This is a genomic window from Pedobacter xixiisoli, assembly GCF_900215335.1.
In the GTDB taxonomy this organism is placed as follows: domain Bacteria; phylum Bacteroidota; class Bacteroidia; order Sphingobacteriales; family Sphingobacteriaceae; genus Pedobacter; species Pedobacter xixiisoli.
Window position 1 is genome coordinate 57,672 of record NZ_OCMT01000003.1, and the last position, 115,343, is coordinate 173,014.

The window sequence follows — 115,343 nt, forward strand, 5'->3', positions numbered from 1 at the left end:
ATTGATATGCCTTTGTGGTAGTAAAATTGATTTTTGGCAACATAGAATGATATTTTTTGTATTTCGTAAAAATACAAATCTGTAGGTTAAATGCTAGTTAAATAATGCCACAGATGTTCAGATAAATTTCTGGAATCATCATATTGATTTTAAAATCTGTGTATCTGTGGCTAAAATGAACTATCTTGTATCAACCTAAAACACGAAAATGAAGAAACTTTTACTTTTAACCACAGCGTTACCTTTATTCGCTGTCGCCCAAAATAATTCGTTAAAAATAGATGCAGCCAAACGTACCGAAGCCATTACCCAAAAAGTAATTGATTGGCGCAGAGATTTTCATCAGCATCCAGAGCTTGGAAACCAAGAAGTGCGTACAGCGGGTATCATCGCCAAACATTTGCAAGCTTTAGGTTTGGAAGTAAAAACAGGTGTGGCTAAAACTGGGGTTGTTGCTGTTTTAAAGGGCGGCAAGCCTGGACCTGTAGTGGCTTTACGTGCCGATATGGACGGTTTGCCAGTAACTGAACGCGTAAAATTGCCTTTTGCTTCAAAAGTACGTACCACTTATAACGGACAAGAAGTGGGTACCATGCATGCCTGTGGACACGATTCGCACGTAGCTATTTTAATGGGCGTAGCCGAAGTGCTTACAGGCTTGAAAAAAGATCTGGCCGGAACGGTGAAGTTTATTTTTCAACCTGCCGAAGAAGGTGCGCCAGTTGGCGAAGAAGGTGGAGCAGAGCTGATGGTAAAAGAAGGGGTGCTGGAAAACCCTAAAGTGGAGGTGATTTTTGGTTTGCACATCAATTCACAAACACCTGTAGGGCAAATCACCTACAAACCAGGTGGTACGATGGCGGCAGTAAACGATATGAAAATTACGGTTACAGGGAGACAAGCGCATGGTGCGTACCCTTGGAGCAGCATTGACCCAATTGTGGTTTCTGCACAGATTGTAAATAACCTGCAAACTATTGTGAGCAGAAATTTAAATGTAACGGAGAATCCAGGAGTGGTAACCATTGGGAGTATTCAGGGTGGGGTGAGGTCTAACATCATTCCCGAAAAAGTAGAAATGTTGGGAACAGTGAGGAATTTCACCAAAGAAGATGAGGCGATGTTTATTGAGCGAATTAAAACCATTGCCACTAAAACTGCTGAGGCTGGTGGCGCAAAAGCTGAAGTCCAAATCCCTTACAGTGCGCATTATCCAGTAACCTTTAATGACTTGGCTTTAACTGAAAAAATGTTGCCTACGCTACAATATACCGCAGGAGCAGATAACGTGAAATTAAAACCGCCAGTAACTGGTGCCGAAGATTTTTCTTTCTATCAAGAAAAAGTGCCAGGGTTGTTTTTCTTTTTAGGTGCTATGCCAAAAGGGCAAGATCCGTTGAAAGCGCCATCGCACCACACCCCAGATTTCTTTATTGATGAAAGTAGTTTTAATTTAGGGGTAAAGGCTTTGTGTAATTTAACGTTGGATTATATGGGGACGAAGAAGAAATAAGATGTTGTTTCTTAGCCCACGGTTTAAACCGTAGGCTAAGAAAAGCAATTCGGTTAACAACCGTTTCAACGGTTTTCAAATCATGTGCTAATTTTGCTGTTCGACATTTGTAATGTCGAACTCTTATCTGTGGATTTGTAATCCGTTTGTATACATTCGCATCATAGACCCTATGATAGGGTGCTTTGCGAATACTTATAAAATCTTTGTGGTAAATTAAAACGCAAAGAAAATGAAGAGCTTCGCATGGAGCGTAAAGGATTAAACTTTGTCAATCCTAATGTGCAATTTGTCCAGAGGATTGACAAAGTTGATGAATGGTCTTTTGTTAAATAAACCCGGTAGCAGCGGAAATACTTTTTGTTTCGGTGTCATCCTGAGCTTGTCGAAGGATTGTTTGTTTATAGATGCTTCGATAAACTCAGCATGACAAGTATTAAGTGGTAGTGACAACAACAAAAAGATTGTAGCGAATAACGGGACTATCGGAAGCCAAGAACTACGGAAACTCCTTTTCAAAACCTTATACCTTTCGCCTTTTACCTTTCAGCCTTATTAACGTATATTTGCCCTATGACTAAAGAACAGTTAAATGATTTAAGAGATAGATTAGCATCTCTGAGGGGGTATCTTTGACGTTGATGAGCTTTTATACCAAATAAGCGAGGAAGAAAAAATTACCCTCGATCCCAATTTTTGGGATAATCCGAAACGGGCCGAGCAAATTTTGGCCGAAATAAGTAGTAAAAAGAAATGGACAGATGGATTTTCGCAAGCTAATGCTGCTTACGAGGATACGGCTGTGCTTTATGATTTTCAGCAAAGTGGCGATGCTACAGAAGAAGAAGTGGAAGAACAGTTTCAACTGGCTTTAAAAGCAGTGGAAGAACTTGAGCTGAAGAATATGTTGAGCAGTAAAGAAGACCAATTGAATGCCGTGCTGCAAATTACAGCTGGTGCAGGTGGTACAGAAAGTTGCGATTGGGCAAGTATGTTGATGCGGATGTACTTGATGTGGGCAGAGAAAAACGGCTACAAAGTAAGTGAGCAAGACTATCAAGAAGGTGAGGTGGCTGGTGTAAAAACCGTGACTTTAGAAATTACTGGCGAGTTTGCTTACGGTTATTTAAAGGGCGAAAATGGTGTGCATCGCTTAGTGCGTATTTCTCCGTTTGATTCTAATGCTCGTCGTCATACCTCTTTTGCTTCGGTGTATGTTTATCCCTTGGTAGATGATACGATCACGATTGACGTTAACCCCGCAGATATCGAATTTGAAACATTTAGGGCTGGCGGTGCTGGTGGGCAGAACGTAAACAAGGTTGAAACTGCGGTGCGTTTATATCACAAACCATCGGGAATTATCATTAAAAACCAAGAGTCGCGTTCGCAACTGCAGAATAAAGAAAATGCAATTCGTTTATTAAAATCGCAGTTGTACGAAATTGAGATGCGTAAACGTCAAGAAGCGAGTGCTGCGATTGAAGGTAGCAAGATGAAGATTGAATGGGGGTCGCAAATTAGAAGTTACGTATTGGATGATAGACGTGTGAAAGATCACAGAACAAATTATCAAACTTCTAACCCTGATGCGGTGTTGAATGGAGATATCAATGAGTTTTTAAAAGCTTATTTGATGGAATTCTAATTCAGTTATCAGTTTTTAGTTGTCAGTTATCAGGAATAGTTTGATAATTATAAATAAATGTTGATTTTTAAGATTTGGTGCCAACAATACAACAATTAACAATGAAACAATTTAAAACCTTCGGATTATTAACTTTACTTTTATTCGCCTTGATGAATGTAAATGCACAACAAGCAATTTCTTTATACGGAGGTGCTATTCCAGGTGCTAAACCTACACCTGCCGATTATATAGAAGAAACGGTTACTAGAGAGGATAAGGTAGTTAGGACAAGTAAAGTTTCTAAGCCTGAATTGTACGTTTATCAAGCAGCAAAACCAAGTGGAGCAGCGGTGATTATTTGTCCGGGCGGTGGATACGGTATACTAGCTATAGACAAAGAAGGTCATGATGTCGCTAAGAAATTTCAGGAAATTGGGGTAACTGCTTTTGTGTTAAAATATCGCTTGCCAAGTGATTTGATTATGAAAGATAAAAGCCTTGGGCCATTACAAGATGCTTTACAGGCTATTTATTTAATTAGAAAAAATGCTGCGTCTTTTGGTGTGGATCCGAATAAAGTTGGTATCATGGGTTTTTCAGCGGGTGGTCATTTAGCCTCTACAGCGAGTACCCATTTTGCGGACATGAAAATCGAAAATCAAGAAAATATGAGCTTAAGACCTAGTTTCTCTATCTTGATTTATCCAGTTATCACTTTCGGGATAAATACACATGGTGGTTCGGTAAAGAATTTGTTGGGAGAAAATCCAACAGAGGAGCAAAAGAAATACTTTTCTTCCGAGCGACAAGTGACGGCACAAACGCCACCAACTTTTATGGTTCATGCCAATAGCGATAAATCTGTGCCAGTTCAAAATAGCTTAAGATACAACGAAGCTTTAGTGAAAAACAATGTGCCTGCCGAGTTGCATGTATACCAAGCGGGTGGTCATGGTTTTGGCTTGTACAATAAAACCACTAAAGACGATTGGTTTGAACGTTTAAAGAATTGGTTGCAGGCTAACAAAATTAATTAACAGCTAAGTAGCCCAAAGCTTGTTTAATCATAGGGTCGCTTTGATTGTGTGCTTTGTAGTAGCCATTATCTCCCAAATAATATTTGTACAGCATTAGCTTTAAGTTTTTATAGATTAAAGGTTTGGCTTGTATCAATTGCTTGGTGTCGATAACAACTTTTTTGCTTTCGGCATACTTCAAGAAATCTACATAATCTTTGTCGTTGATATTAAATACTGAAACTGCTCTGTTCAGGTAATCAGAAGTATACCTGTCTGCCAATGTTTCAAAAACGAAATCGATGAAAATGTTTTTCTGCAATAAGGTAGCGTAAAATTTGTTGTAGCCTAGGGTGTCTAATTTTACGTAAATATCTGGCTGTATACCTCCGCCAGAAAATATCTTTTTGCCATCTTTGGTGATGTACGGCAAATTGTTCATCAAGCTGTCAGCCTTAGTCGAGCCTGCTGTTAGTTCGCCAGTATTTAATCTATCTTCTATTTCTTGTTGATAAGCTTTGTATCCCTTTTTATAAGATTTTTGAATGCTTCGTCCAGATGGCGTATAGTAACGTGCGATAGTTAAATTAAGTGCCGAACCATCTTCAAAAGCAAACTGTTCTTGAACCAAACCTTTGCCAAATGAGCGTCTACCGATGATTGCACCCCTATTTAAGTCCTGTATCGCTCCAGCAAATATTTCACTCGCAGAAGCTGAGTTTTCATTAATTAGAACTGCTAATTTTCCTTGCTCAAATTCGCCACCACCAGTGGTAAAATAGTCTGTTCGTGGGTCGTGTTTGCCTTGGGTATAAACAATCAGCTTGTTTTCTGGTAAAAATTGATTTGCTAAAGATGTCGCTGCCGTTAAATAACCTCCGCCATTGTCCCTTAAATCCAAAACCATCTTTTTCATGCCCTTAGCTTTAAGTGTTTTGATGGTATTGGCAAAATCATTATCGGTAGTTGCGCCGAATTTACTGATCCTGATGTAAGCAGTTTCTTGGTTCATCATGTAAGCCGCATCAATACTGCTTACTTCAACCCTTCCACGTTTTACATTTAAAGTTACAGGGTTTGTATTGCCCGGATGAAGAACAGTTAGCTGTACGTTCGTACCTTTTTTGCCTTTTATCCTGCCCATCATTTGCGAGCGAGGTAACATTCTTCCGCTCACTACTGTGGTGTCTACTTTCAAAATTTTATCACCTTGTTTAACACCACTTAAAAAAGCGGGGCCATCTTTTATTACATTGGTAACCAGTAAAGTGTCGTTGAGGATGTAGTATTCAACGCCAACACCTTCAAAATTTCCCTCTAAAGCTTCCGATAATTCAAAGGCTTCGGTAGGAGGCAAGTAGGCACTATGTGGGTCAAGTTGATGTAAAAGGCTATCGATTGGTAGATGTTTTAAACTATCGGCATTAACGTCGTCAACATATTTTTTCTTAATAATGTGGATGATATCGTCTACCTTCTCATTCTCGGTATTAGCATACCTGATATCTTTTTCTACTTGAAAACCTTGGTCTTTTAAGAGTTTGTAGCCCAAATACATACCGCCAATTAGCGTTACGCAATATGCTAACGCAATCAGGAAGTTGACTCGGGTACTTTTTTTCATCAGTTTGGGTATTGCAAAGGTAAAGAAATTTAGTTTCTTATTAGAAAAAACGTATAAATAACAATTTAGTTTTTTAAGAATTATTGCCGATATTTGAAAACTCTTGCGATAAATTGCGGTTTTTTGCAAATTTGTAAGAGTATATACATATCAAATCATTAAATGAAAAGAGTAACCGAACAAGAGTCTAAATACAAAAACATCGATAAGATGTCGGTAATGGAAGTTTTGACAAACATAAACAACGAGGATAAGCTGGTTCCGTTGGCGGTTGAAAAAGCATTGCCTCAAATCGAGAAACTAGCTACGGCAGTTGCAGAGAGAATGAAGACGGGTGGTAGGTTATTTTATATCGGAGCGGGTACGAGCGGTCGTTTAGGCGTGGTTGATGCTTCTGAATGCCCTCCAACTTTCGGTGTTCCATTTGACTGGGTGGTGGGAATCATAGCAGGTGGCGACACCGCTATTCGTAAAGCGGTAGAATTTGCTGAAGATGATGCAGTGCAGGCTTGGAAAGATTTGCAAGAATATGATATTAACGAAAAGGATTGTTTAGTTGGCTTGGCTGCTTCTGGAACCACTCCTTATGTAATTGGTGGTTTAAATACAGCTCGTCAGCATGGTGTTTTAACTGGTTGTATCATCTGTAACGAAGGCGGTCCTATTGTAGCAGAATCTGATTTTCCAGTGGAAGTAGTAGTAGGTCCTGAATTCTTAACAGGTTCAACTCGTATGAAATCGGGAACTGCACAAAAATTAGTGTTGAATATGTTAAGCACTACAGTGATGATTCAGTTAGGTCGTGTGAAAGGAAATAAAATGGTGGATATGCAATTGACTAACCATAAATTGGTGGATAGAGGTACCCACATGGTGATGGAAGAATTAAACATTGGTCAAGAACAGGCTGCCGAGCTTTTAATCAAATATGGTAGCGTACGCAAAGCGGTAGAAGCAAGCAAATAGATTTACGAATTACGATTTTAGATTTACGATTGTTGGGTGTGCAAATCTAAAATCGTAATTTCGCTTCATGCATGAAATAGAACCATATTATCAGTGGAGAGACGACTATATAGCTGCTGAAGATGATCGTTCCCCTTTCTACGATACCGAATATTCGGAGTTTTACTACGATAAACAACTCTATAATTACCTTATTCATCCCCAATGGGATACCTTTGGTTCCAATACCCTTTACATTAAAGTGCTTTATGCCGATTACGATAGGCAATATGCGATTATCGAATTAATGGGCGAATGGAACGATACCATCAACAACGATATCATGACCTTGAAACGGGAAATTTTAGAATTGATGGTGGATGAAGGTATCAACAAATTTATCCTAATAGGAGAGAACGTACTCAATTTTCATGCTTCTGATGATAGCTACTACGAAGAGTGGTTTCAGGATGTGGAAGATGGCTGGATTGCGGGGATTAATTTCAATGAACATGTTATCCAAGAGTTTAGAGACCATAGCATAGATTACTATATTAACTTTGGTGGAGAGCTGGACGAATTGCATTGGAGAAAGCTTAAGCCACTACAGTTTTACAAAAAAGTTGAGGAACTGCTGACAAAAAGATTAAACTAAAATTGTATTTTTATTGGCATGCCTACGTTGTTTATTATTTTTGGACTTCGATTTTTCTTTTACTCTAATGAGCACCTTCCGATCCATATACATGTCAGAAATGCAGATGGAGAAGCAAAGTTTGAAGTCGAAGATGTTAAACTTGTCAGTAATAAAGGACTTAAAAACAAAGATGTCGCCTTAGCACAGTCTTTGATTGAAGAGAACAAAGAGATTATTATAAGTAAATGGCACGAATATCATGGAAAATAAAATAAAAATTTGGTTCGATGAAAGCCAAATCTTCATTAAAACAATTTTGGGTGAACAAAAAAGTATGCCTCTAAAATGGTTTCCAAAATTACTTAATGCATCTAAAGAGGAGCGTGAAGATTATAGCATTTCTCCCTTTGGTATTCATTGGGAAAATATCGATGAAGATTTAAGTTTTGAAGGGTTTAACTCTTTTAGTAAATAAAAAAATAACTATTAAAAAATTAATGATGGAACAACAAAATTATCAATATCAAGACAACTCGGTTTTTGTACAAGAAAAGTCGGTGTCTAAAAAATTCTTTGCTAACGTTTTCTTATGGATGTTCATTGCTCTTGGTCTGTCAACAGCAGCAGCATTCTTTATCTCTGAAACTCCAGCGGCTCTTGCACAGCTAATCGATTTTAATACAGGCAAAAGAACAATGTTAGGTTATGTTGCAATGTTTGCGCCACTAGGTTTAGTGTTATTAATGAGTGCAGGTTTTAGTAAGTTATCTTATGGAGCACTTCTAGGCGTTTTCGTTTTATTCTCTGTATTACTTGGTGTTAGTTTAAGCTTTGTATTGTTGATTTATACTGGCGCTTCTATCGTAACTTGTTTTGCCGCTGCTGCCGGTATTTTCGGTATCATGGCATTTATGGGTTACACTACCAATATCGATTTAAGCAAATTTGGACCAATCTTAATGGTGGGTGTTTTAGGTTTATTCATCGCTGGAATAGCTAACATGTTTATTCAGAGTGAGCAATTTAGCTTAGTAATGGCATTCATTGGTATTGCAGTATTTACTGCTTTAACTGCTTACGACGTACAAAAAATTAAAAGAATTGGTCAGGGTCTAGAAGAAGACGGACAATCTATCGGTTCTAGTGATACTAAAAAGCTAGCGATAATGGCCGCTTTGGCACTATACTTGGATTTTATCAATATCTTTTTATATTTATTACGTATTTTCGGAGATAGAAAATAAGTTTTTGAACAAAATTTTATATCGAAGGCCATGCATATTTGCGTGGCCTTTGTAATTTTATTTGGTTGTAACACTGATATTTTTGGAAATGATAAGCGGATGTTGCACCTTTGCATTGCTTATTAAGAAAGACGGAGGGACTAGACCCAACGAAGTCTTAGCAACCTGTGCTAACAAGGTGCTAATTTCTAATCTCAGCAGTGGCGAGAGAAGATAAGTTTAGCGGATGTACCTATTCCGACTTTTTTATAGGCTTTTATTTATCATATAGTGTCTCAAATATCGAGAGCCGAAGTGCTGGGCTAATATTTGTCTCGATTATGAAGTTAGTACGCCTGTCGAGAAGTCTCGATACTTGATACTAGCGACTTGCTACTACAACCAATGAGCATTAGAGAAGAACTAGAAAAACGTATTTTAATTATAGATGGTGCTATGGGTACCATGATACAACGTTACACCCTAACCGAAGAAGATTTTAGAGGCGAGCGCTTTGCAAATCACCCTTCTGATGTAAAAGGTAATAACGATTTGTTGAACCTTACCCGTCCAGATATCATCAAAGCCATTCATACTGAATATTTAGCAGCAGGGGCTGATATCATTGAAACCAACACTTTCAGTACACAACGCATTTCCATGGCCGATTATGGAATGGAAGAATTGAGCTACGAGTTAAGTTACGAAGGTGCTAGAATAGCGAAGGAAGCAACTACTGAGTTCATGCTCAAAAACCCTGATAGGAAGTGCTTTGTAGCTGGTGCTATTGGTCCAACCAACCGTACGCTTTCACTCTCTCCAGATGTAAACGACCCGGGTTTTAGAGCCATTTCTTACGAAGAACTTTACGATGCCTACTACGAACAAATTAGAGGTTTGGTAGATGGCGGTTCGGATGTTTTGTTGATAGAAACCATCTTCGACACCTTAAATGCAAAAGTGGCCATTGCCGCCATTAAAGAATATGAAGAAGTAGTGGGTAAAAAACTTGAAATCATGATTTCGGGTACCATTACCGATGCTTCAGGCAGAACCTTATCTGGTCAAACGGCAGAGGCATTTTTGAATTCTATTGCGCATGCCAACCCACTAAGTATAGGTTTTAACTGCGCTTTGGGAGCGAAAGAAATGCGTCCACACATTGAAGAGTTAGCAGCAAAAGCACAATGTTATGTGTCAGCCTATCCAAATGCGGGTTTACCTAATGAGTTCGGTGCTTACGACGAACAACCTCATGAAACCGCCCATTTGGTAGATGATTTTATTATCTCAGGTTTTGTAAATATTGTAGGCGGATGTTGTGGTACTACGCCAGACCACATTGGCTGTATCGCTAAAAAAGCGGCTAAGTCTAGCCCGAGAAAAATACCAACGGTTGCACCATATTTGCGCTTAAGCGGGTTGGAACCTGTAACCATCACACCAGAAAGTATTTTCGTAAATGTGGGTGAGCGTACCAATATCACCGGTTCTCCAAAATTTTCAAAACTCATTTTAAGTGGCGATTACGAGGCTGCATTAGCGGTTGCGTTACAACAGGTAGAAGGTGGTGCACAAATCATCGATGTAAACATGGATGAAGGTATGATTGATTCGGAAGCGGCAATGACTAAATTCCTGAATTTAATTGCTTCCGAGCCTGATATCGCCAAATTGCCTATCATGGTCGATTCGTCTAAATGGACGGTAATCGAAGCTGGATTGAAATGTTTGCAAGGAAAAGGTATCGTCAACTCTATATCCTTAAAAGAAGGCGAAGAAAAATTTAGAGAAAGTGCTAAAAAGATTATGCGTTATGGCGCTGCGGTAGTGGTAATGGCGTTCGACGAGCAAGGTCAGGCAGATAATTACGAGCGCAGGATAGAAATTTGTAAACGCAGTTACGATATTTTGGTTGATGAAATTGGTTTCCCTCCACAAGATATCATCTTCGACCCAAATATTTTAACCGTAGCTACGGGATTAGAAGAGCATAACAACTATGCGGTAGATTTTATTAATGCTACTCGCTGGATTAAAGAAAACTTGCCTTATGCAAAAGTAAGTGGCGGTGTTTCTAACATTTCATTCTCATTTAGAGGAAATAACGTTGTGCGTGAAGCCATGCACTCCGCCTTTTTATACCATGCCATTGGTGCAGGTTTAGATATGGGAATTGTAAACGCTGGGATGCTGGAGGTTTACCAAGAAATTGCGCCAGAACTTTTAGAAAGGGTAGAAGATGTACTGCTAAACCGCAGAGATGATGCTACTGAAAGGTTGGTAGAATTTGCAGAAACGGTAAAAAATAAAGGTAAAGTAGTTGTCAAAGACGAAGCTTGGCGACAAGGTGCGGTAGAAGAAAGATTATCGCATTCTTTGGTAAAAGGAATTGTAGAGTTTTTAGATGAAGATGTAGAAGAGGCCCGTCAGAAATATGCTCGCCCAATTCAAGTAATTGAAGGTCCGTTAATGGATGGGATGAATATTGTTGGAGATTTATTTGGCGCAGGAAAAATGTTCTTGCCGCAGGTGGTGAAATCTGCCAGGGTAATGAAAAAAGCCGTGGCTTACCTGTTGCCTTTTATAGAAGAAGAAAAATTGGCCAATCCAGACCAAAACCAAAATTCATCTGCCGGAAAAGTATTATTAGCTACTGTAAAAGGTGATGTACACGATATCGGAAAGAACATTGTAGGTGTCGTTTTAGCCTGCAATAATTTCGAAATTGTAGATATGGGCGTGATGGTGCCTGCACAAGAAATCATCAAAAAAGCCAAAGAAATTAATGCCGATATTATCGGTTTAAGTGGATTAATCACGCCTTCGCTAGATGAAATGGTGCACTTTGCCAAAGAAATGGAACGCGAAGGATTTACCATTCCGTTAATTGTTGGTGGAGCAACGACCTCAAGAATACATGCTGCAGTGAAAATTGCACCTAATTATTCTGGTCCTGCAATTCACGTATTAGATGCTTCTAGAAGTGTGACTGTTTGTAGCACTTTGATGAACGGCGAGTTGAAAGATACGTACGTAGAACAAATCAAAGCCGAATACGATAAAGCTCGTGAAGCGCATTTGAACAAGCGTTCGGATAAACGTTTTAAAACTTTAGAAGAAGCTAGAACAAATAAATTTCAGATTGATTTAGCCCAAGTAGCACCTGCACCAACTTTTACAGGCACTAAGGTTTTAGAAGATTTCCCGTTGGAAGAACTGGTTCCCTACATTGATTGGACGCCTTTTTTCCATACTTGGGAGCTGCGTGGTAGCTATCCACGTATTTTCGAAGATAAAAATGTGGGCGATGAAGCTAGAAAGCTATTCGATGATGCACAGAATTTATTGAAACGCATTGTCGATGAAAAGTTGTTAAAAGCAAAAGCCGTGTTTGGTTTTTGGCCAGCACAAACCATAGGCGATGATATCCAATTAGCAGTTGAAAGTTCTCAGTTGGCAAAAACACCAGAATTGAAAGCTGGAAACTCAGAACTGGTAACTATCCATACCTTACGCCAACAGGCGGAAAAAGTTGATGGTCAGCCATACTACGCTTTGTCGGATTTTATTGCACCAGAAGGTAGCGGAAAGCAAGATTATTTTGGAGGTTTTGCCCTTACCACAGGTATTGGTTGTGATGAGTTAGTAGCCGAGTACGAAAAAAACTACGATGACTACAACAGCATCATGGTTAAAGCCTTAGCCGACCGTTTAGCAGAAGCTTTCGCTGAAAAGCTACACGAGTTGGTACGTAAAGATTATTGGGGTTATGCAAAAGAAGAGCAGCTAACTAACGAAGATTTAATTAAGGAGCAATATGTGGGTATTCGTCCAGCGCCAGGTTACCCTGCTTGTCCGGAACATACCGAAAAAGGAACTTTGTTTGCCTTGCTAGAAGCTGAAGAGAAAATTGGATTACGCATTACCGAAAGTTATGCGATGTATCCAACTGCTGCGGTAAGTGGTTTCTATTTCTCGCATCCAGAATCACGTTATTTCGGTTTGGGGAAAATTACCAAAGAGCAAGTAGAGGAATATGCGATAAGGAAAAGTATGACGATAGAAGATGCAGAGAGGTGGCTGGCGCCTAACCTTGCTTATTAATTGTTTGGTTGGTTAGTTTTTTGGATGTTTGGGATAGCATAGTTTTAAAATTAATATGGCATATCAAAAATATACAGAATTGGAAGTTTGGAAGACGGCAAGAATTTTTGCAGCCTATATTTATAAACTTACAGCTTCATTTCCAAAAGAGGAAACCTACGGGCTAACGTCTCAAATTAGGCGATGTGCAGTTTCGGTGCCATCAAATATTGCGGAAGGTTTGGGAAGGCAACATCCAAAAGAAACAATTCAATTTTTAGCAATTGCTAGAGGCTCGTTGTACGAATTAGAAACGCAGTTATATGTTTCTTTTGATATTGGCTTCATTTCAGAAATACAATTGACTGAAAGTATTGCGCAAATTGAGATGCTAGGAAAACTGATTAACGGATACATCAGATATTTAAATAAAGAATAATACAACAAGATATTAGTTTTTGGGATTATTGGTTTGGAGTTAAATGGCATTTAGGCTAAACAACCAAACAACCAAACAACCAAACAACCAAACAACCAATGAAAATTACAGAACACATCAAAAACGCAAAGGGTAAAACCTTATTCTCATTCGAATTATTGCCGCCAGTAAAAGGTCAAAGTATCGATTGGATTTACAAGGGCATAGAACCACTATTAGAATTTGAACCACCTTTTATCGATGTTACTTCGCTTAGAGAAGATTATATCTACAAAGAGCAGGAGAATGGTTTATTGCAAAAGGTTTCCTATCGTAAGCGCCCTGGAACTATTGCTATTTGTGCTGCTATTATCCATAAATATAAAATTGATGCCGTACCGCATTTAATTTGTGGAGGTTTTACCAAAGAAGAGACCGAAAATGCATTAATCGATTTACAGTTTTTAGGCATTGATAATGTGCTTGCTTTAAGAGGTGATGCCCGCAAAGCAGATAGTTCTTTTGTACCAACGCCAGGTGGACATTGCTATGCTACCGATTTAATTCAGCATATCAAAAATCATAATGCTGGTAAGTTTTTGCATGAAGATGTAGAAACTTTTAAAAGTGATTTCTGTATCGGCGTTGCCGGATATCCAGAGAAGCATTTCGAGGCACCAAACTTAAATACCGATTTCAAATACTTGAAACAGAAGGTAGATATGGGTGCTGGTTTTATCGTTACACAAATGTTCTTCGATAATCAGAAATACTTCGACTTTGTTAATAAATGCAGGGAAAATGGCATCAATGTGCCAATTATTCCAGGTTTAAAACCCATCAGCACTTTATCGCAATTGAATGTATTGCCTAAAATATTCCATATTGATTTACCAGATGAATTGACGGATGCTTTATCGCATGCCAAAAACAATGCGGAAGCAAAAGAAATTGGTACGCAAGCAATGATTAAGCAATGCAAAGAATTAATTGAATTCGGAGCACCGGTGTTGCACTTCTACACCATGGGAAAACCGGACCAAACTAAAGAAATAGCAAAGGCGGTGTTTTAGGTTGCCAGTTGCCAGTTACGAGATTTGGAGTATCGGGATATCGCTCGACAGAACGCTTTTCCGAAAGGTCTGGACAGGCTGTCGTTTGTCCTCGCAATGACGATAATCGGAACGTCATTGCGAACTGAAGCGTTGGGATTAGCAAGGAGTGAAGCAATCTTTACTTAAAAGTATTATTATTCCCTCAACTTTTTACGTAATAGCTTAATTAAAAGTATCATAATGTAAAAAGTTAAACTAACAAATGTAAAAACTACAATGCTATAGATCTTCATATCTACTTGCGGAAATAGAAGGTCATATTAAAGCGTTTTTTATTCTGGTAGTTTTGGAGGCATAATTTTCTGTACTTGTGTACTAATCGATTTTAAAAATGCTTCCAATTGTGTTTGTTCGGTTAAAGTTAAATTTAATTTTTTAAGCATCGCAGATTTCGGATTTTTTAAGGAATCTGGAATAACGGCTGCCCGTTGATAGGTAACTGGGTTTCCCAAGTTATAAAATTCAATTACATCTTTTATGGAAGGGAAATTTCCATGATGCATCCAAGGTCCGGTAATGTGTGTTTCTCTTAAAGAAGGCGTTCTAAAGGCACCTACATCTTTCAAGTTTTTAGTGACGTTGTACAGGCCTAAATCTTCCATTCTAGAACCTAGTAAAGCCTGTCCATCATTGTGAAACTTATTATCACTAAATAGCGGTCCGTTGTGGCAATTGATACAGCCCGCTTTGGTACGGAATAGGTGTAAACCCACCACTTCATCATCCTTTAAAGCTTTTTTATTACCTTTTACAAAAGCATCGAAACGAGAGTTAGTGCTTACAATGCTGCGCTCAAAAGTGGCAATCGCCTTTTGTATTTTATCTAAAGTGATTTCTTCACTACCGAAAGCCTGCGCAAACAGAGGTCTGTAACCAGAAACGGCTTTCACATTTGTTACCATCGTAGCTAAATCAGTATTCATCTCTACGTGGTCTTGCACCGGAAATTTTGCTTGTTCTTCTAAACTTTTGGCTCTACCGTCCCAAAAAAATTGCTCATAAAACCCAACGTTAATCAAAGTCATGGCGTTGCGTTTTCCCGTTTGTCTACTGTGACCATACGCCACTCTTCTTCCATCTCCCCAACCCAACTCTGGGTCGTGACAAGAAGCACAAGCAATTTGTCCTGAAACAGATAGCCTTGGATCAAAGAAAAGTATCTTGCCTAACTGCTGTTTCTCTGCTTTGAAAGGATTATCAGTAGGGTAGGAAGGTCTGCCCAAATATCCGATGTCTTTAAAACCGGGCTTAGCTTCGTTATGTAAATTTGCTTTTGGCCACTTGCTCGCGTCGCCACTGTATAGCTCACGCAACTGCTCCACCGTAAATTCATCGCTTTGCAAAAAGGCAGAAGAACATACAAAAACGGTTAAAATTGCAGTAAGTAACAGAAGTCTCTTCATCCTCAAAAAATTAAAGTGTAAGTGCCGTTGGACTTAATTTATAGTCGAAAGTTCTGGTAGTGCCACCAATAGCAGCTTCATTAAAGGTAATTTTTAAGTCCATTACTTTTGAAGTTTCATCGTAGGTGCCGCCGCCGCTCATGCCAATGGTGATGGTTTGCCCTGCGGTTGATTTCCTTAAAACTACATCTTGAGTTTTTACTTTTACGATACCAGTTTTAGCACCCTCGTAGTCAGGGAAAAACTGTAATACTTGGTCTACATTAATACCTACAGTTTTAATATTTGTAGTTCCTGTGTATGCGCTGTACAGGCGTACCATGTCAAACATAGGCGCTCCACTATCTAATACGTTCGGATTGCCAAAGCCGATAAAACTCGGATCTGCAGCAGAGATAGTTGAAAAATGCCCAGCAATTCTGTTGGTCCATAAGCCAGTAGAAGGCTCATATCTGTAAACATACATTTGATAGTAAGCAATAGGCTGATGAAAAACAGCTATAGCCGAAGAAGAAGCGGTAACTAGAGGTTGCGCTGGATATAAATCTGCTTTCTCTGCTGGTTCGTCTTTTTTGCAAGCACTAATGAAAATGATGCTAAAGAATAATGCGATAATATTTTTCATGTTTTTTACTTAAAAACTGTTTAAAAAATGCAAGTATATTTTGTTTTATGATGAGCATTCTAAATACATTCTTGTTGGCGAGGACGCCAACAACCGACACCGCTCATGTTGGCGTCCTCGCCAACGTGTTAATTTTACTTATAAATTAATAACCAGGATTTTGTTTCATGTTTCTGTTGGCGTTAACTGTGTTGGCTGGTAAAGGCATAATCAATCTATCGTCGTCAGTTAGAAGATTTTTAACTACTGGTGTAACATCTACCCTTACGATGTCTTTTTTGCGACGCATTAAATCGAATAACAAGTTACCTTCGAATGCCAATTCTTTCCTTCTTTCTAAAAGAATAGCATCAATCACTGCTTCTTTTGTAGTGAGGTTTAAAGTGATGGCACCAGCGTCGCCACGTTTTCTGATGAGGTTTAAATCTGCGTTTGCCACGGTAAAATCAGCTACAGTTTTTTCTACTGCAGCTTCTGCTCTAATTAAATGCAGTTCCGACAGGCGAAGTACTTTTATCGGGGTAGCTAAGGTTGCGCCACCTTGGTATTTCTTGGTAAAAACATAATTAACGCCATTAATTGCTTCTCTATTGAACATTTTAGTGATTCCTCTAACATCATCAGTGCTGTAAAGGCCTGTTAAGTCTCCTGTAGCTGCATACATTCTGTAAGAGGAAAGATTAGAGCTTTCGTAATAAACGCCCAAGCCGCCGCCCGTAAAATTCGTTTCTACAGGCAATTCAAAAATTGATTCGCTAGATGGAACTCTACCCACCCAACTGGCTACATAGTTAGCGTTAGTGATTAAAGTGTATTGATTGCTTTTAATGATTTCATCGGCTAAAGCAAAAGCTGCATTCCAATTGTTTTGGTATAAATAAACCTTTGCTAATAATGCTTTAGTAGAAGATTTGGTGAAATAATTTTGCTTTGAACCCGAATTTAAAACACCAACATTAGTATCATCAAATGCAGCGATCGCCTCAGTTAAGTCTTTAATTATTACATTGTAAGTTTCGGCAACGGTAGCTCTAAACGGAGATGGGTCTGAATATAACTGCGGCTGTAAAATTACCGAGATACCTAGATGAGAAGCATCTGTAGTATAGTTAAATGGTCTGGCAAAAATCCTTACCAAATCAAAATGAATCAATGCCCTAATGGCTTTTGCTTCTGCTATAATCTTCGCTTTTTCTATTGTGGAGCCAGCAGAAGATGGCGTGTATTTGATCACATTGTTCACGTTGTTTAATTCGCTGTACAATGAAGCATAAGTGGCGTTCATGCTAGAAACCTGTGCATCTAGCGCAACTTCATAAACGTTTTCTAATCTTAAGTTGGTGTTTTTACTGAACTTGATGTTTCCAGCTAAAATATCTGGATAAACCATCATGTTTTTATTGTAATGGTCTTCTTCTAATAAGGCCTTATAAGAGCCCGCCAAAGCTGTTTTTGCACCTTGTACATCTTTAAATAAATCTTCAAGAGATAATTTGTCTGTAGGTTCTTTGTCTAATATTTTCTCACATGAAGAAAAGCCCAAAAGCAAAACTATAAGTAGTATATAATATTTTTTCATTATGTTGAATGTGGATGATTTCATAATCAATTTTTATAAGCCAATTTTGACACCGAAAGTAAAAGCAGACGTTTCCGGCGTTACAAATCTTCGCTCTGCTACACCATTTCTACCTTTAGTACCTGCATCTTTGTACACATAAAAAAGATTGGTAGCATTAGCAAATAGATAAGCCCTGTCTAATGTTAATCTGCTCGCTAGTTTTTTAGGTAATGTGTAGCCCACGGTTACGTTAGAGAGTTTCAGATAGCTTGCATCGTACATATAGCGAGAAGAATTTGATACAATATTTCTATTAATAAGCAGTCTCGGAATATCGGTCACATCGCCAGGTCTTTGCCATCTGTCTACCAAATTCACGCTTTGATTTCTGTTCTGTAAGTTTCTACCATCAGACTCGTCCGCGTAGCTTACAAATAAATCAGCTCCATAGCTGTAAAGGATATTGAACGAGAAATTAAAATCGTATAAATTAAAAGTATTGATGAAACCACCTTGAAAATCTGGTAAGCGATCACCTAGTACCATAGTATTGCCAATTGGAAGTGCATTGATTTCTGAGGCATTTCTAATTACTCCATTGTTGTCGTAGAACATCTCTGAGCCATCTTGAGGGTTAACACCCGCCCAACGATAGCCATAAATAGCATTGGTACTGTTGCCAACCTTTAGTGCTGCTGCATCTGTTGCGGTGGCATATAATGAAGCAAAACCGTTGTTAAAAGAAATCAGCTTATTGGTGTTGGTACCTAAGTTAAATGACGTGAACCAGTTAAAATTCTGCTTGCTAATTACTGGGGTGTTGATGCTTAATTCGAAACCTTGGTTACGCATTTTACCGGTATTGGCAGAAATGTTGGCATAACCTGTTTCTAGCGGCACAGCTACACTAGAAATTAAATCTACGATGGTGTTGTTGTAGTATTCTGCGGTTACTTGCACTTTATTAAACAGCGTAAAATCTAAGGCGGTATTAAATTTGAAGTTTTTCTCCCAACCTAAATCTGGGTTAGGGGCACCACTAACATCTGGATATGATGCAACATTGCCATTATAGCCGTTGCCACTTTGCGTGCCAAAACTGTACAATCCTCTGGCAGCATAAGTTCCAATTCTAGAGTTACCCGTAGAACCAAAAGTAGTTCTCAATTTTAAGTGGTTAATTACGCTATTGTTTTTAAGGAAATCTTCATTGCTGATTATCCAAGCTAAACCAATTGCTCCATTCAATGCAACTTGTTTATCGCCACCAAAAATGGATGACTTATCTATGCGTCCATTAATGTTAGCGTAGTATTTCTTCTTGAAATCGTAACCCAATTGAGAATAATACGATACGTTAGCATCAGAATTTGTTGATGAAGCCGAAGACTGGTTTGTTGCCATATTTAACACACGATACCTGTCAAAACTAAATCCTGAACCAGAACCTCTTAGTAAGTCTGTTTTTTTGTCTGATAGTTGGGTTCCTATTAAAAAATTGAGGGTATGCGCATCCTTGAAAGTTTTGTCATAAGTAGCTTGTACAAATGCGGTATAGCTTAAGTAATTACGGTCGTAAATCGTTAATCTTCCATTTACATTTCTTCCGGTAGCATTTTGTGCCGATAAAAATTGTGTTTGTTTATTCTGGTAATTATCGGCTCCTATGGTTGCAGAAACAGCAATTTCTTTGGTGATTTGATAGCTGCCATTTAAATTCCCCATTAACTGTACCCCTTTATTGCTGTTTTGGTTCTGGCTAAGGATAGCCAAAGGGTTTGGAACACCTTGGATATCTTGATAAGTGCCATCTGCTGCCACAGCGGCTATATTTGGGGGTAAGATTACGCCTCCGAAAGTAGATAACTTGTTCTCTTGCGTGTAAGTAGGGCTAAGGTTAAAACCAACTTTGAATTTATCGTTAATTTGTTGGTCTACTCTTAAACGTAGATATACCTTTTGTAAATCACTGCCTAACGAGCTTGATTTTTGATTTCTGTAGCCGCTAGAAAGACGATAGGTGGTTTTTCCCGTTCCGCCAGAAACATCTAAGTTAAGGTTTTGATATATAGGAGTTCTGTTGGTTAAATCAAACCAATCAGTATCTGTTGTACTGCTTCCTGCAAATTGTGTAGCATCTGTAACCGAACGACCGCCATTAATGTAAGCTTCTCTTAATAAGCTGTAATATTGTGGGCCGCTCAACCATTTGTACTCGTTAATGAATCTAGAAATACCAGTGTCATAACCTACATTGAGCTTAGTTTTTCCAGCTTCTCCTGCTTTTGTAGTAATGATGATCACACCATTTGCAGCATCGGCACCGTATAAAGCAGAAGCGGTAGCATCTTTTAAAATCGAAATACTTCTAATATCGTCGGGGTTGATATTTGACATGGGGTTTAAATAACCTTCGCCATTAAAAACAGAAGCCTCATTACCACGTTGTTGCTCGTAAGCTGGTATTCCATCCACCACATACAGAGGCTGGGTTGAGGTACCCCTACTACCGGCGATGCTTGGTAAAGAGCCCTGTCCTCTAATGTTGATTTTAACAGGCGTATTTAGTTCTGTAGTGGTTTCTACATAAACTCCAGCTACCATACCTTCAATCAATTTGTCGAAACTTTCTATAGGCCTGTAGGTTTGTAACTGCTTGCTCGAAAGCTGCGATATACTGCCCACCACATCTTCCCTGCGTTTTTCTTTGGTGTAAGAACTGGTTACTACTACTTCATCCATTCCGAAGATATCGTTGTCCATTTCTACTTTTAAAAAACTTTGCTTGCCTACCGTAACCTCCTTGGTTAGCATCCCGATATAGATAAACTCAATGGTAGTTCTATCAATGTCTCCAACTAACTTGAATGTAAACTCACCATTAACATCGGTTATAGCACCTTGTCTGGTGCCTTTTTTAAAGATGTTAACTCCTGGTATAGGTGAGCCATCTTGTCGGCTAGTGACTACCCCAGTAATCAATCTCGTTTGAGGAGCTGCTTTTCTGATGCCTTTCCTGATCGCAATGTTATTGCCAGCCATATTAAAATCCAATCCCGACCTTCCTGATAGTAAGGTTAGCACCTCTTTCAGGTTATCTGTGGTGTTGAGGGTAAGCAACTGCGAAAGGTCAACTTCGTTTTTGTCGTAGTTAAACGTCAAACCTGTTTGTTTTTCGATATCCTTAAGTACTACATTTAAAGGCTTTTGATACACATTAACCGTTACCTTTGGATTTTTACTTTGCGCCAATGCAGGCAGGGTATGATAAAATAAGAGAAGCGTAAATACTAAAAGGATTTTAGGGTTAATTTGATTCATTAGGGAACTAAGGTTATTATGTTGTTATTGATTTTGTAGTTAATTCTTTTGGCAAAGCAGATATTTTGAATGATGCTGATGTAATCTGTTTTCGTGAAGTTTCCTGAGTATTTCCAGCGCTTATCGCTAGTTTTATTGATCAGCTTGATGCCGTAAGCGTTATAAAGTTTGGCAGCGATATCCTCAAAAGAGGCATTTTCGAAAATGATAGCGCCAGTTTGCCAAGCCGTAGTCTTGTTGGCATCAAAAGTGGATTTTTCCAATTGTTTAGAAGAGGCATTAACTGAGGCCATTTCTGTCGGCTTTAAAGTGATTTTTTGACTTTTGTCACTTAATTCAACAGTTACACTTCCTTCTACTAAAGCTATCGAAACGGCTGCCGAATTTCTATATGCAGAAACGTTGAACTTCGTTCCCAAAACTGTGGTATTTAGCCTATTGGTTTTTACGGTAAAAGGTCTGTCTATGTCTTTGCTGATTTCGAAGAAACCTTCGCCTTCCAGTTCAACCTCTCTTTTATCATTAGCAAAATGCTGCGGATATTTTAAAGTACTGTTGCTGTTTAGGGATATTTTAGAGCCGTCTTCAAGGGTAATGATAGCCGTTTTACCGTAATCATTATGGTAACTTATATATTCTTGTGGAGCCGATTTTTGATTGAGCAGATAAATCCCAAGTAAAGAAAAAATTAGCAATGATGCAGCTATAGCTAATTTTGCATAACTAAATAGCTTTGTGCTTTTTACTGGTTCAAGTGCCGCAGTTCCATGATGATCATCTAGAAAGTTGTCGAACTTCCCAAAAGCGTCATTTAATTCTGTTTCGTTAAGGTGAAGATGTAGTTTGCCCAAAAGCAGTTCTGCCTTATATATTTCATCTAATTTTTCGGGATTTAGGCTAATCCAGTTCTCCCAAAAAGCAATAGCTTGTTCGTTAGTTTGAAGATAATAAGCAATGAAAGATTCTTCTGCTGCAAAATCCTCGGCTTGATAGCGGTTAAATTTCATCTATGAATACTAAGTGTTTTTAGACTAGTTATAGATAAGAGTATCGAATGCCGGATTTTTACCAGAAGTTTTTGAAAAAAAATAAAAAAATTATAAATGGCTATTTACAGATTGAAAAAGCCACGCAATTGAGCAATTGCAGTATGTACGTGATTGTAAACGGTACGGTGTTTAAGATTTAGATTTTGCGCAATGGTCTGATAATCCAAACCTTCGAAAAACTTTAATTTAATAATTTCCCTTTGGGTCGGTGTCAATCGGTCTATCCCTGTTTGTAACTTGTACCGACTGGCGGCAGCTTGTTGATTGGCAATCAGTAGATCTTCGTATGAAAACTCCTGTAAACCTTCTACTTCCGGAAAATCTTCCATACTTCCAGTAAGTGTGTCTTGTTTAATTTGCCTCAATAATTTATTGCGTAAGCAGACTTTAAGATACGCTGGTACATGATTTACAGGCTGTAAAGAATTTCTCTTCTCCCAAAATTCGCAAAAAAGCTCGTGGATACTGTCTTGTGTTTTTTCTTTATCTGCAACCAATTTAAATCCATACACGTACAGCTGCTGGTAGCAGGCTTGATACAAGGTCTTCATGGCCAAGGTATCACCGGTACGAATTCTATCCCAAAGCTCGGTGTGCATAATTTGGCTACAAATATAAGATATTATCTTTTTGTTTAGAATTATTCTAAATAATTGTTTCCGATGGCTCTTGATGTAAAAATAACGAGAGATTAGAACTTTTAGCTAAAGCAAGCTGTTGTTTTACAGATAAATGATTTGCGCAACTCTACTTAACAATTATATTTGCGATATGAAGAAACAAAAACTGAGAAGCCTGATGATGCTTTGCCTGCTTTTTTTGCTAGGCTTGCTTTACAGTGCGCATGTTTTTGTAACCGATAACAAAGCTGTGGTACAAACAGCAATTGCTGATACTAATGATGACAATGCGGAAAGCGGAGAGGAAAATGTAAAAGAAGCTTCCCATCATTTTTTCTTGTTGGAAAAAATGCGCTATCATTTTAAGCCAGTTACTTCAATCGTGGTGAATTTAAATTTTCCTGTTGAAACCTCGCTTCCAGAACCTTACCTTCAGTTAAATACGCCACCGCCAGATTTTGCTTAAACGTTAGCAGAAAAATCAAACCATTACCAAATTTTCTTATAGATATAAATGTACAAAATGAAAAAATCAATTTTATTGGGTGCTATTGCCATGGTTGGCTTTGCCCTAAGCACAAACGCTCAAACTGTTAAACAAACAGAAATTACTTCTATCAATAATTCGTTAAATACAATTTTAAAGCTTACTCCAGTTAATTTTAGCTACGATAAAGATTGGGCTGGCAAATTGAAACTAAGCACACAAAAGCAAAGTGGATTTGCTGTAGAAGAAGTTGCAAAAATTGCTCCTGAGTTAGTAGTTAACCAACAAAAAACATATACTGCTGGTAAAAATAGCACCAAAACTGCTACTGTACCTGTGGTAGATTACGAAACGTTAATCCCTCTTTTAGTAGGTAGCATTAAAGAACAGCAATTGCAAATTGAATCTTTAAAGAAAGAGATTAGCACGTTGAGAAGCGCAAAATCTAAATAATAAATCTAACAACTTAATGCTTTAGGTCAACATTGTCGTCATCCTGAATTTATTTCAGGATCTTTCATGCAAAACAGATGCTGAAATAAATTCAGCATGACGTGATCCTAAAAGAAGTGTTTAGAAAAAAGAATTTACGTATTTAACGCTAAGTTCAGGTTGAATAAAAAGTCCCGATTTATTGGGACTTTTTATTTTCTTAAATTTCTGTTTATAATCAGTCTAAATAAGAGTATATTTGCCAAAAACCATTAGTTTGTCGACAGAAGTAAACCCTATTTTTTCCATTAACCGAAAAACATTTGAGGATGTTTACCATCGCTATTGGGAGAAAGTTTACGCAGTTTGCTATAATAATATCCGTGAGGTAGAAGTCGCCAAAGAAATGGTTCAGGATATTTTTAAATCCCTTTGGGAGCGTAGAGACAGTTTAGAACTCGAGAATGTAGGTCATTACCTCATCCGCTCTGCGAAATTTAAAACCTTCGAATACATTAGAAATAAGACCACTCGCCAAAAAATAGATGAGTTTAATTATCAAGGTTGCGTTAATTCGAGCAATTGTACAGAAGAACAAGTACTTTTTAATGAGCTAAAAGATAATGTAGATTTATTGGTTGATACCTTACCTTGCCAATGTAAACGAGTTTATAAAATGAGTAGGGAAGAAGGTTTAACCAACAGGGAAATTGCCGAGAAATTGGTAATTTCTGAGCGAGCAGTGGAATATCACATTACCAGAGCCATGACTACTTTAAAGGAAAAATTGGCTATCTTCAATAAAAAGTAAATACACTTACGGTAAATTAATGTTAACGCTACTACTCTTTAAAAGCATCAGAAATATTAGTTTTGTACCATAAATTAGGTTGATGAAAGTAAACGCCGATCTTTTAGAAAAATATCATAGCAACTTATGTACGCCCCAAGAACGTGCAGCGGTTGAAGATTGGCTAATGAGCACTGAAGTAGATGAACTGGAATTTCATTCTGAAAAAGATAAAGCCCTTATTGAAAATGCAATTTGGGAAGACGTGTCATCGGTATTACCGCCACCGCAAAATAAACCGAAGATAAAATCATTAAAACCTGCGTCTTACTACATGTGGAAAGGTGCAATAGCGGCAACTTTATTTATTGCTGTTCTAGGTTCGGCATTTTACTATTTGGCCAATAAGGAAGATAAGGCCGTAGAATTCGTAGCTTTTCATAATAAATCGGCATTAAAGGTAAACCACATTAGTTCTAAGGAATACAGCTTGGCCGTTGGACCAGAAACTTATGCCGAAATTAATGAGCATAGTGGTGTGATAGATTTGACTGGAAGTATTTTAATTTCTCCTAAAAAAGATATCGAACTGAAGTTTGATGGAGCCGATAGCAAAATAAATTTGAAAAAAGGACAAAGCTATATTATCCTCAATAGTAAATCTGGAAATCACGGTTTAATTGTGGTGAATGAAAGGAACTTGATTAGCTTGCCTCCAGTCATTCAGAAAAAGTTAATTCAGGAGTTTGATATTTAGGCTGGCCGATTATTGCCTCTATTCTATGAAAACAAGTACCGCCAAATTTTTAACCCTCTCTTTTGTTGCACTTTCTTTATTTTTTGTATGCGCCTGCAGATACTCGGCTAGGCCACTGGGCAAATATAGTATCCACTTGCTGGATATGGATGGTAAAGAGTATATTGTAACTACTGATAATTTAGAGAAAGGAATAATTAAACCTGAAAATATTACTGAACCCTTGCCTGATACAGTTTCACGGAATATTATCGTAAAAGATGGTTACTATTATTCGTTGCAAAGAAAATCAGATGTCTTAACAAAATATATCCTAAAAGATCGCAAACTTTTTGCTGTTGCACATTTGCCTCTTCAAGATTATAGCGAAGAAAATTTTTTATGGATCGGCAAAGATACTTTGTTGCTGAGCGGCTTAAATAACCAATCGAATACGGCAAAATATTACCTCATCAATACTGAAAAAATGAAGGTAATAGCTAATGGATTGCTGGATATAGAGAAGCCGCAAGGTAAGTTTGTTTCTATGTCTATTGGTTTTGTGCAGAAAAGAAGAGACACACTTTTTGTGGGTTACACTTTTCATCCGCCAATGCAGGGAGGTAATTATACCACTAGTGATACCACCTACATCTCCCGCTTAACCTATCCGCAAATGAAGAGCGTTGGTTTGCAAAAGGAAACCCGCTCTACTTATCCGGCTGGTGTAAATAATGTGCAACACAATGAGTTTACCGATGAGCATCAGGATTTCTATTTCATGTCTTGTCCGGGTATTGCCATGGGTAACCGCACCGATTTACCGACAGCCGTTTTCAGAATTAAAGCTAATAGTTCGTTGGTAGATCCAGCTTACTTTTTCAATCTTTCTTCTTCCGTAATTAGTAACCATGCTTATGGTTTATGGTATGTTGGAAATGGAAAAGCCATTGTTCGTTCGGAACGTAAAGATTTATATAAAGGGCTTTCTGACCATTATAGTACACCTCATTTTGAATTTTACCTGCTAGATATTGTCAGTCAAAAAGTAATTAAGAAGTTAGATTTACCTTTAGATAAAGGAACACGCAAAGAATGTGTTTTGGTAAATGGCGATATCGCATACATTGCCGTAAATTCTAGTACTGATGGCAATTACATTTGGAAGTATGACCTAAAAACTGGCAAACTTAGCAAAGGACTGCAGTTAGGAGGGATAACTGCCTTTATTGTTCGCTTAGACAGATTACTGGATTAATTTAGACTGATTTTAAATTTTTTCATTTTTCACCTTCGGGAAGAGATAAGTTGTGCTACTATGTTTAAAAAGGCACAAAAATGTTTCGGTTTAAATTACTGTTATCGTTCATCTTCTCCATTCTTATAATTTCGGTTTCTGCTCAGCAGAATGCCAGTATTTCTGGCTCAGTAACAGATAGTGCTGGTGTCATTATTGGGGCATCAGCACTTCTAAAAGGTACAAAAATTGGCGCAACTACTGATGCCAATGGCCGTTTTCAGCTTAAAAATATAAAGCCAGGAAACTATACTTTAATCGTTTCCTATATCGGTTTTCGAAGTATTAGTAGAGAAATTTCTCTTGCAGAAAATCAAAACTTACAGTTGAATTTTCTAATTGAGCCCAACCCAAACGATTTGAAAGGCGTAGATGTAAAAGGCAAAACAGTTAGCGTTGAGTTAAAGCAGTCGAGCTTTACTGTGAATGCAATTGATTTAAAGGCTTTTCAAAACACGAATGCCGATTTAAATGCCATCTTAAATAAGAGTTCAGGTATAAAGGTAAGAGAGAGTGGAGGCTTAGGTTCTGATTTCAATTTCACGTTGAATGGTCTTTCGGGTAGGCAGATTCGATTCTTTATTGATGGTATTCCTATGGAATCATTCGGCAGTTCTTTCGGTTTAAATAATATCCCAGTTAATCTCGCCGAACGTATTGAAGTGTACAAAGGTGTGGTGCCTGTAGAATTGGGGGCAGATGCTTTAGGAGGTGCGGTAAATGTGGTCACCAATCAATCTGTTCCGAAATTTTTGGATGCGAGTGTGAGTTATGGCTCGTTTAATACAACTAGAATAGCCCTTTCTGGTAAATACACAGATCAAAAAACTGGTTTGTACGTTAGCGCAAATGCTTACCATAACTACTCGGATAATAACTATCTGATGCGTAGTAACCCGAAGTACGACGTGATATTTGAAACTTATGAAAATGGAAAGCCAATACCAAGTGATGTCCGAAGATTTCATAGTGCCTACCGCTCTACCATGGCGCAAGTTGGCGTTGGTGTAGTTGATAAGCCTTGGGCCGATAAACTGGAGTTGAATCTCCTTTATTCTGATATGTACAAAGAGATACAGACAGGTGCCAATGTAAGCAGGGTGATTGGTGAAGTTACTAATCGTGAAAAATTTTTGATGCCTTCCCTAAAATACAAGAAAACCAATTTCTTGGCTAAAGGGTTAACCGCAACCTTATTTGCTTCTACTTCAGTACAGCGTTCCGATGTTCCAGACACTGCAAACTATAGATATAATTGGCAGGGAAGAGATCGAGAAGAATTGATTGCTGGAGAACTTTATGGCATAAAAACTGTCTACCATTATCGCAATACTGCCAGCATTGCTAGAGCAAACTTTAGCTACGAGATAGATGAAAATAATAGCTTTAACTTAAACTATAATTACAATCATTTTGCTAGAAGAGCAACAGAAAGTTTTGGTATTGCTCAAAATAATACCTTCGACATTCCAAATACGATTGGGAAACAGGTAGCCGGAATTGCCTATCAAAATAATGCATTTAATAAAAGATTAACTACTTCGGTATTTGGTAAATTCTATCATTTAAATGCCCTTGTGCGTAATGCAGTTTATTTTTCCCAAGAACAAACCTATCTGAAAAGTGATTCTGAAACCTCCAATAACTATTTCGGGTATGGCTTGGCTTCTCGATACAAATTAAGTGAAGAATTAGGAGTTAAGTTTTCTTACGAGCATGCTTATCGCTTGCAGGAAGGAGATGAATTGTTTGGAAATGGTGTTGATGTAGCTTCAAATATCAACTTAAAACCTGAGAATAGCGACAATATCAATCTTGGTGCTTACTATTATTTTCAGCCAAAAGATAAACACAAGTTTGCCATTGAAACTGCCTATTTTTTCCGCAATGCAAAAGACTTCATCTATTTTATTCCGAGTGGAGGTATTTACTCCATGTACAACAATTTAGCCGGAGCTAGAATCAATGGTGCAGAACTAGAGTTTCGTTACGGCTATACTGACTTATTAAATTTTAGTGTGAATGGTACTTATCAAAAAGCAATTAGCCGCCAACGTTATGAACCCAATAGGGATGTGTTAGATGCTACCTACGGCGACCGTATTCCTAACCAACCTTGGTTTTACGCCAATGCCAATATAGAGATTGGCAAAAATGACATTGGTGCTAAAGGAAACCGATTACAACTGGGCTTATCTAGTCAGTTTGTAAACTGGTTCTATCTCAATTGGGAAAGTAGAGGAAGCATCGAATCTAAAAATCAAATTCCTACACAGTTTTCGCATAATGCAACTGTGTCATACACCATGGCAAAAGGTAAATATAATGTAGCAGTAGAGGTAAATAACTTCACTAATGAATTGCTATATGACAATTTCAGATTGCAAAAGCCTGGCCGCTCCGTGTTTATGAAACTTAGATACTTCATTAAATAAAAATCAAAAACATGTTTACTAAATTCAAAAGAAAATCTCTTCTATTATTACTTGCCGTTTCGGTAATAGGCTTTAATGCTTGTAAAAAAAATAACTCTAATACAGAAGAGCCGGCAGAAAAAAACTACGGACTTTTAGTAAGTGCGGGTACACCTGCTGCAAGCTACATCTTAAATACCTCTAACTTAGCTGGTGGAACATTAACAACAGCAGGTAACGGTGCCGAAACGAGCACAAGTATCATCACTCAGAAAGGAGAGTATTTCTATGGTGTTAATGCCAATGGTAATTTAGTGAAATTTACTTCGAGCAATAAAACAACCACTGTAATTTCACAAGTTCAATTCAACCAAATTTCTTGGGCTTATTATTCTAGTTTCTTCGCTTGGAAAGACGACAATACTTTAGTGTTATTTAGTATCAACCAAGCCTTACAATTTGAATATGCTACGCTAAATGTATCAACAATGACGATCACTGCTTCTGGAAATATCAGTATTCCAAAACCTCTTACTGGATACTATTACTGGGGTAATAATGCAGTGTTTTTAGGCAATAAATTATACATCAGCTATAATGTGGTGCAAGATGGAACCAATATTCCTCTAAATGAAATACGTTTGGCTTCTATGGATTTTCCTAATGTAAGTAACGTTACCATAACTACAGATAATCGTTTTAACCAGCCAGCACATTATAACCTAAACTCTCCAGGTACGTTCGTTTATAATGATTACGCCTACATGTTAAATGCTCCAACCATTTGGATTGCCGGAGAAACAGGTGGTTCTTTTTCTATCTACCGTGTAGCTAGTGGAGCAACTACAGTTGATGCAAATTACCAATATGAAATTACTGATAGAACCAAGGAAGAAGTAAGTGGTTTGTTCAATGTTGGCAATGGAAAGGCTATCGTTAAAGTGATTGATAAAAGTCAGATTGCATCTTTTCAGGATTATGACAAAAGGATAAGCAGTTTTTACATTATTGACGTGGTAAACAAAACTAAAACTAAAATCAATATTCCTTTAAGCATTGCTAGACCTTACAGCAACGATATTTTAATAGATGGTGATGTAGCTTATATTGCAGCCTCTACTGCCGATGGTTATTATGTTTACAACTATACCATTTCTACAAATACTGTAACTAGAGGTGCAAAATTAGAAGGTGTAAATGGCGTAAACCAATTGGTGAAATATAAATAAGATTATTGTTCATGTTGAAACCACTTAAAAAACTAAATGCTTGGTTACACCTTTGGTTAGGATTAGCTTCAGGAATTGTTGTCGTAATTTTAGGGATAACCGGCTGTATCTTAGTTTTTGAGCAGGAATTACGAAGTCTAAGCTCACCTTGGCTGCATGTAGAAAAACCAGCCAAGGGCGCTTACTTACCTCCATCTGCTTTATATCAAGAAGTAAAAAAGGCCTTGCCCGAAAAGGAAATCCGTTCGGTTTGGTACCATGGTCCAGAGCGTACAGCACATTTTAGCCTAAACTCTGATTCGATGGTTTATGTAAACCCATATACCGCCGAAATAGTAGCGATGGTAGATCACGAAGATTTTTTTCATGAGATTGACGAAGGCCATAGGCATTTGTGGTTGCCCCCCGATATCGGTAGACCAATTGTGGGTTGGGCAACTTTTATTTTCTTTATATTACTTGTAACAGGATTGATTTTATGGTGGCCTAAAAACCTAAAAAAGTCTAACGTTGATAAAAGTTTTAAGGTAAAATGGAGTGCTAAATTTAAACGCGTAAACTACGATTTGCATAATGTTCTCGGGTTTTATTCGATGCTTTTGGCATTGTTAATGGCCATTACGGGATTGATCATGAGTTTCTCTTGGTTCAATAAAAGTATGTATCGGCTTACTGGCGGAGATAACAATCAGCCTCAACCTAAAGAAGAGGTTTTTGAACCTTCAAAATTGCCTATGTTGGGTCAAGTGGATAAGGTTTGGCGAAAAGTGCAAGATGAAATTGCCGTAGATAATAAAGATCAGATTATCGTTTCTTTTCCAGATCATGAAGACGATCCAATTTATGCTTGTACCGATATGGTTAACGGACATTGGAGAGATCTGTATTTCAAGCAATCTGATCTGTCTTTTACCAACAGGACAAAAGAACGAACAATGGATTTACCTTTTGCCGACAAGGTAAGAAAGCTGAATTTTACGCTGCATGTTGGTGCTTTTGCAGGTCTTTTTAGTAAAATTATCTATTTCATAGCTAGCTTAATCTGCGCAAGTTTACCTATCACTGGTTTTTACATCTGGTGGGGTAAAAAGAAGAAGTCGGAAAAGAAAAGTTCGAAACCGAAGCTTACAGCGGTGAACTAATCATCTAACAATTAAAAATAATCATATGGAAAGTACGTACGTTGCAGCTCAATTAGCTGTTAAGAAGATCTCTTTGCGAAAAATTTTAGGCTTTGCTTTATGTTTATTCTTCGCCCAAATTGCTTTTGCACAACATAAAGGCAGTGTTTCAGGGGTGGTGAAAGCAACTTCAGGTAAAGGAATAGAATATGCTTCAGTAGCTTTAAAGCAAAGCGATGATAAAATCTTTAAAGGCGTACTTACCGATTCTGTAGGCCGATTTGTTTTTAAGAATGTACCTAACGGAAGCTACAAGCTGGTAGTTTCTAGCATGGGTTATATAAGTTACGCTGCTCCTAGTTTTCAAATTAGCGATACCAAAAATATTCATGAGTTTTCTAAACTTCAACTAGCGGAAGATGCCAAACAACTAGCCACGGTACAGGTTACTGGTCAAAAGAAAGTGATAGAGCAAAGCATGGATAAGATGACTTTAAATGTGGAAAATAGCATTTTAGCCGAAGGAAATACTGCTTTGGAACTATTGGAAAGAGCACCAGGGGTGAAAATAGATAGCGACGGCAAAATTTCCCTAAAAGGAAGAACTGGTGTAACCGTGATGATGAATGGTAAGCTGACTTATTTGAGTGCAGCTGAACTGGCGGTACTGTTAAAAGCACCCAATTCATCTTCTATTTCCAAAATTGAAATCATCAACAGTCCTTCTTCTAAATATGACGCTGCGGGGAATGCTGGAATCATCAATATTGTGATGAAGAAAAACCAAGTAAAAGGTTTAAACGGTTCGGTGAGTGCCAACGGTGGAGCTGGTCGTAACGCCAGATATGGAGGTGGCTTCAACCTAAATTATCGTAGTTCTAACTTCAACGTTTACGGTAATTACAACTATGCTTATCGTGGCGAAACCGAATATCTAGATTTTATCAGGCGTTTTGCAGATGGTCAAATAGCCACTTCAAGAACTTCAACACAACGTACCGAAACCAACGAACCTTTAAATACGCACAATTTCCGTGTAGGGATAGATTATGAAATAGACAGCAATAACGTTATCGGAGTTTTGGTAAATGGGAATTTAGGCAAATATATTCACGATAGTGAAACCAGTAATTTGATTAGAAATAGCCAAGGAACTTTGTTGAATGATATGTTGACCCAAAACTACGACAAACAAAGCTGGGAAAGTTTAACCTATAATTTAAACTATTTACATCGCTTTGCGAAAAAAGGCAGAGAGCTGTCTGCGGATGTAGATTTTGCACCAAATCGTTTCAGCTCGAATCTCAATTTAGACACTTACACTCGTCCAAATGCTGATTTTCCTAATGGAGATTTAGCTAGAAGGCGAGGAACAGTACCCGCGAAAACAGATGTTTATGTCGCTAAAATTGATTATACCGATGTGATAAGCAAGCAGATTAAGCTGGAGACAGGAGCAAAAAGTTCGTTTATCGAGTCTGATAATAATTTGGTGTATCACCAGTTCATCAATAATGCTTGGGAATACGATGCCACCTCGAGCAATCACTTCAGATACAAGGAACAGATTCATGCCGCTTATTTAAACTTAATGGCCGAGTTTGGTAAGACTTCTATACAAGCTGGCTTACGTGGAGAGTACACCAATACCAACGGAAATCAAATGACTACAAATACGGTATTCACTAGAGATTACTTCCAGTTGTTCCCCAATGTGGTGGTGAATCAGAATTTAAATACGAATAACCAAGTTCAGTTGTCTTACAGCCGTAGAATAGAGCGACCAAATTACGGTGCGTTAAATCCTTTCCGTATGTTCAGAGATCCATCTTTATATTACGAAGGAAATCCATATTTGAAACCCGAACTGACGCAAAATATTGTATTTAACCACGTGTTTAAAAGCAGGTATACTACATCATTAAATTACAGTAAAACTAGCGATGTGATTACTTGGGTTACCGGACAAAATGATGCAACAAACACTACGTTCGAAGCGCCTAAAAACTTGCCGAGTTTAATCAATTACGGTGTGAGTTTTACGGCACAAATAGATTATTTTAAATGGTGGTCGGGTACTAATTTTGCCAACGTTTTCCGTAATGAATACGACTTGGCAAACGAACAAAAAAAGCAAACCAGTTTCAATTTAAATACGCAAAACTCTTTTAAAATTACCAAAGGCTTTGGCGCAGAGCTGAATGCTTTTTATAACTCGTCATCTGTTTATGGCATTATTAAAGAACGGGCTTATTGGGCGGTTTCAGCGGCTTTCCAAAAAAGTGTATTGAATGATAAAGGAAGCATCAAATTAGCCATCAACGATATTTTCCAAACGAATAATTATAGGAATGATACCCGCTATCAAAACATTGATATGTACAGCAGAATCTGGATTGATAGCAGAAGGGCAATCCTTTCATTTACCTACAGGTTTGGAAAGCAATTTGAGAGCAGAACACGCAAAACCGGAAGTGAAGATGTCCAGAATAGGATAAAGTAGTTGTTTTATCGCTAGCTAAAATAACCTGTCATTTCGAACGAGAAATGACGAGAATTGAAAATCTACGTAGTAAAATCTAGCAAACTGTATTATAGCAAAGTGTTAGATTTCTCTCTGCGTTCGAAATGACGGCATAAATTTTAAGAGTCTTTGCCAATTAAACTAACTCAACGCTTTTTTATAATTATCTTATCCTAGCTAACAGCCCCTGAAATAAATTCAGGGTGACGTTGAACGGAGGCTCCGTCATGCTGAATTTATTTTACTTCGTAGCTTTCCGTTTTGCTACAGGTTAGCATCAGTTTTAAAGTAAGTCCATCATTTCCACTGAAGCGCAGCGAAATGGAGAACTGAAAAGCGTAGCTAAATCTTAATGTGTTATACATTGGTACAAAGATTTAGCTTTTATTTCCCTACTACTGCTAAAAATGGATTGAGACTTACGAAGTTTCAAAAACTTCGTAAGTCTTTCTATAGGCTATCGTCATTTCGAACGAGGAATGAGGAGAAATCTTTGAAAATGCTTTAGATAGTTCAAAGGTTTAGCTTCGCTGATTTTCAGTTCTCCGCTACGGTCGAAATGACGGAAATGCTACCAACTAAATTCGTTCAATGCTTTTTGGTAATTATCCTTATCAAAACTATAAAGTATTGGTGACTTATGTGCACCACCTTTTCTTTCCTTATCTAGCTTTTTCAAAATGTTATAGCGCATAATCCTTCGATAAAAATTACCTCTATTTAACTTGTATCCAAGTACCGCTTCATAGAGCCGTTGCAGCTCGGGCATCGTAAATTCTTCGGGCAAAAGATTATAGCCAATAGGTTTATACCTTATTTGTTCCCTTAAAGTAGCTAATGCATTCTCAATAATGCTTTTGTGGTCCATCACCATTTCAGGCAACTCATCAATAGGCATCCATCTACAATCTTCAGACGAGGCGTCTATCACTGGCGTTACACTTTCATGGTCTACCAAAGCATAATAGCCTATCGTCACGAAACGTTGTTTGTGCCACAAATCATCATCGTATTCCGTAAAATAACCTTCAGAACGATTCAAATCTCCAAACACGTTAAATGCATTTAGAAATATTTTGTCCGCACCACTTCTTTCCTTCAATATCCTTCTTGCTGCATCATCAAGTGCTTCTTTTTTAAGTACATATCCACCTGGTAATATCCAGTTTTCTGCATTATCCTTCAATTTCAATAAAAGCACGTTCAGCTGCTGTTGGTCGAAACCAAAAACGACGCAATCAATAGATAAATGAGGTAAAGCAGTTTCCCAATGCCTTTTACTAGACTCTATTATTTCTTTTATCTGCATCCGGTTAAAGTAATATTTTTTAGTGATTTAAAGCAATAATTTGTTTTTCTAAGACAAACACCTTATTGTTGCTTCTTAATGAAACAATAAGAGTTTCAGTCGACTAGCCAAATACGCCGGTTTCATTCCTTTCCTTATTTCATTCTATTTAAGAATACCAAATACAATAACATTAAATTGTGATGAACACATCGGGGTTTATCACCTGCATAAATGATATTTTGATACCTTATTTGAAAGAACTATTTCAATTCGTAGGATCTCTATTAGTGCAGTTCTGCTTTTTCGGAGCCTATTTTGTAGGTTCATTGATTTACTTCTTGATTTCTTATACTAAAGGCGATCCAATTAATAAAGTAGGTTACAAGAAGGGCATTTTATTCGGAATATTGTTGGCTGCCTTTGGTTGCGTATTGTTTTACCCTGCTGCCACTTATGCTAGCTACCCCTTGTTTTTAACCGCGTTATTTGTGTTGGGTTTAGGTTTTACCGTATTGCAAATTACCGCCAATGCGTATGTTTCTTTATTGTGTTCAGAAGACAGTGCTTCGAGCAGATTGAACCTTACACAAGCTTTCAATGCTTTTGGAACTACCATTGCCCCAATTTTAGGCGGACATCTGATTTTTGAACTGTTCTCCGCTGCAGATGGAAGTTTTAGTGCATCGGCTACTCGTATTCCATATCTTATTTTTGGAGGAATATTGCTGTTGGTGGCTTTGTTAATTGCTTACGTAAAACTACCATCCTTTAAGGCAGAAGATACCGAGCAGGTAAAAGGTTTCGGAGTGTTGAAATTTGCACATTTAAAACTAGGTGTTTTGGCAATGTTCTGTTATGTAGGTGCAGAAGTTGCCATTGGAAGTTTTATCATCAGTTTTTAAAAGAAACCAAAGGGATGGAAGAGTTGGTAAGCAAAAACTACCTTTCCTTATACTGGGGTGGTGCCATGATTGGAAGATTTGTTGGTGCAATTTCGCTGAACCATACCTTAAGTCAGGCAAAAAAAAATGGTTTACATGTTGGCTACAAGTGCAGCCGTGTTCTTGTTAATTTTCAGCATTGTCAACTTAAGCTTTGCCGAAATCAGTTTCTTTCTAGTTTTATCGCAATGAATCTTTTGCTTTCCTGATTGGGAAGTCTGCGCCAGCTAGAACTTTAGCTATATTTTCATCGGTAAATATGTTGCTGTTAGCTTTCGCCATGTTAAGCAGCGGCGATATGGCAGTTTATAGTATTTTAGGAATCGGAATGTTCAATTCCATTATGTTTTCTAACATCTTCACCTTATCCATTGCCAAGTTGGGTAACTACACCAGTCAAGGTTCTTCCCTTTTGGTCATGGCCATTTTGGGAGGTGCCATTATGCCCTTGGTACAAGCGGCTATTGCCGACCAAATAGGTGTGCACCATTCATTTGTACTTCCTTTACTTTGTTATATTTATATTTATATTTTGTATTTCGGTATGTATTGTTCCAAAAAGCTCAAGAATATTGAACAAACTAGTGTACAAGCTGGTCACTAATTTTAACGCCCTGAACTAAATTCGGGGCTTTTTCATGTGGTCGTCATTGCGAGGTTACGAAGCAATCTCAATTTGAGAAAACTGCTTTGCTTAAAATCACTCTATAAAAGATTAGCACCGCAACTGAATGAAGTGTTTTGCGGATGTTTGCGGTTTTTTGAGAATTTATCTTTAATATTGAGATAAAAATCAACTAACCATGCTCAAAAAAATACTCTTTGTTTTGCTTATTGGCGTGTCTTCACAACTGAAAGCTCAAATTAACAATGGCCCAAAAATACAACGCGAATTTAGGGCGGCTTGGGTTGCCAGTGTGGCGAATATCAATTGGCCGAGCAAGCCAGGTTTAACTACACAGCAACAGCAGGATGAAGCCATTGCTTTGTTGGATATGTTACAGAAAAATAACTTCAATGCGGTAATTTTTCAGATTAGGCCACAGGCAGATGCCTTTTACAAAAGCAATATCGAACCTTGGTCGTACTTTCTAACAGGGGTGCAAGGGCAAGCTCCAAATCCGTATTACGATCCTTTGGAATTTTGGGTAAATGCAGCTCACGAGCGTGGAATGGAGTTGCATGTTTGGCTTAATCCATATCGTGCACATCACGTTTCTGGTGGTGCGGTCAGTGATTTTTCAGTAGTTAAAAAACATCCCGATTTAGTGGTGAAATTAAAGCAAGGCTATTGGTGGTTTGATCCGTCAAAGAAAGGAACACAAGATTTAGCTTCTTCAGTAGTGAAAGACATTGTAAAACGCTATGATATTGATGGAGTGCATTTCGACGATTATTTCTATCCTTACGCAGAGTATAATGGTGGTGCCGATTTTCCCGATAATGAGAGCTATGCGGCTTATCAAAAAAGTGGAGGTAAATTAGCTAGAGGTGATTGGCGTAGAGATCATGTGAACAAGTTCGTAAAACGTATTTACAAAGAAATCAAAGCTGAAAAGAAATATGTGAAATTCGGTATCAGTCCTTTCGGGATTTGGAGACCAGGCTATCCAGAATCAATCCGTGGGATGGATCAGTACGAGAAGCTGTATGCTGATGCTAAGCTATGGCTCAACGAAGGCTGGATAGATTATTTTATGCCCCAGTTGTATTGGCAAATCAACAATATTCCTTTGAGTTTTCCTGTTTTGCTAGGTTGGTGGGAAACCGAAAACACCAAAGCTAGACACTTATGGCCAGGTTTAAATAGCGGCATTGGTGGCGGCGAAAAAAACAGTGATGAAATTATCAATCAAATCATGATTTCGAGAGGCATTACACCAAAATCGCCAGGTGTTGCCCATTGGAGTATTGGCGCTTTAACTAAGCATGAAAGTTTAAGAAATGATTTGCTTGCCGGACCTTATAAGGAAGAGGCTTTAGTGCCGGCTTCTTCGTGGTTGGATAAATCGTTGCCTGCAGGTGTTGCCGTTGCTACAGAAGACCGTAATACTGATTCGTATATCAAATGGACAGCTAAGAAAGAAAAAGAGGTGTTTAAGTATGTGGTTTATACGCAATACGGAGATAGATGGACTTATAGAACTTTAAATGCTAAAAGTAGTTTCTTGCAGGTGCCAAAAGTAATGGAGGTAAATCCAAAAACTAAAGCTACTGCCAAATTGAACGCGGTTAAGGTAACGGTAGTAGATCGAACTGGAAATGAAAGTGAGGGAGAGATTGTAGTTTTATAAAATAAGACGTCATTTCTCCATTATGCTAGTCTGGATTTTCGATCTAGGCTTTGTTTAGCTCGGTTTCACGCTGGTCTGGATTTGTAATCCAGACTTTATTAACTCAGGATTTTTAATTCTGTAAACATCTTATTTAAGACTTTACGTATAAAACATGTATAGCGTTTATAGGGATTTCAAATCCCTAATTATTTGACTAACCGTAATGGCTGGTCTGGATTTGTAATCCAGACCTATTTAACTCAGGATTTGTAATCCTGTTATTCTAAAAAAAACACTTCTAATAATCCCACACCTCCAGCGTAATTGATTGCCGAGCTATAATTGTAATATTGAGGTTCATTTACTAATCCAGATTCTACAGGATTTTCGTGGATATAGTTTAATTTTTGCTCTAAGAAAGCATTAGTTTCTAAGAATATCGGATGATAGCCGTCTTGCCAAAATTTGGCTAATGTTATTTTTGGATTAATACTGCCAAGAAATTTGAACTTGTTTAACATCCATTCTCTACTCTCGTTAATTTTAGAAATTTCAGATACAATTTGTTTCGAGGTGTATTTTTTGAAATCGCGGATGATGTCTGATAAATTTTTGTTTTGCGTTGCACTTACTATTAAATGTAGATGACTGGGCATTAAGCACCATGCATACAAGATTAGACCTTTATGTCTTTGGCAGTAAGAAATACTCTCAATAACTATTTCAGCTAATTCACGACGTGTAAAAACGTCAATCCAATCTACTACTGTAATAGTGATGAAATAAAGCCCTTCTTTGTCAGTTATTTGGTATTTAAAACCCATTAATAAATTTAGCTTTTTTTTGCAGGGATTTCAAATCCCTAGCTATTAGAGTCCGGATTGCAAATCCGGACTAGCGAAGCGCTGATCTTCCAATATCGCTAGTCGGGATTTGTAATCCCGATTTCTTTAACTCAGGATTTTTAATCCTGTATCTAGCAATGTTTTTACTTATAGATAAAATTGATAATTGTTATTGTAAGTTATCAATCTCCTTCATGTAGGCTAAATACGCCTCTTTGTAATTCAAATTTTTGTTTTCAGACTTAGAAATAAACGATAAGAAATCCTCCAAATCCGCTTCCGTAAAACCGAGTCTTCTAAATAGCGCTTGGTCGTTTGGCCAATTTTCTGGATTCACTTTAATGGACGCCATTTGCTTATAAAGCAAAATCCCTTTTCTAAATTCCGTATAGCCGATGTTCTGTTTGAAAGCTTGTACAGCATTAACTAACGTTTTATAGTTAACTATCGAATCTACATTACTTTCGCTAAGTACGGTATAAAGAATTTGAGGCTTTAATATTTCAATATCTACGCTATCTAATGCTACAAACTTTTTCAGTACGTTGATATCCTTCACAAAAAGTGAATCGGTAGATTTTAAGCGTGTTTTTAGAAAGTTCGGCTGTTCTGCAAGTAGTTTGCTATCGGCTGCTGATTGTTGAGCAGATGAAGAAATGCTATTTAAAAATAGTAGAATTGCGAATATGATTTTGAAGCTGTGGCTATTTCTCATTATCTACAAAGGTAAGCTTTAGGTATTTGCTAATTGCACTAAAACAAAAAAATCCCGCTAGCTAAGCCAACGGGATTATATTTTAAGGAACTTGCTGTTAATTTGTTTTTGGTGTTCCGTCTTCGTTTTTATTTACTACCGGACGTTTCTCGCCGTTAGCTAATTCCCAAGCCGTGTAATAAACTAGCTGTGCTCTTTTGGCCAACATTGGGAAGTCGATTTTGCTCACTTCGTCTCCAGGTTGGTGGTAATCTTTGTGTACACCGTTGAAGTAAAAAATTACCGGAATGCCGTGTTTAGCAAAGTTATAGTGGTCAGAACGGTAGTAGAATTGGTTAGGGTCAGTACGGTTATTGTATTTCTCATCCATTACGATATTTACGTAATCTGTATTTGCTTTTTTGCCAATTCTATCTAAATCATCGCTAAGCATGTTAGAACCAATAATGTAAACGAAATTATTATCGCCAGGACGGTTATCGTCACCACGGCCAATCATATCGATATTTAAGTTCGTGATGGTGTTAGCTAAAGGAAAGATAGGGTGGTCTGAATACCACTCAGAACCCCAAAGACCTTTTTCTTCACCTACTACAGTCATGAATAAGATGCTACGTTTAGGGCCTTTGCCTGCTTTTTTAGCTTTAGCAAAAGCTTCTGCCAACATTAAAACGCCAGTAGTTCCAGAACCATCATCATCAGCACCGTTGTTTACTTTGTCGGTAGCATTTGGGTCGTTCACTAAACCAATGTGGTCATAGTGACCAGTAACTACTAATACTTCGTTTTTAAGTTTAGGGTCAGAACCTTCTAAGAAACCTAAAACGTTATCTGCTTTAATATCTTCTTCTATTAATTTAGCAGAAAAAGCAACAGGAGTTTTAATGGTAACGGTAGCTGGTTTTAAAGTTTCAGCAATTTTTTTCTTTACATCAGCTAGGTTAGTGCTAGCACCAGCTAAAATTTGATTAGCTACAGCAGTACCCACAGTAACTACAGGTAAAGCGTTTGCATTTTTCGTAGCATCTTCTCTCTTTAAGCCAGCAGCACCTTCAGTTAAAAATGCTTTTGCAGCGTCAGAAAGGTTATCTACTCTTTCGTTAATGACTAAAACACCCGCAGCTTTATTGTCTGTTAGGTATTTAATTTTTGCTTGCTGACTGCCCACGCTGCTTTGTGCTCTTCTACCTTGCGTTGGGGCAGGTGCTTTTGCGGTTGGGTCGCCAGTGGCGAAAATCAAAACTACTTTACCTGCTACGTTAATGCCAGCATAGTCGTTAAAATCATCTTTGTTTAAGCCATAGCCTGCAAAAATAACTTCATTCGCTTTTACGTTAAAGCCTGCCGCTGGAGTAGTTTGCGCAGTTACATAATAATCTTTTAAGTTTTCTTTAGTTTGAGAACCAATGGTGAGCGAAATGCCTGATAATTTCTTTGCAGAAATACCCACTGGTTGCATATAAGGGTCTTTGTTACCTTTTACAGGGCCAACTAAACCAAAGCTTTGAAATTGCTTTTTGATGTACTCCGCTGCCATCCAAGCACCTTTTTTGCCAGTTTCACGACCTTCGTATTCATCAGAAGCCAATATAGATAAATGCTCGTAAGCCCTTTCTTTATTAACTGGAGCACTAAATTTGATGGCGTTTTTATCTTGCGCCATCGCACCAAAACTTAGCGCTAAAGCTAGTGAGGTGTATACAAACTTTTTATTCATTTTTATAAGTTAGTTAGGTATAAACAGTAAGGTTGGTTGAAATCTAAAATCGTAATTGTAGATTCGGTTAACACGATATTTTATTCACTCTGTTGGCATGTCTGCCACCTTCAAAAGGAGTTTCTAAAAATGCGGTAACCATTTCTTTTGCCAGCTCTGGAGATACAAAACGTGCCGGAATGCAAATTACATTGGCGTTGTTATGTTGTCTCGATAATTTGGCGATATCTGTTAGCCATGTTACGGCAGCTCTAATGCCTTGGTGTTTGTTGGCAGTAATGGCTACACCTTGGGCACTTCCACAAACTAAAACGCCAAAATCAGCTTCGCCTTTTTCTACAGCGCTAGCCACAGGATGTGCAAAATCTGGATAATCAACCGAATCAAGTGAGTGGGTGCCAAAATCGGTTACCTCGTGATCACTTAAAAAGTCTTTTATAAGCTCTTTGTATTCAAAACCTGCGTGGTCTGCCCCAATGGCTATTTTTAATTTACTTGCTGACATATTCAAATTTATATAGAATTATAGAAATGGTTTAGTAAATATTTTGTTGTGTTTATGTTATAGGATATCTTTAACCTATTACTTACAACGTAAAACTTATTACTTAGAACCTATTTCCCGTAAAAAGCTAGCTCTGCTTTCTGTCTTTTCTTTTCGATACGAGCAGAAATAATGATACTCAATTCGTAAAGTAGGAATAGTGGGAAAGCCACAATTAACATAGTATAAGGATCTGCGGTTGGTGTTACTACGGCAGCTACAATTAAAATTAACACAGCGGCATATCTTCTGGTAGAACGCATAAACTTTGGCGTCATAATACCCAGTTTAGATAAAATGTAGATAATTACCGGAAGCTGGAAAATGATGCCTGAACCTAAAGCAAGGGTTAAAACGGTAGATAAATAAGATGAAATGGTGAACGTATTTTCAATACTTGGGTCTACCGTATAATTAATTAGGAAATTGATAGATAATGGGCAAATGATATAGTATCCAAACAATAAACCTAAAGCAAATAATAGAGAAGCGAAAGCTACAAATCCACTGGCCGATTTTCTTTCGGTATCTAATAAAGCTGGTTTAATGAACAGCCAAATTTCAAATAACAGATAAGGAATTCCTAAAATGATACCTGCCATTACGCATGAGTTCATCTGTAAGGTAAACTGTCCCGACATTTCGGTGTTGATGATTTTAGCTTTAATATCGGTTATGCAAAACTCATTGCCAATAGAAGGGAAAGCCTCTACCAATTTACACATCATGCGATAGGTCCAAAAATCAGCGTTCTTTGGCGCCATGATCACATCATGCCAAATAAAATCGGTGAAATAAAAGGCGACCATCACCAATAGCGTAATTACCGCTAAAGCTCTTAGCAAGTGCTTACGGAGGATGTCTAAGTGATCAAAAAAAGACATTTCTGCCTCTAAACTCTTCCCTTTGTTTTTTATCGAATCGATTAAATCTTTGGCTTTATTGTTACTCATTTCAGCTATTTGAAAACAAAAATACCATTCTATTTGATTAGAACGGTATCTCTAAGGTAGAATTTATCTAGTGCAATATAAAAATTAACTTTTAGAGGACTTTCTGGTCGGGACAGATCATTGCGAATCAGCTTTGTGCTAAAATAAAAAACCACTCTACTTATTGTAAAGTGGTTTTCGTAGCCCGTAGGGGAATCGAACCCCTGTTTCCAGAATGAAAATCTGGCGTCCTCACCCCTAGACGAACGGGCCATTCTTTTGGTCGTTTGACCGAATGGTCTGCAAAGGTATAAGTTTATAATTATTTTGTCAATAGTAATTTTAAATAATTGAGCGATTTTAGTGGCAGTTGATTTGTTTAGAAGCCAGCAAAAAGAACGATAGCGGCTGCCTTCTTTCGGGGCATGTTCGATTTAGGCTCGCTAGGCCTGTATTTTTCAACTAATGTGTTGTTTGCCAATAGAGAATAAGTAGCCCAAGGTTTAGGCCTTGGGCTTTAGGATGTTTTTTAAGCTGCTTAATTCAGTTAATTAAGCGTAAAACTCTCCCAGCCACTAATGGTGGTTCGGTTACATTTCATTACCGATTGTCCATTTTCTGAAGAAATATACCTTCCATTATTTCCCCTTAAGGAAATGGTTCCATTTGCGTTAACTATCCAATCGAACTTCTCCCAATCACTAATACTGGTTCGGTTACAGGTAATGCCAGAAGTAGCGCCGTTTTCAGAAGACACATATTTGTTCATACTCATTAGTGCAACTTTTCCACCGCCAGCATCAACTATAGTAAAAGTTTCCCAAGTTGATGCAGAAGTTCGGTTGCACATCATTGGTGTTAGGCCATTTTCTCCAGACGCAAACTGATTGTTGAAGCCTTTGAGCTTAACACTTTGCCCAATTGGAGCCTGCACTTGCAGGTTGCCAAGTTTTAGCCAGCCATTGCTAACGTTGCCAGTTACGGCTAGATGTATACCTGGTTTGTTCGCATCTGTTTTGTCGATAATGGCGACGGCCCAAGTATACGTACCGAGTGGTAAATCTATCGCAGTAGTAGTTAAGCCATATGTTGTGGGCGTATTTTTAATCCATTTGGAAGGATCGCTATTCTCATCTATAAAAAGTTTCTTTACAGCTCCCGAAGCATCTAGTAAGGCGAAGGCTACCTTGTATTTGTAATTCCATTGCGGAATATTGTTAGGTAGGTAACCCCAGCCCATGTTTTTCCAGCGATGGCTAAGTGTAGCTGTTGAGCCGGTGGCGATGGTGTTAGGTAAAGAAACCTGATCGGGATATAAACGATAACCTCCTTCTGCATGAAAACGTTGCACTAAATTAAAGCTATTTTGGAACCAAGATATGGTTTCTCCAACACGTAAATCCATCATATTTACTGCGGCCAATTCCGAAGCATTAAATTCACCTAGCCTTACATCTTCTGGGTATCCCTCTCTATAGGCATTGCTGGGATCAATCCAGTAGCGGTGTGTACCAGTCGTAATCCATCCACCTTCCATCAGGATAGGTCGTTTATGTTTCCATGCTGCAGCAAAGTTCTTTTCCCAACTTTGGTAATAGCCAGTCATGCCAAAAGCATCATGACGCAGACTGTAGCCTTTATTGATGGCGCTTTCTAGCAAAGCAACACTGTTAGCGTTTGCAGCGCCCCAACTTGCTGGGTGTCCGATTAAACGGTGATAGTTGATGACCAAAGGTACTTTAGTGAATTTCTGGGTGTATAAATCGGTAATCCAGTTTAATACCTGTAATTTAAGCGTCTCGGTATTGCTGCCAGTCGAAGTAGTCGGATTTTCATAGATGGTATTATGCGCTTCGCCCCATTTACCTAATCCATAAGCATCAATAAAGGATGTTTTCTTAGGGTCGTTGAAATCTTTGGCCAATTCTGTAATAAATTTGGCGTAGTACTGCTTAAAAATAGGGTCTTGCGGATAAGGTGTTCTGCGGTCGGGGAAAGATGCGTTTTCAAGATAGTAAGTAGCGCCAGCATCGAATACAAATTGTGGTGTGTTTAGGCGTTGATCGCGTCCATCTACTACGATACGAAAAGCGATGGGCATGCCTCGTTCTTCCGCTCCCCTAATCAATTTGCCTAGTGCGGAGTTTGGGTCTCGCCAAGCATAAACTCCATCGCTTGGATTGAGTTTGGCCCAGCTGGTACGTACGTAGCAAGCCGAAGCATGGTCTAGTGCTTTAACTTGACCTACGCCAGGTACGTTATACATTTTGTCCCACCAAACGGGATCATCAGCACCAGCATATAATACCCATCCATTTAGTGGGTTACGTAATACTGCGGTACTGTTATAGGTAGGGCTAATGGTTACATTGTTTGCAGCATTAGGGGTGATGTTCGCATTGGCAATTGAATTGTTGTCAATTTCATGCACTAATGGAAGAGTCTCTTCATTCACTTTGGAGCAAGAAAAGAAATAAAGACAAAAGATTGCAATCAAAGCGATTTTACCCGCTTTCATACAGTTTAGTTTTCTCATGATTTGGTTAAATATTTGGTTAAAAATTCTAATGAATTCGTTTGAATATTGCCAAAAAAGAAATATGCGGATCGAGCTAAAAATCCATATCAACTTTGTTTAAATTGAAATGGCCGGTTAATATTTGGTTTACAGGTTGGTCTCCTTTGGTTAAGATAAAGCTACGTACAAAGGGAGGTGGGGAGGGTTCGCTCTCGTTCAGAAATGGTTCAATTTTGTACAGGAAATAGCAGAGGGATTTCTTTGTTTCTCTGTAGTGGAAATTTGGATTAGGCTATCGTATGAGATAGTTGGATGTTAGATTGGAATGGGTTTAAAACAAAAAAGCTACCTCGTTTGAAGTAGCTTTTCGTAGCCCGTAGGGGGATCGAACCTAGTGGGTAAACATCTTTTTATCAGTATCTTATGAGCGGTGGTTTTTGGGACTCAACGAGTTCTCCACTGCTGTTATGTACGTTTTAACCGTAATTGCTTATTGATACAAATATAGCAGAAAGGATGTGATTTACAAATCTTAATTGAAATAATAACTAATGTAAAATTAGTCTAAACAATGTAAAAATCTATGTGTTTTAATTTAAAAATTCCCAATCATTGGGAATTTTAATATGAAGCTATTATCTTTGTTTATAACAATGGATATGTAGATGATTACACTTAGCAATACATTAAATAACAAAGGAATTATCCAAGAGTTTCTTGATGAAACCAAAAAGAGAATTAATGACGGTGTGGAAATAACCTTTTCTAGAAAAGCAAACGACGAATTATCTGAGTTAGCTATAGATCATAACATTAGTGCAGACGATATCGAGCAAGCCATGTTAAATTTAACTATAGATAATTACTACAGGGGTGTTGATCCATCTACTAATGCAGATTTTAGTGTATGTGCTTTTTCTACAGTTGTAGGGGACGATAATTTGGAGATATATTTAAAGTATGGCCTTCACGTTACAGGCGTGCAAATCTATGTTTTTTCAAACCATATTCCCGAATTCCCAATGGCAAAACCTTTTAATAACTAATATTATGGAAACTAAGAAAGTATTGAATAGAAACAATGAACCTTCTGATGAGTTACATGAATTTGTTTATAAAACTCATAAAGGTTTAAAACTCCAATATGAGGAGGTATATTATTTAGATTATGATGTTGACGAGAATACTGGCATAATTGACCAAACTAAATCAGTCAAACATTATACTAAGAATCAAATGGAGAGAAATATAAAAGCACTAAAAAATGCTTATTTCATTGCTAAGGGAGCAGCTGCACCCAGTGAAATCATTAAGTTTAGAAATCGTTACGATATTCCTGCCTCTACATTTAGCATCGTTTTAGGATTTAGTAAAAATACTATTTCCAATATTGAAAACGATGGTATTACTTCATTGCCAACAGGCAGGTTAATTAAAATGTGTCTTGACAACAAAGAAATAGTTATAAACTATCTCAAAATGTGTGATGAAATAGATAAGGTAAAAAAGACTGAAATTTCTAGAAGGCTTGAAAGCTGCTACTGAGAACACTTATTACATTGATAAATGCCCTTATAAGTAAGGGCATTTTTATTTGAATGACCACATTTTAAGTCCTTACAGATTCAATATATTTCAAGTGAAATACAACTAATTGTTGAAAATTATTTACAACTTTTGTGTAAAAATTATTTATGTTTGTTTTGTCGTAATATAGAAGCATTCATGGCAAGGCTGTAGGTGCTAGTTATTTTAATAAAAGAATAAACTATGAAAAGTAATTTACAAGAGCAACCACAAGAACCAAGGAGAGGGAGTTTTTTATCTGGTCTATCTCCGCAGCAAGATTTTGAAAGTGCCATGGCTTCTGAATTGCCAGTATTTCTTCAGATCCAAGAGAGAGCCTTGGAGATGATGCGAGATGAGTTGAGTGAAAAACACCCAAGTTTTCAAAACAGGAATTCTAAAGCAAACAGGATGAATGAAAACATCAAAGGGTTGTTGTTTGAGCATTATCCAGATCAAATGAAAGAGACGTTTTCTAAGAGATTTTATTTTGAGAAAGTTGGCGAATATATTATCTTATTCAAAAAACTTAGCGAGGCATTTATGCCAATGAATATATCGACGAAAAGCGTAAAGAAGATCTTATCTCAACTTTCTTTAGATTTTCCAGAAGTCCCAATTGTTTTTGTAGGTTACATTCCAAACCTTTCATGGGAAGAACTTAAACGCGTTTGCGCTGTATATATATCTAGTGGAAAGGTAATTTGGGTTTCAGATCTACGTAGGTTTGATGACGGAACCATTGCTCTTGACATGTTTGGAAACAGTCCTGACGACGACGCTCCAATCCTTGTTCGCCCTAAAAATAAGGCAAACAGGCAGGAAAATAATATAAAATAAGAAACGTTAATTTATTATTGGGGGTGCTTAACCGTACCCTTCATACTATGACAGATAAAATATAATGGACATCAATTTCAGAATGCTGCCTCTTGCAAGGGAATCGAGAGGCATGACACAATTGGAATTGGTTACAAAAGTTCCTAATTTAAGTCAAGGAAATTATTCGAGAATGGAAAAAGGGCTTTTGCCAATTCCTAAAGAAACGCTTGATAATATCTCTAGCGTTTTAAATTTTCCTGTATCTTTTTTTTGCTATAGCAAGCTTTACACTGATACAGCAGAATATTTTTATCGGAAGAGAGTAACCATGCCAAAGAAGGAACTGATTAAACTCGAAGCAAACTTCGACATAATCAGAATTTGGCTGGAGCAACTATTAGGGGATGTTGAAGTGCCTGACCTTTCTTTACCTACAATCGAAGTTGAGGGGAACAATACGCCTGAAGAGATTGCAAGGAAAATTAGATATGCCATGGGTATTCCCAAGGGGCCGATTGATAAGCTGGTTAGGGTCATAGAACAACATGGAATTTTGGTGTATTTTCTGAGACAATCGCCTGATAAATTCGATGGCACAACCATTATTACCTATTCGGGTCAAAGGATAATTGTTATAAATGATAATCTTCCAAACTATCGAAAACGCTTCACGATTGCGCATGAGTTCGGACATGTAACTATGCACCTACCGTATTCGCCAATAACAGAGCCCTATCGAGATGTAGAAAACGAAGCGGATAGATTTGCGGCTGAATTTTTAATGCCAGAAATGGATATTCGCAGAGATTTAATAAGGTTTAAGTATAGTTTGTTGACCGATTTGAAAAGGTATTGGAAGGTTTCTAAAGCCGCATTGATTAGACGTGCTTATGACCTTAAGTTCATAGACCAGTCAAAATATACGTTTATGATGATCGAGCTTAGTAGATATGGTGAACGTAGACAAGAAAATTCTGATGTAGATTTGGATCATCCCCTTATCCTTGCCCAAATTATCAAGATATATGGAGAACAACTCAATTATGATAAGCAGGACATTTATAACATGATTAGTATAAGTCCGGATGATTTTGATTTTTATATCTTGGGTAAAGATAAGGAGACAAAAAAGCTAAGGATTGTAATTTAGTAAACCTCCCTTCTAACCGTAAATGCATCGAATTCATATTCGATGCATTTACGGTTATTAAACTTTTATGTAGGCCATTGCCATTTCATAAGCTTCTTTGTATTTCTCTGGTGAATTTCTTTTAAGATTCGAATTTACCTCTTTCTGGACTTCCTCATCCAGTTCGTATTCCTGTATTCCGAAATTGGCGATAATGTTTGATAATGGCTGTTTTCCCCATGAGTCTTCGGCATCCCCGTCTGGATGTATTACTACGCTATGGCAAAAACCTAGACTAGAATTACTGTAGGCATCTATATATTTTTTCGCTATAATTCCGAAAACAGGAAGATTGGAAATCTCTCTTTTAGCTTCCGCATAGACTGCGCACCATCCAAAATTAAACTGTGCGGCAATGTGTGCAGGAATTTCTGGATTTAATCTGATAGGTAACTTATTCAAAAAGTTCCGATTATTAATTATAGCTTCTTTTGCTTTCGCTATTTCAGTTTCTGAAGGTTTAACTCTTAGTGGCAATGTCATTAATGTTTCTTCACTATAAAATCTTGTTAAAACAATCCCTTTTCCAGTCACTCTTTTTTGGGCAATTGGGGTTATGACATAATGCGCAAAAGCCTGTGCTCGCTTCTTTCCTCGGAAATCGTAAACCGTGTCATTATCAACACCCACGTAAACCCGTAAAGACTTCATTTGTTCTATTGGGTCATTTTCGGAAATGCACCACCAATCAACATGAAGTAACCATCCCGTAATCCTTGAAAGCGCAATGGCAAAATTAACCCCATCCGATAACTCCCAGCTTTTAAGAAGAGTTTCAGGAAATTCAATGTCAGCCCTTTTTTTCTTTTTCATCTGCATTAATTTATATTCTAATATAATTATTAATCAGACTTGTAAAAACATTAATAGCACTTAAGGCGCGCAAAAAGAAAATGTCCTTTCATCAAAGATGAAAGGACATTTTTAACCTAGATTTTCCCAAAAGGCTCCCAAATCTCTTTTAGCTAAGTTTTCTAAAATACTACTTGTATCTTGTGAGTGACGATACGAGTACCGTAAAAATTCCCACTGCAATCCAAACTTTCAAGCGATTTACCCTCCGTAGAGGCAAAAGCGGGAACTGGTGCGGACAAGAGCGTGGGCGTTCCGCAGGCCGAAAATGAGCGAGGGGAAAACTCAATCTAAAATCACTTTAAGATATTGCTATTATTCGTTAGATGCCAGTGCCTTCGCCTCGTTAATGAACAACAACGTTCGCCTATACAATTCCCATTCGTTACCCCAATTGTAGCTTTCGTACTTACCGTAGCGTGCCATCGACTGACCTTCCGACAGTAGCGCAAACATCGTCCTATCAGCTTCCAACAATCTTGGGAAACACAGACTTACCGTAGGCCAGAACATGGCGCATATATTCAACAGGTGTCCAATTCGGTGCATATTGGGACTATATTGAAGGTATCTGAAGATCAGCCCCAAACAGTTTTGTTCTACAGCTTGGCACATTGCCGAAAAGGCAAGTACCATGTGTCCCTCATCCAAGAGTTCGCCAGAACTATTACAGAGTACATCAGCTCTTGTAATCCTGTAGCCCATGCTCTGTTTTAATTTATCAGCACTATATCTGATAATATCAGATGCGATCATTTTCGGAGGGATCTCATTTCCCACCAGCAATTTGCCCGAAGTGGCAATGGTATGGAAAAAAATATGCCCCTTGCGTACCGCTGTAGAGAATTCCGCCTCATTATGTATCAGGAGCAGCACCGATATGTAATCGCCATATTTGTTCTGTATATGATGCTGGATGTCATGACTGTAGGGATAAACAACCTCACTGACGACCAATAGATCATAGTGTATGCCATTTTTTAGGCTTCTGTCAATACTATCGAATATGCCGTCCTTTGTGCAATTGGATGTACGCATGCCTATCTGATAAATGACACTAGGTTTAAGATATTGCGAAATGATCTCCAATATACCTGTCATTTCCTCTCCACAGGTTTGCTGTTCTTTACTTTCCAAAACCTGCAAAGGTATTTTGATATCACTTGGTATATGTGTGGCAATGCTATCCGCCTTTGAAAGTAGGATTTCCATCTCTGCTTCTACAGCATTACGGAATTCCTCCGCTAACAGATACACCGCCTTTACATCTATTCCTTCGGCAGAAAATCCGCTCTCGTACCTCACCGCAGAATAGGCCTTGTCCAGCTTTTCCAACAGTCCACGGTCGAATGTGCTATCGCTAGGTATGATCCTGATTTCTGGCATCATAGAACGCAGGAACTTTAGATGTTGGCTAATGTTGTGCGTCCGTTTCTCCCGTCCACACATACCGATCTCCAAAGCCCGACAGCTCAATTCGCACACCTGATGCAACATAAATAATGCTACAGCGGCATCAGTATTTTCGATAAAGAACTTTGCGCCCCTATCGAACGAGGCGATGCGTGACATCGCCGCCCTAAAATTTGCCTCGGCCTCGGCAAACCATTTTTTGATCATGTCTTCGGAAAACGTTGGCATTTCATCAGCTCCACTGGCCTCATATAACATATTGGACACATCGCAATAGACCAGATGGTAGATACTGCCCTCTCTCTGCAATTTCCTGATCTCACTTCTGTCATAGATCTTATAGGTCAAGTCCTCATCCTGTTTGATCGCCATCCTGACGAAAGGCTCGAGTTCCCCGATTTTGATGCCATCTGACGATGATGCTATAATAATAAGGTGGAAACAATTTCTTCCACCGTGCAGATATTCCATTCCGTAGATGCGCTCTACTGCTATCGCATCGGCAATCTGCCCTGCAATAGCGATCTTTTGTTGCTTTTCCATAATTCCTAGCTACTTACCTTTTCGTATGTAATCTTTCTTCCCTCATTAGATTTATTGAACGATAGCTTGGGGTAGCTAGTCCTTGAAGTCATTTCGCAAAGCACCTTCATGACATGACGGGGCATGATATCCAGTTCAGTCAATAGACAGCAATGCTGATAGATTTCGATCGGCTCTTTAGGGACAGGCCAGTTATCTTCGAGTTCCACATCGAGTATCTTGCTTATCTCATCCCATTTCTGTACCTCGCTCTGCGGAAAAGGAAGATGGTCTGGATTTCGTTCAAAGAGCTTGAAGACCAATCTTTCCGCACCAATACTATCCAATAGGTAAAGGGCATGTTCTATCAATTTCCTGCGCTTAGTCCGAACCATATGGCAAAGACAGTCGCCAGTCGCAATGTCCGAACTGAAAAGGATAAAGCTGCCTAGGGATTTCTCCCCGAGAGCGGAAAGGATACCCATGAGCATACCTATAGTTATTTTCTTGCGGGCAAGCCTTTCGAACCTGCCCACAGGGTCGCTATCCAGGCCCATAATGAACGATACCTCATCTGGAGCATATCCCTTTGATATCCTGAGCAACATGATACCGTACAGTACATTCACATCCGCTAGGGAGAGTTCTGCCTTGTAGTGGCCTACACGTTGCACTTTGCCACCGAGCAATCTGTCATCTTGATTTTCCATTGTATTTAGAATTAGTTAATAATCCTAAAGTTCGAATGGCCATTTGCCGTAACCTACCAATTATATTGGTATCTTACCAACGAACCGTAGTTCCGTACTATTTCAGAATTTATTATATTTGCTTTATGGAAACGCCTACAAAATCTAACAAAGTGCATCTCGGCAGGAAGATCAGCCGCATCAGGGAAATACGTGGTATCAAACAGGATCATCTAGCCATTGAACTTGGCGTAAGCCAACAGACTATCTCAAAAATTGAGCAAAGTGAGGAAGTAGATGATGCAACTTTAGAAAAGATTGCTACCGCATTAGGCATCACGATCGAAGGAATAAAAAACTTTACTGAGGAAGCTGTATTTAATTACTTTAATAATTTCCACGATAGTAGTACAGGAGATTTTCGCCAACACTGCACGTTCAATCCTATAGATAAAGTTGTAGAACTATATGAGCGTTTACTTGCAAGCGAGCGTGAGAAGATTGAATTGTTCAAAAAAGATAGATAAAATAATAGTTTTAATAAAACAAAAGAGACAGCTCAGATCAGGCTGTCTCTTTTGTTTTCGGACGCATCGTACAATCACATATACGCTTCTTCGGCCATACTGAGGTAACCATTTTCACTGATGATCAGATGGTCATGGATTTCTATTTCCAAAATCTTACCAGCTTGCTTGATCTTTTCGGTCAACCTTAAATCTTCATGGGATGGTTTCAGGTTTCCGCTAGGATGATTGTGGCAGAGGATAATACTTGTTGCGGTAGCCTTCAATGCAATTGAGAAAAGTACCCTGCTATCTATCACGGTAGATCCGCCACCGCCTGTTGAAAGGTTGACGATGCCAAGCACCCTGTTATTCCTGTTAAGCAGTATCATCTTGGCCTGTTCTATAAAACTGATCAGGTTCATATCCCAGCTATCTAACATTACCCGATAGGCTTGTTCGGATGTACTGATCTGTGGTCTTTCCTGAGCTTTGAAATGTGGTCTGTAGCTTAGTTGCACTTCGGCAACCTTGAAGATTTCTTTCTGTTCCATTGTTAATGTATTTAAATTAATGAATGGAAGCCTTCAATCTTTTTGTCCAACTAAGCAAAGGAGGAACGGAATAAATGGGTTGGAGCGCAATGGCCATGAGCGTTTATGCCGTAGTTCCTTTAGGCGTGTTGGACAGAAAGGTTAATTTTGTGGAAGTTATTAATTGGGATTTTCATCCCTATATACTAATCTGGAGTGTTTTCCACTTTGTCGGGTTTGTAGTCGACCTGGAACAATCGATCCTCTCTGACACATGTAAAAATTCTAGCAAGCATTTTGAAACGTATCGCATTGATCACGCTCATCTTTGGTTTGCCATCTACCACTGTCCTCCGATGAAAATAGCTGGCGAGTTCCGGGTCAAATCTTTTTGCAGAAACTGCGCAGGTGTGCATTAGGGACTTCATTTGTCTATTTGAATGCTTTGAGACACGCGTCCTTAATCTAACTGATGTACCGGATTTATATTCGAATGGGGCTACGCCACAATAACATGCAAATTTTTTGTGGTCGTTGATGTCGAGGAACTCATTTGTCGTCAGTATAATTTTTAGGGCTGTAACATCGCCTACACCTTTGAGAGAAGTGATAATGGCCATGAGCCTATTGAGCCTTTCATCTGATTTCCAAAGCTTCCTGATATAATCTTCAATGCCAATGATATCATTAGCTAGTGATGACAGCGTTCCCTCACACAACTTCTTGTTTACATCGGAAGCTGTTTTCTGGATAAAGGAGGTTTCTTCACCCAAAGGTGTCCTCAGGGATGTCTGTACCGAAATAAGTCTTTCCCGCAAAGCGGTCAACCTCGTCAACTCTAAAATTATCGGACGTTTTACCTGCCTCAATAGAAGTTCGTCCCTACTTTTGAGAAGATATCTGGCAATCCTTTGGGAATCCAGTTTGTCATTTTTCCCTCTGATCGTTCCCAAAGAATTTTTAATATGTAGGGCGTTCTGGACTATAACATTTGCTTTGATCTTTTCCAGAACTGCCAAAAGATGATTACAGTATATGCCCGTCTGTTCCATTCCGAAGACTGAACTACGGATACTTACACCGTGCTCCTGTTTAGCAGCCTTAATGAAATTTTGGATTTCGTATGTGTTATTACCAATTTTATAATGTGCTAAAGTTGTCCTCCTGAACATCATGGTGATATCCAGGTCATTCTTGGACACGTCAACGCCGAAGAAATGGTCAAATCGCCAATTTTTTATTTTTAACATCTTCCCGATAGCTTAATTCAATCTACCAATCAGCCTTTTCTAGGCAATTGAGTGTCTTTTATAAACAGCCAAAATGGAAAATTCGTATTGATGTAGTCGAGAAAGAAAAATATTTATACCTGAGAATTATTAACTGCTCTATGGTACTTTGACGTATTGAGAAAATTTCAAATGTAAGATTACACCTCTTCTACGGTCGGGACTTTAGCTTTTTATTAGGTCATACCTTTGCTATTTGTAAGTCATCCCAACCGCACTGATATTGCTCGATGTTCCATTCGTGCTCCCTAATAGGTCTTTCCTCGGAGGTTCTATAATTCTGTCGGATACAAGGAAATCAGAAAGAGGTGTCGTTGTGTAATTTAACTAAACTAAAATTTTCCAGAGGGAATACAAAATTTCCCCTTGTATCAACGCTATTTTCCAATACAACATAAGCTAGTACCTGTATCAAAAAACTTCAGGTTTACCTAACTAATCCCTGATCGATACCCTGTTTTTTGCGTTTGCGCTTTTTCAACTGATCAGGAATTTGCGCCTCTGGCTCTGTAGTCGGATGTAGAAGCAATTCAAATAGTTCCACACCTCCAGCTTTGAAGAAAATATCCTTAGTGGAAGACTTTCCAGTTGCAATCTCGCTCGCAATATCATTTTTTAAAGTGTTGATCGGAACATTTTCAAAGATTTTCTCTAGGAAGTCCAATTGTTTTCTCTGCTCAACAATGCCATTCTTTAGGATATTGGCATAAACCATTTTATCTTTTAACTGTCTATCGAAATCAAATGTCCTATCGAACAAATCCTCGCCACATTGTTTGAAAGCAACACGATTGAACTGTCCAAGCTTTCTGAAATGCGCTTCATTTCTACCCCTAGAATTGTTCATCGGACTGAGTTTGATACTGTTTGTCACATCCTTTCGGCTGACTATGATCTGCACGTGCAACTGGTTTCCATCCTTCAGCTCGCCCCGCTTTTTCTTGCCACTTATGACTTCCTTATCCTTAAAGCCATAATAGCGATGGTTTTCGATCTTTCCAAACCATAACAGGTCTTTCGACGAATTCACTCCCTCTCGTTTGAAATTTCGGGCATATTCATCCATCAATCTTTCTGAATACGATTTCAGTTGATCTTTTATATCCATTTCGACATATTTTTCAGCAAGGTGCTTTAGCTCCTTTTGGCTGGGGTTGATATTGATCAGAAAGAATTTCGCATCGCCCTTTCCAAGTTTGGCAACATTTCCGTCTATTACTTGCCGAACCTCATAAGGTTCAAATCTACTGCCCACATGATTGAACCAATATTCAGGTTCTGATTTGTAGTCCAACCTATTCTCCTTTTCCAGATAATGCACCAGTTCTCCACTGCTGCCTTTATTCTTTGCAGTTTTGCTGTCTGTAATGTTGATATACATCTCACAATAAATCTAATTCCTTACGTGCCCTGATTGCGAGTTCCTCCTTATCCTTTGCCGAGCTCATCAGGCCTAAACCTTCCCGTTCCCTGACATATCGGTTAAGGATCATGGCACATTTCTGTTTCAGGAGTATTTTGGTTTCCGCTTTTTTCTCGATATAACCGAGGGTCTCTTTTACAGATGATAGTCCTTTCATATGGCTGGATTGATTTGAAAGTACCTGATCGTTGTGTTTCAGCACTTGACTGTTGAATGAAGAAGCGATCTTTTTCAATATTTCCAGTATTAAAGTAGTTCCCCTTTGATAGGAATCAATAGATCTTTCTCTTGCGTTCTTATGTAACCGATGCTGTCCTTTTGTCCCTTGACGATGGTGTTCTTTAACAGTTCATCATTCATGTCTTTCGGGTCTTTCTTGCTACGATAGAAATAATCTATCATCTGTGATAATACCTGACGCTTAGATCGCCCCAATTTACTTGCGATCTTTTCAAACTTGACAGCATCAGCAATCGAATATTTAACTGTTCTCAATGTTTCCTGCATATTCATCTACCTATATATCCATATATTATCCGTCCAGAACCCCTCGTAAGGTTCCTTTTTCGCACTTGAATGCTCTTTGAGAGTGGTGAAGAACCCTCGGAGGGTTCTTCAAACCCCCACAGCGCAGCGTGGGGCAAGCAAACTAGGGCGCAGCCCAAGTTCCGCTTGCTCCATTTTTTTTTGAAAAATGGACTTCCTGCAATATGCTTATCCCTCAAAGTTTCCCCTCAAAATTCAACAGCCTTATCCGACTGGCAATCGTCGGATGATATGAAGGTTCGTATTCCAAAAGCCCATGATCGACCAGATCGCTCATACATTTATGGTAGGTCGTAAATGAACGGATAGCCGAATATTTCATCAGCTCCCTTCTGGACACCCGGAAACTTGTCGAACTTGGAAGCTCTGGCCTTAGCGGCAAGTATCGCCGAGAATAGGCTGATATGGGATTGGCGGAAAATCTTTGATCTGCTTGCCAGTTTCAAAAAACTGGCGAGTATTGTTGCCGTTTCCATCATGACCTCCCGATTTCGCCCAACAATTGTTCTATATCAGAGTGCGCATAATAGAATATACCACCCAACTTTTCATATTTCAGTACCCCCTTGATGCGTAGGTTCTGTAAAGTCCCTGCTGAAATTTTCAGTAGCTTTCGCACCTATGAACTTCTGAGCCATTTCTTTTCATTGTAGCTCTCATTATTGATGTTAAGTTTTTCCAACTTCTCGAAAATTTCTTTTTTGAACGCTTCGAGGTCCTCCCTAGTAATCAAATCCAATGTCGTCATAAACCAATATTTTAGTCGATGATACTGCAATTACATCATAAACCTTGTTTTAAGTTCTCTAGTAGAGAGAAATTTTTAATTCGAAGGTTCAAGAAAATTGCATAATTAATTAAGACACGAAGTTGCACGAAGCAATCGAGAGTTTATGGGTAGTCCTTAGGGAGGCACCTAAAAAATTGTCAATAATAAACTGAACGGCTTCCAGTTCGCTATCAAACTGTGAAGGTAGATAAAAAAATGGCGGACTACTATTGCATTACTGTAATATAACACAGAAATTATCTAAACTTGGAAGCAAATAAAATGAACAGGGATCACATAAGGTATAAACTAGGCACTCTTTTCTAGATGATCCTAATTCACACAACCACATGGATGTGTTGCCATGTTTACGATTTCAAAATTACACAATAAAACCATTTGCGCAATCTTATCCAAAAGAACCGCAAAGTATTGGTGAGCATATTAAAAAGAGACGCTTTGATCTAAACCTTATGCAAAGCGATATTGCTGCAACATTTGGAGTATCTATTGCGACAATCCACCTTTGGGAGACCAATAGAGCTGAACCAATGGTAAAGTACTATGCGAAAATTTCTGATTTCTTGCAGTTTGATTTATTCAAAGTCGATGACTCAACATTTTCAGGAAGAGTAAAAAGTTACCGTTACAAAAATGGTCTTACCCAGAAGGCACTTGGCAAAATGCTCAATATTGACGGTAGCACAATTACAAGTTGGGAATTGGGCGAATTTCGACCGAACAAAAAAATCTTGGAAATGGTTGAACAATTGATCGGATGAGAATAAAGAGATAATTAACGATTTCAACTTTACTAATTGTTAGATTTTCTTAGCAAACGAACCATATAGATTCTCTCAGCACTGCCGAGAGTTTTATGCGATTTCGAACATTTTAATTGTCGCACCGGTGGGAGACAATTAAAATGTTCTTTAACAAAACCAATTTAAGTGTATAAGGAGAGTACAACTTTAGCTAAATTAGGAAACCAACTAATGTATTTTTACGCGAACAAATTGATAATGTTATGACAAAAACCCCATTAACTATATCAACTAGTATAGCGTGGCTATTTGGCCAAATAAATGTCGCAAACGCAAAAGGTGCATTAATCAAACCTTTAAAAAATGTCTATTGAGTTTACTTTTAGACAGTTGGTTGCATACAAATGATTTGCTGATATTAAGGATGTCCATTCGATATTTTTAGCTAACTTCACTCGCTTGAAAACACTGTGCTACAGTAAACATAATAGATAGGCAATCAATGAATTATAAAGATTTCTTTTCGGTATTGGGCTTTGACTTTCAGGTTGATCTGCAAGCAAAGGTTATTGATATTGAAAAAGAAGCAAAGCTATCACAAAAGCTCGAGAACTCGGTTTTCTTTTACAAAAGCCCAAACAACACAAACACCTCCTTTTATCTACTTACAACTCCTTTAGAAAGCGAAGAATTGGCGCGCTTCCGAAAATATGTCTGGAACAAAAACGATGCTGATATTATTTTTCACTACCAGCCCGGCAAGAATAAACTGGTGATGATGTATGCCAAATACTCTCCGAAGGTTACAAACGAAGAAAGTAAACTGGACATTTTTACAACCGACCTTAAAGACCTGGACAAAATTGAAAAGATTAAACATTGGAAGTTTGACAGTGGAGTATTCTGGCTTAATTATCGAAACTTTATCAATAAGTCGAAATATAAGGGTGTTGATAAGGAATTGGTAGCTGCACTAAAGGCATTGAGGGAGCAACTGAACCATGTTCTGGCGCAGTCCATTAAAAGCGATACTAATAGAAACGAATTGGTACAGGCATTGATCGACCGTACGCTCTATATCAAGTACCTTGAAGATAACCACATCATCAATTCATACTTTTACGAATATTATTTTAACGATACCGAGCTGAACTATGAGCGATTACTCTTAAATAGTTCGAATGCCGATATTAATAAATTGTACGGCATTATCCATGAGATCTTTAATAATGCGCTGTTCGACCGACCCACTATCGAAGAAGGATACCTCACAGGTGAAGTTCGCAGTCTCATAGCGACCTCCTTTAGTGCTAATCTGGATACAGGACAGCTAAGATTGTACGATTTTGGATTTGATATATTGCCTGTTGAATTCATCAGCTATATATACGAAGTATTCCTTTCAGAAAAACAAAAGGAGAATGGTATCTACTATACGCCAAAAAAACTTGCACAGCTGCTAGTAGATGATGTGATAAAAGAGGACAGGATAGGTTCTGTTTTGGATCCATCAAGTGGTTCGGGAATGTTCCTAATTGTGGGATACCAACGCCTGTTAGAGATTGCGAAAAAACAGGGCTTAGAACCACAAGATAGTATAGAAAAGATACGCTACCGCACAAAGCTTTTATCCGAAAATATATTTGGTATTGAGAAAGAGCTAACTGCGCAGCGTTTTACACTGTTTTCCCTATCCCTGCAAATTTTTGTGGGTATTGATCCTGATGATATAAAAGATTTCATTGCCAAAGAACTAAGGGATAATAAAAAGATAGACCTGTTTTCCGAGTACTCGTTTTTCAGCAACATTCGTCATGCCAACACCCTAGATATTGCAGACAGACCTTTTGATAACCAGTATTTCTCATACTTGTTGGGTAATCCACCTTTTTTTGAGATCCCTAATACCGAAGAATTCAATACCGAAATCTCCTTTTTAGACTATTACCCAGTGGCTAATAGAAGCAAGCAGGTTCAGTCGGCCCGACATATAGTCGGAAGGTCCCAGATATCTCAATGCTTTTTCCTGAAGATGAAGGTTTGGAGCAATGAAAATACACGGTTTGGATTTGTTTCCAACAGTTCCAGCTTCTATAATGACTACTCGGAAGCTTTTCAAGAATTTTTCTACGCGAGCTATGGTATTGAGAAGGTTTATGAGTTATCCAGGGTAAAAAAGATTTTATTTGAGAAAGCGACAGAAAGTGTAGTAGCACTCATTTTCAGTAACCGTGTGGATAATAACACAATAGGTTACTATCCTGTTGAAATGGGAGTGTTTTCTGAACGGCCCTTTGAATTACTTGTAATTCAGGATGACAAAGTAATTGAAATTGACCAGAATGATCTTTTGAATGGACAGGTTAGATTAAGGGACTTTCTTGTCGGAAATTCGTATGATAGTCTACTAGTGAAGAAGCTTCTTGATCTTGACCCTTTGGACAATTACATCTTGAGGGAAGACAACCTATTTTTGCACAGGGGTATTGATATGGCTGGTTTTGAGGAAATTGAGCGGGAGTTTAATGTTAGCAAAGACACCTGGAAATCGTTGTCGAAAAACCAAAAGAATGAATATTATAAAATGTTTCGGAAAAGGTATTCGAGTCCGGAACAGAGTGATAAATTTCCAGTACCTTTTATAAAGCCCAGTAACATTGAAAAGCACACGATCACCTCCTACAATTCGTATCTGGGAGAAGATATTTCCATGTTTCACAGACCCCGAAAAAAAGAACTATATGAAGGCAAGCGGATCGTGTGGAGTAGAATAGGTAAATCGCTAAAAGCGGTTTATCTACAACACCTACTATATTTTGATTTTGATCTGTATGTGCTAAAATTAAACGATGATCTACGGTATGAACTGATAACTACAATATTAAATAGTAATCTGATTGATTACTTTATCAACATTCACCTTAAGAAAAGGATAGACAGCTCCTATCCGAAAATCGGTATCGATGATATAAGGAAAATCCCACTACCCTTTGAGATCGGGGACAACATGCTTGCTAAGATCTCAACTTTCAGCAGAGAAATTTCCGCAGGAAAATACAAATATGAGGATGTAAAAGATGAACTGAACGAACTGATCTATGATCTGTATGAGCTTTCGTATTGGGAAAAGCAACGCATTAGGGATTATTTCTTGCCCAATAAAAAGATTGGTAGGCGGTTGGATGAACTAAAAGATTATAAAGCGATCTTGAAGGAAATAATTGGTTTCTATTTCGCCTCACCTATCACAGTTGATGAAACTTCCACCGATTTTGACATGATCGTCATCAAGCTCTCATTTAGTACAAGATCGGATGACAAACCACCTGCTCAAAAGACTAAAAATTACCTGCTCAATGAAATTTTTGAACAGAACTCAGATGCAAATTTCCTGGCAAGCCAGGAGAAGATATTCGGAACGGATTGCGTATATATTATAAAGAGGGATTTGAACGGAAACTGGACACAGACAAAAGCCTTTGAGGATGGACAGGATATCCTGAAACATTTAATATCATTTGACGATGGAGAGAGAGTACATTAGGATAAAAAAACCTTCTCCATTACCGTTTGATATCCGCGAGTTAAAGAATTTGGACGATGGGTTTTGGAAAAATTGGATATTCTACTATTTGTTGCAGTTCTATAAGAACTATGATAGCTTGGAATTGAAACACAAGATTGATGAGGAACGAAAAAAACAGTTCCCGCGTATAGAGCGGGAAATAACCAAGTTTTTAAGGCTAAAGTTGAATGCCGATCGGGAATTCGGATTTCACTTTAGTGCCAAAGGGGAGGTAACTAATGATGAAAGTGTAGAGGGGAATTATGACATTAATATACATAGTACAAATTGGAAGAGTAAGGACTTTTTTTTCGAATGCAAAAACCTTGATGGTAGTCAGGACCTGATAAACAAATATGTTTGTTACAATACCTACAAAAAGGACGCATCCGACCAGCATATTTTTGACGGAGGCGTATTAAGGTATTTTAACGGAAAGTACGCCCAAAATTTAAGTTTTGGTGGGATGATCGGGTTCATCTTGAACGGAGACAACACCACGCTTAAAACCAATCTCTTTACGAAACTAAACGAACAACTTAGCACAAGCCCTGAGGGCGATCTGATTAGCATCACAGATAATGTAATCGAAAACAACCCCTTTACCTTCGATACACTGCATAAGCGCCAGCATAAAGAATTTAAGATCCACCACCTCCTTTTTGATTTCAAATAGCAAAACATTTAAACGGTAACGAAAGCTCAGACGACTTGCTGTAAACCAATTGCTATGTCACTAAACAGTTACCTAAAATTTTTTCTGGTTAGTGCTTAATCATCATTGCCTCTGCGCAAAATTTTCTCGCTAAATAGGTGTTTTATACAAATTTTTCTGGTTAATCGAGATGATTAAAAGATTGATCTCTATTTTTTATTATCAAAATAGTTTAAAAATGAGACGTCTATATTATTGTAGACAAATGACTTTCGAAAAATGTTATATTTGAAAACAACAAAAGGAGTGAACTTTATTTGACGCCTCACCAAATGGATAAAAAAACAACGGGATCATGGTTGATCCATCATACCAATAAATTACAGGGAATAACGAGTCAAGAAGATTTTAAAAATACCTTTTTAGCAGGAAAATCGGGAATTTTGCTTTCTGCAATATCAGCAAATGCTCAAATGTCCGTAAATAAAGAAAGATTGGAAGTTTTGGCAAAAGCTGCGAATATCAGTACGATGTTTGAACTTCCTAAGCTTTTAGAAGTTTTAAAGAATCAAGGTTTGATTGATATTTCAGCTAATGGAGGTATTTCAGTATACGGTGTTACAACGGCTGTGACTTTACAGCATACAGCGGATATTTTTGATGCTCTAGAACCCAGTGCAAATGAATCTGCGTCTATTGCACTTGCTGAAAGAGCATCAATTTCACCAGTATTGACTACTGACATAAGAGAGGAAATATCAGACACATTTAAACTATCATCTTCAGATACCGCACAGCTTCTTCTTCAAGCTGAAAAAATAGGTTTTGTTGATGCTGAAAATATCTCAAAAGATGATAAACTACTTTTCAATGGTAATTTATTTAGAAGAGATACAACTAAAAAAGTTATGTCAGTTATGGATTCTTTAAAAGCAGATGAAAAAGCTCAACTAGTTGAGTTGAGCGAAATACTAAAAGCCTCTGCTTGCGTTCCTGTAGATCACGCAAAGACATTACTAGGCAAAACTCTTTTTGAAAAAGTAACTGCTATTGGATTATATGATATCAGCATCGTAAGTAATTCAAAAGAAGAAGTAGGGTACTTAACGCTTCCATCTGCATTTTCTAAGTTTAGCAATTCAATGATTGATGATGCCTTTGATTTAGCTAAGGCGTTTGTTAGTTCAATTACCTACGGAATGACTAAGAGTTCATATGTTAGAGGGCAAATTCAAATGGTAGATCAACTACTAAGTGCTTTGGTTCGAGGAGAATCAGTAGGTCCAGTACAGGCAATTGCTGAAGATTATAAGGTATTGGAACTAAAAGGTGTTGTTCAGGTACATACAGGAACTAAAAAAGGGCGAACTGGTCCGATGTTGAAATTACTAAAAAAAGAAGTAGGCGAACTTGCTTTACAAGCTATAAGGCAAGGCGATGTAAGCGAACATTCACTAACATCTTTACCTACTGCGGCTGTAACAACATTTAATGGTCCTGAAACCAATCGAGAAGTTAGCAGGCGGACACAAGCAGCTAATAATCCCAAAGCTACAAACGAAATGTTATCAATTTTAAGAACCGGGGGTGGAATATGAGTTCAAATCAACAAAAGCTAACGAAGGGTTACAACATGGAGGAGTTATTAAGAAAATATTTCCTTAAATCGGGTTACTATGTAGTTCGTGGTGTGCCATTTATATATGAGGGATTTGAAGTCACTGATATTGACATTTGGTTATATGGAAGGACATCTTCATTTTCACGAGAAATTATTATCGTCGATTCCAAAAATAAAAAAACCCCACAAGCAATTGAAAGAATATTTTGGGTTCAGGGTTTGCGAATCGCAACAATGGCGTCAAGTGCAATTGTTGCAACAACAGATAGGCGCCAGGAAGTAAAAGATTTTGGAAAGAAACTCAATGTAACAGTTCTTGATGGAACCTTTTTAAGTAGATTGGTAAGTTCTGATAATTCCACCGACGATCGTTTAACGGATGAAGAGTTTTCTAATGCAATTTCGTCTTACGAATTAAGTAAGCTTGACGGAGATTGGAAGGCTAGGTTAAAATTTTCTAAAAGTCTTTTATCAACGGGCTTGTCTTTCGATAGCTGTAACAAGTGGCTTATTGAAGCAAAATTTTTTGCTGAACAATCAATCACAAAAACAAATCAACATGAATTGGCTCTAAGGTGCTTGTATTTAATATGTTCATTTGTAGCCGTGTCAATTGACTTCGTGTTGAAAGAGATATCATTTCAGGAACAACCAGAAAGGATTATGTTAATCAAAGACGGTATTACTTATGGTTCTCGTGGTAATGCAGGAGTTACAAAAATGATCAATCTTGCAATGGGCTTAGTAGAACAACATGCCAAAGATGGTAAATTAATCTCGCAACAAGTAAGAAATAGTGTTGAACATCAATTTGAACAACTAAACACTGGTATTTTGGCGGAATATTTTTCAAGAAGTGAGGTTTCAAGAAGCTTGTTTAGCGTAGCAAAAGAGCTGGAAAAAATGGCTATGAACCGAGAGTTTTTATCTCATCATACTGCTTCTGTGGAAACTAAAGGTTTGCTTTTTTGCTTATTAGACTATTGGGGAATTTCTAGGACTTATTTTATCAAGTAAATGAAAATGGGCACATGATTAATGCATGTGCCCCTTCTTAATTATGTTTTCAATAATTGAACGTTTAACTTTTGCTTCGTCATCAGAAACTTGAACATACGTCACTGTGACCTTATACATTTTTTCCTTTTTCTTGGAAAGAACAACTTTTTTTGAAACGCTAGTTCTAACGCAGTCAGGATGTTCAATCTTTGTTTTTCTAATGACCCCACCTGAATTGGCTACATCCATTCTTTTATTAAGATTTTCCATAAACTTATCACTTTATTCAACCTCACTTTTATGTAGATCGGGGATATCGAAGTGTACATACACTAAGTACTATTAATATTAGTAAGATAGATTTCACTTGCCCTATTTCTCTTAAAGGAGGGGACATATTTTAAATACCCATATTCATTCAGATCCCTCACGCATTTCTGATAGGTCAGCCTTGAAACTTTTGCTATTTCCTGGACCTGTCTACTGAAAGCAAATAAGGGAACAGCAAAACAATTTTGTTGCCAGTACTGCAATAAAGCAGTGTACACTCCAATGTGTGTAATACTGATCCGTCCATCATCTTGGATGCTACGGAAGAAATTATCTAATTGCGCCGATTTATTCATCCTATTAATTTTTTGAAATGTTTAACTTATTTTTACTCTGTGGCACCTTAGCTAGTTTAATCGTCAGAGGTTGTGCATTCTTTCTCGATAGCATCTCACTTATTGTCACCTTATTGTTTTTGGAATCGTAGATATCAATTGTTCGGAATTGAGGACTAGCCTCAATTTCGTACGTTCTATGGTTCCTTTTTACCAGTACCCTTTCACCCTGACAGAGTAAAGAAGCCAATTCATCGATCTGTGAGCTGGTTTGGTAATCCTTCAGCTTAAGATCCTTAATCAGTTTTTTGATATCAAAACCTTCTACATGTTGGATTTCCTTTATTCCAAAATGTCCATTGATATCCTTATCATTACGGTCTAACATGACCCAAGTGTCCTGAACTTTTATCGCCCTTCCCTTTAGTAGGTTATAGTTTTCTTGGGGACTAATGATGTATCCATTGGTCAGCCGAACATTTTGGGTTCTACCCAAACCGGTATCTTTATCGTTGCTAAGACTAGCATGTTGAGAAATTTGATATTCCCCCAAATTGTCCCGTTCGAACGTTAATTTGCTGTCCAATATTTCATTTCTGCTAATAAGCTTTCCTTCAGCAACAGAAAATGCAGTTTGCTCGCTGTGCATTTTCTGCAGGACTGTACTTAAATGCTTCTTCATCCCAGCCTTATCAAGGAGTTGATAAACCTTGGCATCGCTGATCTTTTGTTGCTTTTTCAGCTGAGCTATGTAAAATTGTCGTTTAACAGGCAAAACCAGCAACCTTCTAAAAAGACGAACAAAAGTATTCGGGTATGCCAATCTTTCTAAATGGCGCCGTTCCTGCTTAAGTGCCACTAAAGAAAATCTTTCACCTGGATCTTTAGTATTTCTGTAATGAATGGAAATCTTCTCGAAGGCCCTCAAATTATGACGGCACAAGGCTTTGTTCTTTGCTATGTCTAAAGAGAAAATTTTACGATGATCTTCTACGACGTTCTGCCACTCTCTAACCGCCAATTCGATTCGATTTAATTTCTGCGTACCCATACTCTTAAAGATTTTTAGCCAATAAATTAGAGGGGGAAGCCCCCCCTCTAATAGCTAACTATGCTGATATTTTTTTGCCTCTAACACGCTTTACACCTTTGGTAACTCCTACGTTTTCAGCTTTTTTTTGATTAGTAACATCAGGCTTTTTACCTTCTACCTGATTTGAATTCGTCGTCAAATTTTCGCTAGTTTTCTCTGAGGAAGTTTTCAGAGCAGCCTGTTCATTTTGCTTGGCATCCAAGGTACTACCTTTGGTCTGCGAGTGGTCCTCTGCAGCTTTTGAACTTGATGGTATCTGTCCTTGATGAGTCTCCTTTGTACTGTCAGCAACTTTTGAACTGTTCGATAGCTGCTGATCCCCAGCTACATTTTTTTCCTCCGCTTTTTGCGGGGCTACCTTGATCTGACTCTCTATCGTTAATCGACCAGTATCCGGATCTCTGAAATCGAACTTCCGAAACTGTGCGTTCAATGTGGCAAGACGTGTGTACTCAGTTTTACCTTTTTCGAATGTTACCGTCTGAATGTTACCTTTTTGAAACCCTTTTATTAGCATTTCCTTTGACTGCGGATGTTTTAATTCCTTAAACGGAAACTTTTCCACCATCTTTTCAATATCTATGTTAAAATGTCTTTTGTAATCATAGATACCTTTGTCCGATACCTTCGAATAATCGATTTCAAAGCAGGCACTATACTTCTCATCAGTTCCATTTTTATTCATAACCTTATGAACTGCCCGACCCTGCATCAGGTTGTAAGCTTCCTTGAAGGTAAAAGTACCACCGCTGTTGTTGACAAAAAACGTTTGTTTATTGGTTTCCTTTACACCAATCTTTTTCAGTTCTGCATCATACTTGTTAAAGAAGTACTTTTCACTCTTATCCGACTTTTTAAAATGCAATACGGCATTCAAGATTCCGTCTGCATGTACAGCAGCAACCTTTAGCTGGATATCCTCTTTTCCACTATTGATCGCTTTTCGTAGTTTCTCAACGTCAACTACATCACCGAACCCAGTGTACAATAAGCGCTCCTGCAGGAACGCTAAGATTTCTTCATTTGTTTCCATGATATTCTCTCCTTTATTAATTGTTACTTGTTTAGTTACATTCTCATTGCGGGCGATGATCATCGCTTTTACATCAACAGCTCCGTTGCGGTAAATGAAATCCTGCTTACCATTGATCGCATCATATAGCACACGATATACAGACCTGGTGCTCAGTAGCTCGTAGTTATCAATTTCTGTCGAGCTTGAGAGACAATACCTATTCGCTTCCTGGTATGTCTGGAAGCAGCTTAATTGGCTAATCTCGTTCGGTTCTGCTCCATCCAGGTATGCCACAAACTCGAACCCATTGTACCATCTTTCTCTTTCGAGATAATCAGCAATTGAAATTCTATCATTCGCATTGATCAACATTTACTCCCCCTTTCATTGCTATTTTTATTGATCCTTTAACCTCATTACCAAAAACATCCCATCCGTCATCTTTTGCGCTAGGACTACTGTTGCCGTCTCGGGCGAACAGTTCAATCCGCGATCGTTGACCGAACAGTGCTACAATTCTTCGCCGGATCTCGACCGGTTTTTCGGAATGCCGTCCCAATTTTGAGATCAGAACCTGACGGATATTTTTTGCCATCCTTTTCAAAGGTTTTCCTCGTGTCGCAAGAAGCACGATTTCAGCATTTGCTCTTGTATAGTATCCCATTCCACAAAAGAGCTTCCCATTGTTCTTATTCTCCTTTATCCACGTAAACGCAACGGTCTTGTAGGTAAAGCCCCAACTTTTGACCAGGTCCAAAGCTTGCGCAAGACATGGAAACGTCGCCCACATCAAAAGCACACTGTCTTTATTTGCGATGGATTGGATATCCATTAACTTCAAATAGTCTAATCCCTGTGTTAGGTAGTGCTGATCAGGACTGCGGCCTTCACCTTTCTTCGACCAGACCCTAAAGTTCCATGGCGGGTCAGCGTATATGATCGAATACTTTTTCGCAACCTCCTTTCTCATTAATTTCATCTTTAAGTTTCTATTTAAATGGTTTTGCCTTTAAAAGTTCACGGTTTGAAACCTTCATTTGAAGGTGACGTCCGCCATTCTTTTCCATTAATTGGATCACCAGATCCTTTTGATCCGGTATCGTAAATTTTGGGAGAGCGAAAACGAACATATCGCGTGTTTTGCCCGGGATGCCTTCTGGACTTTTGCTGACAAAAATTGGCAGCACTTCCAACTCTTGGGTAGCAGTCCTGACAGCCCGTTTCTGGTCACGGATGTAAAATCGAAGTTGGTCGATGTCATATCCAACATTGGTGTAATTGGTAATCTTAAATTGAAAATAGATTACATTGTTCCTGATAAACAGTTCACGTAAATTGAACGCAATTCCAAAAGCTTCTTTTTGTCTTCCCCGAACATAGTTTCGATTAGCCAATAATTTATTTGAACATTCCCGAACCTCCGATTCATTGAATTCTTCTTTTGGAATAAATACAGAACTGCTAGAAACACTACCTGTGCCTTGCAGAGAAAGATTGATCGAAGTAGGATTTGCAGCAAACTTCACTACGAACGTGTTCAATTTACCATCAGCTGTTACCACACTCACATTTGAAGTAGTGAAATTAGCTTTAGCAGCTTTAAGTTGTAGGATATTCTCCACCCCAGAAGCTTTTTGCGCCAATATCTCCTGGCTGCCCCGATCTACGCTTACTATGGCATACGGAAATATGATATTGCTAGTTTTGGTGTTACAAATTTCCAGTTCGTATGAACTCAACTCATACAACTTCTTTTCACCGTTGTCCTGTGCATACAGGCAAATGCCATTTATTGACAGGACAATACCTAATAACCCTTTACTTAACTTTTTCATACATCTTCGTTTTGATTTGTACTTACATGCTGGAATTCTGTTTCTGCTTTTCATCACGCAACAGGATCTGGTATCCAGCTTTTACCTTAACCCTAATCAGTTTTGCCTTCTTGGAGAAAAGTCCCTTGATCATTTCCACGCCGGCGCCAGCTGCCTGTGATCCCCAGGAAGGATCAAGACCACTAAGGCTGATCGATTGCATCGGTCTATCAGCGGACTGCTTGGCAACATCCCTGGTGATTGAACCGGGGACATGTACCCCGTCTATACCATCCATATCAAAAACCATAAGATCTACCGGAAACAACGAACTACCATAACGAACACTCTCAATCCTGATCCCTAACCTTTCGCCAGATAGCTGCGCACTACCGAAAACGAAATGATCTTTGGGAATTTGTACCCCATTAATGTATACATCATCAATTAACCTCATCTTGATTGTCGAACCATTGACCACCACCTGGTCTTCGTGAACTACGGCCCGAATGGCGTTGTTTTCGATATCAGCAAAGCCGCCCTGATCCAGCGAATAAAAACCATTACTGCTATCTTTTTCCTGTTTTTGACCAAGGTGTGTCACCTTATTGCCTTTAGCCTTACGGCTTACCGCGAAAACTTCACCTCTACGTTTGGAGGAACTTTCTCGCAGCCTTTCGTTTGCCAATTCGGGATTTTGTATCTCCATCACTTTATCAAGCAACGTATTAAGCTGATCGAGTTCCGGATCAGCTTGTGACTGTGCTAGCTGATTTATATATGCCGACTGGTAGGCTGCATCATAGTTTGATGTGCCGTGGCTACCCCCATTGTAGGAACTCCGGTTTTGGTAACTTACCGGTTCGCTCCACTGGTGAGCAGGCTGCTGATATCCTGACTGGATCTGTCTTTCCAGATCATTTAATCCCTGATAGATTTGGTTGGCACGGTGATCTCCATAGGGATTTGCAACGTGCCCTGATCCATATCTGTAGTTGGTGTCAAGCTTCATCTGTTCCAAGAGTTTTGCGCTGTCCTTTTCGGCAAGCTCATAATAGCTAAGTTTATCCTTTGGCTGGTTGGCGTTATTAGCTCCTGGCAGTTCAGTATTCAACGCTGCCGTATGTTGATCCATATCTTGTCCAGCAGATCCACTTCCACCACCAAGTATCCAGAACAACAAGACAAGGAACGGTAACGCAATTAATGGTAGCACAAGATAGAATTTACGATCACGTGCGATTTTTTCCTCTGTTTTCATAGCTCCTATATTTATTTTCCAACTAATTTTTCTAGCGCCTTTACACTATCCAGTAGTCCAGGACGGGCTTCCATGATACTATCGTAAGTTGGACGTCCAGTTTCCGAACTATATAGACTATCCATATATTTTCGAAAGGTCCTGATACGTTGAAGTTCCATACTATAGGCATCATGGATAATCTTCGATTGACCTGCCTTTTGGGGAACATGGATGTTGCCGAACCTGATCTCCCGTTGGGTCGGGCTGCCTATGAGTATCCAGCCATTGTACAAGGTGCTGAATGCTACAAAAAGAGAGAGAGAAACGAGCAATGTTCGTTTCGACCTCCCGTTCATTTTCCGATGCATCCAATCTGCCCATTTACGCTGCGCATGACCAAAAGCTTTTCTGAGGCCTCCGGAGATCCGACCAACTGCCTGTTCACGAGCAGCTGCAATATTCTTTCTAAATGCTTTCATGATTATCTCCTGTTTACTGTTTTGATATCCCGGTTTTCAATTGTGCTCCAACGTTCGATCAAGAAACCATGGGGATTGTTGTCGGAGCGTGATACGCTTCTGAGTGATCCGTCGGTGATTAGACTTCTCATCGTAACTGTTGTAGGCCTTACAATTTCTTGGGTGGCATAACATCTAAAAGTGAATGGTTCACTGTTAATATTGACATGCACACTATCAATGCTTATAGTCTGGTTGATGTTCCCTGAGATTAGATTGGCAAAATATCCGCTTTCCCGCATATCGTCATATAAGCGCTTCGCCGAACCATCGGCAAGATAAAGTGCACGGTTAATGTTCTCCTGTATGGCGTCGTCATCCGGATCGAGGGTAAAGAAGTATCGGTGAAATGTACGTACATGATCACGTGCCTCGACCGAAACATTATCTTTTCTGTCCGCTTGATAAGCATCCAGGACCTTGCCATGCGAAAGAATGTAGATCTTTTGCTGCATGGTCGATACAAGATTGAAACTCATGAATATGGCAAAACAGGTAATCAGAAAAAATGCACAGACAGCGACTACACAGAACCGTCTTACCTGACGGAATGCCATATCTATATTTTTTGCTTTGTTGAACATAAAATTGATTTTTAGTTACTCATTACCTTAAATGGTGAAGTTGACACCGTATTGAATGTAGCGGTCGTTTTGCTCTGCAGTGCACCACCACCACCTGCCTGTACGATGTAGCTAGCTACACTCGGCACACTGAAATAGCCTATGATGCCCATGATCATAAATATGATATAAGCAGTATCGGTTTCGCTGAAAAAGGAGGGATCACCATTGGCCGCGATTTCAGTAATGTCCTTTTTGAGCATCTCTTCCTGAATCTTCCCAATGATCGCCCCGAAAATATTTGCCACTGGCAACCACAGAAAAATATTGATATAACGGGCAAGCCACGCAGTCAAGGTGTGCTGAAAGCCGTCAAAGACTGCCAGACCGAACACCAGCGGACCGAGAATCGACAACACCACCAGCTGAAAGGTCCGCAGCGTGTTGATAATCAGGGCAGCCCCTTCGAAGATGATCCGCAGTATCTCACTAAAAAGCGATCTGATATAGAACTTGAACAGGAACCAGATCTTTTGGCCATTGAACTTGAAATGGTTTCCGATTCCCTCCAATAGCCCTTCGCTTGATGGATCCGCCCCATCGTTATTGTAGCGGTACCAACGATCCTGGTCACCCATGCCGTCCATGCCCACGTACATCTGCCATGCATCCGTATTGATCATGGCTTCCTGTCTTTTTTGAAGAAGTACGCCTATGGCAGCATTTGAATTGTCAACCATTGCCGACGTTCCGGTAACCGTCGGTTTCATAATGGTATTGATCAATGCCAGAACACTGGGAAATATCATGATACAGAAGCCGAGGACAAAAGGCCTGAACAGCGGATAGAAATCGATCGGCTCCGCTTTGGAGATATGGTTCCAGACCCTGTAGGCAATATAAAAGGTAGCAGCAAAACCGGCAATTGCCCTGGACACGCCGATCAGTTCGCTGCACAGCGGCATCATCTGCTCATAGATGCTATCCAACAATTGGTGCAGCCCCGCAACGCCGCCATCCGTTGATTGTCCATAAGTAAGGACAGGTGCTAAAAGAAGTACCATTATCCCGAATATCTTAACTGATTGTCCCATGATCTAAAATTTAATACCGTAAAGTTTTTCTATAGCTTGCGCATCGGATTTCTCAGCCATTCGTAACTTGGAAAGTGTGCTGGCAGAGCTGTTGAATTTCTGTAGGAAACCGAGCTTGTTTTCCATTTCCAGGTAAATCCTGTCAATCGCCTGGAGCCTTTCGTCATCAGACATTCGTGTCTTACCTGAACTGAGTATCGTCGTCAGTTCCTGAAGGTTCTGGAAGCTTTGGTCAAGCAGCCGTTTATGGACATTTGCCATATAGGAAAGTTCACTGCTGCTGAACTGTTTATTCGCAGTAAAACGGGCGTATGAATTACGACATTCAGAAACAAGGCGATATTGGTACTGCATAGTTGTCGCCACACGGCTATAGTTCCTTACCGTCGGGCTGACATTCAATAAACCATTCAGGTGGTTGCTGTGAATCGTGAAATCATCTTTGGAAATATTCTTGATCTGCTTGTACCCCTGACTCACTATCTGGTAACCATTCCTAATCTGGTTAAGCATCGTCCGCATCTGATTCAGCTTTTGGATGTTCAATGCCAATTGCTGCGCTTCCTTGGTTTGGGCGTTGCCGTTGTTGATGATTGCTAAAAGCAGAAACACCAACATATTTAATGCTATTGTTCTCATATCAAAGCTATTTTCAGTTTTTAATAGTTGGGCCATACAGCCCACGCAATTGTTCTATGTCAGTTCGTTCTCGCTGTCTGGAAAAGCGTAGAACTTCGATATCGCTGCAGTATGTCTTGGTAAAGCGGAACACGCCGACCATACGGTCGTACAATTGATCAATCCGCTGCAATCGCTGTCCATCAGTCATTTTGTATTGTCCGGTAATGACAACCTGATCGAGGTTCCGGAGGATCTCCCTGCAATCTGCTAGTACCTTGTTATAGGTTCGGTTCATTTCCTCGACCTCGCTGTGCTGATATAGACCACTTGCAACAGCATTTTTGATCGTAATCTCAAATGTTCTGCGAACGGCCTGGTTCATCGTTTTGATGTCCTGTGCCTTATCACTGTTCCTTACATTTCCGTTTACTTTTAAAAGCGAAGAGAAATAGTTGTCGAAGAGTTGGAAAGTACCGTTCTTATGCCGACTGATTTCCCGTAGTCCGCTTTGATCGGTATTGTTCTTTTCACGAGCAAGACTGTTTTGAAGTTTTAGCTTGATCATTTGCTGTAATTGTACTGCCCGTTCCTGTGCATTGGCGCTATTCATCCCGAATAGGACCGTTATTATCATCAATAATGTTTTCATAATTGTTTAATTATTGATCCCATAAAGAGACCTGATCTTATCAATATCCTGTCTGCTTTTTGCTCTTGATAGGCTCAATTGGATGTTAGTGGCATTGAACCGTCGCATGTCATCGTAATTGCGCTGCACATCCTCGCCGATTTCATTGGTCAGCTCCATTCGCTTGGCATTGCTCATCTGCGTGGTATAGGAAGTGGTGATCAAACGCAGATTTTTAACATTTTGCAGCGTCTGTTTAGTGATCCCGGAGTAAACTCGTTGCATCTGCTGTAGTTCATGAGCAGAAAAATTTCCATCCTTTTTCAATAACTCCCAGGTCCTACCGTATTCATTGGTGATCCTCCACTGCATTTGCATAATATCCTTTACCCGCTGGTAATCGCGGATCACATCGTTTACTTTTCTTAGCTCGTCAAAATATTTTTGGTATTGCTCTTTTTGTTTCTTGGACCATTCCGAAATCTCGTTAAGGCGTTGGCGTGCCATCTCGTTTTCCATTTTCTTCTGCGCATTCTGCAGGTCAAGTGTTTTGTTCTGTAGCTTTTGGATCTTAATATCCACTGCCTTGATAGCCTTCACTACGATCGCTTTAATAAGTCCAATAATACCGGCCTGCGCCTGATTAGTTGGAAGGATGAGCAGTATCGCAAATGCCATAGCCATCATTACTCTTTTGATATACTGTTTCATGATACAGATTTTTGAATTACTAATCTTTTTGATCGGTTGTAGGTTATTCAGCTTTTCTTTGGAAACTCACAAGCCATTCGACCTTAGTCTTTTCCTATTATTTTTTTTGGGTTTAGCACGATTTTCTACTGTTGTTTTCTCGATCGCTTTCCTGCCAATTTTATTAGTTTCCAAAGGAACCTGTTTGGCAGTATGCTGCATTTTTAGGTCTGCATAAAGCAATGCAAAGCGGGGATTTGTACCTCTCAGAAAATTACAGCCTACGGGATCGAGTTCACGAAGCGCAGGTACTTCGACTATAAGAACATTTTCGTGATCTAGTTGCCAGCCGTTTCGTAGCGGATCTTGTACAGCACCCTTTTTGGTGTCATAAAACAGGCGGAAGAATCCTTCCTCTTCCATGAAATAATCGTGTTGAAACTGATTAAGTTCGATTTTGTCATCCCCATTCACCGCCGTTAGCCAGTTATTAAGTACGTCAACCTCGTATCTTTTATCTCCAAGATCAATCGTTACCGGGACACCGCGCATACGCTCATTGAATACTTCCTGATCCACCATAATTTCAAAGTCAGTCTTAAACGCAATGTCTTCTGGAGTACAATTGTATTTACTGCACATTCCCTCCGGATCGATTACTCCAATTCGCGGAATATTTACCACAAAGGCTGGGCTCGGGTCCTCAACACCATCCATCATCGCAAAAAACTGATCTTTTGTTTTCATGTAACTGTGGTTTTTAGCCGCTTTGTTGTATTCGAACTCGTAGTGCGATCGGTGGTCGGTCATGGTATCAAAATATATTTCGTTCCGCGGATTGTCTTTATCGATCAGCGCTATCTTTTCGATATCGAATAAAAACGTATCTCCCGCAATGAGTACGATTGGAAAATCCTTTTTCATAATTTCTGATTTTAAGCCCTTATTCTAAGATCATCGGCCATTGCCATGATCCCTTTTCTTATATCGCCACCGAAGCGCTCGGCGTACTCCATCAGTGTCACCTTTTCGGTCTGTTCGGTCGTGTAGGCCAGATATTCTTCAAGGCTTACCTCGATTCGGTAGACTGCACTATGCGTCCCACCAAGGCCAATAAAAACCTCCTTGTAAGTCTTTGTTGGATCATTTGCCTTATTTACCGACAGGACCATTGCTTTTTGCTTATCCGTAAGCGCCAACAATTCCTGGATCAGCTCAAACTTGTTCTGGTATTTAGATTGGTCCAACAAGATCTTACAGTCAGAATTATTGATAATTGCCTGCTTGACAATTGGAGAGGAAATGATGTCCTCGATGTCCTGGGTAACCACTATGGCTTCGCCAAAAAACTTTCTGACAGTCTTGAATAGATACTTTATATACTCCGCAAATCCTTCTTTCATTAACGCCTTCCAAGCCTCTTCGATCAGAATCGTTTTTCGAATTCCTTTGAGGATTCTCATCTTACTGATGAATACCTGCATTATAATGATGGTCACAACTGGGAAGAGTATGGGGTGGTCCTTTATGTTGTCAAGCTCAAATACAATAAAGCGCTCATGAAGGAGGTCGAGGTTTTCGGTGGCATTGAGCAGATAATCAAATTCTCCCCCTTTGTAGTAGGGTCGTAGGACATACATGAAATTGTTGATGTCGAAATCTCTATCTTTAACATTTTCAGCCTGCAGAACGCCGATATAATGATCTTTTAGGAACTCATAAAAAGAGTCAAAGCATGGAAATACTTCCGGATGCTGTTCCAAAAAATCGAAAAATCCAGTGATGGCATTCGATAGGGCAACGTATTCTGCCCTTGTAAATTTTTCATCATCCTTTTTCCAAAGTGCCAGTAGCATTGTCTTGATACTCTCTTTCTTTTCTGTATCAAGCAGGTCTTCTTCGCCTAAGTAAAATGGATTGAACCGGATTGGGTTATCCTCGGAGTACGTAAAATAATATCCGTTTAACAATTCGCAAAGACCTTTATAACTATGCCCAACATCCACGATTACCGCGTGTGTCTCTTGTTCATGATAACTTCTCTGGAAGTGGTTTGTCAGGAACGATTTCCCAGATCCGCTGGGGCCTAAAATGAACTTGTTCCGATTCGTGATGATCCCTTTTTTCATCGGCTCATCGCTGATGTCCACATGCAGCGGCTTGCCTGTCAGACGATCTCCCAGACGAATTCCAAACGGACTTTGCGATGATCGGGAGCCAGTTTCCAGATTAAGGAAGCAGGTTGCCTGTTCCGCAAACGTGTCAAAGGTATCATTGATCGGAAAGTCCCCTGCATTACCTGGAATACCCGCCCAGAAGATTTGTGGAGCGCCAACCGTTTCCAGTTTTGCGGCAGCATCCATTTGTGTTAGGGCGGACGTGACCTGGTTTCGAAGATCCTTCAGGCCGTCCTTTCCGTCCGTCCAGGCAAGTACATTGAAATGTGCCTTGACGGGAAGTCGTTGCTGTATAATCGCTTCGTTCAGAAAATCGTTCACAGCATCCCTTGCAATTGCATTTTCACGGCTGTATGCTGAAAGCGATTGGAGACGTAGCTTTTTACTTTCCAATTGCTTCATTGTTTTTGCAGCGTCTTCGATGAAGATATATTGGCTATAGATATGGTTACAGGGCAAAAGCTGTCCCAAAGGACTGGCAAAACCAATCGAGAACTTAGTTCGATCGCTTGAATATTTTTCATAATTGATACGGCTGCTGCACTTGCCGGGAAGTGATTCAATATCTCCGAGGGTATATAGCTGGCAATATTTGTCACCGACCCTCAGCGATTCATCGAAACTGATATCGCCAACCAATAAGTCCGTATTTCGCTCGTTAAGGCACAGATACTTTTCCAGCAGTCCCACTTTCGTAGCCTGGCTCATAAGGTCCTCATTGCCCATTCGGGTTAAATGCACAAAACCGCTATCCTCTAAAATCCTCTTGAACTGTCCACAACTGTCCAAAAATTCTTGTAAGATTTTGCTGTCCAGCGTTTCCTCCGGTACAATGGTTCTACGCAGCAGATTTGAAAACAGGGACGTGGTAAATTTTCGTCCCTTTGGCAATTTAGTCAACATGATGTAGCAGCTGTGGTCGAGATACGGACGCTCATTAAAAAAGCGTTCGCTACTTCTGCTCAGAAAACTGGCATCTTCCTTACTAAAATCCGCCTCATACTTTGCCTCTACAAACCAATCCTGTTTACAGAGAATACTATGTTTGGGCAATACCTTGATCGCCTTCACCAATGCTTGGTGGACCGATTCGTATTCGGTATCCGAAAGCGAAAACACTTCCGGTAGATCCGCTCGATACACTATTGTCATATCGCCCTTTTTGCTCAGGATGCAGTCATGTTCCACATCCATAATCGGATACAATTCATCAATCACTTTTTCCATCTCACTTATCCTTTTTGGGCAGTGCCCGTATTTTCCTAATCCAATTCGTTACATCTTAATTTGCCTAGTCATCCTTCAAAGCTTTTTTGTTGATAAATATTGATCTGCTGTTAATCTTGATCACTTTGGGAACCTGCTTGCGTGCAAGTGCTTTCATCAGGCCGTGCTCCCCATATTTGTTGCTCATCGCATAGACTTTAGATAGAAGAACACCTGCAAGGATTGCCACTGTCATAAGGCACACCAGGGAAGGAATCCCAATGATATAGAGGATGGCAAAAAGAATAAGCAATCCTAATGCTCCAGTGCCCATATACCATATATACTGTGCCTTTAATCCCTTGAACTCAATGCTTTTATTGATGCCCTTATTTATTTCATATAAACTTGTTTGCATAGCTTGAATATTTATCTTCTCATTCCACGTTTTCTATTTACCTTTTGATCAACTTTCTGGTTGACAGTTTGCGTCAACTTCATCGTCTTGGCAACATGATGATTTTTTAATGGACCAAGCTCCATAACTTTCTCTGCCAAACTTTTATCGTATGTTTGTGCGTAGCCAAGCGGATCTACAAATTCTGGTGATGGTATTTCAACAATCATAAGGTCTTCAGCTAAGTCTCTGACTACTTCTTTTGTTTGACAATGCAGCAGAAAAACTTCGATGTCATCTTTAGTTCCTCTGATACTACCGTCCAGTTGAATTACTGGAAATTGATCATTATTAATCGGGATCAACTGATCAGAACTATAATTGATCCCATACAATTCTCCACTAATGTCAATTGTCACTTCTGCTCCTTTTAGTCTTTCGGCGAGAGCAGGTTGAAATAGCTTGGCTTCTTGATCATTCAAACCATGGACTTTAATACCTTGTAGATTATAGGCTTTGATGAACTCAGCTGGAAAAATGTTAATTAATTGAGGAATGGTTACGATCGGCCTCGCACCGTTTTGATCTCTAAAAAATGGATCTTTGGCACTGAAATTAAAGCTGTAGCTTCGTCCATCAAAATGAGCATCGGCTAGATCAATTATTACATCAGTATTCTCCTGCCAGATCAATTTATTATTCCGGATGTCAACAAAAAAAGATCCACCTGTCGTTTCCACTTGCAAACTACTGTCAATGAGCGGTTTTTCGACATTTTGACCGTCAATATCAATTAGACTCATGGTCTTAGCTACACGGTAGTTCTCCAAAGGGCCAATGTTGGTCACAATATTCCTGTAATCAATTTGATAAGTTTGAGCACAACCAACCGGGTCAATACTTAAAGGCTCCTTCATTTCGACAATTATTAAATTGTCATGTAAATCGTTAGCAACTCTTTTAGTCACTGTGTTCATCAAAAATATCGATTTTCGTTGGCCGAGCTTTCCTCCAATTTCCTCCATACTGATAGCAGGTATCTGGCTTCCCCGTAACGGTTCTAAAACATCTGCCCGATAGTTGACTCTATACAATTCACCAGCAATGTCTACTAGAGCAATTTCTCCGTTTAGTCTGTCAGCGAGCGCAGGTTGAAGCAATTTTGCTTCCCTATCGTTCATGCCTTTGATATCTATTCCTTCCAAGTGATAATGCTTGATAAACTCATTCCTGTCAATGTCAAGTAACTGTGGAACAGTGATCATGATCTTGTCAAGATCCTCAATTGCAAAACGGGGATTATACTTATCAAAAGCAAAATAATACTGTCTTCCATCAAAAACGGTTTGATCTAAGGGTACTTCAATTGTTGGGTCTTCTTTCCATACCAGTTTATTTTCTGCCATGTCAACGAAGAATTTCCCAGCAATTGTCTCTATCTCAATTTTCTTACTTTCCATTTTACCTCCTAAATTTTGTTCTCGTATTTCTTCGAATCTGAGCGTACATTTTTTCCTCGCCCCGGTCAGGCTGCAACTTCACGACCTTTCCCTCCTTAAGGATATCACTTGTGGTTGTTGGCAAGCAAACACCGTCAGCGATCGTTACCTCTTCAATAGGAGTATCTTCATTGCTTGGTCCCGATTGTATCTTTTCTCTGATTTCTTTTTCAAGTTCTTTAAGTGCTTTCTTAAATTCCTGCAGATCTTTTTCCCTCGTGAATTCCAAACTATTCAGTGCATTTAGATCTGCTATTTCTTTTTTTAGCGTTACCCCATCATTTTCGTATTTTTCTAATACCTGGTCAACCCGCGCTATAGCATTCAGGAAGTATCTTGCTGCCAATTTTGGATTTAGGATATTTGGTTCACCATTATTGTAATAATACTTTATGCCATTTGGATTGCGTTGTGCAAAGAGCATATTCTTGTCGTCATAAGCTCTGCGTTCAATATGCAGGTCATAACCATATAGAGACCCGATTCGCTGCGAGTCATTCAGATCTTTGGGCAGCCAACTATTATATACGTCAATGATATGATTGCCTAGAGCCTCACTATCATTACTCTTGATGCCTATCAGCCTTATCGGGTTTTCCTTGATGCCGTCTTTACTAAGCTTAAGCACGCTCTGATAATGATCACGGTCAATTTTCAGACGCACAATCATCTTAGCAGAACTAGCTAACTTTAATGTCTTATTCTCAATCTGCGATCTATTTCTGCTATGTTCATTGTAATGGATTTTTTTCAGCGACTCCAGGGCGGCGATCTTCTTTTCCAGCTTTGCCTTCTCCATTAGTGAGGTATCACCACTGAGTATGGCCAAATATTCGGCGAAGTTCATTCCAGATTTTTCATCCATTGCACCTTCGTCGATCGTCCTGACCTGTAACTGATTGCTCTTCATTTGGCTGATGAAAAATTGCTTATTTCTTAACAGATTAAACTTGTACGCGTCCAATGAACGTTCCGTAGCATAAACAAACACCTCGACCTTATTGTCCCGAAATTGTTTAGCGACCCAATTTCCCTGACGTGCTCCGCGACCATTGCGCTGTTCAAACTCCGAGGGTTTCCAGGGCGTATCAAGGTGATGGATCGCTACGATCCTTTGCTGTGAATTATTACCCGTTCCTAACTTTTCCGTACTGCCCAGCAGAACACGGATCTCGCCATTATTGACTTTAGTGAAAAGCTCATTTTTTTGACTACGTTTATAATTGTGCACAAATGCGATAGATTCCTTCGGAATGCCATATTCGTTAACGAGTTTCGACAACAGTGCCTGGTAAATATTGAAACCATCTGTTCCGGGCGTTCCCATGTCACAGAAAACCAATTGTGTGCCTTTGTACTCCTTGGTATCACTGTGGATCTGAGCAATTTTCTTTGCACAGACGCTGATCTTGTTGTTGGGATGATCAAAGTATCTGCTTTGGCTGATCAGGCGCATGTCCACTGCCAGCTTTTTCGCATAATTGGTAGCAATGAGCATACGCGCTTTATCTTCCTTCGAAGATAGTTTTGCCCGGCCCAAGTATTCGGCATTACCGGACTTAGCAAATTTCATCAAACGGTCTATAAACTCAACCTGCTCATCTGTTGGCTTGATGTTGACTAAAGTTTCCTCGATCACAGGCTTGTCCAACCTGATATGGTCTGCCGTTTTATAGTCGGCAATCTCATTGTAGAACATAGCAAGTTCAGGGACTTTGATGAAGAATCTGAACCGCTCTTTTACCACAATTTCATTCGCGACGTTAAATTCGAAATCACTGGTCTTTTTTGCATAGACGGCTGCCCAACCGTCAAAGTTTTCAATGCCCTGTGCTTCCAGTTCGCGGGGGCGCAAATAATAAAAGATCAAGTAAAGCTCTGTCAAGCTGTTCGAAATCGGTGTTCCCGAAAGAAAAGTCGCACATAAGTCCTGGTCAAACTTTTGCTGCAGCGTCCTTACGGCAAACAGCATATTCATCGCCCTTTGGCTTCCTTCGGAATTTCCAAGGCCAGCAACATTTCGGTGTCTGGTGGTGAAGGCTAAATTTTTGAACTTATGGCTTTCATCGACAAACAGATGGTCGATCCCTATATTCTGGAAAGTGATCCCGCTATCCTTGCGGTTGGCCATACGATCCTGCACTGTTTTAAGTTTGACAGCCAAGTTGTTTTTCTTCACCTCCAAACCTGTACGCATCTCCTTGGAAATCTCTTCGCCAAGATCTTCCAGTGTGTCTAAATCCTTTTCTACATTGTACAGCAAATCTCTAAATATTTGCTGCTGAATTTCTTCCGCCTGCTCAATCTTTTCGAACTGCTCATGGGTCAAAATCACACAGTCCCAATTATTGTTTTTGATCTCATGGAGCAACCTAACCCTGTTCCTAGGAGAGAAGTCATTTTCGTCGGGAGCGATGATATTGGCAGTTGGGTAAGCTGTCCGGTACGCTTCAGCGATCTGTCCGACATTCGACTGCAACCCCAGGATAACCGGTTTGTTGCAAATTCCCAAGCGCTTCATTTCGTAGGAAGCAACAATCATTGTCAGAGTCTTTCCAAGTCCCACTTCATGATCGATCAATGCCCCCCGATCCTGGATAATGCGCCAAACCGCATTTTTCTGTGAGGAATAAAGGTCATTGATCCCAAGTGCCTGGAGATCTAATCCGGGAAAAGTTAAGTGGCTACCATCATTCTCGCGAAGTTTGTAGCAATTGAATTTCCCGTTATAGATCGTTTCGAGTTCCACTTTCTTTTCAGGGGGCAGCTCATTTAACCATACGACAAATCGCTCCCTGATGTTTTCAATCTTCTGGTAAGCCAGTTGTATGGCATCGTTGTCAGGTCTACGGATTGTGCTGCCACCAATACCAGTTTCCTCTATCGTAAAATTCGGCGCGGTGTTTTCCAGGGCATGCTCCAAAAGGGTATATCCGTACATTTTTCTGCCAGACTTTGGAATTACGGCAAATTCGTTATCAACCTTGGTGTTTCTCTTTGCTTTAACTTTGAAGGTGTCAATAGAGGAGAAGAAGGCAATTTGGCATTCCGTTTCAAATAGCTGACTAGCAAACTCTTTGTAGAAAGTTACCGGAATCCATCTTTCGCCAAGATTAAAGTCCAGCAGCTCAAAAGGTATCTTTTCCGGTTGTGACCTTTCGAGAGCTTCTAGGCTGCGTTTGTACTGCACATTGGCTGCATCATCTTTTATAGCTGCGATTGTATCATGCAATTTTCGGACAACATTGCCACTTAGGAACTGATCTGCTGTTTCCCAATTATTTGTTTTCGGATTGAGGTAGATTAGATCGCCTAGTTTAACAATCGCCGTTTCGCTATCTACATCAAGTGCAGCAGCGATAATTTGCAGTTCTACTTTCCCGACCTTGTTAAGGCAATGTGCCAGCGCCAGGGCAGGCTGATCTGTCACAAACGTTTCCTCCTTCTTAACGGTAGAGGTGGTTAGGATATCCGCTTTTACAAATTGGTCTCCTGCTCGTCGTTCCAAAGAGGCTAAGACGATTAGGCCACAGCCTCGATCTTCCAGAATACGCCGACGGTTCTCCCTTGAATTTAGCGAGCCGAACTTGGAAACAAATTCTTCGTAATGGCTATCAAGCTCCATCCGTAAAATATCCGGAACAGGCTCAGCCGAAGCTTCCATTTGTGATAAGTGCATGTACTTATCCCTAAGCTGGCAGTATGATTTGTAGAACTGTAGGTTGGTTTGTATTGGTAATTGCTTAAACTCGGCCTTGCCAGCAACTTGGTCTAACTTTACAAGTTGGCCAATCTTATCGTTCTCGACCACTAGGGTACCCTCACGATAGTAGGATTTGACAATATCAACTCCAATTACAGCATTATGATGAAGGACGAAAGCATCGGTTAACAGTTGATCACCTTTATAGATGTATTGATGATTGAATTGTAACAAACGATCTGAAACTTGCTCGATGTGTTTTCTGATCTCTGTGCCTTGGTACCACTTATTACTGGTCGTAACTTCCTGCACATTGCTAAAAATCTTGTATCGGTACTGTTCGCTTTTTGTTGGTTTTGCCACGATCATTACAATCACTTCGTGAGCTGGTCGGTCAGTCGTACTGATGGTGCAGACAATCCTTGCACTATCTTTACGGATTTCTATTTTGTCCTGCTCCGTGAGGTATGCTTTTGCCTTGTCCAATATTTCAACTGGTGCAATATCGAAAAGACCCAATTGCACTGCAAACTGCTCCTTCACGGCCTCTTCCGGCATAGGTGCGTAGGTCAGTACTTTCGTTACAGTTGCTATTTCTCTAATTTCTTGGGTATGATGTTTTGGATATCTCGCCTTGACAAAATATAGATCTAGTCCCTCAGTTAGGATGCCGCGAAGTCTCTTTCCGACTTCTTCCAGTTTCGTTTCCTGCCAAATACGCTGATGTGGTTGTCCATACTGGTTTCTGTCTTCTGAGATTTTATCGCCGACAAGTAGCTCTGGTCGCTTATGTAGGTATTCGTTAACATGATACTCACCGAACTCATTTGTCCTGACAACGGTTTCTAAAAGTTCCTTCTCTGCAGCTGAAAGTACGGTTTTGTCATCGCGACGTTGTACGATCAATAGATGACTGGGCGCTTCGGTTCCGCCGGTATCCTTCATTAGATTGTCCGGCATCGCAGCTACTGCTAAGAAATCTGCCGACTTGAAAACATATTCCCTGGCATCCCGATTAGAGGGACTGTTCAAAAACCCATCGGTGGTCAGATAGCATAGAATACCCCCTTCGCTAAGTTTTTCAAGCCCTTTGGCGAAAAAGTAATTATGTATCTTACTGGTAATGCCCGACGGAGCGAATGTATTATCGTAGACTTTAAAGTTTCCAAAGGGGATATTGCTGACCACCAGGTCAAATTGTCCATCTTCTGTTTTTGGGGTTTCTTCAAGTCCCCGGATCTGTGTGGTAACTTTGTCGCCATGTGCCGAATTGACTGCCGTCAGGATCAGTCCAGTGAGTTGGTCTTTCTCCACGGCTGAAACATGTTTGATGTCTGGAAAAGCCTTGAACGCTTCTTCTACGAATATTCCGACCCCAGCTGATGGTTCGTAAATCCTTTGCGGTTTGATCCCGATAGTCTCTAACACTGAATAAAAGGTATTCGGGATCACTTCCGGAGTATAGAATGAAGTCAGGACACTATTTCGTAGTGAGCTGATCACCTGCTTGTACTGTTGATCACCAAAGTGTTTTCGTAGTGTTTGGTGGAGATCCATGATCTCTTCATACATGGCGCGGTCGGCTTTGGAAATGCCTTGCTTTTCCCATTGCTCCAATGGAGCTTCGGGATGCAAGATCGCTTTAATACCACCAAACCCCGAATACGCCCTTAACTTGGACAGTTCCAGAATGCTAAGCGTATTCCTTTCAACACTCCATTTCAGGGCAATCTTAATAGCCAAAATATTGGCCCGAAGCTTATGTAAACTATTGTAAGCCATCTTTCTACACTTATCATCAACACCATATTTATTTTAACCGAGGTAGTATTCTATTTCACCCATAATGGCATACCGCAGCGCCTTATTTCTGATTTGGTCCTGCTGATCTATACCAAATTTTTCGAAGTGCGATCTGCAACAATCCATCATGTTGAGCAGCTCATAATTCAGCATGTAACTTTGCTGTAGCGCTTCAAAGGCAATCGGAAATTCCTCTTCCAGGATTGACCTGATGAAAAGAAATTTTGATGGTTTTAGTTCAGCGGTCATTTGCTCGAAGCATATTTCTTGAACCGTGATCAACGCTAGTCCTCGATCCAATAGCTGTTCCGCTTCAGGTAGAACTTCAGCTACCTTTTGATCAAGGTATTCAGTAACCTTATAGTTTTCCTGGAGATCATACATCAGATCTGGGTTATGTTGTGCGATGTACTGCCACAACTGCTCCTTTAATGCCGTTTCCATGACTTTTGCTCTTTAAGTTTATACTCCAAAAAAGGCCCTGATCACCGTAGCGACTACTACCAGAAATACACACGCCCCGAACCACGCTGCCACTACCTTACCAGTATCCTGGTCTCCATTACTCCATTTCTGATATACCTTGATGGCTCCGATCAGCGCAACGATGGCTCCGATGGCGTACATCAAATTGGTTCCTGCACCGAAGTAGCTTCGTACTTCTTGATTTGCCTGGTTGATACCGGCAAGACCGTCCTGCCCGTAGACGAATATGCACAACATCGACTGTAGTGCGATCGCCGCAAGCATTAACTTAATTTTATCCCCACTGTTCCCACTGCTCATTTTCATCTCTCTTAAGTTTTAGGATTAAAAAAATGCGGAGTGCCCGCCGACACGTTAGCCCTACCCACTGCACAAATCTTTCTTCCTGGCCCGGTCGGGGTACGACACTCCGCTATGAACTTTACGCCTGGTTGATCCACCATTCATCTACATCCCCCACATCCAGGGTAAAAGTTCCATATTTTTCACACTCTGATACGATCAATTCGTTGATCGAGGAGCGGTAAAGTGAATGTTGCATATTTGGTCGAACGTTAAAGACATGCTGAATTCGAGCTTTTAGTTCCTCGAAGCTGACTACCCGCGTAGAGCAGTCCCTAATTTCACTGGTCAGTTGTAATACCAATTGCTCGATCTCTTCCAATTCATTGGTCTCTTGGCCATTTGATGACCCTCCTGCATCTGGCTCCACTTCCTCTACATCACTATAGAATGTTTCCCGTGCCAATTCACTTTTTCTTGTGGTCATTAGCTTTCTAAGCTCGGCAGGATAGTACCTGATCGCAACGTAGATGTAGTAGATCGTTAACAGCAACAACAGTGCGCCTATATATTGCATCCATGTTATATTACTCAGCATAATTTTGTCCTTTAGATTTGACCTGAGTGATCTCCCGTCTATAAACCATTGGAGATCAAATTTCTAAAGCAAAGTACGGGAGCAGCGAAAGGCTAAAAAAGGACGATTTTCGTCGTCTCTTTCGTCTCTCGCTGAAAATCAATGAGTTATAATGTTGTTTTTTTTCGATTGGAATTCATAACCGCATCAAGTTAGGCCCCGGTCTCGGAGCGCAGCAAGAAATTCCGCCATAATCGCTTGCACTTTTATTGCGTTGCTTCTTGCGCTTGCTCGCCCGGACCCTGCCCAGGCTGCAATTATTAATTCTTAATCTTTTTTATTATGAAAACGTTGATTGAAAATGGAAACTGGCAGGTAGCAGAGTTAGAACTGATCTACAAGACCAAAGTAAAACCTTCAGAAAGAATTCGGGTGAGCAGTTCATTCCAGGCATACAAAGTGTTTGAAGCGAATTGGGATTTCAACAAAATTGACCATATCGAACAGTCCAAAATGATAGTGCTGAATAATGCCCATAGAATACTTGGACTATTCGAACTGACCAGCGGAGGCATTGATAAGAATATCATGGATCCTCGAATGATCTTGGTCAATGCGTTGATGTTGCAGGGAACAGCGATCATTGTTGCTCACAATCATCCCTCGGGAAACCTTATGCCAAGTGACGCAGACATCAAGGCAACTACACGATTAAAATCTGCATGTTCCCTTTTAGATATCAAGCTTTTGGACCATATCATTATCACCAGTGAACACTATACTTCGCTAGCTGATGACGAGCTGCTGATATAGCAGCCCATTTCACTCAATAGCCATCTATTAATTTATCCATTTTCTTTAGAATGGATCTCGCTATCTCCTTATCTACAGTTTCTGCTCCATAAGATCTTGTACGCACTGCTTGGGGAGATAATCTATCCTTGGCTTTTGTCCTGACCTTCGAGACGATTTCCTTAAAAGCAGAGGTCATCGACTTTGAAACAATAACCCCTGCATCAATTGCAGCACGAAGCAAAAGCCCCAATATATCCGCAGACACACCAAGTTCTACTAGTAACTGCTCATTTTGTTCAATGATCTGATCAATTTCTCGTTGCTTGAACAGCTCCAGCTCACTATCCAGGTACTCAGCTTCATACTGGAACCACCGAGTAATCAATTCTGTTAGCGGAGGATAATTCTCGTAGAGAATGGTCTCGGGCTTAATGTGGAGCTGAGAGAACACTTTTTTATAGAAGTTCATCTGCTCGATCTTGGCTTTGGGATTAGGTTGGTCCTCGATACGTTTGGCCAACCAGTTCTCCAGATGTTTGGTGTAGGTCTTGCTGTTGTAGTTCATGTAGATCAACAGTTCATCAACTGGCGGATAGACATTGATGTCATGGTCATTCCAATCAATTCGCTCCAATTTGCTCACCAACTCTAACCTGTAAACAATTCTACGATAAAAATCTGTTCTGTATATCAGTTGTTCGTCATCAAGAAATGCAGTGAGTTTTTGGGTCAACATTGTGATAATTGGCTTGGAGTGCGGATAATTTGCCGTGTATACATTGACCTGCTCAAGTTTTGCGAGCAATTCCTCTCGGATGCGGGCCATAAGCGCCACAAAAATATCGTCCTTCATTCCCTGTAGCGTCTTAGTATTGGGGAACACCGCAGCTGCGACCAGCAGTTCCTTTAGCTCAGCAGAATAGCTATTCATAAAATCGTAGTGATCCTCAGTGAAATTTGTCATAATTACAATTTAAATGTTAAACCTGTAACTAGTGGGCAATGTAGATGATGGAAAAGTTGGCTGCTGGTTGCCTTTTTTAACAACCGTTGATTGAAAGGTACTTTCTCCCAGCTCACCTGTATCAATTCCGTATCCTGAGTAACAGCATAAGTCCGCAAATCAGGGTAATTCATCGCAAAATCTCGGCTCCACCTTGATATATCAATAGAAGGATCGATTTGTTACCCCGGAAATTAATCTATTTAAAGAAGAAGGATACGCAGAAAAGGGTCAATTGCAAAGAACTGAAAATTTAACATTTGAAAATTCGTAAAAAGTGGTGGAAAATGGAAGTTGATACAGAACAATAGCTAGTTTGAAGACAAATATCAAACCTCAAAATCAAATAGTTCCTGCATGGAAATATTGAGTGCTTTTGAAATTTTATAAAGATTAGAAAGACCAGTACTGATCTCACCTTTTTCGATCAATCTCAAATGTTTTTCATTGGTCTCGATCTCAAACGCCAACTGTACCCGAGAAATGTTATTTTGCTTTCTCAGGTTGTACAAATGTGCACCAAATGATTTCAGGTATGCTAATTCTTCGTCCGACATCTTTTCAAATGTCATTAATGCCCGTGGATGTTTTCGGTATTATTTTACCGAACTTTATATATATTTAACACCATCAAACTGAAACTGGATCAAAAATTATGATCCTTAGCATGTTACCAATGTAAGAGCTGTTACTGCTCTGCATCCCTTCCGGTGTAATCCGAAGGAGTACCATTATTCCTTGACATTCATGTCATGCTATTTTCTCAAAAATATAGGTGCCAAGCAAGGAACCTTTCAAGTATTTTATTTCTATTAAATCATTTAACACTATTCAAATGAAATTAGGTAATCTCCCGCATTTAATGTTGGATCTGGTCATTGCTGATTTGCTACATACCAAACTCTTGTATCGACAAACCGAATTGGGTGCAGATACGTCAGGATATGAATTCGACCATTGCACAATCGTCCTGTTACATGCCGGATTTCCAGCCGAGGAACATTCCAAGGAACTTAAGCAGTGGTACGCCGATCAAAAAGATAAAATCCAAGCAATCAACATTTCCCAATATTCACTTATATGCCAACTCGCAAAAGAAATTGTAAACAAGCTCGTCATCTGGGACCAGCACAAAGTCAATCTAGCTCCGGATGATAATTAAATTAATTAATGCAATAGACTGTGGTTTTCCAATAAAGCAAAGATTGGTTCTGCGGGTGCTGCAGGACGGGAACTTAGCAGGTTATGTGATCCGGATCGCTGGTTCTGGCAGGGAAATCTATCAGTTTCCATATCTTAAAGTCGCACGAACGGATTACATCATTATCTACTTCAAGCGTGGGGATAATTGCACGGAACAGTTTTATGATGCAACCTGTCATTTCTTCTATGCCGATCGTTGGGGAACATTGCCAGAAAATCTGAAACAATATGAGATCATAACTGTGCAATAACAGGAATATAATACGCGAATATGTTAAATTAATTCACTTATGTGTAACCGAAAGCTTTTTGTTATAGTTTTGTCTCAGTTGTCATACTATGGACTTGCTGCAATGCAAGCCATAAGTAAAAGAAAGAGGTGCTTAGAGTACCTCTTTCTCTATTCTTCGGCCTCTACATTGATTTTGTTATTGATGATGTTGGATAGATAGGAATGATAGGCATTGGCCGCATTTTGCCATTCCAGTTTAGTTTTTGCAAAATCATCCAACAGTTTCTTATCAAAGAAACCATTGCCTTCTTCCGAAAGCTTTTTATTGGCTTTTAGATGCGCATCGGATGTTTTCGCGAATTCATCATATAATTTTAACAGTCGCTCTTTTATGGTCATTTGCTCATTTCTATTTGAACTAAGATATTAATAATTTCGATTTTTAAAATCAATACTGTAAATTTGGATATAAGTGCCTGACACCGATGAAACTAACCAACTACACCGACGAACAATCGATACTTCTTCAATTAAAAGAAGGTAGTCAGCTTGCTTTCGAAAACCTTTACCACAGGTACTCCAAAAGGCTTTATTGGAAACTTCAAAAACTTGTTCATGATGAGGATCAAGCCGATGAAATCTTGCAGGATCTGTTTCTCAAAGTTTGGGAAAGGAGGGATCAGATAAATATTGAACAGCCTTTTGAAGCATATCTTCACCGTATCGCACAACGTATGGCAGTAGATTATTTTCGAAAACTGGAAAGACAGTCCAAGTTATACGAAAGTTATCGAACAGTGACTACCGAACTAACAGAAAATGTCGAGGAACTATTTGCTGCAAAAGAAACCCAAAACTTATTGAATGATGCGATTAGCCAACTGCCAGAGCAAAGACGGAGAGCTTTCAAGCTATGTAAGATCGAAGGCAAAAGCCACCAAGAAGCAGCGGAAATTATGAATATTAGCCCGAATACGGTACACAACCACCTAGTTAAATCAGTGAGTTTTCTTAAGGAAAGATTAGCCAATTCGGGCAAGGAACTTACGCCGTTTGCAATAATTTTACTTATCGAATTTCTATAATATCAAGATAAACAACCATGAGTAAGCTAAGCTGGATTTACTATTCTCTTTTCCTTACTGCACCAATCCCTTCTCACGTAATTCAAAAACCGAGAACATGGGCATAACAGAATTTTTTCCTTGCAAAGCTTTCAGTTCATCTTTCAAAAGTGTATTGATACGGGCGATATGCTGACTTAAGGTTTCCAATATATCTGTCGGAGCATAAATTCCCAAGGTTTCAGCTTTCCGGTCCATTACCAGATTTGCACGATCCAGTACAAAACGAGCATCTACCTCCGATAGCAAGACCGGAACCTCCGCTCTATTTATTAATACGCTAACCTGTTTAATGGCCTGTAATATTTCCTGAAAGATGATGCGGAGATCCGCATATTCAGCACTCCCGGCATATACTCCACCTTTCAGGGTCAATTCAAATTGTTCATTGTACATTTTATTTTGGTTTTGGTAATTATTAAATTGTATCATTTGCTCAATATGCATCCACAAGCTATACCCGATTAATCATTTCGTTTATTAGTAAGTAATGCTAAGCTTTCCTCCAGATAGCTTAAGAGTTCATGTTCATCCATTCCAAGATAAGGGGCAAGTTTTCCAAAAGATAGGTAAAACTGACGTACAACATCATAACTTTTACTAAACGCTCTAAGATAATCTGGCAATTTGCTCTGGAGCCAGTTTTCCAACCATTCGCGGGTAATCATTCCTTCCGTCAACAATTTCCGGGCAAACTGCTTCTGTGGAAGCTCCGGGTTCAAAAAACTATCCAATTCGATATAGATGAATACTTCCTTTAGTGCATCATGCGTTGCTGTTTCAAATTGATCCCACATTAACTCTATAAAACTACTGATCGCACGCTGTTTCACTTCGTTATTGAATTTACCTGCTTCCTTCAACTGCTCGACCATTTTACTTTCAAAGCTAACCTTAACTAGATTACTTATGCTAGGGTATCTTTTGATATACAATCCAGCAATTTCTTCAAGTGCGTAGAGCGTAAAAAAGGATGGAAGTTTCTCTCCAAAATAGAGTTCCTCTGTACCATTTATTTCTGGTCCAAATGGATCGATAATCGTAAAGAATTTCAGATAATTGTTTACCAAGTGTGACAATTTTACCCCTTTCTGTGAGAACCAGACCCGATCAATATTGGTAAGTACATAAACAAATACCCCTTTCCTTATTGCAGTTGATAGTTTGTAATATGCTGCTCTAAGTTCCTCGATCGGTACATCATCCTTTCTATTCAAGTAGCTAGTTATAAATTCTCGCTCTTCGAACCGGGCTTTTTCCACAAGCTCCTCCGGTGGTTGATAGCCTTTAACAAAATCTTCATAGGGATAGTGCACCATCGTATCATAGGAAAAAAGCTTAAGGCAATGCTCAATGTATTTTGACAAGGGTGGACTACCAACCTGAAAAATTAGGTCGATGTCATCTCCATGGATCACGATCACATTTTGTCTTCGTCCACGGTTCAATGCAGAAATAAAGTTTTCACTCAGTTTGGTCCTGGAAATGAAGATCCCTAAAGTTCCCTGGAATTTATTCTCAATTTTTCCTATGAAACTAAAAAGTTCAGAAGCCGCAAGATTACTTTTCACCCACTTCACTTCGACTAACAAAACTCGGTTCCAAATTTCTACGGCTCCGTCCACCTGTTCACTCCGGTTGTCATTGGAGTGGTATCCTCTTTTGAGTAAAGTAGTTTCGTCTTCAAAGATATCATTGATAAGTTCCTCAAATTGGAGACCCCGCTGCCTTTTTATTGCAAGATCCTTTACTTCATCTATCTGCTTGAGCAGCTCAAACTTTTCTATAAACCGAACGTCCATTCAGCGAATAATTAATAAATGACATGAAATTACTACAAAATGAAATATTGTAGTTCTGTCAGTAGTCACTTTTCTTTTGATAAGCGTAATACTAATAAATGGTTAGGCGCCTAAACCACAAATCACATTAATAACCATTTAAATCAATGAAAGAAAATTTAACACCTGATGGCGTTGCGGCAAAGATCGCGGCAATTTATGCTATGACCACCCACAACCGCCTAGCGGAAGCAGCCGCTGTCGAAAACAGTTTTAAAACCTGGATCTCTGATAATTTCAATTTGGATGCAAATCAGACTACGTACTTGTCTGGAATTGGATCTGCGGCGGCAAGCAACTTTGGCTATAACTGCGGTATCGCATTTAGAAACATGCTGCAAATTGCTTTAATAATTCCGACACCACGAACGCCGCCAACAAAATGGCTAAAGATGACCAATAACATCTTAATTGCCACTGACGACAATGGAGCCTACGAAGCAACAGGTTCGCTCACCTTTGCGTACGAATATCGTTAAGTTAATTCTATGTATATCCGGCATCTTAGATTGTCGGATATACATTAATCATAACCTTAGACATATTTTAGTTAAGGTTTTGTCGACGTATTTTTATTTGTTCCAGTGCCCTAACATGAATAAATTGGGCATTATCATAATCGTCCATGCTTTCCGCACTGTCTTCTAAGCTCGAATAAAATGTGGAAATTGCTTTAAGGTCCTCTTTCACGGATCCTGCCTCACAGTTCTCTATGAAATCAACGGCGTCCACTACTAGCCTGAAAATAGGAAGTGGTCCCAAAACGTTGTCGCTTATAAAAAGTACGTAGACATGTACAATGTCATTTTCAAGATAGCTGGCAAATATCCCCACCTCTTCGTACACATCCGATTTATCCTCAACTACAACGCCATAGAAATTTATAAGTACATTTAGCTTGAGGAGTTTACTGGTATAAGCTATTCTTCTTTCATCATTGTATAAGTCCTTTATGGATACAATGTGAATATTCTTTGAGGCGAATAATTTTTCCATAATACGAATTTACAATTTTATCAAACGCTGAATTTGCTGCTGCCAAAAAAAAGATCATTCACAGGCATTAAAGGTTCAAAGTACTAATGCTGCAATTTATTTTCGTTATCAATAGTCACTTTCTTCTCGACAAGCGTAATACAATTAAAGAGCAAACCTAAGCTTGATATGAAACGGATCGAAACACTTTACAGCAAGTATCTTGATGGCACTATAACTGACGCCGAAAAGAAAGAACTTTTTGACCGGATCAGAAATGCTGACGATCAAAGTTTGGAACAACTGTCCGAAAAATATTTGAGCCAAGAACCGCCGGAGGATCTTTCCTTTCTGCAGGAAAAGACGGATCGGGTGTTTTCCAAGATCAAAGGTCAGCTGAACTTGGAGCCGGAACCTAAGAAACACCTCATTTGGCATTGGCTTCCCTATGTTGCCGCAATCATCATTACCACTGCAGTATTTATCTTCATTGTGAACCAAAGGATCACCAGTAGAGTTAGATCAGGGGATTTTGTCCAAATCAGCGAAGACATTCCGGCGGGAACCAATAGAGCAACCTTGACTTTAGGAAATGGAAGATCCATTTCACTTGACCAGGCAAATGCAGGGCAGATTGCAGCCGAACAGGGAGTAAGAATATTGAAGACCGACGAAGGACAACTAGCATACGAGGTATTGGCTAACACTCCCAACTCGGCAGCCTATAATACCATTTCAACACCTAACGGTGGACAGTTTACCGTTACCTTGCCAGATGGAACTACAGTTTACCTAAATGCTGCGTCTACATTGAAATACCCTACAAGTTTCGTTGGTGCCGAACGTCATGTAGAGCTTTCAGGTGAAGCTTATTTTGAAGTCGCAAAAAATAAGGGACGCACATTTACGGTAAGTACAGACAAACAGAAAATCCAAGTATTAGGTACACATTTCAATGTGAATAGCTACCAGGACAACGGACAGATCATTACCACCCTGGCAGAGGGATCAGTAAAAGTAATTACCAGCACTGGGTCCAAACTTTTGATACCGGGACAGCAAACCATAGTCAATGCAAATAGCATCAAATTGCAGGAAGCTGATCTCGAAACTGCCATGGCATGGAAAAACGGCAGGATAGAATACAAGGATGCGGACATTCAAACCATCATGGCGGACGTTGCCAGATGGTACAATATTGAAGTGCATTACGAAGGCAGTTTGCCAGAACGACGGTTTATGGCAAGTATTCGAAGGGACGCAAATTTGGCGTCATTGCTAAAGGTACTGAGACTTAGTGATATCAATTTTGAAATGAGGCAGACGGCACAAGGCAAGCTGCTGATTGTCAAACCCTAAATAAAAGCATATAAATACAAGTGAAACCAAACTAACCGATTATTTAACCAAACATGTGAGCCTATGCAGTAGAAGACAATTTTTAGAATTTAGATAGTTAATAAGATCCAACATAAAAAAGGCTGGAAGTGCTACAACACAACCAGCCAAACGTTGGGGTCTTATGCTCATCGACTTGAAACAACAATGATTAACTAACCACCAACAGAACAAACTTATGAATTTTTTAATAGGGTTTTTGCCTGCACTTTCAAATTGTGCAAAGGCAAGAGCAAACATTGCATTTCTGCCAGGAAATGGCAGATCGGCAAGCCCGCCACTAACTCAACTCATTATGCGGCTAAACCTAATCATTCTTTTGACTTTTCTATCGGCTTTGCAGGTATTGGCATTTAAGGCTAACGGGCAGACTATCACCTTAAAAATTAAGGATATGCCCATCGAAAAGGCGCTGGATGAAATCAAAAAGCAAAGTGGCTACAGTCTTTTTTATGAGAAAAAAGATTTGCCGAAGGATGCTAAAGTGACTATCGTACTACAAAAAGGAACGGCAGAGGAAGCCTTGGAGCAATGCATAAAGAACCAACCGTTGCAGTTTCAGATCGTGGACAAAATGATCATCATTAAAGCAAAGGAGAGAACGGTTCCAAAGCGAACGACCGAACCCAACAAGCAAAACAGGGTTAGCGGAAAAGTCACAAACGATAAAGGCGATCCGATACCAGGCGTTACGGTAACAGTGAAGGGAACAGAAAGGCGGACAGCCACAGACAACTCCGGAGACTTTTCGATTAACGCCAATACTAACGAAGTATTGGTTTTTTCGTTCTTGGGCTACACTTCTGTAGAGCGAACGGTAAACAGTGAACAGATCAATGTAATCCTTACCGAACATTCCGGAGAATTAGATCAGGTGCAGGTAATTGCCTACGGAACCACTACCAAAAGATTAAACACAGGATCGGTGGGTTCCGTATCTGCCAAAGACATAGCAAACCAACCGGTTTCAAACCCATTGGCTACATTGGTTGGTCGTGTTCCGGGTTTAGTCGTTACGCAACAGTCAGGTGTTCCAGGATCGTCTTTTTCAATACAGATCCGTGGACGTAATTCTATTGCCCAGGGATCACAACCTTTGATATTGATTGACGGAATTCCATTTGCAGCAGCAAATGAAAACGTTCAAATGCTTAATTCGGCGATCAACAATTTCAATCAGGGTTCCGGAGTAAGTCCATTCAACACGATAAACCCAGCAGATATTGAAAGTATTGAGATTTTAAAAGATGCCGATGCGACCGCCATTTACGGAAGTCGGGGTGCAAACGGAGTAGTGCTAGTAACAACAAAAAAGGGCAAAGCCGGAAAAACGCAGATCAGCGCCAACTTTAACCAAGGTATTACACAGGTGAGAAAACTCTTGGCCCTACTGAATACGGAACAGTATGTTGCCATGCGTAGGGAAGCATTTGCCAATGCTGGAACCACGCCGACCATAAGCAACGCACCCGATCTTCTTGTTTTTGACCAGAACCGTTACACCGATTACCAAAAAGAGTTTTTAGGTGGAACCGGACACACCACTAACGCTAACCTTTCACTTTCTGGCGGTAGCAACGCCACACAGTTTTTGTTAAGTGGTACATACTACCGCGAAACTTCTGTGTTTCCTGGCAAACTGCCAAATCAGCGCGGCAGCATGCTGGCTAATATCAGCCACACTTCCGATGATAAAAAATTTACAGTAAACTTCTCGGGGAACTACACTTTGGTAGAGAACCGTGCTCCATCATCCGATTTAACGTTTAACACCTTTCTCGCTCCAAATACTCCCGAATTTTTCGATGCCAATGGAAAACTGCAATGGACTTATAACGGAGTAACCTTCCAGAACCCTTATGCCTATTTGCGTGAGACCTATAACATCCGTACCAACAATTTGGCAGGGAGTTTAAATGCTTCCTACAAAATTTGGAAAGGACTTTCTGCGAAAATATTGGCTGGATACAACCAACAGTTTACCAACGAAAAGTCCTTGTCTCCGGCAGAAGCTAAAAGCCCGACTAGTACAAACCCAGGACACTCGGCAGATTTTGCAAAAAATCAGTTCAATACGTGGAATATAGAACCACAAATGGATTATGCTGCAAAGCTCTGGAAAGGTAAATTAAGCACACTCGTAGGAATGACCTTCCTGTCACGTAGTAATGATCGCTTATCGGTTTCTGGAACAGGCTACAGTAGTGAAGCTTTGCTGGAGAACTTTGATGCTGCTAGTACCATCGATGCTACTAGTGCAGCATCATTATACAGATACAATGCGGTTTTCGGTAGGATCAATTATAATTTGGAAGACAAATACTTGATCAATTTTACAGGAAGACGTGATGGCAGCAGCCGCTTTGGACCAGGTAGGCAGTTTGCCAACTTTGGTGCAGTGGGTGCAGCTTGGATCTTCTCATCCGAAAAATGGATGCAAAATATTCCAGTGCTGAGTTTTGGAAAATTACGTGGTAGTTATGGCATTACCGGAAATGATCAGATTGGTGATTACCAATTTGTGGAAAGTTGGTCGCCACCAACCGAAACATACGTTGGCGCACCTGGTTTAATCCCGAACAATCTTTACAATGAAGATTACGCATGGGAACGTAATGATAAACTTGAAGCAGCAATAGATCTCGGCTTTTTAAAGGACAAAATCTTATTATCTACCGGATATTTCCAAAATCGAAGTGGCAACCAATTGGTAAGTTATAGGGTTCCCGCAATAACTGGCTTTACTTCGGTACTAGCCAATTTTCCCGCAGTAGTCGAAAATAAAGGATGGGAATTTAGTTTATCAGGGTCAGTAGATAAGGGATTGTTTAAATGGAATAGTAATTTAAATCTTACTATACCTAAAAACACATTAAGATCCTTTCCAGGTATAGAAACTTCATCTTACAGGAACCAGTATGTAATTGGACATTCTCTAAATAGCATTTACAATTACACCTCTTTAGGTGTTGAACAACAAACTGGACTCATAAAATTCTTTGATGCCAACGCAGATAATTCAATAACCATCGCCGATCGACAAATAAACGGAACAACTGATCCAAAATTCTACGGTGGTTGGCAAAATACAATTTCGTATTGCAATTTCGAATTACAGTTTTTCTTTGATTTTAAGAAACAGACAGGTCGTAACCCATACTACTATTTGTACGGAATTACATTACCGGCGGGTACAATGCGAAATATTCCCTTACTCCTTAACGACCGATGGAAATCACCGGGAGATATTTCTGATCTGCCGAAAATAACTTCTGCAACTCCAGGGACTCAAGCAAATAATACATCAAACAGTAGTTTTTCGTACAGCGATCAATCTTATATCAGACTAAGAAATGTAACAGTTGGATATTCGCTGAACAGGAAAACATTATCCGTGATCGGTGCACAAACTGCTCGGATTTATGCACAAGCTCAAAACATTTTGACATTCAGCCGAATGAAAGGTTTTGATCCAGAAATGCAAAATCCTACCATTTTGCCTGCACTACAAGCATACACTGTTGGACTTCAAATTTCCTATTAATTATGAAAAGAAAACTAATAATCATATACGTTTTAACAGTAATTACAGCGGCAACAAGCTGTAAAGACTTCATTTCGGTCGGACCCCCTACCAACAAGTTGGCTAGTTCTACAGTCTTTTTAACAGAGGAAACGGCGACCGCTGCAATCAACGGTTTGTATATTACCCTGTCCGGAACAAACTTATATTTTGCTTCTGGTGGAACTACAGCATATCTTGGTTTGTACTCTGATGAACTAATCTACACGTCAACTAACGCAAATATTACAGAATTTTATAATGGGAATCTATCCCCAACAAACGGATTGGTCAATTTTAATTTTTGGGAGAAACCGTATCAGATCATCAACCAAGCAAATAGTTGTATAGCTTCTTTAAAGAAATCTTCTCTCGCTCCTGATTTTACAAATCAACTGCTCGGTGAAGCCTACTTTATCAGAGCTTTTTGCTATTGGCACCTAATCACATTATTCGGCGATGTACCACTGGTTATTTCGTCAACAGATTACGAAGCGGTAACACAAATGACGCGTACACCAATTACTGAGGTACAAGAGCAGATAATTTCCGATTTATCTACAGCAAAAGGTCTACTAAAGCCCAACTATCCAACAACAGGACGATATCGGGCAAACTATTATGCAGTACTGGCTTTTCAATCTCGTGTAAATACATTTTTAGGAAATTGGCCCGAAGTGTTAAGCACAAGTAATGAGGTACTTGCTCAAACTTCTATCTACAGCTTAGAAAATGATCTTAATCGTGCATTTCTAATTGGTAGTTCAGAGGCAATCTGGCAAACTGCTTCCGGAAATGCGACTACCAATACATTCGAAGCCTTAGCATTTATTCCTCTCACCACAGCTTCTATTAGACCCAACTATGCAATACAGACCGATTTATATAATTCCTTTTTATCAACGGACAAGAGGAAGACAAATTGGATCACAAGTAAAACCGTAACCGGAACTACGTATCGCTATCCGTACAAATACAAGGTACGTCCAATTACACCGAAAACAGAGTGCCAGATGATGATCAGATTAGCTGAAATTTTTCTGAATAGAGCGGAAGCAAAAGCCCATCTTAACGACCCAACTGCAATAGATGATTTGAATAAAACGAGGAACAGAGCAGGACTAATAAATTTATCTGGGCTTTCAGGCCAGACATTAATTGATGCGGTATTAGCTGAACGCAGGCTTGAACTTTTTGCTGAAATGGGACTGCGATGGTTTGATTTGAAGCGTATTAGAAAACTTGATCAACTTATAGCACCGATAAAATCTGAATGGAAATCTTCAAATGCTTTATTTCCGATACCATTTAATGAGCTGATGGCAGCTCCTAAGTTAATTCAAAACCCAGGATACAATTAATTATGATAAAAAATCTCATTAGAAGCATTCTACTAATATCGTTGATGCTCACATTTTTCAGTTCAAGCGCTCAAAAGATAAAGCCACTAACTGTTGGAGATCAAGTTCCGGATATTGTTTTACAAAAGATGCTGAATCACACTGACACTTCGGGCAAATTAAGTGATTTTTCCGGCAAAGCAATTATTATTGATCAATGGTTTATTGCTTGTGTACCATGTATTTCCGCTATGCCTAAATTAGACAGCTTACAAAAGGAATTTGGTGATGTATTGCAAATCCTTCCTGTAACTTTCGAAAAAAAAAGTGCTGTCAAAGAGTTTTGGAGAAGTAATATTATTGTAACCGGTATTCAAATGAAACAGGTTGTAGAAGATACTTTAGTTCGTGCATATTTTCCTGCAATTAGTTTTCCGCAACAAGTTTGGATAAATAAAGATAGGATTGTTGTTGCAATAACCGATGGAAAGAATACTACTAAATCAAATTTAATTAAGCTTATTAATGGAGAGAAAATATTACTAAGTGTTAAAAGTGATGAGATGGATATTGAGGTTAGAAATGCACTAAAGCCCAATATGATTACACGATATGAAGAAAACAAGAACAAATTACTCTTTTACTCCTATTTAAGTAAATACCGAAAGGAATTGGCAGGTTGGTCATTTTCCAAATTGGACACCGCTGCTAAAATCGTACGTGTTCTCAATAATAATAAAACTCTATTGAAGCTCTATGATTTTGCATATGCGAATAATTCGTGGGAGCCACGACATCTACCGACCAGAATGATAAGAAAAGATAGTTGTCCCTACCAGACGGGTACTGAAGAAATAGTCGATACAACATCACAATTCTGTTATGAACTGATGTATAGCGGATATACGACTAAAGGATTTAGTAAGTATATGATCTCCGATTTAGATAAATTTTTTAAGATAAAAAGCCACGAAGAGTTTAGAGATATAGAGTGCATAGTGATAAGTCCTAATGGCAAAGGGCTTAAATATCGAACTACCTATCAGCCCAACCGTAAAAGTTATTCTACTTTTAGTCTGAAAAAATTAAAGCGCGCACTAGTAAACGATGTGCCATTATTTTTAGTCCAAAGAAATTTAATTCAACTAGTTGATGATATTCCTGTTTTGATTGAGTGTCCAGGTAACGACGGCAAAATCAATTTTGATGTAAGATGGGATTTGTCAAATCTGGATTTAATGAACAAAGATTTAGTAAAGTTTGACTTAAAAATTGAAAGAGTTTTTCGAAAAAGAAAAGTAATAATACTTGAAGATATTTGAAAAAGGCAACCTTTGTAGGTTGCCTTTTCTTTTATTGTAACTCTTTGTCTCCTTCAAGGATAATTGGGTCACTTTCCGGTACGTTATTTTCAAAATCGTACTCATCGTAACCAACTACACAATCCATAATGCGGTCCTCTCCGCATTGTGACTGCTTATTTGTTTGAGTATCCTGCCCAAGGTAATCACCATTACTTAGTGAAAACCAATGTGGATCATTTGATGCTTTTGCTTCAACCTTCGTTGGAGCTGGTGACATTGCAAATGCTGCTGCAATGGCTGCTGTTGCGGCGAATACGCCCAGCGTACTTGTTAACTTTTTCATAGTGTATGATGTTTGAATTTGCCTACTCTACATCCCGGTTTTCGGCATCCCCGTTTTTCTTCATTTGTATATCAGGTTTGTATCCTGCTGTTTTCGTTTGTAAAGGATCAGACCTGTTATGTTGAGTAGTAGAAAAGCTGTATTGATAATTAGTTGTCCGTGCCAGGTCATTCCAGAAATAAGGCTTCCGCAATCGCACGTGGCTTTGCTCGGATCTATGTACAGCATGTAGTATACGTATCCGGTAAAGAAGGTCAGTAGCCCTGCGGACAACCAAAGTCCGTACTTTCGAAATGGCTTAATGATTAACGTGATTGCAATAGTAATTTCGAGCGCTGGTAGAAAATAGAAAATGAAATCTTTATAATCTGTAGCTAGTGGGTTCCAATCAAGCTGCCTGTAAAATGCATCGTGAAAAACGATCTTATTACGGGCATCAAATGCCCACAAAAAGATGATACAGAAAATAATGATTTCAAGAATAATGGTTCGTGTTTTCATGGCGTGTGCGTTTTGTTTTACCCTTGGGGCTTGGGTCAAATGTAAAACGGTTTTCAAATGCCAGTCAAGTGTTTTAGGGGCTTAGGACGTATACAGCCCTAAATTTTACCCTATCCCGCCATATATTTTTTTCTTTGATCTTTAAAATCTTGCATAAATTTCCTGGTAACGTATAATTTATCTAATTCGCTGCTTGAAATCAGTTCTATAAATTGTGGTTTAAAGAGAAGATCTAATGTTTTGGATCTAGTTCCTGTGTTCACTCCTTTGATCATTTCGAGGTTAACGATGGCGGACTGATTTACTTGACATAAGCTGGTATTGGCGTAGGTTTGAACGATATTACTTATACTATCTTTTTTGGAATACTCGTGTCCTGATATGATTTTGATCTTGACGTTCTTTTGATCTTTATAAATGTAAAGAATGTCGGTAGAGACATTCAGCACTACATCCACACCATTATGTTTAATTTCTAATATCTCGGCAACTTGCTTTGCCGCCGGAATTGTTACAAATAATGAAATTGGAACTTGATAAATAACATTAACAAAGGCAATAAATATCAATACCGTACCCATGTCGTGGAACACAAATAAAGGTATCCACGAAATCCTTCCTGACACAATAAAAAAGATGCTGATCAGCACCAGGTCTGCAAGTGCTGGAACTACAACACCATGTAGAATTTGCAGAAATATTCTTTTGATACGGTTTTTTCGCCAAGGATGCGTACGGTTTAATTTGTCGTTGTTGGTATGGATGATGTAGAGAATAAGATAAGATATACCTACACTGAGTATAAATGCGACGTAAAACAATGGGTTAACAATTGCTTTTGGGATCAGGTCCCAGTGACCATTGATATTGATGTGGAAAGCGGCCAGAAAGGATACGACAAGACGTATCCAGACGAGGGAATAGCGGTGTGTTTTCATCCGAGCGGCAATTATTGTTCTGTAGTAGGCCCGCGATTGAATTGCAAGAAAGAAAAAAAATCGTTTATGCCGACGGATCGTACCGTTAAATTTATATCAGCACACAAAATAAGATGTGTTAATATTCACCTTCTCTCATTTCACCGCCCTAAAATGTCAACAAATCCCTTTTCCATGCTTGTATTTTACGCAAAGGTAATTTCGCTCCCGCTCCATTGGGGTTTGCATAAAAACAAGATGGAAAAGAAAAATGAAATAGCAGTTTTGGAGATCCGGCAGGAGATCACTGCGATGGATATTAAGAAATTTACTATGTACTCAGATAGTTCGCACGGATGGTTACAAGTACCGGTGAGATTGTTGGAATTGCTGAAAATTGAACAAATGATAACGAAATATTCTTATCAATCTCGGGATCGGAAGTACTTATACTTAGAAGTGGATCTCGATGCTTGGACATTTGTAACGGCGTACTGCAATATAATGGATATTACTGCAGGACAATTTACAACGCAATGGAACTATGTTGATAGCGTCAACTGTTTTGTGCGAGGGTTGCAGCATTATCAATTTTCTGGAAAATAAATTGAACTGATGGAAGGAAGGCTGGTACAAGTACCAGCCTTTTTTATTCTCCAACAATCTTTAATATGTATTCTTCTCCTTCTTCAAAAGCATTGCTCTTTTCCAGTATACTTTGCATGTCCTCCATACTTTCGCCTGCGATCGTATGGCTGAATTTCCATGCCCTTAACAGCATCCTGATATATTTTTCTGGTTCGTTTCTGCGGGTAAGCGATCTCAGTCCTCCGAGATAATCTGTTCGGTAAACTGTTGGGATGATGATTTTTGCCTGACCGGTCGAGGTCAGTTCGGCGTTCATCATCACCCTTGCAATCCTTCCGTTACCATCAAGAAATGGATGGACCTCGCTTACCAGAAACATCATGAAAGCTGCTTTGGCGAAGGGATGTTGTAGGGCGGCATAGTAATCAAAGCCTTTTTCCAGTGTTCCCTTCACTAGGTTAAAATCTACAAAGTCGGTTGCCCCCGCTCTGTTGTTAACGTCCTTGAACTCCCCAGGTTTTTTCTCTGGTCGGGCACTCATCAAGATCTTGTGTCGATACTTCATGATGTCGATCAATTCAGTGGGTGTTGTAGGAACTATCTGCATTTCCTGCCGATTGCTTACGATATGATATGTTCCTAAAACGTCATGACCATCTTCGTACCTGGTGGGAAGAGGTTTCCCACTTTCGATGATCTTGATGGCTTCCTCTACCTTGAACTTTGTACCTTCGATAAAATTTGAGAAGTAAGCTTCAAAGAAAGCGAAATTGCGGTAGGCTTCCACAGTTTGATTGGGATCGGGACGCTCCGGAAACTCATTTTGCTGTAGCGTTACGAAAAGATGTTGGAAAAGGTCTACACGTGTGGGATCGTAAGGTGAGCCAAACGCCCGAGCCTGTGCAATGGGTGAAGTTAGGATGTTGGACGGTTTGGTGCTCAATAGTGCTCCGATCATCTTGTCCAATTGTGCATACTCTTTTTCCATACCGAGCTGAGGCGCAATTTCTTTCGCCTTATCCCTAATTGCGTTGATACCCTCTTCGCCATTTACACGGATAATCTGGTCCAGTTTCAGTTCAATTTCGGGCAATGTCAATGTTTTTGAACTCGCTCCCGGTCTTCTCGACGGCTGCAGGCATTCCAGAAAAGCCCTGGCCCTTTGAGAAACGTGAAGTTCTCCCATAAAGATCAGATCACCTTCCAAGGCGCCTGGCCCTTTTAGGAAATTTACGGTTACCCCGTGCATTTCGACTTTTTTATCATAACCATGCGTGACAAATATATCACCACTGGATGTAGGCTGATATTCAAATGCCGAGCGATGGCTGAGTATAGCCCCCTTATAGAGATGTCCCAGGATCTTAAATAAATTCCTCTTGATAATTGTTGTCTCTGCTTCCTGTAAGTTCGAGGTGTAAACCTTTGGAACAAGCTGCTTAAGCTTACCGTCCTTGACGAATGCAGATATCGCTCTACTGATCTCAGGTTCGCTAGAAGCGAAAATAATTTCCTGTAAATGAAGTGGGATGTTCTTGTCCATATTGCAAATTTTTCTGGTTAAAAATCCATGCAGGATAATTCAACACAAATTTTTCTGGCTAAAACATTCAAAATTTACAAACTTTTCTGGATAAGGTATGCAAATCTTTCTGGCTAAGTCAGCAACTACAGATGCAATTTACAAATTTTTATGGCTAAACATGCTATTTTTTACAAACTTTTCTGGATAAAAGCTCGTTCAGATCATTTTACAAGAAGGCTTGTCAATGTTTGTATCTGCTCCTTTAAGCTTTGGATGTGGCTTTCATATTGATCCATCATCTTGTCAGGTACTTGGATATAGTTAATCCCAATATATCCCTCTTGTTTACAATCATTGAAGATCTGCTTGGTATCAAAGCCAAGTAAATTCATAGGGTCGATGTCCAGAATTGTACTAATTTCGTTAAGCCGATTGATGGTAAGATGGGTTTCGCCAGTCTCTATCTTCGCGTAGGCGCGGTCACCGATCCCAAGCCGGTCACCCATTTCCTTTCTGGTAATACCTTTCAGTTCACGGAGCTGTTTGATCTTAGTGTGTGCATCTGTTATCATGAGAAAGCGTCTTTTTAGTTCAAAAATAGAACTATTATTTCAAAATTTGAACTTTTAAAACACTACAGTTATGTAGATAGTGTATAATTTTGGTCAAAGGAAATTGCATCATCATAGTGCAAATTTTATTGCTTATCGACTTCGGTCTTGAATATTCTAATAATTTTGCACCTGAAATTTTTATAACCAAAATAGAACCAGGGCTATTCACGCCAACTTATACGAATGAAAACTTGCGCTGCGGATGCAGGCATACTACTCTTACTGGCTACACTGTTCACAAGTACCTCAACGGTATTTGCACAATCCGATCAGAAGGACACGCTTAAAGTAACCTCGTCGCAGATTGTACAGCAACAATTTGATTTTAAAGATGTAGCAAATCGGCTAACGAAGCTGTCAGATATTTCTATGCCCATGGTGGAGGTGGATTCGCTGGGTCGACGCATCAGGACTACAATTTTGCGGGACCTGGCGAATACACATGGGCAGATCGATTTGGCCTACGCCTATGGTCTAAATACTGTATTTATCGATACTAGCCGCAGTATTGGAAGTATTTTCAATACTTCCGGCAATTTCTCAACGGCCGTTGTGGGTCTACCGATCAACGTAAGCTTCAACTATTCTTCCCTGAAAGTGCCTTTGGGTGCAAACAATTATTTCCGTTTGAGTCTGGATAAGGAAAGGTTGGTGCAACAGCAAAAACAAAAGCTGATCGGTTCCATTTCGGATATTGAAAAACAGCAGACCTCGCTACATAGCAAGCAGGCGGAACTCAATGGATTGATGGGATATGTGGAAGTGTCCATGGACCAGCTCAAAAGATTGGCCGCTCGTGAGGTCGAGAGACAAAAGCAGCAAGCAACTGCTCGAATGCGGGACAGTATCGCGGGTAGGGTTCCAGACAGTCTGGAGCAAGCGAACATTGCCAAACCAATAGATTACCAGCAATACGCTGATAGCCTTTCGAATGTGTATTCCCGAATTGTCACACTTCGGAATAGAATGGATAGCCTGCAAACGACATTGAATACTTCCAAGAAACTGTCGGCAACTTACCAATCGCAGCTAGGTAATCCGGCGCAGGTTAATGGAGGCTTCAACAAATTCGGTTTTCTGGAAAGCATCCGGACTTTTGATGTCGGTCTCAGTTATCCCAGAACCACCGCTATGTCTGGGCAAAATGTTCCAATAAAAGGGCTGCACGTTGAACTACAGCATCATCAGCTTTACCTTTCGGTAGCCAGCGGACTCACACTAAACAACTTGATGTTCAGTACCAATGAGATACAGAACAAGCTCAACTATAACCAGAACGTTTTCAATAATTTCGATTTCCAGCAGATCAAAAATAATGGCTGGCTGACAGCGATCAAATCTGGGTACGGAACGACAGAAGGTACGCACGCCTTCATCGGGTTCAATTATTTGACAAATACACGTTTTATCGCACCAGGGCAAATTACAGGTCAACAGGGCTATGATCCTGCAGCTTCTGTGGAACTGGACTTGAGGTATGTTCCCAAGTTCTGGAAAGGAAGCGCTTTTGATGTGGTCTACGGCAAGACCTCCATCAATAGACAAGTGGATACCGTAACTGAGCTGCGGGTTTTCCAATCGGTATTTTCTGCGTACCAGTCCAACTTATTGCTCGGCAGATATACGCAAACATTAACCAGGATTCGATCAGATTTTTCTATCTCGTATAGAAGGATTGATACCTATGCCAATACCAGCACCTTCGGGATGATGCAGCCAAACAACCAGCGTGTAGAGGTAAAAACAAACCACCGACTGTCCAAATACATCAAGCTTGGCCTGATGTTCCGACAGGATGAAACATTACGGATGATCCAAGGCATGAACGATCTGAGACTAAATGTTGCCGGGGCCAGTGTAAGCGGAAATTACACGAGCTACCTAAGCTACTCGATCTTTGTGAACCACATCCATCATCGGATGATGTTTCCTGGATCTGACTTAACTGTTAAAGGGAACAACTACCTGATCGGAACCAATGTTGTTTCCACTTACGAACTGCTCGGCCTAAAAGCAAATACCGTAGCCACCTACAACGACTATCTGATTACCGATTCTGTAGGATTAAATAAATACACCCAGTTCGGGCTGATCCAGTCGATCGGCGACAAGGATTTTTCCGCTGCGATCTCCTATGATTATTTTTTCCGGAACATCGAGGGCGTTGCGTCGGGCACCAATGTATTTGGTCTTTCAGGCAAGTACAACCTGAAAAAGATCAAATTGAGTGCAGGATTGAAACTGGCAAGTGACTTCCTGAACGAGAACAGCTTGGGCGGACACCTCGACATCCAATGGGCTGCCTATAAATTCATGGATATCGGCATGCGGGCAGAACGCTTTGTGCTGGGCGACTTTTACAGAAGCTATTATCGCTTGCAATATGAGCAGTTCCCTTATTTAATGACCATTCAAACACGCTTTAAAATATAATATGATGATCAAACACGCACTTTTTATTATGGCGATGATGACCACTTGGCTGGTAGATGCCCAGAGCAACATCATGCTCATTTCCCTTCCCGATAGGGATACCATCGACCATCGGTATCCCGTATTTACATGGCATTATACTCAGGCCCCCGAGGGGCGGGACAATATTCGGTACAATTATGTGTTGACACAGCTTAATCCTAATCAGGGTGCATTGGCAGGTGTAACGGTCAACCAGCCATTGCTACGTATCAATGGGATAGCCGGTTTTCAATTGGTTTATCCCTTTGATGCTCCCGAACTGCAATTTGGCAAACGTTATGGTTGGCAGTTAGAGAAAACGGTCAATAATGTCATCGTGGAGAAATCCGAAGCATGGGAGTTTATGCTCTACAGGGAGGTGCTGATCCCAGCCAAGTATGCAGTACTCAATACTGATTATAGTTCAACGACCTACGAGGTAAGCGGAGACGGATTTTTCTTCAAGTTTCCGAGTCGGTATAAGATTTCGGGAAACCCTAGGAGCAGCATAACCAATGAAATTGGGGAAGCAATGCCCGTACAGTTCGGACACGACCAGAAATTAGGTGCTGGCGACGAACCTGAAAAGACGGGAAGGGATTTTTATTATCTCCGTACCGATACGTATCCTGTAGGAACGTACACGCTTATCGTTACCGATCCCAAAGGCAATAGCTACAATACCAGATTTCGCATCGACTAACCTACCACAAACTGAAACTTATGAAAAATAACAACTCGATGATACCAAAAACATACAGGATCAGATTTGATGCCCTGTCACTTGCGGTGCTGCTATTTGTTGAAAGTACTGCGCCAGCTTTAACCTATGGCAGGAGCAACATCAGAACCGCTTCAAATGTTGTTTCAACCATTTCGCCTGCTGATGACTGGGTTAAAAATAAACAAAGCAAAATCAATCCGGGTGCTACAACTTTTAAGAAAACTGATAAGAACGAGCAAAAATTTCTGTCGAAACAATTCCTGAGACCAGGAGGACCGGAACAGCCCGAGTACCAAAGTTTTTCACCAAGTGGCGCTGACCAACTGGTTAACCTTTTTACAGGTGATTTTTCTTACAACATTCCATTGCTGGATGTAGACGGTTATCCGATCAATCTTTCATACAGTGCCGGTGCAGGAATGGATCAGGAAGCTTCGTGGGTTGGTCTGGGATGGACTCTAAATCCAGGAGTGATCAACCGTAGCATGCGTGGTATTCCTGACGACTTCAACGGTAGCGAACAGGTAGTACAGGAGTACAACCAAAAACCGAATTGGACGGTAGGAACAAGTGCCGGATTTAATTACGAGCTTTTCTCCGTGGACCTCTCTAATATAGCTGGGCAGGAAACAGGGATGGGACTGTCTGCAACGCTTGGAGTGGAGTACAATAACTATTCGGGGTATGGCGCAGAGTTTTCCATCGGGCCATCGTTCAATATCGCCAAGAAGATAGGGTTCGAAGTGGGAATGCAGTACACAGGAAGCAGCCAAGGTGGTGCGTCGGTCGGTGGCTATGCCTCAATAAGTGATGGCAATAAAGCAGACGATGTGGTCAACAAGCTGTCGATCGGATCATCATTCAATTCAAGACAGGGATTGCAACAGGTTTCGGTAAATCTCTCGCAGGAACGCCGACTAACTACTAACGCTAACAATATTGCTAAACCAACAAAAAACAAGACAGCCCGCACGGTTGGTCGCGAAGATATTGGAACAAGTTTGGGATCGACCTTTAATTTTGGAATGTCAAGCTTTGTTCCTCAGATCCCATTTTCCACTACTGCCAATTCATTTACTGCAAGGTTCAAACTTTCTGCCGACCTGGTAGGAAATGATCCGGCAGGTTCCTTTTCTGGTTTTTTCATGAAAAGCAAATTGGCAAGCAATACTAGGACACTCTCTGCCTATGGCTACAGCCATCTTGAAAAAGGTCAGGGAAATATTAACGCGATGCTTGATTTTAATCGGGAGAACAACTCCGCTTTTACCAAGAATACACCCGCATTGCCAATTCCATTCCTGATGTACGACGTCTATTCCATCAGTGGACAAGGCGTTGCCGGAAACTACCGCATGGACCGCCAGGACATGGGATATGTATTCGATCCATCGGTGACCAGTTCCACGAACTCCTATACCCTCGGTGGCGAGGTGGGACTTGGGGCAACTTTTAAGGCCGGGATCGATGTTGGGGCAGTTTTCGCCCAGGGAAATTCAGGCGTATGGATGGAAGGAAACGACGCCGCCAAAAAGATAAGATTTAATACAAAGGGAGGTACTTTCCGCGATGCCGACGAGATGGCCTATGATGAAAGCGATGCCGAATTCCAGCAGATTGGAGGCGCAAAAGCAGCATATTTTCCGCTTTCCAATCCTAAAAAACTTTCAGGAACCTTGAGGACCAAAGCTGGTGATACTTATGCACTGCACAACTCAAAAAGTCTTCGGTTCAGGAGAAACCAGCCGATGAGCAGCCTCACGGTAGCGGAGATCAAGGGAGGTGTTGGTCCGACCAAATTGCCCCCGAATGCTTACGCCAGCACTACTACTGGAATTGACCATCACATCGGCGCTTTTACGGTGACCAAAATGGATGGTTCCAGATATTACTATGGTCTGCCGGCCTACAGTAAAATACAGCGCAATGTGACTTTCGCTGTTGGCGAAGGAAAATCTTCAGCGCTGGCTCCAGACTGGGATACGCGTCTGGTGAGCTATAGCGGTCAAGATGCTTCCGTTGGAAATACCCGAGGACTTGACAACCATTTTAATGCGCAAACGGTTCCGCAATATGCACATGCATACCTGCTTACCGCATTGCTGAGTGCTAATTACGTGGACAGCGATCAAATCCCTGGACCAAGCAGGGATGATCTTGGAGGATTCGTCGAATTCAAATATAAGAAAGCACAGGACTATAAATGGAGGAATCCCGTTCAAGAGTCGCAGGCCATGCATGACCGCGGACTGAATACCGATCCCACCGATGACAGGGCAAATTACATCTATGGAGAAAAAGAACTGTGGTACCTCGATACGATCAAGACCAAAAATCACGTGATGATCTGCTATACTTCTGATCGCAGGGATGCAGTTGCCGTTACCAATGAATTCGGGGGATTGAACGCATCCAATGCGAAAATGCAAAAACTCGATAGCCTAATGCTGTATTCGGCAGCAGATCTGCGACTAAACGGTGCAGGTGCAGTTCCCATCAAAACTGTACATTTCGTTTACGATTACAGCCTCTGCCGCAATTATCCCGGAAACCTGGATGCAGGATCAACTGATGCCAGACAAGGCGGAAAGCTCACATTGAAGTCTGTTTATGTTACCCATGAGAAATCCTACAAAGGTGAGCGGACACCCTACACATTCTATTATGATTACTTCAATCCCAATTACAATTCCAACAATGTTGATCGCTGGGGAACGTATAAGCCCAATCCAACAGGACTAAGTGGTAACGAACTTACAGATCCCCTTAGCAACGCCGAGTTCCCTTATTCGGGCTTTGACAAGTTCAATGCAGATGCCTGGGCTTCGGCATGGAATCTCAGTTCGATCAATCTGCCCACCGGAGGTCGCATGACCATTAGCTACGAAGCCGATGACTATGGGTATGTGCAGCATAAACGGGCCAAGCAGATGTTCAAGATCATCGGCGTGGAAGGATGCTCCGATGGAAAGTGTTCAATCAGCGATGACATTAAAACCAACCGGAAGCTCTATTTCGAAATGATGCCAGGTACGACTCCGGACCAATATGCGGCAGTAGACGATGTGATCTACTTCAAGGCTTTAATGTCGATGGACGAAGACAATGAGCATTTTGATTACGTTCCGGGATATGCGATCATCGATGAGATCGGATCCCAGGGAGCAAATGGCTACATAAAATTAAGGCCGGGAAAACTAAAGGATAGTGAAAATGCCGTTTATAATCCCATTGCCATTAGCAGTGTACAGTTTGCACGCAATTATCTATCGCGGATCATTCCACCGTCCAGTCAGGCCAACCCGCAGAGCGAGGGGGCAAACTTCCTGGAAATTGCCAACTCCCTGATCGGTGCCTTTGCCTCTTTTGGAGAGTTGTTTACCGGGCCGAACAAACCGATTTGGAACAAAAAGATCGGAACGGTACTCGTTACAGGTAAAAGCTGGATCCGTCTGAACAATCCCAATTTTGCCAAGTTGGGTGGCGGTTATCGGGTTCGGGAAATCCGTACTTACGATGCCTGGGACCAGATGGTGCACAATGGACAGGAGAGCTACTATGGTCAGGAATATCAATATGTTTTTGATGGCAAGTCTAGTGGCGTTGCCAGTTATGAGCCGCAGATCGGTGGCGAAGAGAATGTATGGCGTAACTATGTTGCCAACGATATCTCGATGACGTGGGCGCCGGACGTTAGAAACTACATGGAAACGCCTTTTGGCGAACAGTTTTTTCCAACACCATCAGTTGGCTATTCCAAAGTATTGGTCAAAAACCTGGAACGTGACGGCGTAAAAAGAACGGCCACCGGCTACACGGTCAGTGAATTCTATACGGCAAAAGACTTCCCGACGATCACGGAACGTACCAGCGTGGAGGTAAAGCCAAGCAAGTTCAATCTTAACCTATTGCTTTATGCAAAGACTGAGGATCTGATGGCTGCCAGCCAAGGCTTTGTGGTAGAGAACAATGACATGCACGGCAGGCCAAAATCAATTGAGATATTTGCCGAAGACCAGCAAGCGCCATATTCATCCGTAAAATACATCTATCAATCAAAACCCGAAACGATTGAAGGAATTCCTGCCAATCGCTTGGATAACGATGTCCGCATCATAACCCCGTCCGGAGGGATCAAAACAGTCACTGTTGGACGTACCTACGAAGCGGTAGCGGATTTCCGGGAGAACAAATCTGAAATGAAATCGGGGAACTTAGGGATAAACCTTAATTACACCATGCCCTTCGTACTGGTTCCCATGATCCTTGGCGCGAATTATTCCGAATCGAAGACCGAGTTCAGGAGCGCCGTTTTCGCAAAGACAATTGAACGAAAGGGTATCCTTACTCGGACCGTCGCAGTTGACTACGACTCACAGATCGAAACATCTAATCTGGCCTACGATTCGGAAACGGGAGATGTCCTGTTGACTTCTGTGAATAATGCCTACCGGGACACAATCTACAATTTCACTTATCCAGCGCATTGGGTTTATCCTGGAATGGGGCAAGCGTATAAGAATCTTGGCTTCACTTCCACTACGTCAAATATCTTTAGCGACGGGTACAGTAATGGTTTTACTGGTGCCAATCTGTTTGAAGGTGATGAAGTACTGGTGAAGAGTTCTTCCGGACAGGTTCTTGGATGGGTGACGGAATCCGGGGCAACAGGAGTTCGGATTTTGAAAAAGGATGGAACGCCGCTGCAAGGTACTTTCACGTATTTAAAAGTGCTTCGCTCTGGAAAACGGAACCAGCAGGGAACACCTGTAGGAACGGTCACCATGCTCAAAAACCCATTGAACACCTTGGGTTCTAATATATTTGACAAGGTGCTGGATGCAGAAAGCATCGAATTCAGCGACAAGTGGAAGGCCTTTTGTGATTGTAGTCCGAACGGAATTCAAAACCCCTATGTAGCTGGTATGAAGGGGAACTGGACACCCTCGGCTACCTATAAACACCTGAGTGACCGAACCCAGACATTCGAGAACAACAATACCAATCTCCGAAAAGATGGTTTAATGGGATCGTTCCTTCCATTCTTTCGATTAAGCAACGGAAAATGGGCCATCAACCATCAAAACTGGACCTATCTGGCAAAGGTATCGGAGCTTAGTCCTTATGGACAGGCTATCGAACAGGCGGATGCTCTTGGACGTTTTTCAGCTACGCACATGGGATATAATCAAACTCTTGCCACGGCAAGTACTGCCAATGCCATGCGCAGGCAATCTGGTTTTAACGGCTTTGAGGATTACGATTTCCAAAATTGTCCAGACGGCCATTTCAAATTCGGATCTGCTACGAATCTAAGTACGGATGCACATACCGGACGACACAGTATCAAAGTCACGCAAGGCAGTACAATTGAACTACAAAGACAGATCGTTGAAGCTTGTGATGACGATCCCTGTGATTTTAGCCCGTATATCCTTAGTCCCACAAAAGTAAAGGTCATGCAGATGGATGGGGTATCGATGACTTACGACGTGATCCATGGTGATCCTACGCCAGTGATTACTGAAATTCCTGGAGGTATCGAATTGACCTTTATCCATCCATACG

General features: G+C 39.8%; 102 protein-coding genes, 1 tRNA gene and 1 riboswitch (2 of these 104 cut by a window edge). Of the genes, 46 read left to right on the plus strand and 57 right to left on the minus strand.

Annotated features, from left to right (window positions below; all coding sequences use genetic code 11):
* Positions 1-43, minus strand: the beginning of a protein-coding gene (pgi, locus tag CRO54_RS12460; protein ID WP_097132410.1) for a glucose-6-phosphate isomerase. It extends 1,604 nt beyond the left edge of the window; the window shows 43 of its 1,647 coding nt (coding positions 1-43); the start codon lies at positions 41-43; its stop codon lies off the left edge, out of view.
* Between the two features lie 165 nt (positions 44-208).
* Here pgi and CRO54_RS12465 point away from each other — a divergent pair, with 165 nt between their 5' ends.
* The 3 genes from CRO54_RS12465 (at position 209) to CRO54_RS12475 (ending at position 4,180) form a co-directional block, all read left to right on the plus strand.
* Positions 209-1,513: an amidohydrolase gene (locus CRO54_RS12465; protein WP_097132411.1), complete on the plus strand. Its 1,305-nt coding sequence runs from the start codon at positions 209-211 to the stop codon at positions 1,511-1,513.
* A gap of 573 nt (positions 1,514-2,086) precedes the next feature.
* Positions 2,087-3,161, plus strand: a protein-coding gene (gene prfB, locus CRO54_RS12470) for a peptide chain release factor 2 (protein WP_138765818.1) whose coding sequence is annotated in 2 segments (ribosomal slippage) — positions 2,087-2,146 and positions 2,148-3,161 — 1,074 coding nt in all. Because the reading frame shifts where the segments join, the coding sequence is not laid out codon by codon here.
* Between the two features lie 101 nt (positions 3,162-3,262).
* Positions 3,263-4,180 carry an alpha/beta hydrolase gene (locus CRO54_RS12475; protein WP_097132413.1) on the plus strand — a complete coding sequence of 306 codons (918 nt, stop codon included), beginning with the start codon at positions 3,263-3,265 and terminating at the stop codon, positions 4,178-4,180.
* On the opposite strand, the gene CRO54_RS12480 is transcribed toward CRO54_RS12475, so the two are convergent.
* Entirely contained in the window at positions 4,173-5,783 is a 1,611-nt protein-coding gene (locus CRO54_RS12480) for a S41 family peptidase (RefSeq protein ID WP_097132414.1), read from the minus strand. The genes CRO54_RS12475 and CRO54_RS12480 overlap by 8 nt on opposite strands.
* Before the next feature lie 162 nt (positions 5,784-5,945).
* Between CRO54_RS12480 and murQ the strand changes: the two genes are divergently transcribed.
* The 8 genes from murQ to CRO54_RS12520 all read left to right on the plus strand — a co-directional run bounded on the left by murQ (position 5,946) and on the right by CRO54_RS12520 (position 14,165).
* Complete coding sequence (gene murQ / locus CRO54_RS12485) at positions 5,946-6,749, plus strand: N-acetylmuramic acid 6-phosphate etherase (RefSeq protein WP_097132415.1); 804 nt, start codon at positions 5,946-5,948, stop codon at positions 6,747-6,749.
* A 67-nt stretch (positions 6,750-6,816) separates the two neighbouring features.
* A complete protein-coding gene (locus tag CRO54_RS12490; RefSeq protein WP_097132416.1) occupies positions 6,817-7,383 on the plus strand; it encodes a hypothetical protein in 567 nt (188 codons plus the stop codon).
* Between the two features lie 18 nt (positions 7,384-7,401).
* A complete protein-coding gene (locus CRO54_RS21725) occupies positions 7,402-7,635 on the plus strand; it encodes a DUF4160 domain-containing protein (protein ID WP_097132417.1) in 234 nt (77 codons plus the stop codon).
* Positions 7,625-7,840 carry a DUF2442 domain-containing protein gene (locus tag CRO54_RS12500; protein ID WP_097132418.1) on the plus strand — a complete coding sequence of 72 codons (216 nt, stop codon included), beginning with the start codon at positions 7,625-7,627 and terminating at the stop codon, positions 7,838-7,840. The genes CRO54_RS21725 and CRO54_RS12500 overlap by 11 nt, the downstream gene beginning before the upstream one ends.
* A gap of 25 nt (positions 7,841-7,865) precedes the next feature.
* A complete protein-coding gene (locus tag CRO54_RS12505) occupies positions 7,866-8,609 on the plus strand; it encodes a Bax inhibitor-1/YccA family protein (RefSeq protein WP_097133089.1) in 744 nt (247 codons plus the stop codon).
* Positions 8,610-8,725: 116 nt separating this feature from the next.
* A riboswitch (SAM riboswitch) is annotated at positions 8,726-8,829 on the plus strand.
* A 164-nt stretch (positions 8,830-8,993) separates the two neighbouring features.
* Positions 8,994-12,695, plus strand: a complete 3,702-nt coding sequence (gene metH, locus CRO54_RS12510; protein WP_097132419.1) for a methionine synthase — start codon at positions 8,994-8,996, stop codon at positions 12,693-12,695.
* A gap of 55 nt (positions 12,696-12,750) precedes the next feature.
* Positions 12,751-13,113, plus strand: a complete 363-nt coding sequence (locus tag CRO54_RS12515; RefSeq protein ID WP_097132420.1) for a four helix bundle protein — start codon at positions 12,751-12,753, stop codon at positions 13,111-13,113.
* 98 nt (positions 13,114-13,211) lie between these two features.
* Positions 13,212-14,165, plus strand: coding sequence for a methylenetetrahydrofolate reductase (locus CRO54_RS12520; protein WP_097132421.1), 954 nt, complete (start codon positions 13,212-13,214; stop codon positions 14,163-14,165).
* A gap of 314 nt (positions 14,166-14,479) precedes the next feature.
* Here CRO54_RS12520 and CRO54_RS12525 read toward each other — a convergent pair whose 3' ends face one another.
* The 6 genes from CRO54_RS12525 to CRO54_RS12550 all read right to left on the minus strand — a co-directional run bounded on the left by CRO54_RS12525 (position 14,480) and on the right by CRO54_RS12550 (position 22,765).
* Positions 14,480-15,610, minus strand: a complete 1,131-nt coding sequence (locus CRO54_RS12525) for a cytochrome-c peroxidase (protein WP_097132422.1) — start codon at positions 15,608-15,610, stop codon at positions 14,480-14,482.
* Between the two features lie 10 nt (positions 15,611-15,620).
* Complete coding sequence (locus CRO54_RS12530; protein WP_097132423.1) at positions 15,621-16,235, minus strand: hypothetical protein; 615 nt, start codon at positions 16,233-16,235, stop codon at positions 15,621-15,623.
* 145 nt (positions 16,236-16,380) lie between these two features.
* Entirely contained in the window at positions 16,381-17,814 is a 1,434-nt protein-coding gene (locus CRO54_RS12535; RefSeq protein WP_171047900.1) for a RagB/SusD family nutrient uptake outer membrane protein, read from the minus strand.
* Between the two features lie 33 nt (positions 17,815-17,847).
* Positions 17,848-21,117 carry a SusC/RagA family TonB-linked outer membrane protein gene (locus tag CRO54_RS12540; protein WP_097132425.1) on the minus strand — a complete coding sequence of 1,090 codons (3,270 nt, stop codon included), beginning with the start codon at positions 21,115-21,117 and terminating at the stop codon, positions 17,848-17,850.
* Entirely contained in the window at positions 21,117-22,124 is a 1,008-nt protein-coding gene (locus tag CRO54_RS12545) for a FecR family protein (RefSeq protein ID WP_097132426.1), read from the minus strand. The genes CRO54_RS12540 and CRO54_RS12545 overlap by 1 nt, the downstream gene beginning before the upstream one ends.
* Before the next feature lie 104 nt (positions 22,125-22,228).
* Positions 22,229-22,765, minus strand: a complete 537-nt coding sequence (locus CRO54_RS12550) for an RNA polymerase sigma factor (RefSeq protein ID WP_097132427.1) — start codon at positions 22,763-22,765, stop codon at positions 22,229-22,231.
* Positions 22,766-22,937: 172 nt separating this feature from the next.
* Between CRO54_RS12550 and CRO54_RS12555 the strand changes: the two genes are divergently transcribed.
* From CRO54_RS12555 to CRO54_RS12595, 9 genes are all read left to right on the plus strand, one after another.
* On the plus strand, positions 22,938-23,252 hold the full coding sequence (locus CRO54_RS12555) for a hypothetical protein (protein ID WP_097132428.1): 315 nt from the start codon (positions 22,938-22,940) through the stop codon (positions 23,250-23,252).
* A gap of 57 nt (positions 23,253-23,309) precedes the next feature.
* Complete coding sequence (locus CRO54_RS12560) at positions 23,310-23,726, plus strand: tail fiber domain-containing protein (RefSeq protein ID WP_171047901.1); 417 nt, start codon at positions 23,310-23,312, stop codon at positions 23,724-23,726.
* A 256-nt stretch (positions 23,727-23,982) separates the two neighbouring features.
* Positions 23,983-24,516: an RNA polymerase sigma-70 factor gene (locus CRO54_RS12565; protein ID WP_240775099.1), complete on the plus strand. Its 534-nt coding sequence runs from the start codon at positions 23,983-23,985 to the stop codon at positions 24,514-24,516.
* 82 nt (positions 24,517-24,598) lie between these two features.
* Complete coding sequence (locus CRO54_RS12570; RefSeq protein WP_097132430.1) at positions 24,599-25,252, plus strand: hypothetical protein; 654 nt, start codon at positions 24,599-24,601, stop codon at positions 25,250-25,252.
* Positions 25,253-25,277: 25 nt separating this feature from the next.
* On the plus strand, positions 25,278-26,489 hold the full coding sequence (locus CRO54_RS12575; RefSeq protein WP_097132431.1) for a DUF4374 domain-containing protein: 1,212 nt from the start codon (positions 25,278-25,280) through the stop codon (positions 26,487-26,489).
* 80 nt (positions 26,490-26,569) lie between these two features.
* Positions 26,570-28,963 (plus strand): TonB-dependent receptor, encoded by a 2,394-nt coding sequence (locus tag CRO54_RS12580; RefSeq protein ID WP_097132432.1) that lies wholly within the window; start codon positions 26,570-26,572, stop codon positions 28,961-28,963.
* Between the two features lie 11 nt (positions 28,964-28,974).
* Positions 28,975-30,171: a hypothetical protein gene (locus CRO54_RS12585; RefSeq protein ID WP_097132433.1), complete on the plus strand. Its 1,197-nt coding sequence runs from the start codon at positions 28,975-28,977 to the stop codon at positions 30,169-30,171.
* Between the two features lie 11 nt (positions 30,172-30,182).
* Positions 30,183-31,313, plus strand: coding sequence for a PepSY-associated TM helix domain-containing protein (locus CRO54_RS12590; RefSeq protein WP_097132434.1), 1,131 nt, complete (start codon positions 30,183-30,185; stop codon positions 31,311-31,313).
* A 25-nt stretch (positions 31,314-31,338) separates the two neighbouring features.
* The gene (locus CRO54_RS12595) at positions 31,339-33,795 is read left to right on the plus strand and encodes an outer membrane beta-barrel protein (RefSeq protein ID WP_097132435.1); all 2,457 of its coding nucleotides are present in this window, start codon (positions 31,339-31,341) and stop codon (positions 33,793-33,795) included.
* A 257-nt stretch (positions 33,796-34,052) separates the two neighbouring features.
* Here the strand turns inward: CRO54_RS12595 and CRO54_RS21600 are convergent, their stop codons facing one another.
* Both CRO54_RS21600 and CRO54_RS12600 read right to left on the minus strand, forming a co-directional pair.
* The gene (locus CRO54_RS21600) at positions 34,053-34,181 is read right to left on the minus strand and encodes a hypothetical protein (protein ID WP_262710541.1); all 129 of its coding nucleotides are present in this window, start codon (positions 34,179-34,181) and stop codon (positions 34,053-34,055) included.
* Between the two features lie 206 nt (positions 34,182-34,387).
* On the minus strand, positions 34,388-35,125 hold the full coding sequence (locus tag CRO54_RS12600) for an NUDIX hydrolase (protein ID WP_097132436.1): 738 nt from the start codon (positions 35,123-35,125) through the stop codon (positions 34,388-34,390).
* A 182-nt stretch (positions 35,126-35,307) separates the two neighbouring features.
* Between CRO54_RS12600 and CRO54_RS21490 the strand changes: the two genes are divergently transcribed.
* From CRO54_RS21490 to CRO54_RS12610, 3 genes are all read left to right on the plus strand, one after another.
* Positions 35,308-36,009 (plus strand): MFS transporter, encoded by a 702-nt coding sequence (locus CRO54_RS21490; protein ID WP_240775100.1) that lies wholly within the window; start codon positions 35,308-35,310, stop codon positions 36,007-36,009.
* A 298-nt stretch (positions 36,010-36,307) separates the two neighbouring features.
* Positions 36,308-36,652, plus strand: a complete 345-nt coding sequence (locus CRO54_RS21495) for an MFS transporter (RefSeq protein ID WP_240775103.1) — start codon at positions 36,308-36,310, stop codon at positions 36,650-36,652.
* A gap of 199 nt (positions 36,653-36,851) precedes the next feature.
* On the plus strand, positions 36,852-38,342 hold the full coding sequence (locus CRO54_RS12610; RefSeq protein ID WP_097132437.1) for a glycoside hydrolase family 10-like protein: 1,491 nt from the start codon (positions 36,852-36,854) through the stop codon (positions 38,340-38,342).
* A gap of 260 nt (positions 38,343-38,602) precedes the next feature.
* Here the strand turns inward: CRO54_RS12610 and CRO54_RS12615 are convergent, their stop codons facing one another.
* The 7 genes from CRO54_RS12615 to CRO54_RS12645 all read right to left on the minus strand — a co-directional run bounded on the left by CRO54_RS12615 (position 38,603) and on the right by CRO54_RS12645 (position 45,613).
* Entirely contained in the window at positions 38,603-39,148 is a 546-nt protein-coding gene (locus CRO54_RS12615; protein WP_097132438.1) for an REP-associated tyrosine transposase, read from the minus strand.
* Between the two features lie 190 nt (positions 39,149-39,338).
* A complete protein-coding gene (locus CRO54_RS12620; RefSeq protein WP_097132439.1) occupies positions 39,339-39,884 on the minus strand; it encodes a hypothetical protein in 546 nt (181 codons plus the stop codon).
* Between the two features lie 97 nt (positions 39,885-39,981).
* Positions 39,982-41,601: a M28 family peptidase gene (locus tag CRO54_RS12625; protein WP_097132440.1), complete on the minus strand. Its 1,620-nt coding sequence runs from the start codon at positions 41,599-41,601 to the stop codon at positions 39,982-39,984.
* A gap of 67 nt (positions 41,602-41,668) precedes the next feature.
* Entirely contained in the window at positions 41,669-42,106 is a 438-nt protein-coding gene (gene rpiB, locus CRO54_RS12630; protein WP_097132441.1) for a ribose 5-phosphate isomerase B, read from the minus strand.
* A 110-nt stretch (positions 42,107-42,216) separates the two neighbouring features.
* Positions 42,217-43,098, minus strand: coding sequence for a twin-arginine translocase subunit TatC (gene tatC / locus CRO54_RS12635; protein ID WP_097132442.1), 882 nt, complete (start codon positions 43,096-43,098; stop codon positions 42,217-42,219).
* 180 nt (positions 43,099-43,278) lie between these two features.
* Positions 43,279-43,350, minus strand: a tRNA-Glu gene (locus CRO54_RS12640).
* Between the two features lie 274 nt (positions 43,351-43,624).
* A complete protein-coding gene (locus tag CRO54_RS12645) occupies positions 43,625-45,613 on the minus strand; it encodes a fascin domain-containing protein (protein WP_240775104.1) in 1,989 nt (662 codons plus the stop codon).
* Between the two features lie 647 nt (positions 45,614-46,260).
* On the opposite strand from CRO54_RS12645, the gene CRO54_RS12650 reads away from it, so the two are divergent.
* The 4 genes from CRO54_RS12650 (at position 46,261) to CRO54_RS12665 (ending at position 49,133) form a co-directional block, all read left to right on the plus strand.
* Positions 46,261-46,641, plus strand: a complete 381-nt coding sequence (locus CRO54_RS12650; RefSeq protein ID WP_097132443.1) for a hypothetical protein — start codon at positions 46,261-46,263, stop codon at positions 46,639-46,641.
* A 4-nt stretch (positions 46,642-46,645) separates the two neighbouring features.
* Positions 46,646-47,140, plus strand: a complete 495-nt coding sequence (locus tag CRO54_RS12655) for a transcriptional regulator (RefSeq protein WP_097132444.1) — start codon at positions 46,646-46,648, stop codon at positions 47,138-47,140.
* A 225-nt stretch (positions 47,141-47,365) separates the two neighbouring features.
* Positions 47,366-48,001, plus strand: coding sequence for a hypothetical protein (locus tag CRO54_RS12660; protein ID WP_097132445.1), 636 nt, complete (start codon positions 47,366-47,368; stop codon positions 47,999-48,001).
* A gap of 64 nt (positions 48,002-48,065) precedes the next feature.
* Positions 48,066-49,133, plus strand: coding sequence for an XRE family transcriptional regulator (locus CRO54_RS12665; RefSeq protein WP_097132446.1), 1,068 nt, complete (start codon positions 48,066-48,068; stop codon positions 49,131-49,133).
* A 57-nt stretch (positions 49,134-49,190) separates the two neighbouring features.
* On the opposite strand, the gene CRO54_RS12670 is transcribed toward CRO54_RS12665, so the two are convergent.
* The 3 genes from CRO54_RS12670 to CRO54_RS12680 all read right to left on the minus strand — a co-directional run bounded on the left by CRO54_RS12670 (position 49,191) and on the right by CRO54_RS12680 (position 52,669).
* Entirely contained in the window at positions 49,191-49,985 is a 795-nt protein-coding gene (locus tag CRO54_RS12670; RefSeq protein WP_138765819.1) for a hypothetical protein, read from the minus strand.
* 354 nt (positions 49,986-50,339) lie between these two features.
* Positions 50,340-51,809: a HEPN domain-containing protein gene (locus tag CRO54_RS12675; protein WP_171047902.1), complete on the minus strand. Its 1,470-nt coding sequence runs from the start codon at positions 51,807-51,809 to the stop codon at positions 50,340-50,342.
* A 176-nt stretch (positions 51,810-51,985) separates the two neighbouring features.
* The gene (locus CRO54_RS12680; protein ID WP_097132449.1) at positions 51,986-52,669 is read right to left on the minus strand and encodes a hypothetical protein; all 684 of its coding nucleotides are present in this window, start codon (positions 52,667-52,669) and stop codon (positions 51,986-51,988) included.
* A gap of 125 nt (positions 52,670-52,794) precedes the next feature.
* Between CRO54_RS12680 and CRO54_RS12685 the strand changes: the two genes are divergently transcribed.
* Positions 52,795-53,175: a helix-turn-helix domain-containing protein gene (locus CRO54_RS12685; protein WP_097132450.1), complete on the plus strand. Its 381-nt coding sequence runs from the start codon at positions 52,795-52,797 to the stop codon at positions 53,173-53,175.
* A 74-nt stretch (positions 53,176-53,249) separates the two neighbouring features.
* Here CRO54_RS12685 and CRO54_RS12690 read toward each other — a convergent pair whose 3' ends face one another.
* The 6 genes from CRO54_RS12690 to CRO54_RS21220 form a co-directional block, all read right to left on the minus strand.
* Positions 53,250-53,708 carry a JAB domain-containing protein gene (locus CRO54_RS12690; protein ID WP_097132451.1) on the minus strand — a complete coding sequence of 153 codons (459 nt, stop codon included), beginning with the start codon at positions 53,706-53,708 and terminating at the stop codon, positions 53,250-53,252.
* A 185-nt stretch (positions 53,709-53,893) separates the two neighbouring features.
* Complete coding sequence (locus CRO54_RS12695; RefSeq protein WP_097132452.1) at positions 53,894-54,937, minus strand: IS110 family RNA-guided transposase; 1,044 nt, start codon at positions 54,935-54,937, stop codon at positions 53,894-53,896.
* A 466-nt stretch (positions 54,938-55,403) separates the two neighbouring features.
* On the minus strand, positions 55,404-56,357 hold the full coding sequence (locus tag CRO54_RS12700) for a DUF5712 family protein (RefSeq protein WP_097132453.1): 954 nt from the start codon (positions 56,355-56,357) through the stop codon (positions 55,404-55,406).
* 1 nt (position 56,358) lies between these two features.
* Entirely contained in the window at positions 56,359-56,634 is a 276-nt protein-coding gene (locus CRO54_RS12705; RefSeq protein ID WP_097132454.1) for a hypothetical protein, read from the minus strand.
* Positions 56,635-56,645: 11 nt separating this feature from the next.
* The gene (locus tag CRO54_RS12710; RefSeq protein ID WP_138765820.1) at positions 56,646-56,906 is read right to left on the minus strand and encodes a BfmA/BtgA family mobilization protein; all 261 of its coding nucleotides are present in this window, start codon (positions 56,904-56,906) and stop codon (positions 56,646-56,648) included.
* Positions 56,907-57,226: 320 nt separating this feature from the next.
* A complete protein-coding gene (locus CRO54_RS21220; protein WP_179747344.1) occupies positions 57,227-57,421 on the minus strand; it encodes a hypothetical protein in 195 nt (64 codons plus the stop codon).
* Positions 57,422-58,064: 643 nt separating this feature from the next.
* Between CRO54_RS21220 and CRO54_RS12725 the strand changes: the two genes are divergently transcribed.
* From CRO54_RS12725 to CRO54_RS12745, 5 genes are all read left to right on the plus strand, one after another.
* Positions 58,065-58,496 carry a helix-turn-helix domain-containing protein gene (locus CRO54_RS12725; protein ID WP_097132457.1) on the plus strand — a complete coding sequence of 144 codons (432 nt, stop codon included), beginning with the start codon at positions 58,065-58,067 and terminating at the stop codon, positions 58,494-58,496.
* A gap of 484 nt (positions 58,497-58,980) precedes the next feature.
* Complete coding sequence (locus CRO54_RS12730; RefSeq protein WP_097132458.1) at positions 58,981-62,022, plus strand: TaqI-like C-terminal specificity domain-containing protein; 3,042 nt, start codon at positions 58,981-58,983, stop codon at positions 62,020-62,022.
* Complete coding sequence (locus tag CRO54_RS12735) at positions 62,003-62,719, plus strand: hypothetical protein (RefSeq protein WP_097132459.1); 717 nt, start codon at positions 62,003-62,005, stop codon at positions 62,717-62,719. The genes CRO54_RS12730 and CRO54_RS12735 overlap by 20 nt, the downstream gene beginning before the upstream one ends.
* 311 nt (positions 62,720-63,030) lie before the next feature.
* Complete coding sequence (locus tag CRO54_RS12740) at positions 63,031-64,296, plus strand: hypothetical protein (RefSeq protein ID WP_097132460.1); 1,266 nt, start codon at positions 63,031-63,033, stop codon at positions 64,294-64,296.
* A complete protein-coding gene (locus CRO54_RS12745) occupies positions 64,293-65,336 on the plus strand; it encodes a hypothetical protein (RefSeq protein WP_097132461.1) in 1,044 nt (347 codons plus the stop codon). Before CRO54_RS12740 ends, CRO54_RS12745 begins: the two co-directional genes overlap by 4 nt.
* 18 nt (positions 65,337-65,354) lie before the next feature.
* Here CRO54_RS12745 and CRO54_RS12750 read toward each other — a convergent pair whose 3' ends face one another.
* The 20 genes from CRO54_RS12750 to CRO54_RS12850 form a co-directional block, all read right to left on the minus strand.
* The gene (locus CRO54_RS12750) at positions 65,355-65,588 is read right to left on the minus strand and encodes a hypothetical protein (RefSeq protein WP_097132462.1); all 234 of its coding nucleotides are present in this window, start codon (positions 65,586-65,588) and stop codon (positions 65,355-65,357) included.
* Between the two features lie 360 nt (positions 65,589-65,948).
* The gene (locus tag CRO54_RS12760) at positions 65,949-66,974 is read right to left on the minus strand and encodes a hypothetical protein (RefSeq protein ID WP_097132464.1); all 1,026 of its coding nucleotides are present in this window, start codon (positions 66,972-66,974) and stop codon (positions 65,949-65,951) included.
* Between the two features lie 58 nt (positions 66,975-67,032).
* The gene (locus CRO54_RS12765) at positions 67,033-68,403 is read right to left on the minus strand and encodes a hypothetical protein (protein WP_097132465.1); all 1,371 of its coding nucleotides are present in this window, start codon (positions 68,401-68,403) and stop codon (positions 67,033-67,035) included.
* Complete coding sequence (locus tag CRO54_RS12770) at positions 68,384-69,010, minus strand: MT-A70 family methyltransferase (RefSeq protein ID WP_097132466.1); 627 nt, start codon at positions 69,008-69,010, stop codon at positions 68,384-68,386. Before CRO54_RS12770 ends, CRO54_RS12765 begins: the two co-directional genes overlap by 20 nt.
* Positions 69,011-69,020: 10 nt before the next feature.
* A complete protein-coding gene (gene traN / locus CRO54_RS12775) occupies positions 69,021-69,866 on the minus strand; it encodes a conjugative transposon protein TraN (protein WP_171047904.1) in 846 nt (281 codons plus the stop codon).
* A gap of 22 nt (positions 69,867-69,888) precedes the next feature.
* Positions 69,889-71,106, minus strand: a complete 1,218-nt coding sequence (gene traM, locus CRO54_RS12780) for a conjugative transposon protein TraM (protein ID WP_097132468.1) — start codon at positions 71,104-71,106, stop codon at positions 69,889-69,891.
* A gap of 11 nt (positions 71,107-71,117) precedes the next feature.
* Positions 71,118-71,567: a hypothetical protein gene (locus CRO54_RS12785; protein ID WP_097132469.1), complete on the minus strand. Its 450-nt coding sequence runs from the start codon at positions 71,565-71,567 to the stop codon at positions 71,118-71,120.
* A 2-nt stretch (positions 71,568-71,569) separates the two neighbouring features.
* Positions 71,570-72,190, minus strand: coding sequence for a conjugative transposon protein TraK (traK, locus tag CRO54_RS12790; RefSeq protein ID WP_097132470.1), 621 nt, complete (start codon positions 72,188-72,190; stop codon positions 71,570-71,572).
* 11 nt (positions 72,191-72,201) lie between these two features.
* Positions 72,202-73,263, minus strand: coding sequence for a conjugative transposon protein TraJ (traJ, locus tag CRO54_RS12795; RefSeq protein ID WP_097132471.1), 1,062 nt, complete (start codon positions 73,261-73,263; stop codon positions 72,202-72,204).
* Between the two features lie 3 nt (positions 73,264-73,266).
* Positions 73,267-73,938 (minus strand): hypothetical protein, encoded by a 672-nt coding sequence (locus CRO54_RS12800; RefSeq protein ID WP_097132472.1) that lies wholly within the window; start codon positions 73,936-73,938, stop codon positions 73,267-73,269.
* The gene (locus tag CRO54_RS12805) at positions 73,916-74,533 is read right to left on the minus strand and encodes a hypothetical protein (protein ID WP_097132473.1); all 618 of its coding nucleotides are present in this window, start codon (positions 74,531-74,533) and stop codon (positions 73,916-73,918) included. Before CRO54_RS12805 ends, CRO54_RS12800 begins: the two co-directional genes overlap by 23 nt.
* A gap of 6 nt (positions 74,534-74,539) precedes the next feature.
* Positions 74,540-75,223, minus strand: coding sequence for a conjugal transfer protein TraI (locus CRO54_RS12810; protein WP_097132474.1), 684 nt, complete (start codon positions 75,221-75,223; stop codon positions 74,540-74,542).
* A 66-nt stretch (positions 75,224-75,289) separates the two neighbouring features.
* Entirely contained in the window at positions 75,290-76,126 is an 837-nt protein-coding gene (locus tag CRO54_RS12815; protein ID WP_097132475.1) for a hypothetical protein, read from the minus strand.
* Positions 76,127-76,137: 11 nt separating this feature from the next.
* Positions 76,138-78,606: a TraG family conjugative transposon ATPase gene (locus CRO54_RS12820; protein ID WP_097132476.1), complete on the minus strand. Its 2,469-nt coding sequence runs from the start codon at positions 78,604-78,606 to the stop codon at positions 76,138-76,140.
* A gap of 64 nt (positions 78,607-78,670) precedes the next feature.
* On the minus strand, positions 78,671-79,003 hold the full coding sequence (locus CRO54_RS12825) for a DUF4133 domain-containing protein (RefSeq protein WP_097132477.1): 333 nt from the start codon (positions 79,001-79,003) through the stop codon (positions 78,671-78,673).
* 11 nt (positions 79,004-79,014) lie between these two features.
* A complete protein-coding gene (locus CRO54_RS12830) occupies positions 79,015-80,442 on the minus strand; it encodes a hypothetical protein (protein WP_097132478.1) in 1,428 nt (475 codons plus the stop codon).
* 1 nt (position 80,443) lies between these two features.
* Entirely contained in the window at positions 80,444-85,966 is a 5,523-nt protein-coding gene (locus CRO54_RS12835) for an Eco57I restriction-modification methylase domain-containing protein (RefSeq protein WP_097132479.1), read from the minus strand.
* 33 nt (positions 85,967-85,999) lie between these two features.
* Positions 86,000-86,431 (minus strand): hypothetical protein, encoded by a 432-nt coding sequence (locus CRO54_RS12840; RefSeq protein ID WP_097132480.1) that lies wholly within the window; start codon positions 86,429-86,431, stop codon positions 86,000-86,002.
* Between the two features lie 18 nt (positions 86,432-86,449).
* On the minus strand, positions 86,450-86,779 hold the full coding sequence (locus tag CRO54_RS12845) for a DUF4134 domain-containing protein (protein ID WP_097132481.1): 330 nt from the start codon (positions 86,777-86,779) through the stop codon (positions 86,450-86,452).
* A 115-nt stretch (positions 86,780-86,894) separates the two neighbouring features.
* Positions 86,895-87,353: a hypothetical protein gene (locus tag CRO54_RS12850; protein ID WP_138765821.1), complete on the minus strand. Its 459-nt coding sequence runs from the start codon at positions 87,351-87,353 to the stop codon at positions 86,895-86,897.
* A 321-nt stretch (positions 87,354-87,674) separates the two neighbouring features.
* Between CRO54_RS12850 and CRO54_RS12855 the strand changes: the two genes are divergently transcribed.
* Positions 87,675-88,145, plus strand: coding sequence for a JAB domain-containing protein (locus CRO54_RS12855; protein ID WP_097132483.1), 471 nt, complete (start codon positions 87,675-87,677; stop codon positions 88,143-88,145).
* Between the two features lie 13 nt (positions 88,146-88,158).
* Here CRO54_RS12855 and CRO54_RS12860 read toward each other — a convergent pair whose 3' ends face one another.
* A complete protein-coding gene (locus CRO54_RS12860) occupies positions 88,159-89,091 on the minus strand; it encodes a hypothetical protein (protein WP_097132484.1) in 933 nt (310 codons plus the stop codon).
* A gap of 368 nt (positions 89,092-89,459) precedes the next feature.
* Positions 89,460-89,702, minus strand: a complete 243-nt coding sequence (locus CRO54_RS12865; RefSeq protein ID WP_097132485.1) for a helix-turn-helix domain-containing protein — start codon at positions 89,700-89,702, stop codon at positions 89,460-89,462.
* 263 nt (positions 89,703-89,965) lie between these two features.
* Between CRO54_RS12865 and CRO54_RS12870 the strand changes: the two genes are divergently transcribed.
* Together CRO54_RS12870 and CRO54_RS12875 are read left to right on the plus strand one after the other, a co-directional pair.
* A complete protein-coding gene (locus CRO54_RS12870) occupies positions 89,966-90,292 on the plus strand; it encodes a hypothetical protein (RefSeq protein ID WP_097132486.1) in 327 nt (108 codons plus the stop codon).
* Entirely contained in the window at positions 90,282-90,584 is a 303-nt protein-coding gene (locus tag CRO54_RS12875) for a lipoprotein TP_1001-related protein (RefSeq protein ID WP_097132487.1), read from the plus strand. Before CRO54_RS12870 ends, CRO54_RS12875 begins: the two co-directional genes overlap by 11 nt.
* A gap of 149 nt (positions 90,585-90,733) precedes the next feature.
* Here the strand turns inward: CRO54_RS12875 and CRO54_RS12880 are convergent, their stop codons facing one another.
* Positions 90,734-90,964, minus strand: coding sequence for a hypothetical protein (locus tag CRO54_RS12880; protein ID WP_097132488.1), 231 nt, complete (start codon positions 90,962-90,964; stop codon positions 90,734-90,736).
* A gap of 86 nt (positions 90,965-91,050) precedes the next feature.
* Between CRO54_RS12880 and CRO54_RS12885 the strand changes: the two genes are divergently transcribed.
* Complete coding sequence (locus tag CRO54_RS12885; RefSeq protein ID WP_097132489.1) at positions 91,051-91,650, plus strand: RNA polymerase sigma factor; 600 nt, start codon at positions 91,051-91,053, stop codon at positions 91,648-91,650.
* Positions 91,651-91,704: 54 nt separating this feature from the next.
* Here the strand turns inward: CRO54_RS12885 and CRO54_RS12890 are convergent, their stop codons facing one another.
* Both CRO54_RS12890 and CRO54_RS12895 read right to left on the minus strand, forming a co-directional pair.
* Positions 91,705-92,121: a hypothetical protein gene (locus CRO54_RS12890; RefSeq protein WP_138765822.1), complete on the minus strand. Its 417-nt coding sequence runs from the start codon at positions 92,119-92,121 to the stop codon at positions 91,705-91,707.
* 32 nt (positions 92,122-92,153) lie between these two features.
* Positions 92,154-93,491 carry a restriction endonuclease gene (locus tag CRO54_RS12895; protein ID WP_097132491.1) on the minus strand — a complete coding sequence of 446 codons (1,338 nt, stop codon included), beginning with the start codon at positions 93,489-93,491 and terminating at the stop codon, positions 92,154-92,156.
* Positions 93,492-93,637: 146 nt separating this feature from the next.
* Between CRO54_RS12895 and CRO54_RS12900 the strand changes: the two genes are divergently transcribed.
* Positions 93,638-94,009 carry a hypothetical protein gene (locus tag CRO54_RS12900; RefSeq protein WP_097132492.1) on the plus strand — a complete coding sequence of 124 codons (372 nt, stop codon included), beginning with the start codon at positions 93,638-93,640 and terminating at the stop codon, positions 94,007-94,009.
* A gap of 67 nt (positions 94,010-94,076) precedes the next feature.
* On the opposite strand, the gene CRO54_RS12905 is transcribed toward CRO54_RS12900, so the two are convergent.
* Positions 94,077-94,526, minus strand: a complete 450-nt coding sequence (locus CRO54_RS12905; RefSeq protein ID WP_097132493.1) for a hypothetical protein — start codon at positions 94,524-94,526, stop codon at positions 94,077-94,079.
* Between the two features lie 168 nt (positions 94,527-94,694).
* On the opposite strand from CRO54_RS12905, the gene CRO54_RS12910 reads away from it, so the two are divergent.
* The 4 genes from CRO54_RS12910 to CRO54_RS12925 all read left to right on the plus strand — a co-directional run bounded on the left by CRO54_RS12910 (position 94,695) and on the right by CRO54_RS12925 (position 102,127).
* A complete protein-coding gene (locus CRO54_RS12910; protein WP_097132494.1) occupies positions 94,695-95,864 on the plus strand; it encodes a FecR family protein in 1,170 nt (389 codons plus the stop codon).
* Between the two features lie 217 nt (positions 95,865-96,081).
* A complete protein-coding gene (locus CRO54_RS12915) occupies positions 96,082-99,447 on the plus strand; it encodes a TonB-dependent receptor (protein WP_097132495.1) in 3,366 nt (1,121 codons plus the stop codon).
* Positions 99,448-99,449: 2 nt separating this feature from the next.
* On the plus strand, positions 99,450-100,826 hold the full coding sequence (locus CRO54_RS12920) for a RagB/SusD family nutrient uptake outer membrane protein (protein WP_097132496.1): 1,377 nt from the start codon (positions 99,450-99,452) through the stop codon (positions 100,824-100,826).
* Between the two features lie 44 nt (positions 100,827-100,870).
* Positions 100,871-102,127 carry a TlpA family protein disulfide reductase gene (locus tag CRO54_RS12925; RefSeq protein ID WP_171047906.1) on the plus strand — a complete coding sequence of 419 codons (1,257 nt, stop codon included), beginning with the start codon at positions 100,871-100,873 and terminating at the stop codon, positions 102,125-102,127.
* A 31-nt stretch (positions 102,128-102,158) separates the two neighbouring features.
* Here the strand turns inward: CRO54_RS12925 and CRO54_RS12930 are convergent, their stop codons facing one another.
* From CRO54_RS12930 to CRO54_RS12940, 3 genes are all read right to left on the minus strand, one after another.
* Positions 102,159-102,452, minus strand: coding sequence for a hypothetical protein (locus tag CRO54_RS12930; RefSeq protein ID WP_097132498.1), 294 nt, complete (start codon positions 102,450-102,452; stop codon positions 102,159-102,161).
* Positions 102,453-102,512: 60 nt separating this feature from the next.
* Positions 102,513-102,953, minus strand: a complete 441-nt coding sequence (locus tag CRO54_RS12935) for a MauE/DoxX family redox-associated membrane protein (RefSeq protein WP_138765823.1) — start codon at positions 102,951-102,953, stop codon at positions 102,513-102,515.
* Positions 102,954-103,063: 110 nt separating this feature from the next.
* Positions 103,064-103,891, minus strand: a complete 828-nt coding sequence (locus CRO54_RS12940; protein WP_097132500.1) for a LytTR family transcriptional regulator DNA-binding domain-containing protein — start codon at positions 103,889-103,891, stop codon at positions 103,064-103,066.
* Between the two features lie 237 nt (positions 103,892-104,128).
* On the opposite strand from CRO54_RS12940, the gene CRO54_RS12945 reads away from it, so the two are divergent.
* Positions 104,129-104,476, plus strand: coding sequence for a hypothetical protein (locus CRO54_RS12945; RefSeq protein WP_138765824.1), 348 nt, complete (start codon positions 104,129-104,131; stop codon positions 104,474-104,476).
* 43 nt (positions 104,477-104,519) lie between these two features.
* On the opposite strand, the gene CRO54_RS12950 is transcribed toward CRO54_RS12945, so the two are convergent.
* Entirely contained in the window at positions 104,520-106,001 is a 1,482-nt protein-coding gene (locus tag CRO54_RS12950) for a Fic family protein (protein WP_097132502.1), read from the minus strand.
* 203 nt (positions 106,002-106,204) lie between these two features.
* Entirely contained in the window at positions 106,205-106,555 is a 351-nt protein-coding gene (locus tag CRO54_RS12955; protein WP_097132503.1) for a helix-turn-helix domain-containing protein, read from the minus strand.
* A 225-nt stretch (positions 106,556-106,780) separates the two neighbouring features.
* Between CRO54_RS12955 and CRO54_RS12960 the strand changes: the two genes are divergently transcribed.
* From CRO54_RS12960 to CRO54_RS12970, 3 genes are all read left to right on the plus strand, one after another.
* Positions 106,781-109,030 carry a hypothetical protein gene (locus tag CRO54_RS12960; RefSeq protein ID WP_097132504.1) on the plus strand — a complete coding sequence of 750 codons (2,250 nt, stop codon included), beginning with the start codon at positions 106,781-106,783 and terminating at the stop codon, positions 109,028-109,030.
* A 181-nt stretch (positions 109,031-109,211) separates the two neighbouring features.
* Complete coding sequence (locus CRO54_RS12965) at positions 109,212-109,754, plus strand: hypothetical protein (protein ID WP_138765825.1); 543 nt, start codon at positions 109,212-109,214, stop codon at positions 109,752-109,754.
* 20 nt (positions 109,755-109,774) lie between these two features.
* Positions 109,775-115,343, plus strand: partial view of a hypothetical protein gene (locus CRO54_RS12970; protein ID WP_097132506.1) — the 5' portion only. The gene runs 83 nt beyond the window's last position; the window shows 5,569 of its 5,652 coding nt (coding positions 1-5,569); its start codon is at positions 109,775-109,777; its stop codon lies beyond the right edge, outside the window.

What these genes read in the sequence shown, in the direction of transcription:
- CRO54_RS12870 (WP_097132486.1), top strand. Translation starts at nt 89,966, where the DNA reads ATGAAATTAGGTAATCTCCCGCATTTAATGTTGGATCTGGTCATTGCT.
- CRO54_RS12580 (WP_097132432.1), top strand. Translation starts at nt 26,570, where the DNA reads ATGTTTCGGTTTAAATTACTGTTATCGTTCATCTTCTCCATTCTTATA.
- CRO54_RS12610 (WP_097132437.1), top strand. Translation starts at nt 36,852, where the DNA reads ATGCTCAAAAAAATACTCTTTGTTTTGCTTATTGGCGTGTCTTCACAA.
- CRO54_RS12805 (WP_097132473.1), bottom strand. Translation starts at nt 74,533, where the DNA reads ATGAAAACATTATTGATGATAATAACGGTCCTATTCGGGATGAATAGC.
- CRO54_RS12810 (WP_097132474.1), bottom strand. Translation starts at nt 75,223, where the DNA reads ATGAAACAGTATATCAAAAGAGTAATGATGGCTATGGCATTTGCGATA.
- CRO54_RS12930 (WP_097132498.1), bottom strand. Translation starts at nt 102,452, where the DNA reads ATGAAAAAGTTAACAAGTACGCTGGGCGTATTCGCCGCAACAGCAGCC.
- tatC (WP_097132442.1), bottom strand. Translation starts at nt 43,098, where the DNA reads ATGAGTAACAATAAAGCCAAAGATTTAATCGATTCGATAAAAAACAAA.
- CRO54_RS12940 (WP_097132500.1), bottom strand. Translation starts at nt 103,891, where the DNA reads ATGAAAACACACCGCTATTCCCTCGTCTGGATACGTCTTGTCGTATCC.
- CRO54_RS21220 (WP_179747344.1), bottom strand. Translation starts at nt 57,421, where the DNA reads ATGGAAACGGCAACAATACTCGCCAGTTTTTTGAAACTGGCAAGCAGA.
- CRO54_RS12665 (WP_097132446.1), top strand. Translation starts at nt 48,066, where the DNA reads ATGGACATCAATTTCAGAATGCTGCCTCTTGCAAGGGAATCGAGAGGC.
- CRO54_RS12660 (WP_097132445.1), top strand. Translation starts at nt 47,366, where the DNA reads ATGAAAAGTAATTTACAAGAGCAACCACAAGAACCAAGGAGAGGGAGT.
- CRO54_RS12525 (WP_097132422.1), bottom strand. Translation starts at nt 15,610, where the DNA reads ATGAAGAGACTTCTGTTACTTACTGCAATTTTAACCGTTTTTGTATGT.
- CRO54_RS12800 (WP_097132472.1), bottom strand. Translation starts at nt 73,938, where the DNA reads ATGGCCCAACTATTAAAAACTGAAAATAGCTTTGATATGAGAACAATA.
- CRO54_RS12835 (WP_097132479.1), bottom strand. Translation starts at nt 85,966, where the DNA reads ATGGCTTACAATAGTTTACATAAGCTTCGGGCCAATATTTTGGCTATT.
- CRO54_RS12490 (WP_097132416.1), top strand. Translation starts at nt 6,817, where the DNA reads ATGCATGAAATAGAACCATATTATCAGTGGAGAGACGACTATATAGCT.
- CRO54_RS12735 (WP_097132459.1), top strand. Translation starts at nt 62,003, where the DNA reads ATGGAGAGAGAGTACATTAGGATAAAAAAACCTTCTCCATTACCGTTT.
- CRO54_RS12685 (WP_097132450.1), top strand. Translation starts at nt 52,795, where the DNA reads ATGGAAACGCCTACAAAATCTAACAAAGTGCATCTCGGCAGGAAGATC.
- CRO54_RS12520 (WP_097132421.1), top strand. Translation starts at nt 13,212, where the DNA reads ATGAAAATTACAGAACACATCAAAAACGCAAAGGGTAAAACCTTATTC.
- CRO54_RS12885 (WP_097132489.1), top strand. Translation starts at nt 91,051, where the DNA reads ATGAAACTAACCAACTACACCGACGAACAATCGATACTTCTTCAATTA.
- CRO54_RS12555 (WP_097132428.1), top strand. Translation starts at nt 22,938, where the DNA reads ATGAAGAAACAAAAACTGAGAAGCCTGATGATGCTTTGCCTGCTTTTT.
- CRO54_RS12570 (WP_097132430.1), top strand. Translation starts at nt 24,599, where the DNA reads ATGAAAGTAAACGCCGATCTTTTAGAAAAATATCATAGCAACTTATGT.
- CRO54_RS12530 (WP_097132423.1), bottom strand. Translation starts at nt 16,235, where the DNA reads ATGAAAAATATTATCGCATTATTCTTTAGCATCATTTTCATTAGTGCT.
- CRO54_RS12840 (WP_097132480.1), bottom strand. Translation starts at nt 86,431, where the DNA reads ATGGAAACGGCATTAAAGGAGCAGTTGTGGCAGTACATCGCACAACAT.
- CRO54_RS12600 (WP_097132436.1), bottom strand. Translation starts at nt 35,125, where the DNA reads ATGCAGATAAAAGAAATAATAGAGTCTAGTAAAAGGCATTGGGAAACT.
- CRO54_RS12945 (WP_138765824.1), top strand. Translation starts at nt 104,129, where the DNA reads ATGGAAAAGAAAAATGAAATAGCAGTTTTGGAGATCCGGCAGGAGATC.
- CRO54_RS12950 (WP_097132502.1), bottom strand. Translation starts at nt 106,001, where the DNA reads ATGGACAAGAACATCCCACTTCATTTACAGGAAATTATTTTCGCTTCT.
- CRO54_RS12910 (WP_097132494.1), top strand. Translation starts at nt 94,695, where the DNA reads ATGAAACGGATCGAAACACTTTACAGCAAGTATCTTGATGGCACTATA.
- CRO54_RS21490 (WP_240775100.1), top strand. Translation starts at nt 35,308, where the DNA reads ATGAACACATCGGGGTTTATCACCTGCATAAATGATATTTTGATACCT.
- CRO54_RS12750 (WP_097132462.1), bottom strand. Translation starts at nt 65,588, where the DNA reads ATGGAAAATCTTAATAAAAGAATGGATGTAGCCAATTCAGGTGGGGTC.
- CRO54_RS21495 (WP_240775103.1), top strand. Translation starts at nt 36,308, where the DNA reads ATGTTGCTGTTAGCTTTCGCCATGTTAAGCAGCGGCGATATGGCAGTT.
- traM (WP_097132468.1), bottom strand. Translation starts at nt 71,106, where the DNA reads ATGAAAACAGAGGAAAAAATCGCACGTGATCGTAAATTCTATCTTGTG.
- CRO54_RS21600 (WP_262710541.1), bottom strand. Translation starts at nt 34,181, where the DNA reads ATGTATAACACATTAAGATTTAGCTACGCTTTTCAGTTCTCCATTTCG.
- CRO54_RS12535 (WP_171047900.1), bottom strand. Translation starts at nt 17,814, where the DNA reads ATGAAAAAATATTATATACTACTTATAGTTTTGCTTTTGGGCTTTTCT.
- CRO54_RS12845 (WP_097132481.1), bottom strand. Translation starts at nt 86,779, where the DNA reads ATGAAAATGAGCAGTGGGAACAGTGGGGATAAAATTAAGTTAATGCTT.
- CRO54_RS21725 (WP_097132417.1), top strand. Translation starts at nt 7,402, where the DNA reads ATGCCTACGTTGTTTATTATTTTTGGACTTCGATTTTTCTTTTACTCT.
- CRO54_RS12515 (WP_097132420.1), top strand. Translation starts at nt 12,751, where the DNA reads ATGGCATATCAAAAATATACAGAATTGGAAGTTTGGAAGACGGCAAGA.
- CRO54_RS12825 (WP_097132477.1), bottom strand. Translation starts at nt 79,003, where the DNA reads ATGCAAACAAGTTTATATGAAATAAATAAGGGCATCAATAAAAGCATT.
- CRO54_RS12830 (WP_097132478.1), bottom strand. Translation starts at nt 80,442, where the DNA reads ATGGAAAGTAAGAAAATTGAGATAGAGACAATTGCTGGGAAATTCTTC.
- CRO54_RS12730 (WP_097132458.1), top strand. Translation starts at nt 58,981, where the DNA reads ATGAATTATAAAGATTTCTTTTCGGTATTGGGCTTTGACTTTCAGGTT.
- CRO54_RS12670 (WP_138765819.1), bottom strand. Translation starts at nt 49,985, where the DNA reads ATGAAAAAGAAAAAAAGGGCTGACATTGAATTTCCTGAAACTCTTCTT.
- CRO54_RS12740 (WP_097132460.1), top strand. Translation starts at nt 63,031, where the DNA reads ATGGATAAAAAAACAACGGGATCATGGTTGATCCATCATACCAATAAA.
- CRO54_RS12955 (WP_097132503.1), bottom strand. Translation starts at nt 106,555, where the DNA reads ATGATAACAGATGCACACACTAAGATCAAACAGCTCCGTGAACTGAAA.
- murQ (WP_097132415.1), top strand. Translation starts at nt 5,946, where the DNA reads ATGAAAAGAGTAACCGAACAAGAGTCTAAATACAAAAACATCGATAAG.
- rpiB (WP_097132441.1), bottom strand. Translation starts at nt 42,106, where the DNA reads ATGTCAGCAAGTAAATTAAAAATAGCCATTGGGGCAGACCACGCAGGT.
- CRO54_RS12480 (WP_097132414.1), bottom strand. Translation starts at nt 5,783, where the DNA reads ATGAAAAAAAGTACCCGAGTCAACTTCCTGATTGCGTTAGCATATTGC.
- traJ (WP_097132471.1), bottom strand. Translation starts at nt 73,263, where the DNA reads ATGGGACAATCAGTTAAGATATTCGGGATAATGGTACTTCTTTTAGCA.
- CRO54_RS12505 (WP_097133089.1), top strand. Translation starts at nt 7,866, where the DNA reads ATGGAACAACAAAATTATCAATATCAAGACAACTCGGTTTTTGTACAA.
- CRO54_RS12695 (WP_097132452.1), bottom strand. Translation starts at nt 54,937, where the DNA reads ATGTTAAAAATAAAAAATTGGCGATTTGACCATTTCTTCGGCGTTGAC.
- CRO54_RS12895 (WP_097132491.1), bottom strand. Translation starts at nt 93,491, where the DNA reads ATGGACGTTCGGTTTATAGAAAAGTTTGAGCTGCTCAAGCAGATAGAT.
- CRO54_RS12545 (WP_097132426.1), bottom strand. Translation starts at nt 22,124, where the DNA reads ATGAAATTTAACCGCTATCAAGCCGAGGATTTTGCAGCAGAAGAATCT.
- CRO54_RS12595 (WP_097132435.1), top strand. Translation starts at nt 31,339, where the DNA reads ATGGAAAGTACGTACGTTGCAGCTCAATTAGCTGTTAAGAAGATCTCT.
- CRO54_RS12725 (WP_097132457.1), top strand. Translation starts at nt 58,065, where the DNA reads ATGGATGTGTTGCCATGTTTACGATTTCAAAATTACACAATAAAACCA.
- CRO54_RS12465 (WP_097132411.1), top strand. Translation starts at nt 209, where the DNA reads ATGAAGAAACTTTTACTTTTAACCACAGCGTTACCTTTATTCGCTGTC.
- CRO54_RS12675 (WP_171047902.1), bottom strand. Translation starts at nt 51,809, where the DNA reads ATGGCGATCAAACAGGATGAGGACTTGACCTATAAGATCTATGACAGA.
- CRO54_RS12625 (WP_097132440.1), bottom strand. Translation starts at nt 41,601, where the DNA reads ATGAATAAAAAGTTTGTATACACCTCACTAGCTTTAGCGCTAAGTTTT.
- CRO54_RS12500 (WP_097132418.1), top strand. Translation starts at nt 7,625, where the DNA reads ATGGAAAATAAAATAAAAATTTGGTTCGATGAAAGCCAAATCTTCATT.
- CRO54_RS12770 (WP_097132466.1), bottom strand. Translation starts at nt 69,010, where the DNA reads ATGAAATTAATGAGAAAGGAGGTTGCGAAAAAGTATTCGATCATATAC.
- CRO54_RS12575 (WP_097132431.1), top strand. Translation starts at nt 25,278, where the DNA reads ATGAAAACAAGTACCGCCAAATTTTTAACCCTCTCTTTTGTTGCACTT.
- CRO54_RS12915 (WP_097132495.1), top strand. Translation starts at nt 96,082, where the DNA reads ATGAATTTTTTAATAGGGTTTTTGCCTGCACTTTCAAATTGTGCAAAG.
- CRO54_RS12875 (WP_097132487.1), top strand. Translation starts at nt 90,282, where the DNA reads ATGATAATTAAATTAATTAATGCAATAGACTGTGGTTTTCCAATAAAG.
- CRO54_RS12590 (WP_097132434.1), top strand. Translation starts at nt 30,183, where the DNA reads ATGTTGAAACCACTTAAAAAACTAAATGCTTGGTTACACCTTTGGTTA.
- CRO54_RS12540 (WP_097132425.1), bottom strand. Translation starts at nt 21,117, where the DNA reads ATGAATCAAATTAACCCTAAAATCCTTTTAGTATTTACGCTTCTCTTA.
- CRO54_RS12710 (WP_138765820.1), bottom strand. Translation starts at nt 56,906, where the DNA reads ATGCAGGAAACATTGAGAACAGTTAAATATTCGATTGCTGATGCTGTC.
- CRO54_RS12820 (WP_097132476.1), bottom strand. Translation starts at nt 78,606, where the DNA reads ATGGAAAAAGTGATTGATGAATTGTATCCGATTATGGATGTGGAACAT.
- CRO54_RS12550 (WP_097132427.1), bottom strand. Translation starts at nt 22,765, where the DNA reads ATGCACACCGAGCTTTGGGATAGAATTCGTACCGGTGATACCTTGGCC.
- CRO54_RS12620 (WP_097132439.1), bottom strand. Translation starts at nt 39,884, where the DNA reads ATGAGAAATAGCCACAGCTTCAAAATCATATTCGCAATTCTACTATTT.
- CRO54_RS12890 (WP_138765822.1), bottom strand. Translation starts at nt 92,121, where the DNA reads ATGATACAATTTAATAATTACCAAAACCAAAATAAAATGTACAATGAA.
- CRO54_RS12745 (WP_097132461.1), top strand. Translation starts at nt 64,293, where the DNA reads ATGAGTTCAAATCAACAAAAGCTAACGAAGGGTTACAACATGGAGGAG.
- CRO54_RS12645 (WP_240775104.1), bottom strand. Translation starts at nt 45,613, where the DNA reads ATGAGAAAACTAAACTGTATGAAAGCGGGTAAAATCGCTTTGATTGCA.
- CRO54_RS12925 (WP_171047906.1), top strand. Translation starts at nt 100,871, where the DNA reads ATGCTCACATTTTTCAGTTCAAGCGCTCAAAAGATAAAGCCACTAACT.
- CRO54_RS12785 (WP_097132469.1), bottom strand. Translation starts at nt 71,567, where the DNA reads ATGAAAGCATTTAGAAAGAATATTGCAGCTGCTCGTGAACAGGCAGTT.
- CRO54_RS12905 (WP_097132493.1), bottom strand. Translation starts at nt 94,526, where the DNA reads ATGGAAAAATTATTCGCCTCAAAGAATATTCACATTGTATCCATAAAG.
- CRO54_RS12865 (WP_097132485.1), bottom strand. Translation starts at nt 89,702, where the DNA reads ATGACATTTGAAAAGATGTCGGACGAAGAATTAGCATACCTGAAATCA.
- CRO54_RS12690 (WP_097132451.1), bottom strand. Translation starts at nt 53,708, where the DNA reads ATGGAACAGAAAGAAATCTTCAAGGTTGCCGAAGTGCAACTAAGCTAC.
- CRO54_RS12860 (WP_097132484.1), bottom strand. Translation starts at nt 89,091, where the DNA reads ATGACAAATTTCACTGAGGATCACTACGATTTTATGAATAGCTATTCT.
- traK (WP_097132470.1), bottom strand. Translation starts at nt 72,190, where the DNA reads ATGTTCAACAAAGCAAAAAATATAGATATGGCATTCCGTCAGGTAAGA.
- CRO54_RS12650 (WP_097132443.1), top strand. Translation starts at nt 46,261, where the DNA reads ATGATTACACTTAGCAATACATTAAATAACAAAGGAATTATCCAAGAG.
- CRO54_RS12760 (WP_097132464.1), bottom strand. Translation starts at nt 66,974, where the DNA reads ATGGGTACGCAGAAATTAAATCGAATCGAATTGGCGGTTAGAGAGTGG.
- CRO54_RS12700 (WP_097132453.1), bottom strand. Translation starts at nt 56,357, where the DNA reads ATGTATATCAACATTACAGACAGCAAAACTGCAAAGAATAAAGGCAGC.
- CRO54_RS12655 (WP_097132444.1), top strand. Translation starts at nt 46,646, where the DNA reads ATGGAAACTAAGAAAGTATTGAATAGAAACAATGAACCTTCTGATGAG.
- CRO54_RS12815 (WP_097132475.1), bottom strand. Translation starts at nt 76,126, where the DNA reads ATGAAAAAGGATTTTCCAATCGTACTCATTGCGGGAGATACGTTTTTA.
- CRO54_RS12615 (WP_097132438.1), bottom strand. Translation starts at nt 39,148, where the DNA reads ATGGGTTTTAAATACCAAATAACTGACAAAGAAGGGCTTTATTTCATC.
- CRO54_RS12850 (WP_138765821.1), bottom strand. Translation starts at nt 87,353, where the DNA reads ATGCTGAGTAATATAACATGGATGCAATATATAGGCGCACTGTTGTTG.
- CRO54_RS12680 (WP_097132449.1), bottom strand. Translation starts at nt 52,669, where the DNA reads ATGGAAAATCAAGATGACAGATTGCTCGGTGGCAAAGTGCAACGTGTA.
- CRO54_RS12475 (WP_097132413.1), top strand. Translation starts at nt 3,263, where the DNA reads ATGAAACAATTTAAAACCTTCGGATTATTAACTTTACTTTTATTCGCC.
- metH (WP_097132419.1), top strand. Translation starts at nt 8,994, where the DNA reads ATGAGCATTAGAGAAGAACTAGAAAAACGTATTTTAATTATAGATGGT.
- CRO54_RS12765 (WP_097132465.1), bottom strand. Translation starts at nt 68,403, where the DNA reads ATGTTGATCAATGCGAATGATAGAATTTCAATTGCTGATTATCTCGAA.
- CRO54_RS12880 (WP_097132488.1), bottom strand. Translation starts at nt 90,964, where the DNA reads ATGACCATAAAAGAGCGACTGTTAAAATTATATGATGAATTCGCGAAA.
- CRO54_RS12960 (WP_097132504.1), top strand. Translation starts at nt 106,781, where the DNA reads ATGAAAACTTGCGCTGCGGATGCAGGCATACTACTCTTACTGGCTACA.
- CRO54_RS12900 (WP_097132492.1), top strand. Translation starts at nt 93,638, where the DNA reads ATGAAAGAAAATTTAACACCTGATGGCGTTGCGGCAAAGATCGCGGCA.
- CRO54_RS12560 (WP_171047901.1), top strand. Translation starts at nt 23,310, where the DNA reads ATGAAAAAATCAATTTTATTGGGTGCTATTGCCATGGTTGGCTTTGCC.
- CRO54_RS12935 (WP_138765823.1), bottom strand. Translation starts at nt 102,953, where the DNA reads ATGAAAACACGAACCATTATTCTTGAAATCATTATTTTCTGTATCATC.
- CRO54_RS12855 (WP_097132483.1), top strand. Translation starts at nt 87,675, where the DNA reads ATGAAAACGTTGATTGAAAATGGAAACTGGCAGGTAGCAGAGTTAGAA.
- traN (WP_171047904.1), bottom strand. Translation starts at nt 69,866, where the DNA reads ATGAAAAAGTTAAGTAAAGGGTTATTAGGTATTGTCCTGTCAATAAAT.
- CRO54_RS12920 (WP_097132496.1), top strand. Translation starts at nt 99,450, where the DNA reads ATGAAAAGAAAACTAATAATCATATACGTTTTAACAGTAATTACAGCG.
- CRO54_RS12585 (WP_097132433.1), top strand. Translation starts at nt 28,975, where the DNA reads ATGTTTACTAAATTCAAAAGAAAATCTCTTCTATTATTACTTGCCGTT.